Source organism: Nocardia beijingensis NBRC 16342 (genome assembly GCF_001612785.1).
Classification (GTDB): Bacteria; Actinomycetota; Actinomycetes; order Mycobacteriales; family Mycobacteriaceae; genus Nocardia; species Nocardia beijingensis.
The window spans coordinates 1-113,347 of the sequence record NZ_BDBC01000008.1; the positions used below are offsets into that span (position 1 = coordinate 1).

Genomic DNA, 113,347 nt, shown 5'->3' on the forward strand with positions numbered 1-113,347 from the left:
TGCGAATCTCGGTGGTGCGGCGGATGCGGCGGCGGGCGTTGGCACCGGTGTACAGGCTGGGCTCGGGGGTGCGGTTGATGCGTCGACCGGCCTGGGGACGAGCCTGGGAGGGGTTGTGGATGGTTCTGCGGGTGCCGCGACGGACTTGGCCGCCGGTCTCGGCGCTGGTCTCGGCGGCGCTGTGGGTGCGGCGGGTGATCTCGGTGCCGCAGCGGGTCTGGAAGGTGCGCTGAACGGCGCCGGTGAGGTGACCACCGGTTTGGACGCGGCGCTGGGAGGCGGTGCGCAGGCGGGCGCCGGTCTCGGCGCTGGAGCGTCCACCGGATTGCACGGGGCGGCCGACGCGGGTGCGCAGATCGGATCCGGTCTGGAGGCAGGCCTTGGCGGCGCGCTCGATGCCGGCGGGCAGGCGGCCACCGGGCTCACCGGCGGAATCGGCTCAGCGGCACAGGGTTCCGGTAACGCGGCCGCTGGGCTCGGAGGCAACTTCTCCTCCGCCGTCGGCGGCGCCGGAAACCTCGGAACACAGGCGACGGCGGGTCTGGAGACCGGGCTCGCGACGGGTCTCGGCGCGGCCGTGAACACCGGCGCGGAACTCGGCGGCGGACTGGACAGCTCACTGCACACCGGTGGGCAGGTCGGCGGGGGCTTGGAGAGCGGGCTCGGCGGGGCGTTCGATGCGGGGCTGCACGGTGCCAGCGGCCTGGAAACGGGCCTGTCCACCGGCGTGGGCGGCGCGGTACAGGCCGGTACGGGCCTCGGAACCGGGCTGACCGGTGCCATCGATGCCGGCGCCCAGGCGGGTTCGGGCCTGTCGGCCGGGCTCGACGCGGGAGCTCAGGCGGGAGCCGGGCTCGCTTCGGGCCTGTCGACCGGACTGGGCGCGGGTGCGGAAGCCGGTGCAGGACTCGGCTCCGGACTTTCCGCCGGAATCCATGGCGCGGCCGGTTCGGGTCTCGAGGCCGGTCTCGGCGCTGCTGGCAATGTTGGCGCGGGTCTGTCGAGTGGACTCGAAGGAGCGTCCAACGCGGGAGCGCATCTCGGTTCGGGCTTGGAAACCGGTCTGGGTGCCGCGGGCAACGTGGGTGCGGGTCTGTCGAGTGGTCTCGAGGGCGCGTCGAGTGCGGGAGCGCACTTCGGGTCGAGTTCGGCCGGCGGCGTCGGCTCGCACGCGAGTTCCGGCCTCTCCACCGGCATCCAGGGCGCGGCCGGTTCGGGTCTGGAAACCGGCCTCGGCGGCGCGGGCAATGTGGGTGCGGGTCTGTCGAGTGGTCTCGAAGGCGCGTCGAGTGCGGGAGCGCATCTCGGTTCGGGCTTGGACAGCGGCATCGGCTCGCACGCTACCTCCGGCCTGTCCTCGGGTCTCGACGCCACGGGCGGACTCGGCGGTGCGGCGCACTCGAGCGTGAGCGGCGCGGCCGACGCGGGCGCCGGACTGGCGGGCTCGGCCGGTGGCGCGGCGCACGGCGCGGTGGACACCGGCGCTGGTCTCGGCGGCAGTGTCGGCTCGACCGCGCACACCTGGTCCTCGTTGGACGTGTCGAGCGCGTTCGGTTCCGGCCTGGACAGCAGCGCGAGCGGCCAGACCGACGCGGGCCTGTTCGGCGAGAGCCACGCGGGCACGGAGTTCAGCGGTTCGGCGGGCGCCGAGCTGGGTGGCGATACATTCCTGCACTGACAGTTGCCCGGTACTACGGAAAGAGGTCCATACCGCGATGGGGACACCCGCGCCGAACGCCACTCCACCGGCGGTACCGCTGCTGTCGGTACTCGGTGAAACCATCGCGGCGGCGCGTGCCGCGGGCCGCAACGATCTGGTCGGCCGCCTGGAAGTGGCGGCCGACCGGGTCCGCGACCCGCGGCGGCGCATCGTCGTCGCCGGGCAGCTCGACCAGGGCAAGAGCCGTTTCGTCAACGCGCTGCTGAACCTGGACATCTGCCCGGTCGGCGACGACGCGACCACCGCGGTGCCGATGCTGCTCGCGCACGGTCCGGAGCCGCGAGCGGAGCTGGTGCTCGCGGCGCACGGCGACTCCAGCGGCGCGGAGACCAGGGTGGCGGTGCCGATCGCTGAGCTCGGCGCGATCGACCAGCGTGCCCCGATCGCGCAGGGGCGGCGGATCGTGCGCCTCGAGGTGCAGATCCCCAACGCACTGCTCGCCGACGGCATCGTGCTGGTCGACACTCCCGGCGTCGGCGGGCACGGCAACGCCCACGCGGCGGGCGTGCTCGGACTGGTGCCCGCCGCGGACGCGGTGCTGGTGCTCTCGGACGCATCGACCGAACTCACCGAACCCGAGCTGGCGTTCCTGCGACAGGTACGGGAACTGTGCCCGACGGTGGCGCTGCTGCTCACCAAGACCGACTTGTACCCGCACTGGCGCCAGGTGCACGAGGCCGATCTCGGCCATCTCGCGCGTGCCCGCCTGGACGTGCCGATGATCCCGGTGTCGTCGCTGCTGCGCAGCCACGCGATGCGGTTGCAGGACCCGCAGTTGGGTGTCGAATCCGGCTTCGGCGTGCTGTATACGTTCCTGCGCGATCAGGTGGTCGCGCGCGATCAGGTGGCCACCCGCACCGCCGTTGCCCGCGACATCCGGTCTGCCGCCGAGCATCTCGCGCTGGCTCTGGGCAGTGAACTGGTCGCGGTCCGCGATCCGGCGCAGGGCGCGGCGGCGGTGCGCGAACTGCAATCCGCCCGTTCCGCGGCGGAGGAACTGCACCGAAGGACCGCCGCCTGGCAGCAGACGCTCGCCGACGGCATCACCGACCTGGCCGGGGACGTCGATCACGACCTGCGCGATCGCCTGCGCAATCTGGCGCGCACCACCGAGGAATGGATCGACGAGCACGATCCGGGCAGGCACTGGGACCGCATCGCCGAACACCTCACCAGCACCGTGGACACCGCGCTCGGCGACAACCTGCTGTGGACCCACGCGCGCGCGATCCAGCTCGCCGAGCGCGTCGCCGAGCACTTCGCCGAACTGGGCGCCGTCGACCTGCCGGACGTGCGTCCCGGCGTCGGCGCCGACACCGGCCGCGCCGTCACCGGCACGCTCGCCGATCTGGAACCCGACATCGGTTTCGGCAGCAAACTGCTCGTCGGCATGCGCGGCTCCTACGGCGGCGTGCTCATGGTCGGGTTGGCCACCACTTTCGCCGGGCTCGCCATGCTCAACCCGATCTCGATCGGCGCGGGATTGATCGTGGGCGGCAAGGCCTTCCGGGACGACAAGCAGGCCAGGCTGGCCAAGCGGCGCAACGAAGCGAAGGCGGCGGTGCGCCGTTTCGTCGACGATGTGGCGTTCCAGGCGGGCAAGGAGTCGAAGGATCGGCTGCACCGGATCCACCGCGCGCTGCGCGACCACTACGCCGGCGTCGCCGAACGCAGTCTGCGCTCGATCGACGAGTCGCTGCGGGCCGCGCAGGAGGCGGCGAACATGGTCGCCACCCGCCGCGCCGAGCGCGGTGCGCAACTGGAACAGCAGCTGCGCGTGGTCGCCGAACTGCGCCGCTACGCCGATGCCATGCAGACCGCACTACCGATGGGACCCGCCGGTACGGTAACCCCGTGAGACGTGATGGTGGCGCGGTGCCGGGAATCGTCGCCGAGGCGCATCGGCTGGTCGGGGCGGCGCAGGCAGCGTTCGCGGGGGAGCCGCGGCCGCGCGCCCTGCTGGCCGACTGCGCCCGCCGATTGGATCAGCCGCTGCGGGTCGCGCTCGCCGGTTCGATCAAGGCGGGCAAATCCACCCTGCTGAATTCGCTTGTCGGACAGGACATCGCTCCCACCGACGCGACCGAGTGCACCAGGGTGGTCACCTGGTACCGGTACGGCTCCACACCCAGTGTGACCGCGTACGCCCCCGACGGCGCCCGCGCGCACGTGGTGGTCCGCCGCGGCAGCGGGACGCACGGGCTGACCTTCGACCTGGACCGGCTGAACTGGAACACTCCGGCCCCGCGCGAGGTCGACCATCTCGAAGTCGAGTGGCCCGCCGCGACGCTCGCGCACACCACCATCATCGACACTCCCGGCACCTCGTCGCTGTCGCGCGAGGTGTCGCGGCGCACCGCGCGCCTGCTGACCCCCGGCGCGGACGAGGAGCGGTCCGAGCAGGGTGTCGCCATCCCCGGCGCGGACGCGGTGGTCTATCTGCTGCGCCGGTTGGACGCCACGGACGTGCAGTTCCTCGAGCGCGTCGGCGCCGGAACCGCCGCCAACGGCGGGCCGGGCGCGCCGGGTCCGCTCGGCATCGTCGGGGTGGTCTCGCGGGCCGACGAGATCGGGGCGGGCCGGATCGATGCGCTGCACTCGGCGCGTGACGTGGCCGCGCGTTTCGCCGGGGAATTGGAACGGACGGGTCTGTGCCAGGCCGTGATCCCGGTCGCCGGGCTGCTCGCGTTCGCCGCGGCGACGCTGCGTCAGCAGGAGTTCGCGGCTTTCGAGACGCTGGCGCGGGTCCCGGTCGACGACCTGACCGCCGCGTTGCTCTCGGCGGACCGTTTCGCGCGCGCCGACGTGCCGCTTCCGGTGGCGCCGGAACTGCGCGCCCAGCTCGCCGAGCGTTTCGGGTTGTTCGGCATCCGGATGGCGGTGACGCTGATCCGGCTCGGGGTGCGCGACTCGGCCACCCTTGCCGCCGAGTTGGCAGGCCGCAGCGGCGTGGACGAACTGCGCTCGGTGCTCGACGTGCAGTTCGGTCAGCGCGCCGATCAGCTCAAAGCGCATTCCGCGTTGACCGCGCTGGCCAGGGTGCTGACCGCCTATCGGGGCACCCAGGCCGATCGCCTGCTGCCCAGGGTGCGCACCTTGCTCGCGGACGTGCACGGTTTCGCCGAGCTGCGCCTGCTCGGCCGCCTGCGCACCGACGAGCTGACGTTGCCCCCGGATGATCTCGCCGAGCTGCACCGCCTGATCGGCGGCTCCGGGATCGCACCGCATCTGCGCCTCGGTCTCCCGGTCGACGCTCCGGTGCCCGCTCAGCGCGCCCAGGCGATGGCCGCGGTCCGCAAATGGCGCGCGCGGGCACGTCACCCGCTCGCCGACCAGTTCACCGCCACGGCGTGCCTGACCGCCGCTCGCAGTGCGGAAGGCACGTTGAGCGTGCTGCCGGAATGACCCGGTGGTGAACATCGCATCCCGAGCGCCGTGACCTGCGGCGACGGGCGCATTCCTCCTGCCGTCGGCGGTGTAGTCGCCGTGGGGCCGGGTATGCGCCCTGGTAGCGAGAGGAGGTAACGATGAGCCAAGAGGACGTCGTACACGAATTGCTCGTCCGTGCGGGCACGGGATATGCCGAGGAAGCGGGTATCACGCTCGACGACAAACCGGCCGCGCTATTCCAGTTGCTCATGCTTTCCCAGCTGCTCAGCACCCGTATCTCCGCGGAGATCGCCATCGGTGCGACGCGAGAGCTGATCAGCAGCGGCTACCGGACGCCGCACCGGGTCGCGGACGCGCAGTGGCAGGAGTTGGTCGACGCGCTGGGGCGGGGCAACTATCGCCGGTACGACGAGAGCACCGCGACGCGCCTGCATCACAACGCCTTGCGCTTGCTCGATCGCTACCACGGTGACCTGCGGGAACTGGCGAAGAAGGCGGATAACGACCCGCAGCGCGCCGCGGAACTGCTGCAAGAGTTCGACGGGATCGGCCCGACCGGAGCCCATATCTTCCTGCGCGAGATCCAGGACATCTGGACCTGGGTCCGGCCGCACTTCGACGAACGCGCGCTGCGCGGCGCCAAGCGCGTCCAGTTGCCGGAGGACCCCGACCGGCTGGCGCGTCTCGCGCCGGATCACCACACCGCCGAACTCGCCGCGGCGCTGGTGCGGGTGACGCTGGACGAGAAGATCGCCGACGAGGTCTTGGCCGCCGCGCCCTGATCGAGCGCGCTCAGCTGGGGACGGCCCCCGCACCGCGCGGGTCGATCAGGATCTTCGCGTGCCGCTCCGGGTTGCCGAGCGCGGTGAAGGCGTCCGCGACGCCGTCCAGCCCGACGGTCCCGGTGATCAACGGGCTCGGGTCGACCTTTCCCTCGGCGAGCATGTGCAGGGTGTCGCGGAACTCGCCGGGGTCGTAGCCGAGCACGAACCGCAGTTCGATCTCCTTGTTGATCGCCATGGCGGGACGGAAACGGTCGGTCTCCATGCAGACCCCGACCACAACCACGCGCGACAGCGGGGGCGCGGCCGCGAGGATCTGGTCGATGATCCCCGGCACGCCAACGCATTCGAAGATGACCGGACCGGCGGGTCCCACGTTCACCGTGTGGGCCAGGCGGAAGACATACCACCACGGCAGATTCGGCACCCGCCGCAAGCGCTCCATGGTGTCGAACCCGAGTGCGAGGATGTCGGTGACGCCGTTGATCCGTCCCTTCTTCGGTGCGGCGCTCCAGGGTGATTCGGTCGCCGGATCCACCACGACGTCGGCGCCGCAGGCCGTGGCCAGTTCCCGTCGGCGCGTGGAGAAGTCGCTGGCCACCACGGTGCGCACGCCCGCGGCTTTCAGCATGCTGATCACCGCGAGGCCGATCGGCCCGCAACCGATGACGAAGGCGGTCTGCCCCTTGCCGACCCGGCCCCTGCGCACCGCGTGCCAGGCCACCGCCATCGGCTCGGTCAACGCGGCGTGTTCGGCGGACAACCCGTTGGGCACCGGCATGGTCATCGATTCCTGGACCACCACCTGTTCGGCGTAACCGCCGGGCGCGGCGGTCGACAGCCCGACCAAGTGGGGCCTGCCGTCGTGTCGCACGATCGGCAGAGCCACCACCGGTGTCCCCACCTTCCACCTCTTCCGGCAGTCCGGCCCGTATTCGACCACGGTGCCGCTGAATTCGTGGCCGAGCACCACGCTCTGATCCGAACGCATGAAGTGGTCGTAGCCCGTGGCCACGGCCAGGTCGGCCAGTTCGTCGGCGTGGGTGCGGGCATGCAGGTCGGAGCCGCAGATACCGCAGCGCGCCACGTCGATCAGCAGCTGACCCGCACCGGGCCGTGGTGCCGGAAGCTCCGCGACCTCGAATTCGGCGGCGGTGACGACGGCGGCCCTCATGGCGACTCCTCGGATCGACGGCGCACGGCTGGAGTCACCCTACTGCGGCGACGCTCCCGGTCGCATGCTCTCAGCGACGCCGCCCACCGCCCAGATATGTGGCGCGGATCACATCGATGTACCGCCTTCCGGGAATTAAACGCGGTGGTCGCCCGTTGAGCTATTCGACAAGATTGAGTGTGCAAGGCTCAAGTTTCGGTTGACTCCGAGAGTCCTGCGGGGCAGGATTGAGCCGACCACGCTCAGTGTTGCTGGGGCCGTGCTCCGTGAGGTGCTAGGGGCGAGGTCTCGTGGCGTCCGGCAGCGGGCGCCCAGGGCGGTTTTCGCCCGGCACCGACACACATTGGTACGTCAACTAGGAGGAACCACCATGGCTCGTGCGGTCGGAATCGACCTCGGGACCACGAACTCGGTCGTCGCCGTTCTCGAAGGCGGTGAGCCGGTCGTCGTCGCCAACTCGGAAGGATCGCGCACCACCCCGTCGATCGTCGCGTTCGCGAAGAACGGCGAGGTACTGGTCGGCCAGCCGGCCAAGAACCAGGCCGTCACCAACGTCGACCGCACCATTCGCTCCGTCAAGCGGCACATCGGCACGGACTGGACCGTCGAGATCGACGGCAAGAAGTACACGCCGCAGGAGATCAGCGCGCGCACGCTGATGAAGCTGAAGCGCGACGCGGAGTCCTACCTCGGTGAGGAGATCACCGACGCGGTCATCACCGTGCCCGCCTACTTCGAGGACGCCCAGCGGCAGGCCACGAAGGAAGCGGGTCAGATCGCGGGACTGAACGTCCTGCGCATCGTCAACGAGCCCACCGCGGCGGCGCTGGCCTACGGCCTGGACAAGGGCGACAAGGAACAGACCATCCTGGTCTTCGACCTCGGTGGCGGCACCTTCGACGTCTCGCTGCTGGAAATCGGCGAGGGCGTCGTCGAGGTCCGCGCCACCTCCGGCGACAACCACCTCGGTGGCGACGACTGGGACGAGCGGGTCGTGCAGTGGCTGGTCGACAAGTTCAAGGCCAGCTCTGGCATCGACCTGACCAAGGACAAGATGGCCATGCAGCGGCTGCGTGAGGCCGCCGAGAAGGCCAAGATCGAGCTGAGCTCCTCGCAGAGCACCTCGATCAACCTGCCCTACATCACCGTCGACGCGGACAAGAACCCGCTGTTCCTCGACGAGCAGCTGACCCGCGCCGAGTTTCAGAAGATCACCTCGGACCTGCTCGACCGCACCCGCGCGCCGTTCCAGTCCGTGATCAAGGACGCGGGCATCAAGGTGTCCGACATCGACCACGTGGTGCTCGTCGGCGGTTCCACCCGTATGCCCGCGGTCTCCGACCTGGTCAAGGAACTGACCGGCGGCAAGGAGCCCAACAAGGGCGTGAACCCGGACGAGGTCGTCGCCGTCGGCGCCGCCCTGCAGGCCGGTGTGCTCAAGGGTGAGGTCAAGGACGTCCTGCTGCTCGACGTGACCCCGCTGTCGCTGGGCATCGAGACCAAGGGCGGCGTGATGACCAAGCTCATCGAGCGCAACACCACCATCCCGACCAAGCGCTCGGAGACCTTCACCACGGCCGACGACAACCAGCCGTCGGTGCAGATCCAGGTGTTCCAGGGTGAGCGCGAGATCGCCTCGCACAACAAGCTGCTCGGCTCCTTCGAGCTGACCGGCATCCCGCCGGCCCCGCGCGGCGTGCCGCAGATCGAGGTCACCTTCGACATCGACGCCAACGGCATCGTGCACGTCACCGCGAAGGACAAGGGCACCGGCAAGGAGAACACGATCAAGATCCAGGACGGCTCGGGTCTGTCCAAGGAGGAGATCGATCGGATGATCAAGGACGCCGAGGCGCACGCGGCCGAGGACAAGGCGCGTCGCGAGGAGGCGGAGACCCGCAACCAGGCGGAGTCGCTGGTCCACCAGACCGAGAAGTTCATCAAGGAGAACGAGGACAAGGTCCCCGCGGACGTCAAGACCAAGGTCGAGGCGGCCATCGCCGAGGCGAACGAGGCGCTGAAGGGCACCGACATCGCCGCGGTCAAGGCGGCGGTGGAGAAGCTGGCGACCGAGTCGCAGGCGCTCGGCCAGGCCATCTACGAGGCCTCCGCGGCGGACGCCGCCGCGCAGGGCGACGGCGCGTCCAGCGCCGCGTCGGATGACCAGGTCGTGGACGCCGAGGTCGTGGACGAGCCGGTCGACACGGAGAAGAAGTGACCGAGGCCAACTCCGAGAAGGAGCCGATCACCTTCGTCGACAACCGGAAGATCGATCCGGAGACCGGTGACGTCAAGCAGCAGGCCGAGGACAACGGCGCCGCGGCCGCGCAGGCCCCGCAGGTGGACGAGGGCGTGGAAACCGACAACGGCGACGCCCTCGCCGACACCATCAGCGGCGAGCTCGCCGAGCGCACCGCCGACCTGCAGCGGCTGACCGCGGAGTACGCCAACTACCGGCGCCGGGTCGAGCGCGACCGCAAGGCCGCGATCGATGCCGCCAAGGCGTCGGTGGTCACCGAACTGCTCGGCGTGCTCGACGACCTCGACCGCGCGCGGGCGCACGGTGACCTGGAGTCCGGCCCGCTGAAGTCGGTGGCCGACAAGCTGTCGGCCGCGCTGCTCAAGCAGGGTCTCGAGGAGTTCGGTTCGGAGGGTGAGCCTTTCGACCCGACCCTGCACGAGGCCGTGCAGCACGAGGGCTCCGGCCACGACCCGGTGATCGGCATTGTGATGCGCAAGGGCTATCGCTTCGGCGATAGGGTGCTTCGGCACGCGCTCGTCGGGGTAACCGACGGCGTGGCCGACATGACGGAAAACGCTGTTCAACCGACTGAAGAGGCATCGGATGTTGATGCCGGCGCGAACGAACAATAAGGACGCGAGAGGAGGAGATGCTCGGTGAGCCAACGGGAGTGGATCGAAAAGGACTTCTACAAGGAGCTGGGTGTTTCCTCCAGCGCCTCGCAGGACGAGATCAAGAAGGCCTATCGCAAGCTCGCCCGCGACTTGCATCCGGACGCCAACCCCGGTGACACCAAAGCCGAGGAGCGGTTCAAGGCCGTCAGCGAGGCGCACGCCGTCCTGTCGGATCCGGCCAAGCGCAAGGAGTACGACGACACCCGCAAGCTCTTCGCGGGTGGCGGCTACGGTCGCGGCGGGTTCGGGTCCGGCGCGGGCGGCGGCTTCTCGCAGGAGTTCAACCTCGGGGACATCTTCGGCGGCGCCGCGGGTGCCGCCGAAGGTGGCCTCGGCGACCTGCTCGGCGGTCTGTTCAACCGCGGCGGCGGCACGCGGACCTCGAGCCGCCCCCGCCGCGGCGCCGACGTCGAGACCGAGACGACGCTCGGCTTCCGGGAGGCGGCTCAGGGCGTCACGGTTCCGCTGCGGATGACCAGCCCGTCGCCGTGCACCACGTGTCACGGCAGCGGCGCGAAACCGGGCACGAGTCCGCGAGTCTGCCCGATCTGCAACGGCACCGGCATCGTCAGCCGCAACCAGGGCGCGTTCGGCTTCAGCGAGCCCTGCGACGAGTGCCGGGGCAGCGGGTCGATCATCGACGATCCGTGCCTCGACTGCCATGGCAGCGGCATCCAGAACCGCACGCGCACCATCACGGTGCGGATTCCTCCCGGAGTCGGTGACGGGCAACGGATCCGGCTGGCCGGTCAGGGCGAGGCGGGACTGCGCGGGGCGCCGTCGGGCGACCTGTATGTCACCGTCCACGTCAGCCAGGACAAGGTCTTCGGCCGCAACGGCGACGATCTGACCCTGGTGCTTCCGGTCAGTTACAGCGAATTGGTCCTCGGCACCACGGTGTCGGTGCCGACGCTGGACGGCCGGGTCGGCGTCAAGGTGCCTCCCGGCACCGCGGACGGCCGCACCCTGCGGGTACGCGGCCGCGGCGTGCCCAAGCGCGGCGGTGGCGCGGGCGACCTGCTGGTCACGGTGAAGGTCGCCGTGCCGCAGAATCTGGACGACAACGCCATCGAAGCGCTGAAGCGCTATCAGGAGGCGGAGCGGGCGGGCGGCTTCGATCCACGTGCGGGATGGGCAGGTGCGTGATGTCCTCGGAACCGAAGAACGCGTCCGGCGGGTCGCGGGCCGAGTTCTTCATGATCTCGGTGGCGGCCCAGCTGGCCGGCATGCACGCGCAGACGCTGCGCACGTATGACCGTCTCGGACTGGTCACGCCGCAACGTACTTCGGGCGGCGGTCGGCGCTACTCGGCCCGGGACGTGGAGCTGCTGCGCGAGGTGCAGCGGCTGTCCCAGGACGAGGGCGTCAACCTGGCGGGCATCAAGCGCATCATCGAACTGACCAATCAAGTGGAGGAGCTGCGCCAGCAGGTCGCGGAACTGTCGGCCGAGCTGGAGCGGACGCGGGCGGCCTACCGTGCGGATCTCGTTCCGCAGCAGCGCAGTACCGCGCTGGTCGTCTGGCAGCCGCGGCACCGTCGCGAAGACGGTCAGCGCAGACGATAACCGCAACGACGACGGCCCCGGCCTCGGTCGCACCTCGCGATCCGGCGCCGGGGCCGTTGTCGTCTGCGGGCACTGTCACCAATATTTGCTGAAAGTAAACCAAACCATGTTCAGTAGAAGTGTCCCGGCGTAGGTGATTTCGTTGTCGAATCAACTGGGAATTTATGCCATAGAGTTGTTTATGCAACCGGAGCGGTTTGCCCGATTCGATCGACTTGTGCCAGCCGAGATGTTGCCCCGAAGTCGCTAGAACAGACCAGTCGGGACGTAATTTCGCAAGCGTCCCTTATCTATTCGGGGTGCGGACGACCAATTTCCGGTGGAATCTCCGGTCTTTCAGTCGGTTTCTCTGGCGTGTCTCCCTGGATATCCTCGTTTCGACGAAATTCCGAGCGGGATGTTCCTTCGAAAGATTCCGTTGCTGGCAAACCTCGCCTACACTCCTTCCCATCGGCTGCTGTCGAGTGGCCCCGCAGCATCTCACTCGCCGGCATGGTTCGTGAACGAGTGCGAAATGGGGTTGTGATACCGATGGATTCACGCGCTGTCGCTTTGATCAGAACAACTTTCAAGGCGGTTGCTGCGGAGGATGGGGGGCCGGAGAAACTGGCGAGATCGTTCTACGCGATCTTGTTCACCGACTACCCGCACGTCCGCGATTTCTTCCCCGCCGCGATGGACCTCCAGCGCGACCGGCTGGTCAAGGCGATCTCCTACACGCTGGACCGGTTGGAGGAGCCCGACAAGCTGCTGCCCTTCCTGGCCCAGCTCGGTAGAGACCACCGCAAGTACGGCGTGCAGCCCGCGCACTATGCCGCCGTCTCCACCGCGCTGAAGACCGCCGTGAAGGTGTTCGCGGGCACCGAGATGTGGACCGACGAGGTGGACCGGGCCTGGGACGAGGGCCTGAAGATCATCTCCGACACCATGATCGGCGCCGCGGAGAAGGAGACCACCCCGTCGGCGTGGACCGGCACGGTGATCGAGCGCCGGGAGGTGCTGCGCAACCTGGTCGTCGTCCGGCTGCAACTGGATCAGCCGATGCACTACGCCGCGGGCCAGTACCTGAGCGTGCAGATCCCGTCGCGGCCGCGCATGTGGCGGTATCTCTCGCCCGCCGTGCCCGCGAACGCCAACGGTGAGATCGAGTTCCACGTCCGCAGCGTGCTCGGCGGCTGGGTCAGCTCCGCCATCGTCGGCCAGACCGCCGTCGGCGACCAGTGGCTGCTCGGCTCACCGCTGGGCGGCCTCGGCGTTCCGCGCAACGTCAAACGCAAGATGCTGATGGTCGGCTGCGGCACCGGCATCGCGCCGCTGCGTGCGCAGCTGATGGCGATGGCGATGCGGCGGACCAACCCGAAGGTGCATCTGTTCGTCGGCGGCCACCATCCATGCGACCTCTACGACCTGGAGACCTTGAGCAAGCTGGCCGTGGCCAACCGCTGGCTCACCGTCACGCCGGTGAGCGAGCACGACGAAAACCCCTGGTGGTACACCGAACCCGAGGAGCCGCGCACCACCTGGCCCGGCCTGGAGCCCCGGGTGACGGGCCAGATCGGCAAGGTCGTTGCGAGTTTCGGCGCCTGGTCCGACCGCGATGTGCAGATCGCCGGTTCACCCTCGATGGTGCAGACCACCAAGTTCCGCCTCATGGCCGCGGGAACGCTCGCCAAGAACATCCGCCACGACCCGTTGTATTGATCAGAGCCCCTCGAATTGGATTCGTTCCGGCGGGGTTCCGGTTTCGAGGAGGCGGTCGACGGTGGTTTGGACCATGGCGGGGGAGCCGCAGACCAGGACTTGGTGTTCGACGAAGGCGCCGTGGGAACCGAGGACGTCGGCGAGGGTGCCGTAGAGCAGGTCGTCGGGTGCGAAGCCGATGTCGACGCGGGACTGCTCGTACCACTCGTCGACCCAGTTCGGGTCGTTCGGGTTCTCCACCACCGGAATCACCGTGAGCCAGGGCAATTCGGCGGCCAGCAGGTAGAGCATGTCCGAGGCGTACAGGTCGCGGGGTGAGCGCCCGCCCACGAACAGGTAGGTGGGCGGCGGCGACGGCTTGCGGGCCAGCTCGAGGATCTGGGCGCGCATGGGCGCCAATCCCGTGCCGCCCGCGATCATCACCACCTCGTCGCCGTCGGGGTCGACCCAGAACCCACCGGCAGGAGCGCCGATCCGCCACTCGTCGCCGGGCTGGGTGTCGGCGACGATCGCGCCGCTGCACCAGCCGCCCGGCACCGTGCGCACGTGGAACTCCAGCTTGCCGTCCAGTGACGGCGGCAGCGCGGGGGACAGCCTGCGGCGCACGCCGGGATGCTGCGGCACCCGCACCTCGACCGACTGTCCGGCGGCGAACGGCACGAACTCACCGATCAGGCGGATCACCGCGAGATCGTGTCGCAGGCGATGGTGACCGACCACGGTCGAAGTCCACTCCGGCGCCTGATGACCGTTACCGAGCATGCTCGGATCCCCCAACGGGGCCTCCTTCTTCTACACAGGGTCGCAGCTGATGTTCTGCTCCGGCGTGCCGACCGCGATGAGCGCGCGCCGGGTGTCGGCGATCATCCTGGCCGACCCGGCGATCTGGATCTGCCGGTCGGCCCACGCGCCGAAGCTCGCGACCACGGCGCCAAGGTTACCGATCAGGCGCCGGTGCATCCCGTACGGTGCGTCCTGCGGCGGATGCGGATACCACCACGGATTGGTCTTCTGCTCGCATACCGGGACGATGGTGAGCCACGGATTGCTCTGCGAGAGCTGCCACATGTTCTCCACGTCGTAGAGGTCGCAGGGATAGCGGCCGCCGATGAAGAAGTGCACCCTCGGGTTGATGCCGCGCTGGCCCATCTCGATCAGCTGGGCGCGCAGCGGGGCGATGCCGGTGCCCGCGCCGATCATGAGCACGTCGCGGCCGCTGTCCCGGTCGACGTGCAGTCCGCCGAGCGGGCCCGCGATCCGCCAGCGGTCGCCCACCCTGGTCTCGTTGACGATCGCGGGGCTCACCCAGCCGCCGCGGATCTTGCGCACGTGGAACTCGATCTCGCCGTACGGGTTGGACGGGATGGCCGGGGAGAAATACCGCCACATCTTGGGCCGCTGCGGAATGGTGACCGGCACGTACTGCCCGGCCTGGTAGGGCACCGGCCCGTCGGACTGCAACCGCACGATGGCCAGGTCATCCAGCACGCGGCGATGACCGACCACGGTGGCCTCCCACACCGGCTGCGACTTGTCGGAGTTGGCGCCGATGGCCATGGACGCGGAGATCAGGATGGTGATGTCGCGCCAGCCCTCTTCCAGACTCCGGTCCCAGGCCACGCCGTTGTAGACGCGGAACGCCGCCAGCAGCGCGCGGCCCGCCATGTCGTAGTGCGCGGCCTCCACGCCGTACTTGCGGTGGTCGCGAGCGAGTTGCTCCAGGAACTTCTGCGCCCGATCCCAGTCCTCCAGGTGATCGAGGACGTACTGGATGGCCGTGGCGATGCGTTTGGCCTGCATCTCCATGGCGGGTGGGAACAACTCGCGCAACCGTGGGTTCTCGGCGAACAAATGTCCGTAGAACGCACTGACCAACCGCTCGGGTCCATTCGGCGACTCGATCACCGAACGAAAATTGGCGCGGACCAGCGCAGCCGAACGCGCATCCACGACGTGGAGCTTCCTTTCCCTCAGTTCTGCCCGGGGACATACCCGTTACCGGCGGTCTCCCGCCGACAAGTATCCCCGAAAATGCCGTGGTCGTGTGGCTATCAGTCCCAAGACCCGGGCAAACGGTAATCGGTGGGCAAACGGCGGATGCCGCTGCCCCGTCGGGTACCGCGGCTACGGGCGGGCCGGGCCGCATTTCCGCGCCGATGCGGGAGCCGCTGATGCGGTTCCCGGCCGGTCAGCTCTCCGCACCGGTACGCACCGCGGGCACGACCTGCTCGGTATAACGACGGATCTGCTCGACCGGTTCCCCCTCGGTCGGCCAGAAGACGAATCCATCGATCCGCTGGTCGCGGTGCAGAGCCAGCAGGTCATCGATCCAGCGCTGCGGCGGGCCTTCCAGGAAGCCGCGATCGGCCCCGTCGGCGGTGATGGTCCCCGACACGTTCAACACCCGCCGCACCGTCAGCGGGTCCCGGTCGGCCGCGGCGGCGGCGTCATCGATCCGCCTGCCCGCTTCGGCGAGGAACTCCGGCGGCGCCCACGCGGCCGACGGCACCCAGCCGTCGGCGGCGCGTCCGGTGAGTTCGAGCATGCGCGGCCCGCGCGCGCCGAGCCAGATGCCGGGCTGATGCCGGGGGCGCGGGCCGGGATGCGCGCCCGCAAGGGAGTAGAAGGCGCCGGGCACCCGGACCGATCGCGCGTCGCTCCACAGGGCGCGGATCACCGCGATCGCCTCGTCCAGGGCACGCACCGCTTCGCCGCCGGTGCGGCGCGGTCCGCCCATCCCGGCCACGGCGTCCCAGAACGCGCCTGCGCCGAGGCCGAGCTGGACGCGGCCGTCGCTGATGATGTCGAGCGACGCGACCGACTTCGCCAGCAGCGCGGGATGGCGCAGCGGCAGGTTGGCCACGTCGGGGAAGAAGGTGATCCGCTCGGTGCGCGCGGTGAGCGCGGTGATCAGCGTCCAGGTGTCGAGGAACCGGCGCTGGTAGGGATGGTCCTGGATGCCGATCAGGTCGAGGCCGGACACGTCGGCGTACACGCTCAGCTCGGCGAGCCTGCGGAAGTCGTCGGCCTCGGGGATCAGGAAAAGGCCGAATTGGGGCGGTCGGGTCCTCATCACACACCTCCTGGTGGTCTCGCGGGACGCCGACCCGGCGCGGTGGGCCGGTGCGGCTCAGATGGCGAGCACGGTCTTGCCGCGCGCCCCTGGCGCTCCGATGACCGCGGGGCCCTCCGCGAGCGGGACGGTCGCATCGATCGGCACGACCACGTCGCCCGCGGCCACCCGCTGGATCAGCCGGGCCAGTTCCGGTGCGCTGCCCTTGGATTCGATGTTGCCGCCCCGCAGCGATCGTGCGCGCAACGCGTCCTCGTCGGCGGCGAAGGTGGTGGAATAGACCGTGCCGCCGTCGCGGACCAGCGTGGTCAGCTCCGCCAGCGCCTCCGGCGAGCTCACCAGATCGAACAGGACGTCGATGCCGTCCGGATGCGCGGCGGCGACCTGGTCGCGTACCGGCCCCGCGGTGTAGTCCACCGTCTCGGCCGCGCCGAGGCGGGTCATCTGATCGGCGGAGTCGCCCCGCGCCGTGGCGATGACGTGCGCGCCCGCGATATTCGCCAGTTGCACCAGGAAGGAGCCGACGCCGCCGGTCGCGCCGACGATGAGCACGGTCTGGCCCGGCTCGATGTGGGTGGCGTCCACGAGGTCCTGCGCGGTCACCCCTGCGGTCGGCAGCGCCGCGGCGGCGACGGTGGGCACGCCGGGCGGGATCGGCACCAGCGTGCCGCCCTCGGGGAGCACCGCGTACTCGGCGAAGCTGCCGTGGCCCACCGGCGGTGTGAGGAACTTGCCGACCACTCGGTCCCCGACCGCGAAGCGGCTGACGCCCGCGCCGACCGTGGCGACCGTGCCCGCGCCGTCCACCCCGAGGATCATCGGAAAGTCATGGGGCAGTTTGCCGTCCAGGAGTCCGGAGGCCACTTTCCGGTCGAAGGGGTTCACCCCGGCCGCCTGGAGTTGCACCCGCACGGTGCCCGGCCCCGGCTCGGGCATCGGCATTTCGGCTAGTTCCGGGGTCGCTCCGAACTTCCGTACCACGATCGCGCGCATCCATCGCTCCTCGAGTCGGGGTGAAGAGTGCTGCAACAACTGACGGCCGAGGTCATCGTAGGCGTCCGAAAGCCGCCGACGTGCGGAATCACCGCATGGGCGGTGTGGCGGGGCGTCGCATTCGCCGGTGCCGGAGCGTAGCGTTCGACACATCCGGTGGCATCGCCGACGGCGCGGCGGAGATTTTCAAACTTGAGCGGAACAGACTCAACCTTTCGAACGTTGGACGGGTAGGAACGGCGCCGAGCCGACGGCGGAGCGGGACACAGCGACGGCTTCGGCGAACGCGCTCGGCGCCGTGTGAATCGACTCGACCAGTAGGAAGGTGACTCGTGGACTCGTTCAATCCCACCACCAAGACCCAGGCGGCACTGACCGCCGCCCTGCAGGCGGCCTCCTCCGCGGGCAACCCGGAGATCCGTCCGGCGCACTTGCTGGTGGCGTTGCTGGACCAGACCGACGGCATCGCCGCGCCCTTGCTCAAGGCCGTCGGAACGGATCCGGCGACCGTGCGCCGCGAGGCACAGGACATCGTGGACCGGCTGCCACGCGCGACCGGCGCCACCACCACACCGCAGCTCGGCCGCGAGGCCCTGGCCGCGATCACCGCGGCGCAGCGCCTGGCCACGGAACTCGGTGACGAGTACGTCTCCACCGAGCACGTGATGGTCGGTCTCGCCGAGGGCGACTCCGACGTCACGATGCTGCTCACCAAATACGGCGCCACCGCCGACGCGCTGCGCGCGGCGTTCACCGCTGTCCGCGGCAGCGCCAGGGTGACCAGCCCCGATCCGGAGGGCAGCTACCAGGCGCTGGAGAAGTACTCCACCGACCTCACCGACGCCGCCCGCCACGGCAAGCTCGACCCGGTCATCGGCCGGGACACCGAGATCCGCCGGGTGGTGCAGGTGTTGAGCCGTCGCACCAAGAACAACCCGGTGCTGATCGGCGAGCCCGGCGTCGGCAAGACCGCCATCGTGGAGGGACTCGCCCAGCGCATCGTGGCAGGCGACGTCCCGGAGTCGCTGCGCGGCAAGTCTGTCGTGGCGCTCGACCTCGGCGCGATGGTCGCGGGCGCGAAGTACCGCGGCGAGTTCGAGGAACGGCTCAAGGCCGTGCTGGAGGACATCAAGAACAGCGCGGGCCAGATCATCACCTTCATCGACGAGCTGCACACCATCGTCGGCGCTGGCGCCACCGGTGAATCGGCGATGGACGCGGGCAACATGATCAAGCCGATGCTGGCCCGCGGCGAGCTGCGCCTGGTCGGCGCGACCACGCTGGAGGAATACCGCCAGCACATCGAGAAGGACGCCGCCTTGGAGCGGCGCTTCCAGCAGGTGCTGGTCGGCGAGCCGTCGGTGGAGGACACCATCGGCATCCTGCGCGGCATCAAGGAGCGCTACGAGGTGCACCACGGCGTGCGCATCACCGACTCCGCGCTGGTCGCGGCGGCCACGCTGTCGGACCGCTACATCACCTCCCGGTTCCTGCCGGACAAGGCGATCGACCTGGTCGACGAGTCGGCCTCGCGGTTGCGCATGGAGATCGACTCCCGCCCGGTGGAGATCGACGAGGTGGAGCGCGCGGTGCGCCGCCTGGAGATCGAGGAGGTCGCCCTCGCCAAGGAGACCGACGAGGCATCCAAGCAGCGGCTGGAGAAACTGCGCGGCGAACTCGCCGACGACCGCGAGAAGCTCAATCAGCTGACCACTCGCTGGCAGAACGAGAAGAACGCGATCGACCAGGTGCGCACGCTCAAGGAGGAACTGGAAGCGCTGCGCGGTGAGTCCGAGCGCGCCGAGCGCGACGGCGACCTGGGCAAGGCGGCCGAACTGCGCTACGGCCGGATCCCGGCGCTGGAGAAGCAGCTCGCCCAGGCCGAGCAGACCTCGGCCACCGCGGGCGACGGCGAGGTCATGCTCAAGGAAGAGGTCGGCCCGGACGACATCGCCGAGGTGGTGTCCTCCTGGACCGGCATTCCGGTGGGCCGGATGCTGGAGGGCGAGACCCAGAAGCTGTTGCGCATGGAGGACGAGCTCGGCCGCCGCGTGGTCGGTCAGCCCGAGGCGGTGCAGGCGGTGTCCGACGCGGTGCGCCGGGCGCGCGCCGGTGTCGCCGACCCGAACCGCCCGACCGGGTCGTTCATGTTCGTCGGCCCCACCGGCGTCGGCAAGACCGAGCTGGCGAAAGCGTTGGCGGACTTCCTGTTCGACGACGAGCGCGCCATGGTCCGCATCGACATGAGCGAGTACAGCGAGAAGCACTCGGTCGCCCGGCTGGTCGGCGCCCCGCCCGGCTATGTCGGTTACGACCAGGGCGGTCAGCTCACCGAGGCGGTGCGGCGGCGGCCCTACACGGTGGTGCTGTTCGACGAGATCGAGAAGGCGCACCCGGATGTGTTCGACATCCTGCTGCAAGTGCTCGACGAGGGCAGGCTCACCGACAGCCAAGGCCGCACGGTGGATTTCCGCAACACCATCCTCATCCTGACCTCGAACCTGGGTGCGGGCGGTGACAAGGAGTTCGTCATGAACGCGGTGCGGTCGGCCTTCAAGCCGGAGTTCCTCAACCGCCTCGACGACGTGGTCATGTTCCACGCGCTCGACGAGGAGCAGCTCGAGCAGATCGTCGACATCCAGCTCGAGCAGCTGCAGAAGCGGCTGGCGCAGCGCAGGCTGAAGCTGGAGGTCAGCGATTCGGCGCGGTTCTGGCTGGCGGTGCGCGGCTACGACCCCAGCTACGGCGCGCGCCCGTTGCGCAGGCTGATCCAGCAGGCCATCGGCGACTCCCTCGCCAAGGAGCTGCTCGCGGGTGAGATCGCCGACGGCGACAGCGTCAAGGTGGCCGTCAGCCCCGGCGGCGACGGCCTGATCGTCGGCAGGTGAGTGAGTGAGCGGCCTCGTCGCGAACGAGGCCGCTCACTCTTGGTCGAAGGTCATTCGCACACAAGGCGTTTCGCCCCGCCAGCAGAACGGCGAGGTCGAAGCCGGAGCGATGGCGGGAAGGGACGCGCACCGAGCCGGAGGCGCACCGGTCCACGAGGTACGGGTGCGCGCGAACGTACGCGGCCTACGCTGGAAGCCATGACCAACCCGAACGATCCCTGGGGACAGCGGCCGGAGGATGCGCCGACCGAACACCTGGGTCCGCCGGGCAAGTCCGGATACGGTGGCCCCGCGCACACCACGGAGTACCCCGACGCGTACGGCACCGGTGCTCCGTCGGCATATCCCCCGACGGAGCATTACGGAGCCTGGGGCCCGCCCGGGGCGAACGCGACGCGTGAATTCCCGGCCTACGACTCCCAGTGGGCCGCCTACCCGGACACCATCCCGGGCGCGGCGGGGCCGCCTGGTGGCGCGACGCCGCCCGGTGCGGCGCCGCCGGGACCACCGCCGCCGCGGCGCAACACCGGCCTGTGGATCGCCCTCGGTATCGGCGTCGTCCTCCTGATCGGCGCGATCGGGGTGGTCGCGGGCGTGCTGCTCGGGTCGGGCGATTCCGGCTCGTCCGACACCGCCGCGGCGGCCTCCACGACGCGCGTCACGACGAGACCCTCGCCGGGAACCAGGACCGCGCAGCCCACCCCGCCGAGCGGTTTGCCCAGCGTGCCCGGTCTCGGCGATGTCGACGGCCTCGGCGCGACCATGGGCACCATCACCGCCAACGACGGGGGCACCCTGACGGTGAGTTCGGTGATGGGCAACACCATTACGGTGCGCACCGACGCGAACACCCAGGTGATCGCGCTGTCCGGTACCAAAGTCTCCGATCTGGCCACCGGTGAGCTGGTGCTGATCCAGGGCGACAAGGCCGCGGACGGATCGATCCAGGCGAAGGTCATCATCGGCACCTCGCTGCCCGGCGGCGGACGATGAGCCGCGCCGGGCGCCGGGGGCGCGAAGCGCCGGGGGTAATGACGGACCATGTCCGGCCCGGACCATTAGGCTAGGCGGCGATGACGGCAATGTGGTTCGGATTGGCGGCGATCGCGCTCGTGGGCGCGATCGTGCTGCTGTATTTCGATCGGCTCCAGCGGCAGCGGACCGGTCACGCGCGACAGGTCTGGGCGAAGTCGCAGGGCTATACCTACGTGTCCGTGGAACCCGCGCTGCCGTCCACGTGGCGGCGCGGCGCGCTGACCAAACTGGGCTATCTGTCCGCGGTCGACGTGGTCTCCGGCATCCGCAAGGGCGAGAAGTTCGTGCTGTTCGACCTGGAGGACTCCGCGACGCTGGTCGCGGTGCGCCGCCAGATCGGTTCGGACATCGACGTGGACATGCGGCTGAAGACGGCCGCCCCGCCCAAGGACCACGATCTGGAACTGCTCGGCGCCATCGGTGACCGCGTGGTGTTCGCCACCAATCCCGAAATCGCCAGGCACGCCGTCGATCAGCGCATGGTCGCCTTCATCGAGAACCTTCCCGACACCGTGCAGATGCTCTGGAGCGAGGGCAACTGGACGCTGGGCATGCTGCTGGTCGGCACCACCCCGAAGGACTGGGAAGCCGCGATCGACGCGGTGCTGCGCCTGTCCGGCCTGCTGCACGTGCTGCCGCCGGTCAGCGAGCCGCGCTTCGACGACGGCGGACCCGAACCGGCCCGCCCCCGCGCCCGGCAGCGGGGCGACCGGGACGCCGAGGGTGAAGCGGGCGACCGCCCCGAGGCCGACGGCGAACGGTCCGAAGACGACTCCGATTTCGGCGACCGCGCCGAGGAGCGCCCGGAACCGGCGCGCCGTCCGTCGCTCGCCGTGGTGCCGAACACGCGCGCCCGGGTGCGCGACGACGAGAAGCCCCGGCCGCGCGAGGAGCGCGACGCCGAGAGCCGCACCGACCCCGAGTCGCGGCAACGGCCGACCGACCCGCCCGGTGGACCGTTCCATCCCGGCTTCCGCCCTTACCAGGGACCCGTGCCGAAGTGACCGGCCGCGCGCCCACCGCGGTCGGACCAGAACGACTGCGATCGATCGCGCCGTCATGACCGAGCATCCCCGGCTGCCCGGCGCCACCCGCCCTGTGGCGCTGATCACCGGACCGACCTCGGGTATCGGCCGCGGTTACGCGATCAGGCTGGCTTCGCTCGGCTACGACTTGGTGCTCGCCGCCAGGAACCAGCAGCGGCTCACCGCCCTCGCGGCCGAGGTGGAGCACCGCTTCGCCACCCGCTCGGAGCTGATCGTCGCCGACCTGGCCGCTGCCGCCGACCGCGAGCGGGTCGCGGCGCGGCTGGCCGACGGCGTCGAATTCCTGGTCAACAACGCGGGTTTCGGGCAATCCGGCGCGTTCTGGACATTGCCGCCCGAGCGGTTGCAGGAGCAATTGGACGTCAACGTCACCTCGGTGATGCGGCTCACCAGGGCCGCGCTGCCGCCGATGATCGCGGCGGCCAACGGCCGCGTCGTCAACGTGGCCAGCGTGGCGGGGCTGATTCCGGGACGAGGGTCGACGTACTCGGCGTCCAAGGCCTACGTCGTATCCTTCACGGAAGGGTTGGCAGGAGCACTGGCCGGAACCGGAGTCCGGGTCCAAGCCCTGTGCCCTGGATTCGTCCGCACGGAATTCCACCAGCGAGCAGGCATCGCGATGCCGTCGCTGCCGAAAGCGTTGTGGCTGAGCGTCGAGCAGGTAGTCGCCGGCTCACTGCGTGATCTGGAGAAGGACCGGGTGCTCAGCGTGCCCGGTATGCAGTACAAAGCGCTCACCACCGTCGCCGGAATGATCCCGCGAACCCTGGGGGCCCGGCTCGATCGCGGGCTGTTCGACGCACGCGGAAGGACTTGACATGATCGACGTGATTACCAACGACAGGGACCGGCTGGCCGCGCTGGTGCGCGAACTCGCCGTCGTGCACGGCCGGGTGACCCTGTCCTCGGGCAAGGAGGCCGACTACTACGTCGACCTGCGCCGCGCCACCCTGCATCACAGCGCGGGCCCGCTGATCGGCAAACTGCTGCGCGAACTCGTCGCGGACTGGGACTTCGACGCCGTCGGCGGCCTGACCATGGGCGCCGACCCGGTCGCGCTGGCCGTGCTGCACGCGCCCGGCCGCCCGATCGACGCCTTCGTGGTGCGCAAGGCCGCGAAGTCGCACGGCATGCAGCGCCAGATCGAAGGCCCCGATGTCGCGGGCAAGCGGGTGCTGGTCGTCGAGGACACCACCACCACCGGAAATTCACCCTTGACCGCGGTGCGCGCGCTGCGCGACGCCGGCGCTACCGTGGTCGGCGTCGCCACCGTCGTCGACCGGGAAACCGGCGCCGACCAGGTGATCGCCGCGGAAGGTTTGGAGTACCGGTCGATCCTCGGCTTGAAGGATCTCGCCCTGGGATAGCCTGGACGATGGTCTAAGTCTTCGAAGGTGAAGGGTCGTGTGAGTCACCAGTGGTGAGCATTGCAGTCAACAGGAGCCGCGAGAACGTGGCGATGCTCGGAATCGGCGCTTACCGACCCAAACGCCTGGTCAGCAACGCCGAGGTCTGCGAGGTCCTCGATTCCACCGACGAGTGGATCTTCGAGCGCACCGGTGTCCGCAACCGGCGCTGGATCAGCGGTGACGAGACGCTCCGGTCGATCGCCGCGGCGGCGGGCGAACGCGCGATCGTCAACAGCGGCGTCGATCGGTCGAAGATCGGCGCGGTCATCCTGGCCACCTCCAGTTGGCTGACCCTCACCCCGCACGGCGCGCCGCAGGTGGCCTACGACATCGGCATGAACGGTGTGCCCGCCTTCGACCTGACCTCCGGCTGCGGCGGCTTCGGATACGGCCTCGGCGTGGCCGCCGACATGATCCGGTCCGGTTCCGCGGACTACGTGCTGCTCATCGGCGCCGAGACGATGACCGTCGGGCTCGACCCCACCGACCGCGGCACCGCGATGATCTTCGGTGACGGCGCGGGCGCGGTGGTGGTCGGCCCGAGCGACGAGAACGGCATCTCGCCGACCGTCTGGGGCAGTGACGGCGAGAACGCCGCCGCGATCGCGCAGGACATCGATTTCCTGGAATACATGCAGCGCGCGCAGGCCATGCAGGGGCTCGACCCGGCCGTGGATCCGGTCGGCCGGATGTCGCTGCGCATGGAGGGCCCTCGGGTCTTCCGGTGGGCCGCGGTCACACTGCCGCGCGCGCTGTCCACCGCGCTCGAAGTGTCGGGCGTGGCCAAGGAGGACATCGAGGTCTTCGTCCCGCATCAGGCCAACGCCAGGATCAACGAGCTGATGAAGAAGAACCTCGGGCTCGCCGACGAGATCCCGATGGCCAACGATATCGAGAACACCGGCAACACCTCGGCCGCGTCCATTCCGCTCGCGATCGAGGAGATGCTGGTCACCGGCAAGGCCAAGGGCGGGCAGACGGCGTTGCTGCTCGGCTTCGGCGCCGGGCTGAGCTACGCGGGCCAGGTCGTCACGCTGCCGCCGGCGCCCGCAGAGCCGAGCTTCTGAGCATGCGGCCGTTCCGAGCCGGGTATCTCGTGGCGGCGGCGCTCACCGTCTACGGTGCGGTCACCGGGCGGGAGAAGGCGCAGTGGATCGCCAAGCCGCTGCTGATGCCGCTGCTGGCGGCGGATGTGGCGACCGAAGGCAGAGAACTGCCGTCCACCGAGCGCACGGTGCTGATCGGGTCGCTCGGCGCGGCCACGGTCGGCGACATCCTCCTCATCGATCCGGATGACGACCGCAGGCTGATCGCCGGCGCGTCGTCCTTCGCGGTGATGCAGGCCGGATACGCCTCGCTGTGGTGGCGTATGGGTGGCAGGCCCGCCGCCGGGGTGGCCCTGCCACGGGTGGCCGCCTGGCTGGGTGCGGCCGGATTGCTGCGGAAGAAAGCCCCTGCGGTGGCCGCACCGCTGACCGCCTATGGCGTCACCTTGGGGGCCGCGGCCGTGCTCGCCTCGGACCCTGCGCTGGCTCCCGGCACGAAAAACGTTGCGGGCGTGAACATTCCCGGCGCGGATCCGCGCAGTCGCCTCGGCCTCGGCGCACTGCTGTTCACCGTGTCGGACGGGCTCATCGTGGTGCGGCGGTTGTTCGCTCGCGGTCAGCGGGCGCGCCGGGTGACCGAAGGCGTGATCCTGGCGACCTACACGGCCGCGCAATACCTGCTCGCCGATCCGAAAGCGCACGTGAAGCCGGTGCTCACAGCACCAGAATGATGCGATCCCGGTTCGCCGGGTCGACGCGGATCGAGAGGATCTCGCCGACCGCGAGCCGGGGTTTGTCGGCCGGGGTGGCATCGAAAACCACCGTGCCACGGTAACTCTCGGAGCCGGGGACGGTGAGTTCGAGATCCAGCTCGGTGAGTTCGGTGTGATGATCGGTGCGCTCCAGCGGGTGCACGCCCTCGACGGTCGCCCACCCTTCCAAGCCGTGCCGCCACAATTGACGATCCGCCTTGGACGGCCGCCCGGCGAGCATCATCCCGACGCCGAGGCACGAGCCGAACAACCCGACCAGCGCCACGATCTGATACGGCACCGTTCCCGACGGCGTCCGGTGCACCACCCACCCCAGCCACAGTGCCAGCAGGATCAGATACCCGGCGGTCACCCCGAGCACCGTGCGCAGTATCCGCTCGTGATCCATACCAGCCTCCACCCCGAGTGCCAGACCTCCAGGATAGGCCCGCACACCTTCGGCGGTGCTGACCTATCCGCCGAGATAATCGCTCGACAGGGCGACAAGGTCGATCGTGACCGGCGTTCCCGCCAGATCGACTGTCACCGAGCCCGACCGCTCGGCGACCAGCTCGTAGTCGCTGTCGATCAGTCGGTAGGCGCTGAGGCTGGCCGGTTCATCGAGATCGACGAGCCAATAGTGCTCGATGCCGACTTCGGCGTATTCGAAGAACTTGGTGACACGATCGGTTCGCCGGGAACCAGCCGACAGAATTTCGACGGCGAGTTTCACATCCTCCGGATGCACGCGTGCGAGATCGTCGGTGAGCGCTTTGCGGCGGATGACCAAGACGTCCGGCACGCGCACCGTAGGAGGTTGCGCCGGATCGACCACCAACTCGGCTTCGCCCACTGCAGCGAGCTCTTTCGGTAGTTGAGGGTGGATTTGCGCCGCGAGCTGCCAGACCGCGAATTGATGACGCACGACCGGCCTCGGTGACACGACCAGAACCCCCTCGACAAGCTCGTAATTTCGGCTGCTGTCCTCCGGCAGCGCGATCCAGTCCTCCAGGGTCAGCAGATGATCAGGCCAGTTCACTTCGACGGTCATCGCTTCCTCCCCTCCCCGCACGGATACCGCGTTGGGGCCAGTTTGGCACACCAGGCCGACAAACCACAGCGACGTCGGCTCTCGAGTCGTAATACCGCCAGGACGCGGCGGCGGAGGGAAGCTGCCCGTCGAAAAGTGGTGTGTGCGCACCCCCACTGGCACCCATTACGATCCTGCTGATGAGCTACCCGCCGCAGCCGCCGCCGTACGGCTATCCAGCCTATGGGGCCTACGGAGCACCGGACCATCCGCAATCCACCACGATCTTGATCCTGGGCATCCTGAGTCTCGTGCTGTGCCAGCTCATGGGGCCTTTCGCGTGGGTGATGGGCAAGCGGGCGCTCAACGAGATCGACGCGTCCGGTGGGACCATCGGTGGCCGGGGGAATGTCAACGCCGGGTACATCTGCGGCATCATCGCGACCGCGCTGATGGCGCTGAGCCTGCTGTTCCTGCTGTTGATGCTGGTGCTCGCCTTGGCAGGCGCGTTCGCGGGGAGTTCGTCCAGCTACTGAGCCACCGGTCGCGGGCACGATGGCCGGAATTAGCATCGTGGGGGTGAGTCACCCAGTGCCGGACGCGGCGGAGCAGGATCTACCGGGCCCGACGGAGTGGGGCGAGCACCCGAACGGCGTCGGTCCGTGGGCGAGCGAGCACGCCGAGCCGCCGCCGGACGACCCGCGCCTGGATCCCGAGCTGCTGGCCGGAGGCGACCGCCGCAATGTGGTCGACGCCTACCGGTACTGGAGCCGCGAGGCGATCGTGGCCGACATAGACCGGCGCAGGCACCCGTTCCACGTCGCGATCGAGAATTTCGGGCACGACGCGAACATCGGCACGGTGGTCCGCACGGCGAACGCTTTCGCCGCCGCGGCCGTGCACATCGTCGGGCGACGGCGCTGGAATCGCCGCGGCGCCATGGTGACCGACCGTTACCAGCACATCCGCCACCATGCCGACATCGGCGAACTGCTGGCGTTCAGCGAGCAGGCCGGACTGACCGTGGTCGCCGTCGACAACGTGCCCGGCTCGGTGCCGCTGGAGACCGTCACGCTGCCGCGCGCGTGCCTGCTGCTGTTCGGCCAGGAAGGCCCCGGCGTCACCGACCACGCCAAGCAGGCCGCCTTGATGACGGTGTCGATCGCGCAGTTCGGCTCCACCCGCAGTATCAACGCCGGAGTCGCCGCGGGAATCGCGATGCACGCCTGGATCCGGCAACACGCCGATCTGACGACCGCATGGTGAGTGCCGGGCCGCGCTCGGTGCGCTGAGCAGGCGATCTTCGCCCGCCGAAGCCCACCGGCACGATTGCACATCGCTTTCGTAACAAATCGGGCGCATAAATGCGTTCTGGCCTGGCACCATTGACCCATGACCTCGCGGAGCGACGATATCGAGGTGCCGAGCGTGGAGCACGCCGAGACGGGCTCCGCGGCACCGCGTCCGCCGGCCGGCCGTGCAGCGGCGGACCGGGAAGCCGTCGCGCCCGCGACGCTGTGGTCCGAACGGGCCGACATGGCCGAATCGTCGATCGTCTCCCGGCATCTGCGCGCGCTGTGGGCGCTGCCGGGCACCGAACTCGGCGTGGTCGGCTGGCCTGCGACCAAGCGCGAGCGAATCTTCGGCGCATGGCACTACTGGTGGCAGGCGCATCTGATCGAGTGCGCGATCGACGCCGCGAACCGGGCGCCGACGCCGTTGCGCCGCAAGCGAATCGCCGCGCTGGCGCGCTCGCACCGCTTCCGCAACATCACCGGCTGGACCAACCGGTACTACGACGACATGGCCTGGCTGGCCATCGCGCTGGAGCGTGCGGAGCGGACCCAGGGGGCCGACGTGCGCACCGCGCTGGTCGCGTTGGAGAAGCGCCTGTACGACGGCTGGCAGCCCGAGGTCGGCGGCGGCCTGCCGTGGCGCATCGGCTCGGACTACTTCAACGCACCCGCGAACGGTCCCGCCGCGATCGCGCTGCTGCGTCTCGGGCGCGTCCAGCGCGCCCAGGAGATGTCCGACTGGTTGGACGCGACGCTGCGCGATCCGGAGACCGGGTTGATTCTCGACGGCATCCACCTGCCCTCCGGCGAGATCGAACGTCCGGTGTTCACCTACTGCCAGGGCGTGGTGCTCGGCCTGGAGACCGAGCTGGCGGTGCAGACCGGCGAACCGAGGCACACCGAGCGCGTGCACCGGCTGCTCGCGGCCGTCGAGGAGCACATGACCACCAACGGCGTGGTCAACGGCGGCGGGGGCGGTGACGGCGGGCTGTTCAACGGCATCCTGGCCCGGTACCTGGCCTTGGTCGCGGTGATGCTGCCGGGTGAGGACGCTCAACAGGTCGCCGACCGCCGTGCGGCCGCCGCGATCGTCACCGCGTCCGCGAAGGCGGCGTGGGCCAACCGGCTGCAGGTCGAGGGCGAGCCACTGTTCGGGCACGACTGGAGCAAGCCCGCGCAGCTGCCCGGCGGCAGCGCGGGAGCGGGTTACTTCACCTCCGGCGGCTCGGTCACCTCGTCGAAGGTGCCGGGACGCGACATGTCGGTGCAGTTGTCCGGCTGGCTGCTCATGGAGGCGGCCTACCAGGTCAGCGCCGCGGGACTGTGACCGCGGATCAGCTTTCGGGCTCCAGCACGGCGCCCGGAGCTGTCTCCAGCGCGAAGTCCTCGGCGGGCTGGGACATCTCCTGCCGGTAGTGCCGCACCCCGAGCACCGTGCCGATGATCAGGCCGACCACCAGCGTGCCGATCACGATCGGCATCAGCCACTCCACGCGCTGCAGGAAATTGCCCGCGTAGTAGCCGATGAGCAACAGCACCGGCGCCCAGACGATCGCGCCGATGGTGCTGGCGACGGTGAACTTGCGATGATCCATCCGAGCCGCGCCCGCGACCGAGGGGCACAGGGTGCGCACCCACGGGATCCACCTGGCGATCAGCACCGCGACGAATCCGTGCCGATGCAGCAGCTCCGCGACCCGTTGCAGATTGCGGACGTTGATGTATCTGCCGTTCTTGCGGGCCACCAGATGTCGTCCGGTCCGGTGCCCGATGACGTAGCCCACCTGGTTGCCCGCGATGGCCGCGACCATCGCGCCCACCGACAGCGCCCAGACGTGCGCCTCACCCGACGCGTGCGATGCCATCACGATGCCCGCGGTGATGAGCATCGAGTCACCGGGCAAGAACAGCCCGAGGATCACCGCGCACTCGAGGAAAACAAAGGTCAGCACCACCGTCCAGACGAGCGCGGGGCCCGCCGACAGCAGTGGATCGAAACTGCCCACGGCTAGGGGCGACGATTCGGTCGGCACCGGCTTCAGCGGGTGGACTCGCTGGTCGAGGCGGTCAGCTTCGCCTCGGTCTGCTCCTGCGCCGTGGCATTGCGGCCGAGCAGCTTCTTCGCCACCGCGGTGATGCCGGGCAGGATCGACACGAAGACGATGAGCAAGAAGATCGCCTCGACGTGGTCCCGGATGAAGGCGACGTTGCCGAGGAAGTAGCCGAGCACCGTGACACCGCCGCCCCACAGCAGCGCGCCGACGATGTCGAACGCGACGAACTTGCGGTAGTCCATCTTGGAGACACCGGCCAGCACCGGCATGAACGTGCGCACGATCGGCACGAAGCGGGCCAGGATGATCGTCTTCGGCCCGTGCTTCTCGAAGAACTCGTGCGTCTGTGTGACGTAGTGCTTCTTGAAGAACCGGGTGTCCTCTTTGTGGAACAGCGCCGGGCCGATGGCCCGCCCGATCCAATACGCGCACTGGTCTCCCGCGAACGCGACCAGCACGACGGCGGGCACCAGCACCCAGATCGACACCGGCGGATTCGGCTGCGCGGCGAGCAGGCCGCCGGTGAACAGCAGCGAGTCGCCGGGCAGGATCGGGAACAGCAGGCCGGTCTCGATGAAGACGATGACCAGGATGGCCGGCAGTACCGCGTCCTTCAGCCACGTTTCCGTGAGCAGGTGCATCGGATCGAGCAACTCGGTCAGCGCGAGGTTGCTCGTCACCGATTCTGTCGCTGCCTGCAGAATCACGTGGCCTCCTGTCCCGATACGGCTGGCCTGCATCGCTTGCCACCGCGTCGGAAGCTGCCAGCGCAAATTACCGGCCCCACAGTACCGGCTCCGCCTGAGAATGCTCGTGCTGTGCGCAAAATTACCGGCGGGTCAACTGCGCACTCCCTCCCTGCATACCAGGCGAAACACCGCTGCCTTAGGGTGAAGGCTGACAAAATAGGTCTTTGCCGCACAACACGGAGGTCTTACAGTGCCCATCGCGACTCCGGAGGTCTACGCCGAGATGCTCGGTCGGGCCAAAGCCAATTCCTTCGCCTTCCCGGCCATCAACTGCACGTCGTCGGAGACCGTCAACGCGGCCATCAAGGGCTTCGCGGACGCCGGCAGCGACGGCATCATCCAGTTCTCCACCGGCGGCGCGGAATTCGGCTCCGGCCAGGGCGTGAAGGACATGGTCACGGGCGCGGTGGCGCTGGCCGAGTTCGCGCACGTGGTGGCGGCCAAGTACGACGTGACCATCGCGCTGCACACCGATCACTGCCCGAAGGACAAGCTGGACACGTTCGTCCGTCCGCTGCTGGCGATCTCCCAGGAGCGGGTCAACGCGGGCCGCAACCCGCTGTTCCAGTCGCACATGTGGGACGGCTCCGCGATCCCGATCGATGAGAACCTCGAGATCGCCAAGGAGCTGTTGAAGGCCACGCACGCGGCGAACATCATTCTCGAGGTCGAGATCGGCGTCGTCGGCGGCGAGGAGGACGGCGTCGAGGCCGAGATCAACGAGAAGCTCTACACCTCGCCGGAGGACTTCGAGAAGACCATCGACGCCCTCGGCGCGGGCGAGAACGGCAAGTACCTGCTCGCGGCGACCTTCGGCAACGTGCACGGCGTGTACAAGCCGGGCAACGTGGTGCTCAAGCCGGAGGTGCTCGCCGAGGGCCAGCGCGTCGCGGCGGCCAAGCTCGGCCTCGGCGCCGACGCGCAGCCGTTCGACTTCGTCTTCCACGGCGGTTCCGGCTCGCTGAAGTCCGAGATCGAGGACTCGCTGCGCTTCGGCGTGGTGAAGATGAACGTCGACACCGACACCCAGTACGCGTTCACCCGTCCGGTCGCCGGGCACATGTTCGCCAACTACGACGGCGTGCTGAAGATCGACGGCGAAGTGGGCAACAAGAAGGCCTACGACCCGCGCAGCTACCTGAAGAAGGCCGAGGCGGCGATGGCGGCGCGCGTGGTGGAGGCGTGCAACGACCTGAAGTCGGCTGGACGCTCGATCAGCGCTTGATCCTGATACACCCGGCTTGGTGCACATGAGTTTGGATGTGCGCGTGCTCGGGCCCGTTCGGCTGCTCGTCGGTGGTGAACCGGTGGCCGTCGGCGGGCCCAAACCGCGGGCTCTGCTCGCCGCGCTCACGGTGAATCGGCGGCGCGCGGTGTCGTCGGCCGCGCTCGCCGATCTGGTCTGGAACGAGGAGCCGCCCGACGCCTACGCCGCCAGTCTGCAGGTTTTCGTCTCGAACATCCGCAAGGCGCTGCGCAATTCCGGCGTCGACCCGGCGGCGGTGCTGCGCACCGAGTCGTCGGGCTACCGGTTGGAGATCGACGAGACGGCGTGCGATCTCGGCCGTTTCCAGGCGGCGCGGGAGGCCGGCGCACGCGCCGCCGAGGCGGGCGACCACGCCGGGGCGGCACAGCTGTTCGGCTCCGCGCTGCGCGAGTGGAGCGGCCGGGCGCTGGCCGATCTGGCCGGATTGCAGTTCGCCGACGGATTCGCCACCGCCATGGACGAGGAGCGGCTGCTGGCGGCCTCGGCCCGGATCGACGCCGAGATCGCCTGCGGGCGGGCGTCTTCGGTGATCGGTGAGCTGGTCGCGATGACCAATGAGCACCCGCTGCGGGAACCGCTGTGGGGCCAGTTGATCACCGCGCTGTATCTGTCCGGGCGGCAGGCGGACGCGCTGGAGGCGTGCAGGAAGGTGCGCGGCGTGCTCGCCGACGAGCTCGGTATCGACCCGGGACCGGCGCTGATCGACCTGGAGCAGCGGGTGCTGCGGCAGGAGCCGCTGAGCACGGTCGAACTACGGCAGGTGGAACGCTTGGCCGCGGCGATGACCGAGACGGTCACCGAGGTGCCGCGTGCGGTGCGCGCCGGCCAGTTGCGGATGGCGGACGGTCGCGTGGTGGCGATCGCGCAGGGCGGCCTGCGGATCGGCCGGATGACCGACAACGACTTGGTGCTGGAGGATCCGCGGGCCAGCCGCTATCACGCGCACATCATGCCGAGTCGCTCCGGCCTGCTGATCAAGGATCTGCATTCGGCCAACGGCGTCTTCGTCAACGACGACGCGATCGACAGCGGCGTACTGCTCGCCGACGGCGATCAGATCAGGATCGGCGGGACGATCCTGACCTTCCAGGCGCTGCACTAGTCGCAGGCGATGCCGTTGCCGTCCCGGTCCAGGTGGGCGTTGAAACCGGGCTGCCCGCGGTACAGCGGTCCGGCGCCCTCGGCGCGCACCTGGTCGCAGTCGGTGTAGATCTTCGGGGACCGCTCGGCGGGTTCCTCGGGTCGCGCGCTGTCGCCCTTCGGTCCGGTCCGGTTGTGCGGGATCGGGTGGTCGTCGTGCGGTCCGGCGATCGCGACGGCCGGAGGCGGGACGGCGGACGCCGCCGACGGCAAGAGCGCGCTCGCGCCCGCCGCCAGCAGCGCCGCCCCGATCGCGGACGCGACACGGAGAACTGACTTGGTCACGCCCTCCATCCTGCTCCCGGATCGGCCGGTGTGCCTTATTCGCAGGCGATTCCGTCGTTGTCCCGGTCCAGGTGCGGGGCGTAACCCGGTTCGCCGCGCAGCAACGGCGCTTTGCCTGCCGCCCGCACTGCCGCGCAGTTCTTGTAGTAGACGGGTTGGGTGTCGTCCGGCTGCGCTGCCGCCACCGGTGAGCCGAGGGACACCACGGTGGTGGCCAGGAGGCCGGCGGTGCCGATGCCGAGCGCGGCACGCAGGAGTGCGTTCTTCATGTGATCCGTTCTTGGTCGGGGCCGGGCATGATCGAACATGCTCGGCGGCAACGGTTTCGAACTATGACCGGAGTGAAGCCCGGACGGCGGCTCTCCCCGACTGGAGCCGTCGCGGAACGGACACTAGCAAGCATGGAGCGTTTCACCCTGTAAATGAAGCAAATTCGTACTTTTAAATGAGCGTGTCGGTCTGCCGGTGGTCGAAAGGCGAACGGGGTAGGGTCGTTCCGCTGGTTCGTCTTCGCAAGGTTCGTGTCCGCAATGGATTTCGAGGGGTTTGCAATGGCGATGCGAATGTTCGCCGCGATCGGCGCGGTCGTGGTCGGCGCGGGAATGCTCGTCTACACCGACGGGCGTGCCGCCGCCGAGCCCGAAACGGCGGGCTCGCTCGCGGGAGTCGGGCCGTGCGCGACCGACCCGGTGGCGACCCACGAGCCGTTGGTGCCGAAAACGCTGGAGGTGCCGATTCCCTATCCGGTGGTCACCGTGCTCCCGGCGCAGCTGCCGGAACCGGCGCCGAAGCGAACGCGGATGGAACTCCCGCCGGACCCCTGCGCCAATCCATGCCCTGATCTCACCGATCTGCCCGCGCCCCCACCGAGTCTCGCCGCACAGCTCGGGATGCCGGAGATCCTGCTCAATCCCAAACCGTTCCACTTCGCGATCCCCGGCCCCGGTCCCGACCCCGGCCAGGTGCCGCCTCCTCCGCCGCCGGTGCAGCCGCCGGTCGAACCCGCGGCGCAGTCACCCGCCCGCCCGGCGCCGCGCCTCGGCCCTGCTCGCGAGGTGGCGAAGCTGACCGGTGCGAACTCGGTGAACCGCACCGATAAACGCTGGCAGGTGGACGGCACCGACCTCGGCATCATGTGGGAGAGCGCACCGGGCGAGATCGCGACCGCCTTCGGCGACACCGTCGGACGCGGCTTCCATCCGCCCGGCGGCATGGGACTGGATTGGCGCAGCAACGTGCTCGCCTTCAGCACCGACCGCGACCTCGCCGACGGGGTGACCTTCGACCGGATGGTCACCGACGACCGCTGCCACGCGGCCGAGGTGCTCTCCAGCCGCAAGCTCGACAACGTCGAGGTCACCACCATTCCCACCTCGGGTTTCGCGCTGGGCGGGCGGCAGTACCTGAGTTACATGTCCATCCGGACCTGGAACAGCCTGCCGGGCACGTTCTTCACCAACTACGGCGGCATCGCCTACTCCGACGACCACGGCCAGACCTGGACGAAAGATCCGCACGCCCGCTGGGACAACATCTTCGGACTGGCGAACTTCCAGGTCAGCGCGATGGTGCCGCACGGGGGTTACGTCTACATGTTCGGCACACCCAACACCCGCCTCGGCGCGGTCGGGCTGGCGCGGGTGCCGGAAGACCAGCTGCTCAACACCACCGCCTACCAGTACTGGCGAGACGGAGCCTGGACCCCTGTCGGTGGCTTCGGCTCGGCCACTCCGATCGTGGACGGCCCCGTCGGTGAACTGTCGGTCCGCTACGACACCGCCCGCGGCGTCTGGCAGATGAGCTATCTGGACACCACCAAAGCCGCACTCGTCGTCCGCGAGGCGGACACACCGCAGGGCGTGTGGTCCGACAGCACGCCGACGGTGTCGGCGCTGAGCTACCCGGAGCTGTACGGCGGATTCATCCACCCGTGGTCGTCGGGCCCTGATCTGTACTTCACCATGTCGACCTGGAGCGACTACAACGTCTATCTGATGCACTCGGCCGTCGGCGAGTGATCCGCTCCGGTCAGCGGAGCCGGACCTCGGCCAGCGCGCGGCCGAACAACTTGCGCCCCTCGGAGGTGCCGCCGAGCAGGATGGTCGCGGTGCGCGCGGCGGAGTCGAGCGACTTGATCCGTCCGGTGAATTCGACCGTGCCCGCCGCGTCGGCGGCGACCGGGACGAAGCCGGAGAACCGCACGCTGAACTTCTGGATCGCGGTGGGATCGCCCAGCCAGGAGGTGAGATAGCCACCGGCCAAGCCCATGGTCAGCATGCCGTGCGCGACCACCGTCGGCAGACCGGCCAGCTGCGCGGCGTGGTCGCTGAAGTGGATGGGGTTGGCGTCACCGGACACGCCCGCGTAGTTCGCCAGGTCGCCGCGGGTCAGCCGGAACGCGCCGTCGGGCAGCCGATCGCCCGCCGCGAGGTCGTCGAAGGCCGGCAGCGTGTGCACGGGGGTGGGCTCGTGCCGCTCCGGCTCCACCAACGGGCTGACGCCGAGCGACACCAGCACGTCGTCGGGCGCGAAGTCGGCGCTCCCGGCTTCGACCGGACGGCCGTGCATCATGATGTTCTCCACCACGTCGTCGAGCGTGGCGTCGACATCGGCGCCGCGGCGCGCGACGATCGTGGTCGACCCGACGATGGCGACCTCGCCGTGCTGATTGCTCAGCGAGAAGCGCACCAGGATGAAGTCGTTGTCGCCGAACTGGCGGATCGATTCGATGATGATCTCGCTGCGCACCCGGTCGCCGGCCAGGATCGGCCGGTAGATCTCGAAGACCTGATCGGTCTGCAGGAATTGCGAGAGGTCGTACTCGGTGAGCACCGAGTCGAGCAGCGCCCTGGTCCCGCTCATCCCGATCACCGAGGCGAAGGTCGGCGGCGCGATCAGCCCGGGGTACCCGAGCGCGCGTGCGTCGGCTTCGCGCTGGTGGGCCGCGTGGTGGTTCTGCACCGCGCGGGCGAATTCCCTGACCTTCTCCCGGCCGACCTCGTAGTGGTCACGCACCCGGAATCGCTGCCCGATCGGCGTCACCGGGACGACATCGATTTCCGGCCGCGCCATCGTCTGCTCCCTGCTCATGATCCGGGCCATGCTACTGCCGGATCGGACCATTGACCAGGTGAGTGTGACGTGCGTGACCGGCATCGATGCGTGCCCGCTATCACAACGCCGTGCGGTTACTGAGTGCTGGAGGGCGGGTCGCAGACCTTCCATCCGTCGTCGGTGCGCTGCAGGTCGAAGGTTCGTGCGGACCGCTTTGCCGGGTCGGCCTCGGTGTACACCGTGGCCTGAGCGATGGCGGTGCCGTCGGTGATGCGGATGGCGTCGATGCTGTCCACCACTGGGATGTTCTTGCGTTCCATCGACAACTTGTGCACGCCGGCGAACTGGTCGCTCGGGATGCCCTGATAGAAGTCGTGCAGCGGACCGCAGGTGGTGGAGCGCAGCGCGTCCAGATCGCCGCTCTTCAGCGCGTCGGTGTAGCTGGTGATGGCGCTGCGCACCTGAGCCTCGGGCGACTCGTCGCCGGACATCGTGACCAGCGCCATGATCACCCCGATCAGCGCGAGCACCGCCACGGCCGCCGCACCGAACACGATCAGCCGTCGATCGGGCCGAGCGGGGCCGGTGGCCGACGCGCCCGCGCCTTGCTGCGGCGCCGGGGGGATCCGCTGCGGCGGTGCGACGGGCCGGGTCTGCGGCGCGCGCGGATCGCCCATCGACTGCGCGGGCACGGTCTGCTGGACGTCCGCGGGGGACGGCGCGGTCGCCACCTGCCGCGGCCGTCCCTGCGGGCGCTGCGGCGACGGGCGGGTGTCCTCGACGCCCGGTCCGTGCTGCGGCGGCGCGGCCGGGCCGTGCGGGCCGGGCTGTTTGGGACCGGGAGCCGGACGCGGCGTGCTCGGCGGCTTGGTGACCGGGACCGGGCCCGCCGGTGGCGTGACCACGCGATCGGTGCCGGGTTTGCCACCATCGGCGGGACGTTGGATGGGCAGCGCGACGGTCTTCGCGTCGTCCAGGCCGACCACCGGCATCGCCATCGTCACGTCATCCGAACCGGGCGGGTTCTGTGCCTCGGCCGGAGCGGATTCGGCGGCGCGTTCCTGCGCGGGAGCCGGTCCGGCCGGTGGCTGCGGCTTGCGTATCACGACGGTCGCGGATTCGCCGCCCTGCGGGGTGGGGGTGTTCCGCGCTTCGGAGCCGGTGGGCTTGCCGGGGGGAGCGGACTCGCCCGGCGTCCCCCTCTTCGCGGCGGCCGCCGGTCCCGCTTTCGCGCCGGACTCGGGCGTCGCCTGGCCCTTGGCGGGTTGAACTGGTTGCCGCGCTGCGTCTTTCGAAGCGGGTCCGCTGGCGGAGGGCGTCCCCGGCGCGGAACCGCGCGCGGCACCCGACGGAGTCTGATCCCGTTTGATCACCACGGTGCGCGCGTCGCCCGGCTGGTTCGGCGCGGTAGTGGGTTGCGCTGCGCTGCCGGATGCGGGCTGGTTCGGCGCGGTAGCGGGCTTCGGTGCACCGGTCTGCGGTGGGTTCGGCGCGGAACCGGACTTCGGTGCGCCGCTGGCCTGTGGCTGGTTCGGCGCGGAACCTGCCTTCGATGCGCCATCGGCCTCCGACTTCGCCGCGGACTTGCTGTCGATCTCCGCGGTCTCCGCATCGGCGCCATGGGGCCGATGCGGTCCGGACGCGCCCGCACCGGAGCGCGCTTGGCCACCGACCTTGTCCGCCGGGGCGTTCGCCCGGCCGGGACCTACGGGGCCGGAAGGCGCCATGCCCTTGGCGCCCGGGGCGCTCGAAGCGGGTGGTGGCGTGTTCTGGTTGCCTGCCGGTGTTGTGGCAGGTCGGTTCCCCTGGGGTTGTGTGGGGGCGTTCGGTTTTCCGGCGCCCGGTGCGGAGCCGGTGGACGGTGGCGTGTTCTGGTTGCCTGCCGGTGTAGCGGCAGGTCGGCCCGCTTGGGGCTGCGCGGCGGCGGGGGTGTTCGTTTTACCGGCGCTGCCCGGTGCCGAGCCGGAGGTCGGTGGCGTGTTCTGGCTGCCTGCCGGTGTTGTGGCAGGTCGGTTCCCCTGGGGTTGTGTGGGGGCGTTCGGTTTTCCGGCGCCCGGTGCGGAGGCGGAGGGTGATGGCGTGTTCTGGCCGCCCGTCGGTGTTGTGGCAGGTCGGCCTGCTTGGGGTTGCGCGGCGGCAGGGGGATTCGGTTTACCTGCGCCGCCCGAGACCGGTGCGCCGCCCGCGGGCCTCGGTGCTGAACTCGGCGACGGAGCCTTCGCGTCGGAGGCCGGACCGGACGACGGTGTGCCCTCGGAGGTCGCGCCACCGGCCTTGGGTGCGGCCGACTCACTCCGGGCTCCGGCAGCGGGGGGATTCGAGGAAGCAGGTCGTGCGACGGAACCTGTCCGGTTGTCCGGGGTTACAGGCTTCGCGCCGCTGGCAGCTCCGGGGGAGGGCGGCTGCCCGGCCCCCGCGCTCTGCGCAGTGCCCGCCGCCGGTCCGGAGCCGCCGGACCTCTGGGCGTAGGCCGGTGAGTTCGGTTTGCTCGCAGGGCCGTTCGATGGTTTCGTGCCCCCCGCGTTCGGCGTCGCGTCGGTGCCCTTGGACGAGGTCGGACCGCTGCCGGGTTCGGCGGGTGCCTGGGCTCCCGGCGCGCTGGGAACCGGACCGCGTGCGCCCGCCTCCCCCTTCTGGCTCGCCGCCGACGCGCCAGGACCCGAGGCGGAAGTGCCGCTGCCGGCATTCGGCCGCTGCGCCTTGGCGATGCGTTCGGTGGGCGCGGCGGATGCCGCCGGGCCGCTCTTGTCCGCGGCCGGGGTGCGGTTCGTGGCAGCGCCGGGGCGTGCGTCGGCCCCGGCGGCGTCGGCCGGTTCGGCGCTGCTGGGCGCCGGATTCTTCTCGTCGTTCGGGTCGGACACGCACACCCCTCGTCAAAGCGGAACTGTTTGAACTCGACGGCCAGCCTAATGGTCGTCGCCCGGCGAGGTCCGGCATCAGTCCACGCCGATCCGAACGGACGCCGGGCGACTCGCGCGGCGGACCGCGCAGGGGCGGGAATCGGGGGACGGCATCGCCGGAACGAGCTGGAAACAGCCGTCCGCGGGGCGGCGCACCGCCGGGTGCCGGGCCGGGCCCGGACAGCCGTTCGATGGGGCCGGGCCGGGCACACGGGCCTAGGGCGAAACAGCGGCGGCCCGTCTCCCCGCCCGAGCGAAGCCGCCTGACGAGCAAACCGTCGTGCGGTGCACAATGAACCGCATGACCTCGTTCGGTGACCTGCTCGGACCGCAACCGGTGTTGCTACCAGAACTCTCCGACGCCGAGGACGCGCTCCTCGACGGCGCCGATCCGGTGCGGGTCGCGGCCGAGCACCCCGCCGCCTCCATCGCCTGGGCCCACCTCGCCGAGGCGGCGCTGTCCCGTGGCGAGGCCGGGGACGATGCGGTCAACCACGACATCGTCGCCGCGTACGCGTTCGCCCGCACCGGCTACCACCGCGGTCTCGACCTGCTGCGCCGCAACGGCTGGAAGGGCTTCGGTCCGGTGCCGTGGAGCCACGAACCCAACCGCGGCTTCCTGCGCAGCGTCGGCGCGCTGGCCCGCGCCGCCAAGGCGATCGGCGAGAACGACGAGTACGCGCGCTGCCTGGACCTGCTCGAAGACTGCGACCCCAACGCGGCCGCGGAGCTCGGTCTCGACTGAGTTCGTAGTGATCGGAGCACCGCGTAGCGATTCGATGACGGGTAGCGGCCGGGCGCCGGGTGCGTTCGATCCGATGTCCCGGTTCGGCGTGGCCCGCGCGCGCGGCGCGGCGCGGTTGCGCGCCTCGTGGACCCGGCTGCGCCGATCGGCGCTGCCGATCGTCCAGTGCGCGGTCGGCGCCGCGCTGGCCTGGTTCCTGGCGCATCACGTCATCGGCCACGCGCTGCCGTTCTTCGCGCCGACGGCCGCCGTGGTGTCGATGGGCATCTCCTTCGGCGCGCGGCTGCGTCGCTCGGTGGAGCTGGTGGTCGGTGTCGCGGTCGGCATCGGCATCGGCGATCTGTTCATCTCTTACGCGGGGACCGGCGTGTGGCAGATCGCGCTGGTGGTGGCGGTCGCCATGGCCGCGGCGGTGTTCCTGGACGGCGGTCCGGTCATCACCGTGCAGGCGGCGGGCTCCGCCGTGCTGGTCGCGACGTTGCTGCCGCCCTCGGCGGGCGGCGGCCTTTCCCGCATGATCGACGCCTTGGTCGGCGGTCTGGTCGGCGTGCTGGTGGTCGCCGCGATCCCCCTGCATCCCGTGCGCAGGGCGCGCACGCTGGCCGCGGACATCCTCGGCGTGATGGGTAGATCGATCACCGAGTGCGCCGACGGCCTGCTCGAACAGGATCCGGAGAAGCTGTACCGCGCGCTCACCGCGATGCGCGCCACCCAGCCGCAGATCGATTCCTTGCGCGCCACCCTGGAGGGCGGGCGCGAGATCAGCCGGATCTCGCCGCTGTACTGGAACTCCCGTCCCCGTCTCGAATGCATCAGGGCCACGGCCGATCCGCTGGACAACGCCATCCGCAACACCCGAGTCCTGTTGCGGCGCTCCCTGACTCTGGTGCGCGACGACGAAATCCTCAACCCGGGCTTGATCGACGAAGTGGAGCGGCTCGGCCAGGCCGTCGACGTGGTGCGCCGGATGATGCTGGCCGACCCCGGCGAGCAGCCCGACCGCGCCGAGGCGGCCCGCGTATTGCGCTCGGTCGCGAAGGGCGCGCGACCGGAATTGGTAGCCGGCGCGGGGCTTTCGGCGCATGTCGTCTTCGCGCAGGTGCGTTCGACGCTGGTGGACCTGATGCAGGTGTGTGGCGTGCAACGTATCTCGGCGATTGCCCTGCTGCCGCCGACGGTCAAGAACCCTTACGTGCGGCCCGAGGTCTGAAGCCGTACTACTCAGCGGTATTCGGACATTCGTGCCGGGCACAGTGGTCTGCGCCGGACACGGCGCGCCGCGAATTCGATCTTCGGGTAGTCCGCTACTCGGGTTCCGCGCGTCGTCCGGACGTAGCTTTGCGATGTGACCGCGAGTCGCGGGGTATCGCGGTCGACCGCTTCGCACGTGGACGAAAGGACCTCCCGGCCAAGGGGTGTGGCAGCCGGGAGGGGGCGGGATCGGACACGGCGAAGAAGCGGGGCCGTTCGGCAACCCGACCGGGCGGCCCCGCGCCCGCGCGGCACGGCGAGTCGCCGGAGATCAGGTCCAGAATCGCGTCAGGTAGCTGCCGAAGCGCGACCAGTTCGACGGAACGCCGGACAGTTCGAACAGCGCGTACACCGCGTCGAAGAACACCTGGTTGATCGCGGGCGTGAACAGCAGCGCGAACAGGATCAGCATGCCGAACGGCTTGAACTGGTCGAGCGAGCGCCTGGTCTGGTAGCTCAGCGACGGCTCGACGAGGCCGTAGCCGTCCAGGCCCGGCAGCGGGACCAGGTTCAGCAGCGCCGCCGTGATCTGCAGGAACGCGAGGAAGCTCAGGCCGAACCAGAACGCGGCGTGCGTGCCGGAGCTTCCCCAGATCCGGACGGTCGCCAGCAGCAGCACGGCGCACAGCACGTTCACGGCGGGCCCCGCGCCGCTGATGATCCGCTGCGTGCGCGGCGCGACATTGTGCGTGTGCACGTAGACCGCGCCGCCCGGCAGGCCGATCCCGCCCAGCGCGATGAACACCATGGGCAACACGATCGACAGCAGCGGATGGCTGTACTTCAGCGGGTTGAGCGTCAGATAGCCGCGCAACTCCACTTCGCGATCACCCGCGCGCCACGCCGTGTACGCATGGGCGAACTCGTGCAGGCACAGCGAGACCACCCAGCCGAACACCACGAGGACGAACACACCGGCCTTGGCTCTGGTGGAGTCCAGCGGGGCATCCCAGGCCAGCGCGCCGCCGACGGCGGTCACCACCAGCACGAGCAGGAACACCGGGCTCGGCCGGACCGCACGCGACCGGCGGTTCAGGGAGGAACTCATCGCACCAGCAGCCAGGGTTCGTGATGGCGGTAGAAACTCGAGCGCGGCACCGGGCGATCGGCGCGGACGCCGTCCCTGGTCACGATCGCGCCCGGCGTGCCGAGCTGCACCGCTCGCCCCTCCACCCAGCGTCGTTTGCGGAACCTGCGCCGCACGGCGGCCCGCACACCGGGCGGTTCGAGGCACGGCGAGACGAGCATGGCCGTCACCTCGCCGGAGAACAACAGCGTGTCGTCGACGTAGGCCTCGCCTTCGAGCCGATCGCCGCCGATGCCGGTGATCACCGCCCGTCCCGCGAGCACCTTGCCGGTGTCGTCGCGGACCAGCGGCGCCTCCACGGCGCGGCCTCCGATGGCGCGCTTGGCGGCGGCGTTGCCGGTGCCGGTCTGGTACACACGCGAGGCGTAGGTCTTCTCGACCGGCACGTACCCGATCTCCACGTGCAGGCGCTCGGTGCGCATCAGGTGGGTGAGCACCGCGGCCAGCGCGGCGTCGTCACCCAGCACGATCAGGCGCGGCAGGCTGTCGGCGGCCAGCACGGGGAGCAGCTCATCGATCACGGCGGTATCGGGGACGACGGCCGTCTGGGTGGTCGGCAGCGCCGCGAGCGCGATGGGTACGGGAGCGCCGTCGCAGCGGAGAACATGGGTACTCAAGCTGCCGTACACCCTCCTCGGTTCGAGCCGACACCGTCGGGCCCCTCGCCATCGCCGGGCGAACCCGCTGCGGCTCGCCCGTGCACGCCGCGCTGCCGCTCGGCGTGCCGTGCAACCTTAGCCCTGCCCGGCCGCGGCCACACGGTTGTCGAGCCTACGACGAGATCCGCCGCGCTGCCGCCCGGGACGCGTCGGCTAGACTGTGCTTCCGGCCACCGCCTCAGTACGGCAGGTAGCTGCAACACACCAGTGTTGCCTGTCGAACCGTAGGAGACACGACCATGCCGGCAATCGTCCTGATCGGCGCCCAGTGGGGCGACGAGGGGAAGGGCAAAGCAACCGATCTGCTCGGTGGTCGGGTGAACTGGGTGGTTCGGTACCAAGGCGGCAACAACGCGGGTCACACCGTGGTGCTGCCCAACGGCGACAACTTCGCCTTGCACCTGATCCCCTCCGGCATCCTGACCCCCGGCGTGACGAATGTCATCGGCAACGGTGTCGTCGTCGATCCCGGCGTGCTGCTGGACGAGCTGGCGGGTCTGGAACAGCGCGGCGTCGACACCTCCGGACTGCTGCTCTCGGCCGACGCGCACTTGATCATGCCGTACCACGTGGCCATCGATAAGGTCACCGAACGCTTCCTCGGCAACAAGAAGATCGGCACCACCGGCCGCGGTATCGGGCCGTGCTACCAGGACAAGGTGGCCCGCGTCGGCGTGCGGGTGGCGGACGTGCTGGACGAGAAGATCCTCACCCAGAAGGTCGAGGCGGCGCTGGAGTTCAAGAACCAGGTGCTGGTCAAGATCTACAACCGCCGCGCGCTCGACCCGCAGCAGGTGGTGGACGAGGTGCTCACCCAGGCCGACAGCTTCAAGCATCGGATCGCCGACACCAGACTGCGGCTGAACCTGGCGCTGGAGCGCGGTGAGACGGTGCTGCTGGAAGGCTCGCAGGGCACCCTGCTCGACGTGGACCACGGCACCTACCCGTATGTCACCTCGTCGAACCCGACCGCGGGCGGCGCTGCCGTCGGCGCCGGCATCGGACCCAACAAGATCAACACGGTGCTCGGCATCCTGAAGTGCTACACCACCAGGGTCGGTTCCGGGCCGTTCCCCACCGAACTGTTCGACGAGTTCGGCGCCTACCTGGCCAAGACCGGCGGCGAGGTCGGCGTCACCACCGGGCGCGCCCGCCGCTGCGGTTGGTTCGACGCGGTGATCGCGCGCTACGCCACCCGGGTCAACGGCATCACCGACTACTTCCTCACCAAACTGGACGTTCTATCCAGTCTGGAGACGGTGCCGATCTGCGTCGCCTACGAGGTCGACGGCGAGCGGGTCGAGCAGATGCCGACCACGCAGACCGAATTCCATCACGCCAAGCCCATTTTCGAGGAAATGCCCGGTTGGTGGGAAGACATTTCCGGTGCGCGCACCTTCGAGGAGCTGCCCGCCAACGCCAAGGCGTACGTGTTGCGATTGGAGGAGCTGTCCGGCGCGCGTATTTCTTGCATCGGCGTGGGTCCCGGGCGCGACCAGACCATCGTCCGGCACGACGTACTGGGTTAGAACCTGTTCGAATTCCGCGTCGGCCAGCGGAAATTCGGCAAGATCACCAGAAATTCGCCACATCTATCGTGCTCGCTCGGCTTCGATCATGATCGGTGAAGAACTACAGTTAGAACATGGCTCGGAACTGGCCGATGATCGAGCGCGAGAGCGAATTCGAGGCGATCCGTGCGGCGCTGACCGGTCCGGAGCACGTCGGCGTGGTATTGACCGGCGACGCCGGGGTGGGCAAGACCACCCTGGCCCGGCATGCCACCTCCGCGATCGGGGGCAACGTCCGCTGGGTGGCGGGCACCGAGTCGGCACGCAGCATCCCGCTGGGCGTGTTCGCGCACATGGTCGGGGTCTACACGGCGCACGACCCGGTCACGTTCATGTCGGCGGCGCGCGAGGCGTTGCTCGCCGACGGTGACACGGTGATCGGCGTCGACGACGCGCACCTGCTCGATCAGCTCTCCGCCACGCTGCTGCTGCAACTGGCGATCGACAAAGCCGCGCACATCGTGGTGACCGTGCGCAGTGGAGTCCAGGTGCCGGACGCGGTCACCTCACTGTGGAAAGACGGCCACCTGACCCGCATCGACCTGCGGCCGTTCACCCAGCGTCAGAGCGTCGAACTGGTGGAGTCGATGCTCGGCGGGCAGCTCGAGGGGTTCACCGCCAATCTGATGTGGGAGTCCTCCGCCGGGAACGCGCTGTTCCTGCGGCATTTGGTCGAGGGAGCGCTGGAGGCGGGCACGCTGCGTCAGGTCAACGGCGTGTGGCAACTGCGTGGACGCGCGGCGGTGACCTCGGAGCTGGCCGCGCTGCTGGAAGACCGGGTCGAGCAGTTGCCGGAGCCGGTGCTGCGGGTGCTGGAACTGCTGACCTTCTGCGAGCCGATCGATCTCGACGTGCTCGCCGAATTGGCGGGCGAGGACGCGGTGGAAGCCGCCGAAACGCGCGGCGTGATCCGGGTGGTGGAGAATTCGCGCGACCTGATCGTGCGCTACAACCACCCGCTGTTCGGTGAGGTGATCCGCCGCAGGCTCGGCATCGCCTCGGCGCGGCGGCTGCGCGGCCGGTTGTATTCGTCGCTCAAGGAACGCCGGATAAATTCCGCCGCCGACCGCATCCGGCTTGCCGAATTGGCGTTGGACAGTGATAAATCCGCGGATCTGGAATTGTTCGAGGCGGCCGCGGCCGACGCGATCGGTCTGGCGAATCTGCCGCTCGGCGAGCGTTTCGCCCGCGCCGCGGTGGAGCGGCGCGGCGGTGTGGAGGCCGCCGACCTGCTGGCGCGCGCCCTGCTCTGGCAGGGGCACCGGATCGAGGCCGAGCGCACCCTGGCCAGCTTCGACCCCGACCAGCTCGACGAGGTGCAGCTGGCGCGCTGGGGCAGCACCAGGGTGGCGAACCTGTTGTGGGCCATGGGCGATGCCGATCGCGCCGACGAGGTGCTGAAGCTGGTGCGCGGGAAGGTGCGGCATCCGAAGATCGCGGCCATCTTCACCGGTCTGGCGTCCGCCAGCCTGGTGAACGAGAACCGCGTCGACGACGCGATCGCCGAGGCGGAGGCGGTGATGTCCGCCGACGGCGCGCCGCCGTGGGCGGTGTGGTGGGCGTCGTTCGGCGGCGGCTTGGCGTCGGCGTTGATGGGTAAGGCCGAGGACGCCAGGAAGTACGCGGCCCGCGGGCACGAGGTGGAAGAGCACATCGACGGGCTCAACCGCTTCATGTCCACGCACGCCGAGGTGCTCGCCTTGGCCTTCGCGGGCGATCTGGAGGCCGCCAGGCGCTGCGCGGGGGCGTTCGTCGGCTATTCCGCGCCGGGCCAGTATCTGGCCTGGGGTATGTCGAAGATCCTGCAAGGCACCGTCGATGTGGCGCAGGGCCGGTTCCTGGACGGCATCGAGAATCTGGAACAGGCGCTGGCCGCATTGGCCGCGGAGGGCGCGGCCGCGTGGATGTTCCCCGCGCGAATCCGTCTGGCCGAAGCGTATTCGGCGCTCGGGCGGGCCGGCGAGGCCGCCGAGTCGATCGGGGACGCCACCGCGCGGGGCGGCAGGCACAGCGCCGTGTACGAACCGCAGCTGGAAGTGGCCCGCGCTTGGCTGGCCGCCGCCGAGGGAACCGTGACGCCCGCCATCCGCATCGCGGTGGGTGCCGCGGACGCGGCCGCGCGCTCGCATCAGCACGCGATCGAGGCCATGGCGCTGCACACCGCGGCTCGCTTCGGCGACCATTCCGTGTCCGGACGACTGGCGGAACTGGCCGACCGGGTGGAAGGGCGGCTGGTACAGGCACAAGCGCGCCACGCGGTGGCGCTCGCCGCCCACGATGGACCCGGGCTGGACGCGGCCGCAGCCGAATTCGAGCGCATCGGCGCGCTGCTGTCGGCCGCCGACGCCGCGGCGCATGCCGCCTCGGCGCACGAGCGCGCCGGGGATCGGCGCAAGTTGCTGGAGTCCGCCGCCACGGCCAACCGGCTCGCCGCGGCCTGCGGTGGAGCGAGCACCCCCGCGCTGCGGCAGGCCGCGCAGCCGTTGCCCTTGACCGCGCGGGAACGCGAGATCGCCAACCTCGTCGCCGCGGGCCTGTCCAACCGGCAGATCGCCGACCGGCTCACCGTTTCGGTGCGCACTGTCGAAGGCCATCTCTACCGAGCCTGTATCAAGATGGACGTCACCGATCGGGAGTCCCTCGGCGCGCTGATGCGCGGCGAGTCCGGGAGCGTGGGATGACCGTGCGGCCGAGCGCGGTGATCGCGGCGATCGCGACCGCACTGGTCCTGGCCGCCGGATGCTCGGACCGGCAGCCGCAGCCGGTCCCCAGTTCCGCGCCTCGCTCGGCGGCGGTGCCGCCCAAGACCGAGACGCCGCAGGAGCGCAACGCCCGGATCAGGCAGAAACTGATCGAACTCGGCTGCTCGACGAACGCCTGCATCCAGACCTATTTCGGCTGCGAGGACGGCTACATCACGGGAGAACCCTGCGACTTCTACCGCGCCCACCCGGGGCTGTAATTTTTCCAGCGCCTGCGGCGCTGGGTGTTCGCGGCCCCCTTGTGGCTCGCGTACGGCGGATGCTCGGTCTCGCTTCGCTCGAAACCGGTGGTTGAGGTGCGCTGGGCGCGTCGGTGTCGCGGCTCGCTGCCGGGGGCACGCCCGTTTGTCGTGGCTGGTGTCGGTTTTCGACCGACCCGGCAGCGGTCGTTCAGAACAAGGTGGGCTCGCCGAAGCCTGGGGTGCGCTCGATGGCCAAGAGGCGCTGCTTGGTGTCGATGCCACCGGGGGCGGAGAAGCCGTGTAAGGCGTGATCGGCGGCCAGGACGCGGTGGCACGGGATGATCAGCGGGATCGGGTTACGGCCCAGGGCTTGGCCGACCGCCTGTGCGCCGCCGGGGGCGCCGACGAGATGGGCGACCTGGCCGTAGCTGAGGGTGTGGCCCGGGTCGATGGCGCGCGTGACGGTGTAGACAGCGCGGTGGAATTCCGGAATACCGCTGGTGTCCAGGGCGATCCAGCGCAGGTCGTCGAGGTCGCCCGCGAGGTGGGCGCGGATGCCCGCGATGGCAGCGGCCACCGCGCCTGTGGGTGGCTCCTCATGGATCCGCGCGCCGGCGCGACCGCGCGTGATGCGCGCCAGGGTGGCCGCTCGGCTCGCCTCGGGGAGCTGGAAACGGACCACGCCGTGCTCGTTCCACGCGATCGCGCAGCAGCCGATCGCGGTGTCGAACAGAGCCGCCGCGATCGGGGCGGACGGTGCGGAACGGCCGGAGACCATGGGCTCGGTGGTCGTGCCGGTGGCCTCGGTCGCCGGGTGATCGGAGGCGAGGCGAGTGGCGTCACTCATGAGCCAAGTCTGCACCGCGGGACCGACAAGTTCGCAATGATCAGTCCAGTATTCCGAAACTGGCCTTCGATATGCGACGCGCTCACAGCGCATCGCCACGGCTGTGGATCGCGGCGAGGTCGGAGTATCTGCGCTGGTACTCGTAGTACGAGACGGGCTGGTCTGACATCGGTGTACCGGGGTGGAAGCGTTCGAGACGGAACGCGCGGGTGTCGCGTTCCGGCGCGAATCGGTAGATCAGGAAACCGAGCAGGGCGGCTGGGAGCACGGTGGCGAGGACGGTCATGTCCGTCAGCGTGCGCGCCACTGGCCTTGCCAATAAATATCCAATCAGCCGATACTGGACCGTATGGCGACGAGAGTGATCGGCGCGGGCAGCCTGGCTCGCGATCTGGGCCATTGGCGGCACGCCCATGACGGCGATCCGGATTCGGGCGGGCGGCGCTCCACCCGCCCGGCCTACTTGGCGCTCGCCGAGGGCATCCGGCTGCTGATCCACGACGGGCGCGCGCCGCTTGGCGTCGCCTTGCCCAGCGAACGGGATCTCGCCGCGACCCTCGGAGTCAGCCGCACCACCATCACCTCCACCTACGCGCTGTTGCGCGAGCACGGCTACTTGATCAGCCGCCAGGGCTCGCGCAGCACGGTGGCCCTGCCCCGCGACGTGCAGCACGACGGCGTCAAACCGGCCAGGAGCATCCTGGCGATGATGGGCTCGCCCGAGCTGCCCACCGTCGACATGACCTATGCCGCCATGGCCGCCCCGCTGGAGATGCAGGACGCGTATTCGGTTGCTTTGGAGGGGATTCCCGCGTACCTCGGCACGCACGGCATGGACCCGGTCGGCGTGCTCCCCCTCCGCGAGGCCATCGCCCGCCGCTACACCGCGCGCGGGTTGCCCACCGAGCCCGATCAGATCCTGGTCACCCTCGGCGCCCAGCACGGCTTGCGCCTGCTGCTGAACGTGCTCACGGTGCCCGCCGCCCGCGTGCTCATCGACCATCCGACCTACCCGAACGCCATCGAGGCGATCCGCGACGTTGGCGCGCGGCCGGTGCCGGTGCCGCTGCGCCCGGAGGACCCGGCGGGCGGCTGGGACCTCGACGGCATCCGCAGCGCCGCGCGGCAGACCGCGGCGGGCCTGGCCTATCTGGTGCCGGACTACAACAACCCGACCGGCCTGCTGCTCGACGCCGACGGCCGCGCCGAACTGGCCGCCATCGCGCGGGATACCAGGATGACCATCGTGATCGACGAATCCATGGCGGATCTCGGGCTCGGCGCCGAGGTTCCGCCGCCGCCGGTCGCCGCCTTCGCCAAGGGCTCGGAGATCGTGACCATCGGCTCGGCCTCGAAATCGTTCTGGGGCGGTCTGCGCGTCGGCTGGATCCGGACCAGTCAGGCGCTGATCACCAAGCTGCTCGGCATCCGCTCCACGGTCGACCTCGGCACCCCCGTGATGGATCAGCTTGCCACCGTGCATCTGCTGGAGCACGCGGAGACGATCCTCGACCGGCGCAGGGACCAGTTGCGTTCGCAGCGCGCCGCGCTGCTCGACGCGCTCGCCGAGGAACTGCCGGACTGGCGGGTCACCGTCGGCGCGGGCGGTATGTCGGTGTGGGCGCAGCTGCCGAGCTCGGTGTCGACGGCGTTGGCCGCCACGGCGCCCAACCACGGCGTATTGCTCGCGGCCGGGCCCCGATTCGGCGTGCAAGGCGCGTTCGAACGGTTCCTGCGGTTGCCGTTCACCCATCAGGAACCCGAATTGCGTTTGGCGGTCAAGGCCATCGCGTCCGCCTACGCGGCGCTCACGCCGCGCGCCGCGGACCCGTTGACGCCGTTGACCTGCTACTGAGGCGATTTCGCCGAAGTTGGGAGCGCCTCCGCCTGCGGTATGCTCCGGCACCGCCGAGCACGATCGGCCCGCCACCCCTCGGGGCCGGCCCTCGTCGTGTTCGGGTGGTGCGGAAGCTCGCACGGCGCGGAGGCCTCCAGCTCGAGCGGCGGTCAAGGAGCGGACCGGATGAGATCGGCGATTCTCGAAAGCCACCAGCTCGCGGACAGTATGGCAGGCCCGGTGCCGAACTGTCGAACCGGTTGGTATGTTGCAAGATTCAATTATCGAACCGCGGGCGGGGTGGCGGCGCGCCACCCCGCCCGGCGCTCACTCGGCCCAGACCGCTTCGATGGGGGTGGCGGTGGTGGGCGGCGGGGTCGGAATCCCGTTCGGGGTGCGGGAGAATCGCGGCGCGGGGGCATGCTGGGTGATGTTCTCCAGCTCCAGCAGCGAGCCGCGAGCCGCGATGTGCTCGTTGCGCGTCGCCTCCTCGAACGTGAGCACGGGGGAGACGCACGCGTCGGTGCCGACGAAGATCTCGGCCCACTCGTCCCGCGTCTTGGTCCGGAAGCGTTCGGCGAAGAGCTTTTTCAGCGTGTCCTGCCCGGCGGGATCGAGCTGGAACGGCAGGCCGTCCGCGTCGATCTCCAGTCCGGCGAGCAGCTGGGCGTAGAACTGCGGTTCGATCGCGCCGACCGCCATGTACTTGCCGTCGGCGGTCTCGTAGGTGTCGTAGAACGACATTCCGGTGTCGAGCAGGTTCACGCCGCGCTCATCGGACCAGGCGCCCGCGCCGCGCATGCCCCAGATCATGTGCGAGAGGGCGAGGGCGCCATCGACCATGGCCGCGTCGATCACCTGGCCCTTGCCGGACTGCTGCCGCTCGACCAGCGCGGCGAGGATGCCGAACACCAGGAACATCGAGCCGCCGCCGAAATCGCCCACCATGTTCAGCGGCGGAACGGGGCGCTCGCCCTTGCGGCCGATGGCGTGCAGCACGCCGGTGATGGAGATGTAGTTGATGTCGTGTCCGGCGCGATCGGCCAGCGGGCCCTCCTGTCCCCAGCCGGTCATCCGTCCGTAGACCAGGCGCGGGTTGCGGGCGAGCGCGTCGTCGGGGCCGATGCCGAGCCGCTCGGTGACGCCGGGGCGGAAGCCCTCGATCAGCACGTCCGCCTTCTCGACCAGGCCGAGCACCTTCTCGATGTCGGCGGGGTCCTTGAGGTTGGCCTCGACGATGGTCCGGCCGCGCAGCTGCGGACGGTCGAATCCACCGGGCAGCTGGCCGGCCCGCTGCACCCGCACCACGTCGGCGCCCAGATCGGCGAGCAGCAGCGCGGCGTGCGGACCCGGGCCGATCCCGGCCAGTTCGATGACCTTGATGCCCGCGAGCGGGCCCTGCTTGGCGGTGGATGGAGTGCTCACGCCCTACCTCGGTTCGTCGTTCGATCCAGCGCACCGGTGGCCGGTGCGTCCTCCCGGAAGCCACCGGGAGAGATGTATTGACAGTATGACAATAACGTGGGGGCCGGAGCCCTGGGCCTACTCGAACATCGAACGGCGCCGAGTTCGACGGCTCGCCCGATGGTGCGCCCGGCTCTAGGCTGCACGTGTGGAAGCGCTGTCTGATCAGGGGTGGTACAACCTTCTCGCCGGTCTGGCGATCGTGGTGGGTCTGGCCGGGATCGTCGTGCCGATCCTGCCGGGCGTCATCCTGATCTTCGCGGCCATCGCCGTGTGGGCCTTCCTCACCGGAGGCGCAACGGCTTGGACGGTTTTCGCGATCAGCGCGGTGCTGCTCGTGCTCTCCGGTGTCGTCAAATACACCTGGCCGGGGCGACGGATGAAAGACGCGGGAGTGTCCAACCGCGCGCTCCTGCTCGGCGCGATCCTCGGTGTGGTCGGCTTCTTCGTGATCCCGGTGGTCGGCCTGTTCGTCGGTTTCGTTCTCGGCGTCTACCTCTGGGAACTCCAGCGGCTGCGGGTCAACCGGCAGGCGTGGCAGGCGACGGTGCACGCGTTGAAGGGCGTCGGCCTGTCCATGCTGATCGAGCTGTTCGGCGCGTTGCTGGCCACCGGGGTCTGGCTCGCGGGCGTCTTCGCCGTCTGAGCGTCACCGATCGATGGCGGGGAACGGGATCGTGTCGCCCGCACGGTTTCCCGGGAGTTCGTCGCGGCGCAGCCGGAGGGTCGGCGGTTCCGGGCGGTGCAACGGCAGCGTGGGGGGCGGATCGTCGCTGACGACGCGCTCGCGGGCCGGAAGCCGGTAGAACGCGCGGGCGTTGTCCTCGAGCACCGCGTACATGTCGGTGCCCACCACGTCGCAGAGCAGGTCCACGTCCGAATCCCGGAACGGGCGTCCGGCTCTGGTGCCGGGCAGATCGGTGCCGAACATGAGGGCTTCCGGATTCACCGCGTGCACCCGGCGCAGCGTGTCGGCGACGTTCATCGCGACCCGGCCGAAACCGGTCGCCTTCACCTTCGCTCCGCGGTCGACCAGGTCCAGCAGGAAGGGCACCCCTTCGGCGGACATGCCCAGATGGTCGACCGAGAGCGCGGGCAGCTTGGAGATGACCGGTTGCAGCGAGGCCAGCATCGTGCCGTCGATGTAGACCTCGACGTGCCAGCCGGCCAGGTCGTAAGCGCGCAGCGCCTGCAACGTCATGCCGGTGATGTCGGTGGCCGCGCGCTTGAGGTTGAAACGCAACGCGCGCACGCCGATCCGGTCGAGTTCGAGGATCTCCTCGTCGGTGGCGTCCAGATCGAGCCGGGTGACGCCGACCCAGCCCTCGCCCAGTTCGGCGAGGGCGGCCTTCAGGTAGGTCTGGTCCGTGCCCTGGAACGACCCGCTGACCACGGCGCCGCCGCTGATGTCGTAGCGCGCCATGCGCTTGCGGTAATCGGCGATGGTGAACGGGTCGGGCAGGTAGCCCTCGTTCTCGGCCAGCGGGAACCGCGGGTCGAAAATGTGCAGGTGGGCATCGAACACTTGTACAGAATGCCTCAGGGTCGGATTTTCCGCTGCCAGAGCTGGGGTGTCGCGATGGCGGCGGAGGCGGTCACTCGGTGGGTGATCAGACCTTGTGCGGTTCGCTGGCGCGCAGCATGTCCTCGCGCTCGACGACCTTGACGCGCTCGCGGCCCTCCGGCTCGCCGAGGGAGCGTTCGTGCGCGTCGAGGCGGTACCAACCGGCCCAGGTGGTGAACGGGATGCCCTTGCCCTCGAGGAACTCGATGACGGCCTCTGGCTCGGGCCGCTCGGCCGGGGTGAAGCCGGGAGCGTCGTCCAGCAGGCAGGCGATGGTCTCGTTGGCGTCGCCCTTGGTGTGGCCGATCAGGCCGACCGGGCCGCGCTTGATCCAGCCGGTGACGTAGGTGGCGGGCATGTAGCGCGCGGCGCCGTCGGCGTTCTCGTCGACGAGCACGCGACCGGCTTCGTTCGGCACGGTGCCGGCCTGGTCGTCGAACGGCAGGTTGGTCAGGTTCTGCGACAGGTAGCCGACGGCGCGGTAGACCGCCTGCACATCCCAGTCCTTGAACACGCCGGTGCCCTTGACGTTGCCGGTGCCGTCGAGCTGGGTTCGCTCGGTGCGCAGGCCGACGACCTTGCCGTTCTCGCCGAGGATTTCGGTGGGGGACTCGAAGAAGTGCAGGAACAGCTTGTGCGGCCGGTCGCCCGCGTCGCGGATGGCCCACTGCTCGAGCGTGTTGGCCACCATGTCGACCTGCTTGGAGTGCCGCCGCGCGGCTTCGGAGCCCTCGTCGTAGTCGATGTCCTCGGGGTCGACGATGACTTCGATGGTGGGCGAGTGGTCGAGTTCGCGCAGTTCCAGCGGGGTGAACTTGGCCTGCGCCGGGCCGCGGCGGCCGAAGACGTGCACCTCGACGGCCTTGTTGGCCTTGAGGCCCTTGTAGACGTTCGGCGGGATCTCCGTCGGCAGCAGCTCGTCGCCGGTCTTGGCCAGCACACGGGCGACGTCGAGGGCGACGTTGCCGACGCCGAGGACGGCGACCTTCTCCGCGTCCAGCGGCCAGGTGCGCGGAACGTCGGGGTGGCCGTCGTACCAGGAGACGAAGTCGGCGGCGCCGTAGGAGCCGTCGAGGTCGATGCCGGGGATGGGCAGGGCGCGGTCGGCGTTGGCTCCGGTGGAGAAGATCACCGCGTCGTAGAAGGCGCGCAGGTCGTCGAGGGTGATGTCGGTGCCGTAGTCGATGTTGCCGAGCAGGCGCACCTGCGGCTTGTCGAGGACCTTGTGCAGGGCGGTGATGATGCCCTTGATCCGGGGGTGGTCGGGCGCGACGCCGTAGCGGATCAGGCCGAACGGCGCGGGCATGCGCTCGTAGAGGTCGATCGACACCTCGGCGTCGGACTTCATCAACGCGTCGGCGGCGTAGATCCCGGCCGGTCCGGCGCCCACGATCGCGATGCGGAGCGGGCGGGTCCTCGCGGTGTGCGCGTCAGGCCCGGAGGAGGAAGCCTGCGTCACCACGGAGGGCTCGCGGACACCGCCATCCTCTACTGCACTCTGTTCGGTCATCTTCTTACGCGCACCTTATGGTCGAAACAATTAATGACGTCTGGGCTTAGCTTAGGCTAAGTTGACGCACCGGTTCGGTCGCACCCGTCCGGTGCGGACGCGGGCGTTGCCGGCTCGTGGCTGCACGGTGCTCCGTTCGCCGCGGCGTGGAGCTGCCGATTCGCTATGACAGCAGGCCGCCGTCCCGCGATTCTATCGGGATGGCCGATGCCGCCCCGCGTCGGTGCGTGAACCTGGCGGATGCCACCCACGGCCATGATCGTCGTCTACCCGCTCGCGCCCGGTCTATCGCCGCCCCTCGCTTCGGATCGGCGTCGCGCCCGGTCCGCAGCCGGGGGCCGAGCGCTGGATACCCGCGCCGACCAGGGATCATCGACTCATGACCGAACAGCATCCCGCCGCGGACGAGGACGAGATCACCCGCGTCGATCAGACCGACAAACGGTCGGTGGTCCCGTTCGTCGCCGCCGCGGTGGTCGCGGCGATCGTGCTGATCGCGATCGTGCTCGGCGGTGTGCTGTCGCCCGCTGAGAAAAATGTCACAGAGGCCGACCGCATCGCGGCGGCCGTCCGCAACTTCGTCGACGGCGCCAACCGCAGCGACGCCGTGCCGCCGCCCGGCACCGCGTGCCAGGGTTTCGACGCGAGCCACTCACCGTTGGCGGGCCAGGACGGCGCAGGAAAGCCGGTCGAGATCACCAGAATCGACTCGCCCATGGTGGACGGCGACCGCGGCAAGGCGAACGTCACCACGAAGGTGGACGGGCAGGAGAGGACGACGACCTGGAATCTCACCAGGTCCGGTGACAAGTGGCTGGTGTGCACCTGAGCGTTCGCGCAGGGTGCGCCACCGTTTGACACGGTGACCCGGGTCGGTGCAATCTCAGTCGAAGGTCATGAGAACCAGTGTCAAGCCCCGGCATTGCTGGTCGGCAACCCTCCTCCGCGGTGGGGTGCTCCGGGTGACGACCTGGCGGCGCCTCGGTCCCGGGCGCGGCAAGTGCGGATTCACAGGAGGTGCACATGAGTTATGCCGGTGACATCACCCCGCAGCAGGCATGGGAGCTGTTGCAGGACAATCCGGAAGCGGTCCTGGTGGACGTGCGGACGGAAGCGGAATGGAAGTTCGTCGGCGTCCCCGACACGAGTTCGATCGAACGGCCGACCGTGCTGATCGAGTGGGTCGACTCGACGGGCGCGCGCAACGAGGCGTTCGTCGAGCAGTTGAAGCAGGCGCTCGACGGGCACGACCCCGAGGCTCCGGTCGTCTTCCTCTGTCGCTCCGGTCAGCGTTCGGTCGGCGCGGCGATCGCCGCCACCTCGGCGGGTTACCGCACCTCCTACAACGTGCTGGAGGGCTTCGAAGGCCCGCTCGACGAATTCGGGCATCGCGGCGGCTCCGGCTGGCGTGCCATCGGACTGCCGTGGCGGCAGTCGTGATCACCGGCGGCGCGTTCGACAAGCCGCTGCCCGACGGCGTCGGCCCCGCGACGCTCGGCGTGCGCGGCGGACTGCGGCGCTCCGGGTTCGAGGAGACCGCGGAGGCGCTCTACCTGACCTCCGGCTTCGTCTACGAGAGCGCCGAGGCCGCCGAGGCCGCGTTCACCGGCGAGGTCGAACATTTCGTCTACTCCCGCTACGGCAACCCGACGGTGGCCATGTTCGAGGAGCGGATGCGCCTGCTCGACGGGGCCGAGGCGTGCTTCGCGACCGCCAGCGGCATGTCCGCGGTGTTCACCGCGCTCGGCGCGCTGCTGGGCGCGGGCGACCGGTTGGTGGCCGCGCGCAGCCTGTTCGGCTCGTGCTTCGTGGTGTGCAACGAGATCCTGCCGCGCTGGGGCGTGGAGACCGTCTTCGTCGACGGCGAGGATCTCGACCAGTGGGAACAGGCGCTGTCGGTGCCAACGCAGGCGGTCTTCTTCGAGACGCCGGCCAATCCGATGCAGACGCTGGTCGACGTGCGGCGGGTGACCGAGCTGGCGCACGCGGCGGGCGCGAAGGTCGTGCTGGACAACGTGTTCGCCACCCCGCTGCTGCAACGCGGCTTCGAACTCGGCGCCGACGTGGTGGTCTACTCGGGCACCAAGCACATCGACGGCCAGGGCCGCGTGCTCGGCGGCGCGATCCTCGGCGCCAAGGACTACATCGATGGGCCGGTCAAAACGCTGATGCGCCACACCGGTCCCGCGCTCAGCCCGTTCAACGCGTGGACCCTGCTCAAAGGCTTGGAGACGATGCCGCTGCGGGTCCGCCATTCGACGGAGTCCGCGCTGCGCATCGCCCGCTTCCTGGAGAGCAACCCGGCCGTCAGCTGGGTGCGGTACCCGTTCCTGGAATCGCATCCGCAGTACGCGCTGGCGACCAGCCAGATGAGCGCGGGCGGCACCGTGGTGACCTTCGAGCTGAACGCCCCCGAGAACGAGGCGAAGAAGCGCGCGTTCGAAGTCCTCAACCGGTTGCGCATCGTCGACATCTCCAACAACCTGGGTGACGCCAAGAGCCTGATCACCCATCCGGCCACCACGACGCACCGCGCCATGGGCCCCGAGGGCAGGGCCACGATCGGCCTGTCCGACGGCGTCGTGCGCATCTCGGTGGGTCTGGAAGACGTGGAAGACCTGCTCGGCGACCTCGAGCAAGCCCTCGCCTGAGCGCGACCAGTCAGCGGATCGGCACGGTGACGCCGGGTGACGACGGCGCGCCGTGCAGCACCAGGTGGGTCGGAACCTCGTCCTTTTTGTCGTTCTTCTTGCCGTTCTTGTTCTTGCCGGGCAGGTCGAAGGCCAGCCGGATCGTGCTGACGCGACCGGGAGCGACGCGCACGAAGTCGCCGCCGGACGGGTTCAGCTCGGCGGTGCCCGCCGCGTCGGGCGGCAGCGAGTGGCCGCCAGTGGTGACCAACCGCTGGTCGGCGAAGGCAAGGGTCTGTTCGCGGTCGGACACATTGGTGACGGTCAGCGTCACAATCGTGCGGGCGCCACTGGCGGCTGCGGCGTCGGAAACCACGTCGGTCACGGTGAAAGCGAAGTCGCCGTCGCGCACGGCGGGTGCGGAACCGGCGGGTTGCCCGCCGGCCGATGGCAGCGAATCGCTCGACGGAGCGGCTCGACCGGTCGTCGTCCCCGCGACGGGCGCGGACCCGATGTCGATGCCGCCGATCACCAGCCACAGCGCCGCCGTGACCACCAGCGCCGCTGCGGCGGCGGTCAGCCACCGGAGCTTCGGCCGAGGACCGTGCTGCCAGGGCGGGGCGGGTGGCCGGACCTCGCGCGGTAGTTGCGACGGGGTGGCGGCGGGCATGATCCGGGTCGGCGTGCGGCCCGCAGGCGCCGCGGAACGGACCGGCGGGCTCGGTGGTGCGGGCGTGGACCGGACCGGCGGGCTCGGTCGTGCGGGCGTGAAACGGTTCAGGGCTGCTGCCGCCGCCGCGGCGAATTCCCCCGCGCTGCCGTAGCGTGCGTCCGGCTCCTTGGCCATTCCCTTGGCGATGACGTCGTCGAGCGCGGGTGGGACGCCGGGGGCGGCCCGTGATGCGCGGGGCGGTTCGGTCATCAGATGCGCGCGCATCTGCTGGGCCGGATCGCCCGCACCGTAGGGCGGTCGCCCGGTGAGGGTCTCGTAGAGCACGCAGGCCAGCGAATAGACATCCGACCTGGCATCGACCGTGCCGGTGAAGCGCTCCGGCGCCATGTACCCCAGCGTGCCCACCACCAGCCCGGTCGCGGTGAGCGCCGTGCCGTCGGCGGCGCGGGCGATGCCGAAATCGATCAGATACACGAAACCGCTGGTATGCAGAAGGATGTTGCCCGGCTTCACATCCCGGTGCACGAGTCCGGCCGCGTGCGCGGCATCCAGCGCCTCGGCGGCCTGGGCGATGACGTCGACGGCCCGGTCCGGCGGCAGTGCGCCCGATCTCAATCGGGTGCCGAGATCGACGCCATCGATGTAGGCCATCTCCAGGTACAGGTGGCCGTCGACCTCGCCGAACGCGTGAATGGGCACGATGTGCGGGTTGCGCGCCCGAGCCCCGAGCCGCGCCTCCCGCTCGAAGCGCTGCCGATAGAGCGAATCGGCGGTATATGCCGCGGACAGCACCTTGAGCGCCACGGCGCGGCCCTCCCGGTCGTGCGCCAGCCACACCTCGCCCATGCCGCCACGACCCAGCAGGCGCTCGAGGGAGTAGTTCCCGAACGTGCCACCGGCACTCTGCACGGACATGCCTCGACGGTAGCGCCGGGTTCGGCCGCGGGCGCGGGCGGCCGGGCGTCGTCTTCGGCGCTGTCGACGCGACGCGTAGAGGCTGTCGGGGCCCGAGTGACGGCCGCGGGCGCCGGGCGTCCGGCTGGTCAGCTGCCGGTGGTGCGTTCGATGTCGGTGAGGTGGGCGATGTTGGCCTGGTCGTCCGGGGCGGAGCTCGGTTCGGTGGTGAACCAGGCGTCGAGGATTTCCCTGAGTTCGGCGCTCGAGGTCGAACGCAGGCTCAAGGCAAGGACATTCGCGTCGTTCCAGGTGCGGGCGCCCGCCGCGGTCGAGGCGTCGGCGCAGAGCGCGGCGCGGACGCCGGCGACCTTGTTGGCGGCGATCGATGCGCCGGTGCCGGTCCAGCAGCAGACGACGGCCTGGTCGGCGCGGCCCGCGGCGACGTCGCGGGCGGCCGCTTCGCTGGCCCAGGCCCAGTCGTCGCGTTCCTCGCCGGACAGCGCGCCGTGCAGGACGAGTTCGTGGCCGCGCTCGCCCAGTTCGTCGACCAGTTCCGCGGCCACCCCGACCCGCTCGTCCGCCGCCACCGAGATTCGCATGCGTCCAGCGTAGTTCGCGGACCCGGCCTCATTGACAGCATACTGTCATTTATGACAGTATGCTGTCATGAAGACAGTGCACATGGCCGTTTACGACACGCTCGCCGACTGGGAGGTGGGCGCGGCCACCGCGCACATCAACAAGCCGAACTGGCATCGGGAACCCGGAACGTGGCAGGTGCGAACGGTCGGCCCGACGGCGGAACCGATCACCACGCTGGGTGGCATGCGCATCGTGCCGGACCTCGCGCTCGCCGAGCTGACACCCGCGGACAGCGCGATGCTGATCCTGCCGGGCGCGGAGACCTGGGAAGGGCCGCAACTGGATCCGTTCGCGCACAAAGCGCGCGAATTCGTGGACGCCGGTGTTCCGGTCGCCGCGATCTGCGGCGCGACCTTCGGCTTGGCCAAAGCGGGCCTGCTCGACACGCGCGAGCACACCAGCAATGTCGCGGAATACCTGCGATACAGCGGTTATTCGGGCGCGGACAACTATGTCGACCGGCCTGCCGTCACCGACGGTGACGTGATCACCGCCGGAGCGGGCGCGCCGTTCGAATTCGCGCGCGAAGTGCTCGGCAGGCTCGGCGTCTACGAGCCGCACGTGCTGGACGGCTGGTACCGGCTGTTCGCGCACTCCGATCCGGCCGGATGGGCGGTGCTCGCGGAATACGACGCGCAGCACGCGTGAGCGATAATCGCCGGTGATCCGGCCGGATCACCGGCATCGGGAGGCGACGCATGACCCCGGAACAGGAATTGTTCGCCGCGGCGGCGATCACGTCGTTCCGTTTGAACGGGCAGTTCCTCGGCGTGGCCGAGGAACTGGCGCGACCGGCGGGCCTGACCGCCGCTTGGTGGCAAGTGCTCGGTGCGGTGCTGCGCGCGCCGCTACCGGTCGCCGGCATCGCCCGCGACATGGGCATCACCCGCCAGAGCGTCCAGCGCATCGCGGATCTGCTGGTGGACAAGGGACTCGCCGAATACCGGCCCAATCCCGCCCACCGGCGGGCGAAACTCGTCGCGGTCACCGACGCGGGCCGGGCCGCGGTGCACCGCATCAACCCGCAGCACAAGGTGATGGCCGAACGGCTCGCGCACGAACTCGGCCGCGAGCAACTCGTGCGCACCGTCGAGGTGCTCACCACGCTGTCCGCCGCGATCGACGCGATCACCACGGACGGCGGCTAGCCGCGGCGACGATCCGAGTCGTGTTCGACGCATGCACGTCGTGGGCGATGTGGGGCGCGGAAGTTCTTCGAGCGCCGACGCGCGGCAGCAGCTGCTGTCCGGTCGACGAGCGGCAAGCTTCCGTCACCCGGAACCTGGAGGCCGGTAACGGCAGCGTGGTTTGTCGCAGGTGCGGGCTGCCGTCGGTCGGCGCACGATTCAGTCGGCGAACGGTGACTCGGTCTTGCCGATCAGATCGGCGACCGAGTCCACCACCATCGTCGGGCGGTAGGGGTAGGCCTCGAAGGACGCGCGGGTGGAGATACCCGAGGTGACCAGGATGGTGCGCATGCCCGCTTCCAGGCCGGAGATGACGTCGGTGTCCATCCGGTCGCCGATCATCACCGTGGACTGGGAATGGGCGCCGATGCGGCGCAGCGCGGAGCGCATCATCAGCGGATTCGGCTTGCCGACGTAGTACGGGTCGCGGCCGGTGGCGCGGGTGATCAGCGCGGCCACCGAGCCGGTCGCGGGCAGCGAACCGTCGCGGGAAGGGCCGGTCGGGTCCGGATTGGTCGCGATGAACCGGGCGCCTCGCTCCACCAGCCGGATCGCGGTGGTGATCGCCTCGAACGAGTACGTCCTGGTCTCGCCGAGGACCACGTAGTCCGGGTCGCTGTCGGTCAGCACGTAGCCGATCTCGTGCAACGCCGTGGTGAGCCCGGACTCGCCCACCACGTACGCGGTGCCGTTAGGGCGCTGTTCGTTCAGGAAGGTGGCGGTGGCCAGCGCGGAGGTCCAAATCGCTTCTTCGGGGATGTCCAGGCCGGTGTGCCGCAGCCGCGCCTGCAGATCGCGCGGCGTGCGGATCGAATTGTTGGTCAGCACCAGGAAGGGCGTGTCGTTGGCGCGCAGTTCGGCGAGGAACTTGTCGGCGCCCGGGATGAGGTGGTCCTCGTGCACCAGCACGCCGTCCATATCGGTCAAGTAGGACAGGATCGGCTCGTCGTCTGCGTTCACGCGGCCATTATCCGTTATCGGCCAGCACCCGCCACGGCGGAAACATTTCACCCCTTCGGCGGCGTTCTCCGCATGAAGATCATCCGCGCCGGGCCGTCGGCGCGGAGGACGGCAGGGTTGACTACTGTCGATGACGGATCGCGATGGCGGCGAAACGAAACGCGAGGAGCGTGGCAGATGAGCGGACTCAAGCTCGGATACAAGGCATCGGCGGAGCAGTTCGGTCCCCGTGAACTCGTCGAGATCGCGGTGCTGGCCGAGGAACACGGCTTGGACAGCGCCACCGTGAGCGACCATTTCCAGCCCTGGCGGCACAAGGGCGGCCACGCGCCGTTCTCGCTGGCCTGGCTGGCCGCGGTCGGCGAGCGCACCGAGCGCATCCAGCTCGGCACGTCGGTGCTCACCCCGACGTTCCGCTACAACCCCGCGGTGATCGCGCAGGCGTTCGCCACCCTCGGCTGCCTGTACCCCGACCGCGTCATGCTCGGCGTCGGCACCGGTGAGGCGCTCAACGAGATCGCCACCGGGTACACCGGCGAATGGCCGGAATTCAAGGAGCGTTTCGCGCGCCTGCGGGAGTCGGTCGACCTGATGCGCGCCCTGTGGACCGGCGACCGCGTCGACTTCGACGGCGAGTACTACAAGACCGTCGGCGCCTCCATCTACGACGTGCCCAAGGGCGGGATCCCGATCTATGTCGCCGCGGGCGGCCCGCTGGTCGCGCGGTACGCCGGGCGCGCGGGCGACGGCTTCATCTGCACCTCGGGCAAGGGCATGGACCTCTACACCGAGAAGTTGATGCCCGCCGTCGCCGAGGGCGCGGCGAAGGCGGGGCGCAGCGCCGACGACATCGACCGGATGATCGAGATCAAACTCTCCTACGACACCGATCCGGAGCTGGCCAGGGAGAACACCCGGTTCTGGGCTCCGCTGTCGCTCACCGCGGAGCAGAAGCACAGCATCACCGACCCGATCGAGATGGAGGCCGCCGCCGACGCGCTGCCCATCGAGCAGATCGCCAAGCGCTGGATCGTCGCCAGCGACCCCGACCAAGCGGTGGAACAGATCAAGCCCTACCTCGACGCGGGCCTCAACCACCTGGTCTTCCACGCCCCCGGCCACGACCAGCGCCGTTTCCTCGACCTCTTCCAGCGCGACCTGGCCCCCCGCCTCCGCGCCCTGGCTTAGCCGTCCGCGAGTGGCACACCACGGAGAAGCCCTTCTCGGCCGATGCCACGGCGGTGTGCCACTCGCGGGGCTACGCCCGCCGGAGGGCGAAGATGCGCAGATCGCGGGTGGTGCGGGTGCGGTAGGCGGCGTAGGCGCCGGTGATGTCGACGAAGCGTTGGAAGATGGCGTCTTTGTCGGGGTCCGGGACGGGTGTCGCGGTGACCTGGATGCGCTCGCCCGCGATCGCCACCGTCGCGGTGGGGTTGGCCAGGAGGTTCGCGGTCCAGGCGGGGTGGTGCGCTTGCCCGAAGTTGCTGCCGATCACGTAGAGGGTGTCGCCGTCGTGCACGTACAGCAACGGCTGGGTGCGCGGTTGGCCCGACTTGCGTCCGATGGTGGTGAGCAGGATGACCGGCGCGCCGATCGGGCCGAGCACGGTGTATTTCGCGCCGGTGCGCTCCAGAACCGCCCGGTCCAGTGGGGTGAGGGCCCGAACGAGCCGGGAGCCCGGCTTCGTCGCCGCGAATCTGCTTGCCGCACGAGCGAATAGGTTGGTCCGCGAACCCCACTGCCGATCCGGAAATTGCTCAGCCATGCCCGGACTATAGCGGCACGGGAACCCCGGCCCCGGCGGCTTCGCGCCCCGGAGCGGCAACCCCCGCCCGAGTGGGCCTGCCATCGAGCCCGGGGAGCCGCGTGCCACGCCGAGATCCGGGGGTGGTGATGATCGTCGCGCGGCGGGGTCCGGTTGCCGCTGGTTCACTAAGCTCTCGGGCATGGCCGACAACGCTCCATCCGCCGTGTACATCGCCTCTCCCGAGGGCGACACCGGTAAGTCGACGGTGGCCCTCGGGGTACTGCAGACGTTGTGCGCGACGACCGCGCGGGTCGGGGTGTTCCGGCCGATCACACGCTCGACCACCGAGCCCGACTACATCCTCGAACTGCTGCTCGAGCACAGCACCGCGGACATCGACTACGCGCAGGCGGTCGGCACCACCTACGAGCAGGTGCACGCCGACCCGGACGCGGCGATCAGCGAGATCGTCCTGCGCTTCCACGAAGTCGCCAAGCTCTGTGACGCGGTGGTCGTGGTCGGCAGCGACTACACCGACGTGGCCAGCCCCAGTGAGCTGCGCTTCAACGCCAGGATCGCGGTCAATCTGGGCGCGCCGGTGTTGCTGGTGGTCCGTGGCGCGGGCCGCACGCCGGACGAGGTGAAGCAGCTGGCCGAACTGTGCGCGTCCGAGCTGGCACACGAGCACGCGCAGCTGGTCGCCGTCATCGCCAACCGCTGCGACCCGCAGCGGCTGGACGACGTGGCCGCGGCGCTGGGTGGCTTCGACGTCCCGTCCTGGACGCTGCCCGAAGTCCCCTTGCTGATCGCCCCCACCATGGCCGAGCTGTGCGCCGCCATCGGCGGCGAGATGTACAGCGGTGATCCGGAATTACTGCACCGCGAGGCGCTGAAGGTCATGGTCGGCGGCATGACGGCCGAGCACATCCTGGAACGGCTGACCGAGGGCGTGGTGGTGATCGCGCCGGGCGATCGGTCCGACGTGCTGCTCAGCGTCGTGAACGCGCACGAAGCGGAGGGTTTTCCGTCGCTGTCGGGCATCATCATGAACGGCGGCCTGCTGCCGCATCCCGCGATCGCGCGGCTCATGACCGGCTTGAAGCCCAAGCTGCCGATCCTCACCACCGAGCTCGGCACCTACGACACGGCCGGCGCCGCGTACCGCACCCGTGGCCGCATGTCCGCGGGCAATCCGCGCAAGGTGGACACCGCCCTGGCCCTGATGGAGCAACACGTCGACGGGGCGGAGCTGTTGCGCCGCATCGATGTTCCGCCCAGTCCGGTGGTCACGCCGCAGATGTTCGAGTACCAGCTGATCGAGCGCGCGCGAGCCGATCGCAAGCGCATCGTGCTCCCGGAAGGCGACGACGACCGCATTCTGCGCGCGGCGGGACGGGTGCTGCAGCGCAAGATCGCCGATCTGGTCATCCTCGGCGATGAGACGACGGTGCGCGCCCGCGCCGCCGAACTCGGGGTGGACATCTCCGCCGCGCAGGTGCTGGACCCACGCACCTCCGGCTACCTGGACGAGTTCGCCGCCGAATACGCCGAGCTGCGCAAACACAAGGGCATGACGCTGGAGCGGGCTCGCGAGACCGTCGCGGACATCTCGTATTTCGGCACCATGATGGTGCACAAAGGGATCGCCGACGGCATGGTCTCGGGCGCGGCGCACACCACCGCGCACACCATCCGCCCGTCGCTGGAGATCATCAAGACGGTGGAAGGCGTCGCCACCGTCTCCAGCGTGTTCCTGATGTGCCTGGCCGACCGGGTGCTCGCGTACGGCGACTGCGCGGTCGTGCCCGATCCGACGGCGCAGCAGCTGGCCGATATCGCGATCTCGTCCGCGGCGACCGCCGAGCGTTTCGGCATCGAGCCGAGGGTCGCGATGCTGTCGTACTCCACCGGCGAATCGGGCAGTGGCGCGGACGTGGACAAGGTGCGCGTGGCGACCAAGCTGACGCGGGAACGCGCACCGGAGTTGCCGGTGGAGGGGCCGATCCAATACGACGCCGCGATCGAGCCGACCGTCGCCGACGCCAAACTGCCCGATTCCGAAGTGGCCGGGCGCGCGACGGTGTTCGTGTTTCCCGATCTCAATACCGGCAACAACACCTACAAGGCGGTGCAGCGCAGCGCGGGCGCGATCGCGATCGGCCCGGTGCTGCAAGGGCTGCGCAAGCCGGTCAACGACCTGTCCCGCGGCGCGCTGGTGGCCGACATCGTCAACACCGTGGCGATCACCGCCATCCAGGCGCAGGACAGCTGACATGCGCAGGCACCGCCGCGGCGCGGGCGCGTCGCGGAACAAGCGCGCCGTGATCGTTGTTACCGAGCGGGTGCGACGCGAGCGCGCGACACAGGAGGCGTGATGAGCAAGACGGCCGAAGGCATGGTGCTGGTGATCAACTCCGGCTCGTCGTCCATCAAATACCAGCTGGTGGACCCGGATTCGGGCGTGGTCGCGGCGTCGGGCATGGTCGAGCGGATCGGTGAGGACGAAGGCGGCATCGAGCATCGCGCCGACGGCGAGACCACCGAGCGCCGCGAGCGGATCGCCGACCACGCCGCCGGGCTGCGACTGATCTTCGACACCTTCGCCGCGACGGGCCACGACCTGGTACGCGAAGGCGTGCGGGCGGTCGGGCACCGGGTGGTGCACGGCGGCGAGGTGTTCTACCGGCCCACCCTGATCGACGACGACGTGGTGGCGGCGATCAGCGAGCTCGCCGCGCTGGCGCCGCTGCACAACCCGGCCAATGTCGCCGGGATCGAGAGCGCGCGGGCGCTGCTACCGGGCGTGCCGCAGGTCGCGGTGTTCGACACGGCGTTCTTCCACGGCCTGCCCGCGGCCGCGAAGACCTACGCTATCGACGCGAAAGTCGCCGCCGCGCACGGCATCCGGAAGTACGGCTTCCACGGCACGTCGCACGAGTACGTGTCCGGCCGAGCTGCCGAGCTGCTCGGGCGCGACCCCGCCGAGCTGCGGCAGATCGTCTTCCACCTCGGCAACGGCGCGTCGGCGTCGGCCATCCGCGGCGGGCATCCGATCGACACCAGCATGGGCCTCACGCCGCTGGAAGGCCTGGTGATGGGCACCAGGTCCGGTGATCTCGATCCCGGCATCGTGGCGCACCTGGCGCGGTCGGCGCATCTGGACATCGATGCCATCGACACGCTGCTCAACCGGGATTCGGGGATCAAGGGCCTGTCCGGTGTGAACGACTTCCGCGAACTGCGCCGCCTCATCGACGGCGGCGACGAGGCCGCGCGGCTGGCCTACGACGTGTACATCCATCGGCTGCGCCGCTACCTGGGCGCGTACCTGATCGAACTCGGCGGCGTCGACGCGATCACCTTCACCGCCGGAGTCGGCGAGAACAGCCCGCAGGTGCGCGCCGACGCCTTGGCCGGTCTCGGCGGATTCGGCATCGAGGTCGATCCGGCGGCCAATACCGCCGAAGACCGTGCCGCGCGGCGCATCTCCCCGCCCGGCGCGCCGGTCGCGGTGCTCGTGGTGCCGACCAACGAGGAACTGGCCATCGCCCGCGCCGCGCGGCAGGTGGTCGACGGCTAGATCCAGGTCTTCGCGCGAATCGAGTTGGCCAGGTCGACGAGCGCGTAGCGATGCCTGCGGTTGGGCGCTCCGCGAGCCAGTGAGCGCAGGCCCGCTTCGGCGCCGGCCCGGAGTTCGCGTTCGGTGAACGGCGCGCCGAACAGCGTGGCATCGGGACGTTTCGGCGTGTTCCCCGCCTGGAGCCAGGCCAGGGCCGCGCCGAGCACCAGCACCCGCATCTGCGTCGCGCGGCTCTCGCCCGCGGGCAGACTCAGCACGCGCGACGCCGAGATGTGCAGGGTCGCCTCGTCGAGTTCGGCCACCGGCGCGGTCGTGACCATGAGCAGCACGGCCGTCATTCGCGCGGTGGTGAAATGCCGCGACGCGGCGGGCACGGCGTCCAGCGCCCGCACGGCCTGGTCTACTCGCCCGTCCGCCGCCAGTTGCCTGGCCAGCCCGAAGGCGGCGCTCACCACGGTGCGGTCGGTGCGCCAGACGGTCTCGTAAGCCTGCTCGGCGTAACCGCGCCATTGTTCGGGGTCCGGCGACTCCCAATGCTGGAGAATGAGTTCGGCGGTAGCGGCGAGCGCGAGCTGCGGGGCCAGTTCGCCGGGGAGCACGCGGAAGACCTCGTCGAAGTCGGTGAAGGCGCGCTCGTACTCCCGGTCGAGCAGTTCGGCCATGCCCCGATACCAGCTCACCCGCCAGTCCCGTTCCGGCAGTCGCGCGAGCAGGTCCAGGATCGTCGCGGACTCACGCAGATCGAGCCGTACCCGCGCCTCGGCGAGAGTGAGTTCCAGATCGAGCGTCTTCGGGGCGTTGCCCGGATCGGCCTCGGCTCGCTCGCGTGCGTGCCGCAGCGCCTCCAGCGCGTGGGCGGGCTCGGGGTGCACGGCGGCCGAGAGCAGGGGCGCCGACGGATCGGCCGGATCCAGCAGCGGAATCGGCAGCGCCGCCACCACGTCCGGGGCGTCGAGCAGGCTGCTGCGTGGGCGGCCGTCGGTGTAGGCGTCGGTCTGGCTGATCAGTTCCTCGGTCCCGAAACCGGCACGCGGCGGCGTGAAGACCGTGGACAACTGCGGGTGCTCGGTGTCGGTCTCCTGCGCGAGGATCTCCCGCAGCACGCCCGACATCTGGGCGGACATCGCGCGGGCGGACGGGAAGCGGCGCTCGGGGTCCGGGTCGGTGGCGCACAGCAGCAGACGATGGAAGCACTGGTAGCGGGCCAGCACCGGCTGATCGGCTGGGTCGGGCAGGCCGTCGAGATAACGCCCGTGCTCCGTGGGCATGTTCAAGGTGAGCACGGCCAGCGTCCGTCCGACGGTGTAGATGTCGGAAGCGACGGTCGGGCCGGTACGCGCGATCTCCGGCGCTTGGAAACCCCTGGTTCCGTAGAGGTTTCCGTACGCCTCGATGGTGGCGACGGCGCCGAGATCGATCAGCTTGACCTGGTCCTCGGTGACCATCACGTTGTCGGGCTTGAGGTCGTTGTAGGTGAGCCCGGTCGAGTGCAGGTAGTCCAGCGCGGGCAGGATCTCCAGCAGGTAGGCGATCGCCTCGGTGACCGGCATGCGCTGCGGGCGTTCGTAGGAGTCGAGGATGTCGCGCAGCGACCGGCCGCCCACGTACTCCATGACGATGTAGCCGACGGGCGTGCCGTCCGCGCCGGTGTGCTCGACGAAGTTGTAGATCTTGACGATGCTCGGGTGCGCCACCTCGGCGAGGAATTGGCGTTCGGCCACGGCGACCGCCTGCGCTTCGGCGTCACCGGCGTGCAGCAGTCCCTTGAGCACCACCCAGCGGTCGCTGACATTGCGGTCGATCGCCAGATAGATCCAGCCGAGTCCGCCGTGCGCGATGCAGCCCTGGATCTCGTACTGTCCGGCCACCATGTCGCCCGGGTAGAGCGTGGGGCGGAAATCGAAGGGCGCGTCGCAGGTCGCGCAGGTGCCCGCCGTGGTCGCTGGCCTGGTGGCCGTCGCCCGGCCGACCGGTTTGCCGCAGCGCCAGCAGAATCGCCTGCCCTCGGAGACCACCGCGTCGGTGAGGACGGCGTCGCGGGGATCGGCGGGCGTCACCGTCGGGATCGGCACCAGCCCCGCGCCGAGCCGCCGCACCGCCGGGCGGGTCCTGGCGGTGCGCACGCTGCGTCCGGAGGTGCGTTGCGGAGCCGACGCGGGTTCGGAGTCCGTGCGCCGCGTCTCGTCCGATGCCGTGGTCACCGGGGCGTACGCCGCTGTGTCCGGGGTTTCGTCCGCTCCCAGTGGCTCTCGGCGTCCGGTGGGATCGGGCGACCATGCGGACGTGCTCGACGTCGCTTCCGCTCGGTTCGCCTGCGATCGGGTCGCGTCCGAATCCGCCTCGGCTCCCGACTGTTCCGCATCGGCGGACGATGCTTCTCGCTGCGCGTCTGCGGTGACCCGCGTGGCTGTGTCTTGTTGCTCCGTGCGGGTGCGGTGCGGTGCGTCGTCGGTGAGGGAAGTCGAGTCTCCGGTGTCGGGAGCAGTTGGGTGCGGCGTCGCCGGTGCGTCGTCGTTGGGCGGGGCCGATTTTCCGGCGTAGCGAACGGCCTCGTTCGGTGTCGCCTGCGCGTTGTCGAGGGGCGCCCCGGCGGCTGGGCTCGATGTCGCCGGTGCGTCATCCGGCGGGTCCGTGTCTTCGGCGCGGTTCCAGGCGACTGTGCCGAACGAGGTGGCCGCGCGACCGATCGGCGTGTATGTGGTGTGCTGGAGTTCCTCGGGCGCAACGGGTTCCGCGTTGTCCGTCCCTGCGCGCCGCCCTGTCCCCGTGGTGCGAGCGCCCAGGTGCCGCGGGCTCGCATGGTCCGCGCGCGGCGGTTTCGCCGCCTCCGTCTGCTGTCGCCCGGCCGGCGCGGTGGATTCGTCCTCGGACACGGCGGCCGGGCCGGGTCCTCCCGCGGCGTTCTCGTCCGGGTCGGGCTCGGGGGCGGGCCGTGTGTTCATCGGCCCGTCAGTCCTGATAGGTAGGGGCGGGCGGAGCGGGTACGGGGCCGAGGACGGTGAGATATTTCTGGTACAGCGCGACCCAGGTGCCGTCGTTGCGGATGCGTTCCAGTGTGCCGTTGACGAAGCGGACCAGGTCGTCGTTGCCCTTGGTGATGCCGAGGCCGTACGGCTCCTCGCTGATGCTGCCGCCGACCAGCTCGGTGTACGGGTCCTGCGCGGCCAGGCCGGCGAGCACGGCGTCGTCGGTGCTCACCGCGTCGACCTGGCGCTGTTGCAGCACCACGAGGCAGTCGGCCCAGCTGGGCACGGTGAGGATGGTCGCGGCGGGCTGGTCGCGGCGCATGTGCTCCAGCGACGTGGTGCCGGAGACGATGCACACCCGGCGGCCCGCCAGATCGGCCAGGCTGCGGATCCCGGAGTTCTTCACCGCGAGCACCCGTTGGTTGGCGCGCAGGTAGACGGTGGAGAACGTCACCTTCTCGCGCCGCTCGCAGTTGATCGTCATGGTCTTGGCGACCAGGTCGACGGTGCGGTTCTGCAACGCCGACTCCCGCTCGGCGGAACCGAGGCTGCGGAACTCGATCAGATCCGGGCTGCCGAGCAGATCGCGGGCCACCTCCCTGGCGATGTCGGCGTCGAAACCGACGATGGCGCCGGAGATCGGGTCGCGGTAGCTGAACAGATTGCTGCCGGTGTCCAATCCGACCAGCAGCCTGCCGCGCGCCCGGATCGCGTCGATCGCGGGGCCACGCGCGCCCGCTCCGGACGGACGCAGGCTCGCGGTCGGGTCCCCGCACCGCGACGCGCCCGGCGTCGGCGGGACCGGCGAGTCGGTCAGCACCGGAACGGCCTTGGCCGGCAACGGGGGATCGGTGTACTTCGGCGTCTTGCTCGACACCGGCGCGCCGGCATCGCTCGCACAGCCGCTCGCCAGCGTCACCACGAGGAGAGCGGTCACCAGAATGCCGCGCGCGGATCTCATCGGTACTCCCGAAGCCGGGGCCAGATGCCCAGTCCGACATAGCCTGCCGCCAGAATGCCGAGCACCATCGCGCCCGCGCCAAGGAAATCCAGGATGCGGGCCGCGTGGGAGATCTTGTCGCGCAGCGTGTCCCTGGTCGCGGCGACGCCTTGCTCCAGCGAACGGTCCAGCGCCTCCACCTGCACGGTGACGTCCGCCGAGCCGGGGCCGGTCGCCACCACGGCCGCGCTGTTGAAATCGCCCTTCGCCAGCGCGTCGTTCATGCGCTGATGCGCCACCCGCCAGCGCGCCAGCGCCGGTACGGCATTGCGCATCTCGTTCGCGGCGGGGGCCGAGCCTGGGTAGTTGCCGATCAGATCGGCCAGCCGTTCGATGTCCGCGTCGAAGGTGCGGTCGTAGTCGCCGGTCGCGTCGCGGCGCACCAATTTCAAGGTCTCCGCGGCGCGGGCCTGCTGCACCAGGATCCGGCTCTCGGTCAAGCGCGAGGACGGCACCGCGCCGTCGTCGCGGGCGCTGATCATCGCCGCCGCCGACACCGAGCCCGCGATCACCGTCCACGCCAGCAGGATCAGCATGGCCGCCGACGCGAGCACCAGGCCGGGATTGAGCACCCGCCGCCAGCGGCGCGCCAGATCCCGCTGGACCCAGACCAGCACGCCGAGGGTGAGCAGCAGCAGGCCGATCGCCGACCAGGGCGGCCGCACGTGGTTGCGCTGCGCCGCGGTGACCGCCGCCGAGCGATGATTGTGCAGTTCCTCGGCCATCGGCAGCAGCTTCGTTTGCATCTGGTTGGACGCCTCGCTCAAATACGCGGCGCCGACCGGATATCCGCTGCGGTTGTTCGTCCGTGCGGTTTCCACCAGACCGGAGTACACCGGCAGGCCCGTGACTATGCCGGTGCGCAGCCGGGCATCCGGATCGGTCGCCGCGTCGGATTGGGTCACCAATTCCGCGGCTGCTTCGCCCATGGCCTGGGTGTAGCGATCGCGTACCGCTTGCGGTTCCAGCCCGCCCGCGATGAACGCGGTGCTCGCCGCGGCGTCGGCGATCGACAGCGAGGTGTAGAGCCGCAGGGCCGAGTGCGCGTCCGGCTCGGTGTCCCGCAGCAACACGTCGAGGTCGTGCTGTCGATCACCGACCGTCCCCGCGGTGACGGAGCCCGCGGCCAGGCACAACCCGATGAGCAGCAGTCCGAGCGCGATCAGCCGTCCCGGTGAGGAATTGGCGAACGAACGCAGATTGGCCAGGTCGAGACGTTCGCGCACCACCGCGACGCTCAGCCCGCCCGGATCGTCCCGACCGGCGGGCTCTGGCGCGGACGACGGCCGGAGTTCGGCCGTCGTCGGCTCGGAGCTAGCCATGTCCACCTCCCCAGTTTGGGCCGCGTACGCGGATTTCTCGACGGCTGGACCGGATATCCGATCGATCCGTGCGTGTTGGTGCGGAGTTTATTGTGGTCGTACGGGCGCCGCGGCGTGTGAAACACCCCCGATTGGGAGGAGAAGGCGCTTGCCGCGGCTGGACGAGGATGGGTTAGGATATGCGTGGTGACGGTGACGGGTGGTCGCATGGCCCGGACGGACTGCGGCACTGGGGGCGCTTCGGCGCCGCCGGACTTCTCCTGCGCGCTCCGCTGGCCGGTGGCGGTTCGGCGGTGCTGCTGCAACACCGCGCTCCGTGGAGTCATCAAGGCGGGACCTGGGCGTTGCCCGGCGGCGCGCGGGACAGTCACGAGACGCCGGTGCACGCGGCGGTCCGCGAGGCGTGGGAAGAGGCCGGCATCGATCCCGACGACGTCCGGGTGCGCGGCGAGCGGGTGACGGCATCGGCGCTGAGCGGCTGGACCTACACCACGGTCGTCGCCGACGCGGTGATGACCCTGCCGACCAGCAGCAATCGCGAGAGCCTCGAACTGGCCTGGGTTCCGGAGGACGAGGTCGACGCGCGTCCGCTGCACCCCGGCTTCGCCGCGTCCTGGCCCACCCTGCGCGCCGCGCCCGTGCGGGTGCTGCTCGCCGAGATCGGCGACGATCGGGCCGTCGCTGCCGCGTTGCCGCGCACGCTCGACCTGGCCGATCTCGGTTTCGTCTGGCTGCATTCGGATCCGGGCGGGCCCGGCGATTACGCCAGGATCGTCGACGAGCCCGGCGCGCAAGCCGCCGAGCCCGCGTCGAACGGGAACACGGCCGTGGAGACCGCGCTTTCGTTCACCCGCGGTCAGGTGCTTTCCTGACCCCGGCGCTCACCCGTTCGCCAGCAGCGCCGTCTTCAACTCGCGCGCCGCGGCTTCGGGATCGCGCGCCTCGGTGATCGCGCGCACCACGACGACCCGCTTCGCTCCGGCTTCCAGCACCTGCGCGAGGTTGTCGGCGTTGATCCCGCCGATCGCGAACCAGGGCCGGGTGGGATGGGCGTCCGCGGTGGAGCGGACCAGTTCGGGGCCGGCCGCCTGCCTGCCGGGTTTGGTCGGGGTCGCCCAGATGGGACCGGTGCAGAAGTAATCGATGTGCTCATCGATCGCGGCGAGCCCGGCTTGGGCGCGATTGTGCGTCGATCGTCCGATCACCACGTCCGGCCCGAGGATCCGGCGCGCGTACCAGGGCGGCAGGTCGCCCTGCCCGAGGTGCAGCACGTCGGCGGTCGCGGCCAGCGCGATGTCGGCGCGATCGTTCACCGCGACCAGCCCGCCGTGCCTGCGCGCGGCGGCCTTCAGTTCGGCCAGCGCGCCGAGCTCGGCCCTGGCCTCCAGCGGGCCGAACCTGGCCTCGCCCGGTGAGCCTTTGTCCCTGAGCTGGATGATGTCGACTCCGCCTGCGAACGCGACCTCGGCGAACTTCGCCAGATCGCCCTTCTCCCGGCGGGCGTCGGTGCACAGATACAGCCGCGCGTTCGCCAGACGCTCCCGCGGCGAGGCGGGTCGATTGGGGTGGGAGGGTTGCACGCCTTCGACCGTAGCCGCGCTACCGTGGGGATGCGAAACAGGAGGCAGGTGGATCGGATGCGGACTCTGGCCGTCGTCGGTGGCGGCGCCATCGGACTCGCCGTGGCCGGGCGGGCCGCCGAGGCCGGTTGGTCGGTCACGCTGTTCGATCCGGCGATCGCGACCGGGGCCTCCTGGGTGGCCGGTGGCATGCTCGCGCCGCTGTCGGAGGGCTGGCCCGGCGAGGACCTGGTGCTCGAATTCGGCGCGGCGTCGCTGGCCCGCTGGCCGGAGTTCGCCGCCCGGCTCGCGGCGGCGACCGGCGTCTCGGTCTTCGTGGCGGACGAGACCATGACCCTCGCGCTGGACGCGGCCGACGCGGCCGACCTGCGCACGGTGGCCGACTGGGTCGGCGCGCGCGGGCACGAACTGCGGCTGCTCGACCGCGCCGGGGTGCGCGCGCTGGAACCCGGCCTGGCCAGGACGGTTCGCGCCGCGCTGCTGGCGCCCGCGGAACCCGCGATCGACAATCGCAAGCTGGTCGCGGCGCTGCGGCAAGCGGCCGAGGCGGCGGGCGTCGTGGTGCGCGCCGAGTCCGTAGACTCGCTGACGGAACTTCCGCACGACCAGATCGTGCTGGCCGCGGGCGCCGCGTCGGCCCGGTTGTGGCCGGAGCTGCCGGTCCGCCCGGTCAAGGGCGAAATCCTGCGCCTGCGACATCGGCCGGGCGTCGCTCCCGCGCCGCGCCGGGTGATCCGGGCCAGGGTGCACGGGCGGGCGGTGTACCTGGTGCCGCGCGGCGACGGGATCGTCGTCGGCGCCACGCAGTACGAGGCGGGTTTCGACACCGCGGTCACCGTCGCGGGCGTACGCGACCTGATCGCCGACGCGGAGGCGGTGTTCCCCGGCATCGGCGAATACGAACTCGCTGAAGCGAGCGCCGGTTCCCGGCCGGGCAGCCCGGACAACCTGCCGTTGATCGGCAGGCTCACCGACCGGATCATCGCGGCCACCGGGCACGGCCGCAACGGCATGCTGACCATGCCGCTCACGGTGGACGCGGTGGCGAGCCTGCTCGGCGGGGCAACGCTGCCCGAAGCGGAAGTGGCCGATCCGCAACGCTTTTCGACGACTGTAGGAGGAATCCGATGACGCTGTCATCCGTCCCCATCGGTGTCACGGTGAACGGCGACGAGCACGAGTTCGCCGAGCCGCTGACCGTGCGCGAGTTGCTGGAGCGCCTCGAACTGCCCTGCCAGGGCGTCGCGCTCGCGGTGGACGGAGCCGTGTTCCCCAAGTCCCGCTGGGACGAACCGGTCGGGCGCGGCTGGCAGATCGAGGTGCTGACGGCGGTCCAAGGTGGCTGAGGCCGCGGCGGCATCCGCGCACGCCCCGCTGCGGATCGCCGACCGGGAGTTCGGTTCCCGCCTGATCATGGGCACCGGCGGCGCGGAGAATCTCGCCGTCCTGGAGGAGGCGCTGATCGCCTCCGGCACCGAGTTGACCACCGTGGCCATGCGGCGCATCGACGCCGCGGGCGGCACCGGCGTACTGGACCTGCTGAAACGACTGGACATCGCGCCGCTGCCGAACACGGCGGGCTGCCGCACCGCGGCCGAGGCGGTGCTCACCGCGCAGCTGTCCCGTGAGGCGCTGGACACCAACTGGGTGAAGCTCGAGGTGGTCGCCGACGAGCGCACCCTGCTGCCCGACCCCGTCGAACTGCTCACCGCCGCGGAACAACTCGTCGACGACGGATTCGTCGTGCTGCCCTACACCAACGACGACCCGGTGCTGGCCCGCCGCCTGGAGGAGGCGGGCTGCGTGGCGGTGATGCCGCTGGGCGCGCCCATCGGCACCGGCCTCGGCATCGGCAACCCGCACAACATCGAGATGATCGTCGCCGACGCCAAGGTCCCGGTCATCCTGGACGCGGGCATCGGCACCGCGAGCGACGCCGCCCTCGCCATGGAACTCGGCTGCTCGGCGGTGTTGCTCGCCACGGCCGTGACCCGCGCGAAGCGCCCCGAGCTGATGGCGGCGGCCATGGCCGACGCGGTGCGCGCCGGTTACGCGGCGCGCTTGGCGGGGCGCATCCCCAAGCGCTTCTGGGCACAGGCGTCGTCCCCGGCGCTGTGAGGTGTCGACTCGAGTCCGGGGACGCCGGGTCCGGGACTCAGCCGTTGACGAAGGTGAGGCTCGTCGCGTCGTAGCGGTCGCCCGCGATCTGCTCGGGCGGGGCGGCGGCCTCGATGGCGGCGAGGTCGTCGGCGGACAGCTCGATGGTCAGCGCGGCGAGGTTCTCCTCCAGGTAGCGCTGCCGCCTGGTGCCGGGAATCGGCACCACGTCCTCGCCGCGGTGCTGCACCCAGGCCAGCGCGAGCTGCCCTGCGGTGACTCCCTTCTCGGCGGCGAGTTCGTTCAGCTTCGCGACGATCGCCAGGTTCCGTTCGAGGTTGCCGTCGGCGAAGCGCGGCTGGCTGCGCCGCACGTCGTTGTCCGCCAGCGCGTCCACCGAGCTGTATCGGCCGGTCAGGAACCCGCGCCCGAGCGGGGAGAAGGGGACCACGCCGATGCCGAGCTCACGGCAGACCGGGACGATCTCCGCCTCCAGGTCGCGCGTCCACAGTGACCACTCGCTCTGCAACGCGGCGATCGGATGCACCGCGTGGGCGCGCCGAATGGTGTCCGCGCTCGCCTCGGACAGCCCGAGGTGCCTGACCTTCCCTTCCCGCACCAGTTCGGCCATCGCGCCGACGGTCTCCTCGATCGGCACCTGCGGATCGACCCGGTGCAGGTAGTAGAGGTCGATGTGGTCGACGCCGAGCCTGCGCAGCGAGGCCTCGCAGGCCTGCCGCACGTAGGCGGCGTCGCCGCGGATGCGGGTGGGCTCGCCCAAGCGGTTGGCGAAGCCGAATTTGGTGGCGAGCACCACGTCGTCACGGCGCCCCGCGATCGCCCGGCCGATCAACTCCTCGTTGTGCCCGGCGCCGTAGAAGTCGGCCGTGTCCAGCAAAGTGACCCCCAGGTCGAGGGCGTGGTGCAGCGTCGCGATCGATTGCTCGTCGTCCGCGGCGCCGTATGCGTGGCTCATGCCCATGCACCCCAGGCCCTGCGCGGAGACCGCCAACTCGCCGAGCTGCCGACTGCGAATGTCACTCATATTGCTACCTCCTGCACTCGAATCCGTCGCCCCGACGCTAAAAGCTGGAGTGCACTCCATGTCAAACCTGTAAGCATTCCCGCGAGTGGCACATGGTGGGAGACCCTCTCGCGCTTCGCCCCAACCATGTGCCACTCGCGGTCCGTCAGGGGTGGGTGCGGCGTTGGTGGCGGGTGCGGGCTAGTTCGTAAGCGGTGTGGAGGAGGGTGCGGGTGGGTTCGTCGGTTCGGGGGCCGGGGTTGATGACTGCCAGCCAGGCGGCGGATGCGTAGACGGGGTGGGGGAGCAGCGTGTCTACCGCGCTGGGGTTGTCGGGGGTGGATGATTCGCGGGGGGTGTGGCCGGTCCAGTGGGTGAAGGCCTCTTTTCCGGCGGCGATGTTGACGCGGAACGTGTTCGGGCGGTTCAGGTCGGAACTCTCGTCGCCGGGGTAGTTCTTCGTGACGATCGTCGCGAAGGGCTGGGTCGTCTTCGGTACCACGCCGTCCGGTGAGTAGTAGAAGAACGTGTCGCCCCAACTGATTTCGGGTGAGCCGTCACCGGGGGCTGGGCGCAGGGTCAGCACGCCCTCGAGGGCGGATACGAAGCCGATGATCTCTTCGATGGTCATGGCATCCAGCGTTTCATTGAAGTGCTTATGGAGACTTCGACGCGGGTATGCCGCGGTATAGGGTGTCAACTCTCAACTGGCTGATGCACGGCGGTCTGCGTCGAAGTCGTTCGGCCGGGTCGCGCCGGACGGGCAGCGGGACCGCATGGAGCGTTCATGGAGGTTGCGAGATGGGAACCCGAGAGCGCGGGATTCCGGTCGGCTCGTTCCTGCGCACGGCCGATGTGGCGCGGCGGGCCGGATATTCCGTGCAGCAGATACGCAATCTCGAGCGCGACGGGGTCCTGCCGACGGCGACGCGCACCGCCACCGGTTATCGCAGATACGGCGAGGTCCATGTGCGGTCCGCGCTCGCCTATCGAGCGCTGGCGGCGGGCGTCGGCCCGGTCGAGGCCAAGCGCATCGTCCGCGCCGTCCACGAAGAACCGTTCGCCCAGGTGCTCGCGCTGCTCGACGCGGCGCATGCCCGGCTGGACCGGGAGCGTACCGATCTGGCCTTGGCGCAACGGGCGGCGGAGGTGATCTCGGCCGAGCCGATCGCCGACGTGCGGCCGTCGGACGCGATGAGCGTCGCCGAACTCGCCGCCGCGCTGGGAGTGCGCCCGTCGACACTGCGGCATTGGGACGCCGAGGGACTCGTCGTCCCGGATCGGGCGACCCCGCACGGCACGCGGCGGTACTCGCCCGCCCAGGTCAGGGATGCCAGGATCGTCCATCAGCTGCGCAGGGCCGGATACCGCGTCGACACGCTGAAGACCTTGATGCCCGATCTGCCGCGCGGCCACCGATCCGATGACGTGGAGGCGGCGCTGGCGGCCCGGGACGCGAGCATCACGGCTCGCTCCCGCGCCCTGCTCGACGCGGCCGCCGCACTCGCCGCCCTGCTCGCGCTGTAAACGCCCGATGGTCCCCTTGCGATCCTGTTTACAGAGGCTTTTCTGAAGCCCCGCCGCAAGGATCTTCCAAGCCGGTTGGAAGGTCGCTCCCCATACTGACGAAAGAGTCGTCTCGACCGGGAGACGGCATCTGCCCAGTGAGAACGTAAACGGAAGCGGGACCGACCATGGGCGTGCTGATAGTGATGATCTTCGTGTCGGTCGTCGTGCTGATGGCCGTGGCGATTCCGCTGTCGATTCACGCCGAACTCTCCCGTAAGGCGGCCATCCGGCAGTGGGCTGCGGCGAACGGATGGACGTTCGCCGAGTCCGGCCGTGCCCAGTGGACCGCGCGCCTACCCGGCCACAACTCGCGCGGGCTCGGCGTGATCCTGAGCCGACAACTCGGCGGCCGCTGGGTGACCGTGGCGGAATACTCGTACCGGACGACGTCGTCGAGCAGTTCCTCGACGACCGACTGCACGACGACGACCACAACGACCACGACCACCACCCATCACTTCGTCGTCGCGCTCGTCCTGCTCGATCGGATGTATCCGCCGATCGGGGTGGTCCCCCGCGGCATGTTGTCCCAGATGGGACGCGCCCTTTTCGGGGACAAGCCGACGGCGACCGGCAACGCCCTGTTCGACTCGCAGTACAAGATCGTCACCGCTGATCCGGGCTGCGCGAAAGCGCTGCTGGGCCCGCCGCTGATCGGCGCGCACATCGCCAGGGCGGTCCCGCCGTGGACCCTCGCCGGGGCCGAGCTGCTCACCTACGTTCGAACATCGGGAGCGCTGCGCGATCCGACCACGATCCCCGGTTACGTCGAGCCACTGCTCCATGTCGCCGAACTGCTCGGCCGCCGGGACATCGACCCCGCTCGAGCACACGAACTGCGCTGACCGTCGCTACGGCCATACCGGTATGGGACCCCCACGCCCCTTAGGGGGCCCCATTCCTCCCCTCATCCTCGAGGATGATCCAACTCGGCACTAATTACCGACGCGCGCGCCCGTGATTTGCGGAATGCTGGGCGGCATGATCGAGCTGAAAGGCCTCACCAAGCACTACGGCCAGACCGTAGCGGTGCAGGATCTGACCTTCACCGTTCGGCCCGGGCAGGTGACGGGGTTCCTCGGACCGAACGGCGCGGGCAAATCGACCACCATGCGCATGATCCTCGGGATGGACAAGCCGACCGCGGGCACCGCCTTGATCAAGGGCAAGCCGTACCGGGAGCTGGACCATCCGCTGCGCACCGTCGGGGCGCTGCTGGACGCCAAGTGGGTGCATCCGAACCGTTCGGCGCGGGCTCATCTGGAGTGGATGGCCGCCTCCAACGACATCGCGAAATCCCGGGTGGAGGAGGTGCTGCGGCTGGTCGGCCTGTCCGAGGTGGCAGGCAAGTCCGCGGGCGGCTTCTCGCTCGGCATGTCGCAGCGGCTCGGCCTGGCCGGCGCGCTGCTCGGCGACCCGGAGGTGCTGCTGTTCGACGAGCCGGTGAACGGCCTCGATCCGGAGGGCATCCTGTGGATTCGCCGGTTCATGCAGCGGCTGGCCGCCGAGGGGCGCACGGTGCTGGTCTCCAGCCACCTGCTGTCGGAGATGGCGCAGACCGCGGAGCACCTGGTGGTGATCGGGCGCGGCAAGCTGATCTCCGACTCCACCACCCAGGAGTTCATCGAACGCGCGTCGGAACAGTCGGTCCGGGTGCGCAGCCCGCAGCTCGACCAGCTGCGCAGCATGCTCACCTCCAGCGGCATGACCATCCGCGAGGACGGCGCGAGCGCCGACGGCCCCGCGCTCATGGTGACGGGCGTGTCCAGCGACGCGGTCGGCAAGCTGGCCGGTGAGCACAACATCACGCTGTTCGAGCTGGCCCCGCAGCGCGCGTCGCTGGAAGAGGCGTTCATGCGGATGACCGGCGGCGCGGTGGAGTACCACGGTGAAGGTTTCGATCAGGTGATGGGAGGTGCGCTCTGATGGGCGTGCTGGCAGCGGAACGAATCAAGCTCACCTCCACCAGGTCGCCCTGGTGGTGCTCGGCGATCGTCATCGCTCTCGCGCTCGGCATGGCCGCGCTGCTCGCCTCGGTGGCGCGCGCGTCCTACGGCACGGAAGGCGCGGTCGACCTGACGGTCTCCACCGCGGTGGTCGGGGTCAGCGGCTTCGGCGTCATGGTCCTGATGATCATGGCTACCCTGTCCGTGACCAGCGAGTATCGCTTCGGCATCATCCGGACGACGTTCCAGGCGACGCCGCATCGGGCGAAGGTCATCCTGACCAAGGCGGGGCTGGTCAGCGTGTACGGCGCGGTGCTGACCCTGGCCTTGGCGCTGCTCGCCTACGTGGTGGCCAAGGCCATCAGCGGACCGGAGGCGGGGGTGGCGCTCACCCTGTCCAGCGCGACCGACTGGCGCGAGGTCTACGCCATCCCGATCTACGCGTTCCTGTGCGTGCTGCTCGCGGTCGGCGTCGGCGTGCTGGTGCGGCAGTCCGCCGCGGCGATCTCGCTGATCGTGCTGTGGCCGCTGCTCATCGAGGGGCTGCTCGGCGCGTTCGGCAGCTTCGGGCGCAACGTCACCCCGTTCCTGCCTTTCGCGAACGCGAACCGTTTCATGAGCGCGTCGCCGTCCACGGCCAACTGGCATTGGGGGCCGTGGGGCAGCCTGTTGTACTTCACCGTCTTCGTCGCGATCGTCTTCGGCGCGTCCCTGGTCGTGGTGAACCAGCGCGACGCTTGAGGCGAGTCCCCCTGACGACCCGAGTCGCCCTCCCTCGCCACTCGGGTTGACGGGGGCGCCGACCTTGTCGGGAGGTCCGGCGCTCCCGCCACCGCCCGTCACTGCCCGGCGGACGGTGCCATGATCGGCCCGGTGCGACTGCTCGCGCCGGGCCGATCTGCGTGTGAACATCGAGGAAACTATGCCGCTTGCCGCTTCCGAGACCCCTTCTCGCCCGAGTAGCGTCGGTGCAGCAACCAGCTCGTTATCCATCGCCGGGCCCGACGATGTGCTCGCTGAGGTTCGCAGCGGAGGTGCGCATGGTGTTGATCGGTGACCTGCCGACGTCGGATCGGCTGAGATACCCTCTGGGCGTGAGTGAAACACCTTCCGGCGGCGCCGAGCCGGGGCCGGGGCCGGAGGCCGATGGAGGCGTACCGCCCGAGGTGGTCATTCCGTTGGAGCCGTCCGATGCGGAAGACGCTCCCCGCCGTTCCGCCGCATTTCGCCGCGGTCAGATATCCGCGCTGGTGAGCGCGGCGAATCAACGGGCGGATCTGATCGGCGTGCTGCGGAAGGCGCGTCAGCAGCTGCCGGGTGACCCCGCTTTCGGCGACCCGCTGTCGGTTTCCGGGCCTGGCGGCGCGCGAGCGGTCGCCCGCGCGGCGGACAAACTGGTCGGCGACTCCCCGAGCGCCGCGCGCGAGATCGGCTTCGGCGCCTTGCAGGTCTGGCAGGCCGCCCTGGAGCGGATGGGACGCGGCAAAGGTAGCCAAGAAGTAACTGTCATGTTCACCGACCTGGTGGCCTTCTCGCGCTGGTCGCTGTCGGCCGGTGACGAGGCCACCCTCGAACTGTTGCGCAAGGTCGCCAAGGCCATCGAACCGCCGATCGCCGAGCGCGGCGGACATGTGGTCAAGCGCATGGGTGACGGCTTGATGGCGGTGTTCCCCTCGGCCGACCGGGCGGTGCGCGCCGCCGTGAGCGGCAAGCGCAATCTGGCCGACGTGCGGGTGCGCGGCTACACCCCGCAGATGCGGATCGGTTTGCACACCGGTTCCCCGCGCGAGATCGGAGGCGACTGGCTCGGGGTGGACGTCACCATCGCGGCCAGGGTCATGGAAGCGGGCGGCAACGGCAACACCATGCTCTCGGAGTCCACGTTGCAGGCGTTGCGGCCGGAGACGCTGGCGGAACTGGGCCTGGCGGTCAAGCAGTACCGGCGCAGCTTCTTCGCCGCTCCCCTCAACGGCGTCCCCGACGACCTGCGCATCTTCCGGTTGTCGAAGGGCTGAGCGGCTGCCTCGTCCGGTCTAGCCGAGCCACCAGGCCAGCGCGCCGCCCGCCGCGAGGGCGGCGCAGACGGCGAGCGCGATGGACAGCGGCCTGGCCGTCTTCCAGGTGGTGTAGACGCCGCCGAGCAGGAAGCCCGACAGGGCGAACAGAACTATCACGGTGACGTCGCTGGACACGGTGCCATCTTGCTCCAGTCCGCTCGATCGCCCGGCGGCCGGGGCGGGCAGCCGCAATTAACAATCACGCATGCTTGCTTTTTTCTGTCCTAGGTGTGATGCTGGTCGCGGAACGCGGACTTCACGGGTGCGGCATGCGGCCCATCCTGACGGTTCGCCGCACAGGAGGCATTCCCGCTGATGAGTATGCTGGCCGCCGACCCGGACGTGCTCCGCATCGGCAACTGTTCCGGCTTCTACGGCGATCGGCTCGGCGCCATGCGCGAGATGCTGGAAGGCGGACAGCTCGACGTCCTCACCGGCGACTATCTCGCCGAACTCACCATGCTGATCCTCGGCCGGGACCGGATGAAGGATCCGGACCTCGGCTACGCCAAGACCTTCGTCAAGCAGATCGAGGACTGCCTCGGCCTCGCGCTCGAACGCAACGTGCGCATCGTGGCGAACGCGGGCGGCCTGAACCCGGCCGGTCTGGCGCAGCGTTTGCGCAAGGTCGCCGCCGACCTCGGACTGGACGCCAAGATCGCGCACGTCGAGGGCGACGACCTGGTGGCGCGCGCCGGTGACCTCGGCTTCGGCGCGCCGCTGACCGCCAACGCCTACCTCGGCGCGTGGGGCATCGTCGAATGCCTGAACGCGGGCGCGGACATCGTGGTCACCGGCCGGGTCACCGACGCGTCGGTGATCGTCGGCCCGGCCGCCGCGCACTTCGGCTGGGGCCGGACCGATTACGACCGCCTGGCCGGCGCGGTGGTGGCCGGGCACGTCATCGAGTGCGGCACCCAGGCCACCGGCGGCAACTACGCCTTCTTCACCGAACTCGCCGATCTGGGCAGGCCGGGCTTCCCGATCGCGGAGATCCGCGCCGACGGCGGCAGCGTCATCACCAAGCACGCCGGCACCGGCGGCGCGGTCACCGTCGACACGGTCGAAGCCCAGCTCATGTACGAGATCCAGGGGGCGCGCTACGCCGGGCCCGACGTCACCGCCCGCCTGGACACCATCCGGCTCGACCAGGACGGCCCCGACCGGGTGCGGATCAGCGGCGTCACCGGTGAGGCCCCGCCGCCCCGGCTCAAGGTCTCGCTGAACACCCTCGGCGGTTTCCGCAACGAGATGGAATTCGTGCTCACCGGTCTGGACATCGAAGCGAAAGCGGAACTGGCGCAGCGGCAGCTGGAGTCCTGGTTGCAGGCTCGCCCCGCCGAGCTGACCTGGACTCTGGCCCGTCTGGACCGGCCGGACGCCGAAACCGAGGAGCAGGCCAGCGCGCTGCTGCGCTGCGTGGTCCGCGACCAGGACCCGAACAAGGTCGGGCGCGCGTTCTCCAATGTCGCGGTGGAGCTGGCGCTGGCCAGCTACCCGGGATGCAGCTTCACCACCTTGCCCGGCAACGGTTCGCCCTATGGCGTGTTCACGCCGGGATTCGTCGACGCCGCCGAAGTGCCGCACACGGCGGTGCTGCCGGACGGCGCTCGCGTCGAGATCGCCCCGGCGACGGAGACGGCCGAACTCGCCGCGGTCGCCGAGCCGCCCGCCCCGGAACCGCTGCCCGACGGGGAGACCCGACGCGCGCCGCTGGGAACCGTCGCGCTGGCCCGCAGCGGCGACAAGGGCGGCGACGCGAACGTCGGCGTGTGGGTGCGCACCGACGAGCAATGGCGCTGGCTGGTGCACACGCTCACCGTCGAGCGCGTCAAAGAACTGCTGCCGGAAGCGTCTTCGCTGACCGTCACCCGGCACGTCCTGCCCAATCTGCGGGCGCTGAACTTCATCATCGAAGGCTTGCTCGGTCAGGGCGTGGCGTATCAGGCCCGCTTCGATCCGCAGGCCAAGGGACTCGGCGAATGGCTGCGGTCTCGTCACCTCGACATTCCAGTGGAGCTGTTCGCATGACCGGTCAGGCCCGGAGGCGGCAGCTCGCGTCACCACGCAGGGCCCCCGGTCATGCGAGAAAGGACACCGCATGACGAAGCTCTGGGAAACGCCGGAACGACGCGCGTTGCGTTCCACGGTACGTGGATTCGTGGAACGCGAGATCCTGCCGTACCTGGACGGCTGGGAGCGCGCCGGGGAGATCCCGCGCGAACTGCACAAGAAGGCGGGCGCGCTCGGCCTGCTCGGCGTGCAGTTCCCGGAATCCGCCGGCGGTTCCGGCGGCGACGGCGTGGACGCGATGATCGTCTGCGAGGAGATGCACCAGGCCGGTGCGTCCGGCGGATTGTTCGCCTCCCTGTTCACCTGCGGCATCTCCGTGCCGCACATCATCGCCTCCGGCGACGCCGAGCAGATCGAGCGCTGGGTGAAGCCGACGCTGGCGGGGGAGAAGATCGGTTCGCTCGCGATCACCGAACCCGGCGGCGGCTCCGACGTCGGGCACCTCACCACCACCGCGCGCCGCGATGGCGACCACTACATCGTCAACGGGGCCAAGACCTACATCACCTCCGGTGTCCGCGCCGACTTCGTGGTCACCGCGGTGCGCACCGGAGGGCCCGGCTCCGGCGGCATCTCGCTGCTCATCGTGGACAAGAACACGCCCGGCTTCACGGTCAGCCGCAAGCTGGACAAGATGGGCTGGCTGGCCTCCGACACCGCCGAGCTGTCCTACGTCGACGTCCGGGTGCCGGTGGAGAACCTGGTCGGCCCGGAGAACTCCGGCTTCTACCAGATCGCGGGCGCGTTCGTCAGCGAGCGCGTCGGCCTCGCGGTGCAGGCGTATTCCAGCGCGCAGCGCTGCCTCGACCTGACCCTGGAGTGGGTGCGCAACCGCGAGACCTTCGGCCGCCCGCTGATCAGCAGGCAGGCGGTGCAGAACACGGTCACCGAGATGGCGCGGCGCATCGACGTCGCCCGCGTCTACACCCGTGACGTGGTGCAGCGCAGCGCCGAAGGCGAGACCGACCTGATCGCCGAGGTGTGCTTCGCGAAGAACACCGCGGTGGAAGCGGGCGAGTGGGTCGCCAACCAGGCCGTCCAGCTCTTCGGCGGCCTCGGCTACATGCGCGAATCCGAGATCGAGCGCCAATACCGTGACATGCGCATCCTCGGCATCGGCGGCGGCACGACCGAAATCCTGACCGGACTGGCGGCGAAACGATTGGGGTACCAGTCATGACCATTCTGCGCAGCGCCTTGGACACCGCGGCGCCCGAATACGAGGCGGCGGCCGACGCCATGACGGCCAAGCTCGCCGAGGTCGAGGCGGAGTTCGCCAAGGCGATCGCGGGCGGCGGGCCGGACAAGCTGGCCCGGCATCGCAAGCGCGGCAAGCTGACCGCACGCGAGCGCATCGAACTGCTCGTCGACGAGGACTCGCCGTTCCTGGAACTGTGCCCGCTGGCGGGCTGGGGCAGCGAGTTCCACGTCGGCGGCAGCACCATCGCGGGCATCGGCATCGTGGAGGGCGTCGAGTGCATGATCGTCGCGCCGGACCCGACCGTGCGCGGCGGCACCTCCAACCCGTGGACGCTGCGCAAGACGTTGCGGATCAACGACATCGTGCGGGAGAACCGGTTGCCGGTGATCTCGCTGGTGGAATCCGGCGGCGCGGATCTGCCCACGCAGAAGGAGGTCTTCGTCCCCGGCGGCCGGATGTTCCGCGACCTCACCCAGGCGTCGGCGGCGGGCATTCCGACCATCGCTCTGGTGTTCGGCAACTCCACCGCGGGCGGTGCGTACATCCCCGGCATGTCCGATCACGTGGTGATGATCAAGGAGCGCTCCAAGGTGTTCCTCGGCGGACCGCCGCTGGTCAAGATGGCCACCGGTGAGGAGTCCGACGACGAATCGCTCGGCGGCGCCGACATGCACGCGCGGGTCTCCGGCCTCGCGGACTACTACGCCGTGGACGAGCAGGACGCGATCCGCATCGGCCGCTCCATCGTCAAGCGGCTGAACTGGCGTAAACAGGGTCCCGCTCCGCGCGCCGAGGTGATCGAGCCGCTCTACGATCCGGAGGATCTGCTCGGCATCGTGCCGTCGGACCTGAAGATCCCGTTCGATCCGCGCGAGGTGATCGCGCGCATCGTGGACGGTTCCGACTTCGACGAGTTCAAGCCGCTGTACGGCAGCAGCCTGGTCACCGGATGGGCGGAGCTGCACGGATATCCGATCGGCATCCTGGCCAACGCGCGCGGCGTGCTGTTCTCCGAGGAGTCGCAGAAGGCCACCCAGTTCATCCAGCTGGCGAACAAGACCGACACCCCACTGCTGTTCCTGCACAACACCACCGGCTACATGGTGGGCAAGGAGTACGAGCAGAAGGGCATCATCAAGCACGGCGCGATGATGATCAACGCGGTCTCCAATTCCAAGGTGCCGCACATCTCGGTGCTGATGGGCGCTTCCTACGGCGCGGGCCACTACGGCATGTGCGGCCGGGCTTACGACCCGCGCTTCGTGTTCGCGTGGCCGAGCGCGAAATCCGCCGTCATGGGCGGGGCGCAGCTGGCGGGCGTCATCTCCATCGTCGGCCGGGCCGCCGCCGAGGCGAAGGGCCTACCGTTCGACGAAGAGGCCGACGCCGGGATGCGCGCCATGGTCGAGGCGCAGATCGAGGCCGAATCGCTGGCGATGTTCATGTCCGGGCGGCTCTACGACGACGGCGTCATCGACCCGCGCGACACCCGCACCGTGTTGGGAATGTCCCTTTCAGCCATTCACAACGCCCCGATCAAAGGCGCCGACGGCTTCGGCGTCTTCCGAATGTGAGGCCGCGGATGGTTATCTCGAACGTTCTGGTCGCCAACCGTGGCGAAATCGCCCGCCGGGTCTTCGCCACCTGCCGCCGGATGGGGCTCGGCAGCGTCGCGGTGTATTCCGACGCGGACGCCGCCGCGCCGCACGTCACCGAGGCGGACGCCGCGGTGCGCCTGCCGGGCAACACGCCGGGGGAGACCTACCTGCGCGGTGAGCTGATCATCGAGGCGGCGCTCGCCGCGGGCGCCGACGCGATCCATCCCGGATACGGATTCCTCTCCGAGAACGCGGAATTCGCCAAGGCCGTGCTCGACGCCGGACTGGTCTGGATCGGCCCGCCGGTCGAGGCGATCGAGCAGATGGGCTCGAAGGTCGCCGCGAAGAAGATGATGGACGCCGCGGGCGTGCCGGTGCTCGCCGAACTGGACCCGGCCGAGGTCACCGAGGCGCACCTACCGGTGCTGATCAAGGCGTCCGCCGGTGGCGGCGGGCGCGGCATGCGGGTGGTCCGCGAGCTGGCCGACCTGACCGCGCAGATCGAGGCCGCCCGGCGCGAGGCGGAATCCGCGTTCGGCGATCCGACGGTCTTCTGCGAGCGTTACCTGGAGACCGGCAGGCACATCGAAGTCCAGGTGATGGCCGATACGCACGGCACGATCTGGGCCGTCGGCGAGCGCGAGTGCTCCATTCAGCGCCGCCACCAGAAGGTGATCGAGGAGGCTCCGTCGCCGCTGGTGGAGCGCACCGAAGGGATGCGGGCGCGGCTGTTCGAGGCGGCGCGGCTGGCGGCGGGCGCGATCGGCTACACCGGCGCGGGCACCGTCGAGTTCCTCGCCGACGAGCAGGGCGAGTTCTTCTTCCTCGAGATGAACACCCGTCTGCAGGTGGAGCATCCGGTCACCGAGTGCACCACCGGCTTGGATCTGGTGCGGCTGCAACTGGACGTCGCCGCAGGCGGCGCGCTGCCCGCCGAACCGCCCGCGATGCACGGGCATTCGATCGAGGTGCGGCTCTACGCCGAGGACCCGGCGCACGACTGGCAGCCGCAGAGCGGAACCGTGCACCGGATCGATATCCCGGCGGTGCGCACCGAGTTCGACTTGCTGGACCGCCCTGGCGTGCGCCTTGACACGGGCGTGGTGGACGGCTCGGTGGTGGGCGTGCATTACGACCCGATGCTGGCCAAGGTCATCTCCTACGCCGAAACGCGGGGCGAGGCAGCGCGGTTGCTGGCTTCGGCACTGCACCGCGCGAAGATCCACGGCCTGGTGACCAACCGGGACCTGCTGGTGCGCGTGCTGCGTCATCCGGCGTTCCTGGCCGGTGACACCGACACCGCGTTCTTCGCCACGCACGGACTGGACGCGCTGGCCGCGCCGCTGGTGTCGGAGCCGGACGAGGAACTGTCCATCATCGCCGCCGCGCTCGCCGACGCCGCCGCGAACCGGCGCGGCGCGCGGGTGGGCGGTGGTCTGCCGAGCGGGTGGCGGAACCTGCCCTCACAGTCGCAGCGCAAGTCCTACGAAAGCCGCGCCACCGGAACGCACGAGGTGGGTTACCGGTTCGGCCGCGGTGGCGTCACCGTGGACGGTCACGACGGGCTCGAGTTCGTCGAGTCGGCTCCCGATCGCGTCGTGCTCTCGGTCCCTGGCGAACGCGGGCCGGTGCGCAGGCAGTTCGAGGTCGCCCGCTACGGCGATCAGGTCTACGTCGACTCGCCGCTGGGGCCGGTGGCCCTGCGCAGGCTGCCGCGCTTCAGCGACCCGGCCGACCAGGTGGCCACCGGCTCGCTGCTTGCCCCCATGCCGGGCAGCGTGATCCGGCTCGCCGCCGAGGTCGGCAGCCACGTCGAACAGGGGCAGCCGATTCTGTGGCTGGAGGCGATGAAGATGGAGCACACCATCGCCGCGCCCGCCGCGGGCGTGCTCAGCGCCGTCAACGTCACCGTCGGCCAGCAGGTCGACGTCGGCGCCGTGCTCGCGGTCGTCGAACCCGTAGAAAACCAGGAGAACTGATGTCGTTCATCGAAACCGACGAGCAGAAGGCGCTGCGGGCCGCCGTCGCCGCGCTGGCCGCGAAGTACAACTACCGCGACTACGTGCTGCCGAAGGCGCGCAAGAACGAGCCGCTGGACGAATTGTGGCAGGAGGCGGGCAAACTCGGGTTCCTCGGCGTGAATCTGCCGGAGGAATACGGTGGCGGCGGCGCGGGCATGTACGAGCTGTCGCTGGTGATGGAGGAGCTGTCGGCGCAGGGTGCGGGCCTGCTGCTGATGGTGGTGTCCCCGGCCATCTGCGGCACCATCATCTCGAAGTACGGCACCGAGGAGCAGAAGCGGGAATGGCTGACCAAGCTCGCCGACGGCTCCGGCAAGATGGTGTTCGGTATCACCGAGCCGGACGCGGGCTCCAATTCCCACCAGATCACCACCACCGCGCGCCGCGACGGTGACGACTGGATCCTCAACGGCCGCAAGATCTTCATCTCCGGCGTCGACCAGGCCGAGGCCGTGCTGATCGTGGCGCGCACCTCCGACCACAAGACCGGCAAGCTCAAGCCCGCCCTGTTCATCGTGCCGACCGACGCCGAAGGCTTCACCAAGACGGCGCAGGAGATGGACATCATCGAGCCGGACCACCAGTACAACCTGTTCCTCGACGATGTCCGGCTGCCGTCCACCGCGCTGGTCGGCAAGGAGGACGCGGCGCTGATGCAGCTGTTCGCGGGCCTGAACCCGGAGCGGATCATGGGCGCGGCGATGGCCGTCGGCATGGGGCGCTACGCCATCGAACGCGCCGTGGAATACGCCAAGGAACGCACGGTGTGGAAGACGCCGATCGGTGGGCACCAGGGCATTTCGCATCCGCTGGCGCAGGTGAAGGTGGAAGTGGAGCTGGCGAAGCTGATGATGCAGAAGGCCGCCACCCTCTACGATGCCGGCGATGAGATGGGCGCAGCGGAGGCCGCCAACATGGCGAAGTACGCCGCCGCGGAAGCCAGTATCAAGGCGCTGGATCAGGCCGTCCAGACCCACGGCGGCTCCGGCCTGACCAAGGACGTCGGGCTGGCCGCCATGCTCGCCGCCGCCCGCATCGGCCGCATCGCGCCGGTGAGCCGGGAAATGGTCCTGAACTTCGTCGCCCAGTACTCGCTGGGCCTGCCGAAGTCGTACTGAGAGGACGCGCATGACCGAGACGGCTCCGTTCGTCCGCTACGAGGTGAGCGGCGGCGTCGCGACGCTCACCTTCGACTCGCCGCACAACCGCAACGCGCTGTCGTCCAAGCTGGTCGCCGAGTTGCTGCGCGGACTCGACGACGCGGCCGCCGACGAAAAGGTGCGCGTCATCGTGCTCGCGCACACCGGCAACACCTTCTGCGCGGGCGCCGACCTGAGCGAGGCGAGCGACGCCGATCCCGCCGTGGCCGCCGACGAGCGCACCCGGGTGATGATCGGCGTGCTGCGCAGGCTGGTGGAGATCCCGAAGCCGGTGATCGCGCGCATCGACGGCAACGTGCGGGCCGGCGGCATGGGCATCGTGGCGGGCTGCGACATCGTGGTGGCCGGGCCTGGCAGCAGTTTCGCGCTCACCGAGGTGCGCATCGGGCTGGCGCCGTTCATGATCTCGCTCACCCTGCTGCCCAGGCTCGATCCGCGCGCGGCCAGCCGGTACTACCTCACCGGCGAGAAGTTCGACGCGCACGTGGCCAGGGAGATCGGCCTGGTCACGGTGACCGCCGACGACCCGGCCGCCGAGGTGGCGCGGCTGTGCGGTGAGGTGCGCAAGGGCTCACCGCAGGGGCTGGCGGAGGCCAAACGGTTGGTCAACGCGGGCATCCTCGCCGAGTTCGACGCCTCGGCCGAGGAGCTCGCGCGGCGTTCGGCGAGCTTCTTCGGCACCCCCGAAGTGCACGAGGGCATGCTGGCCTTTTTGCAGCGCCGCCCGCCGAGCTGGGCAGAATAACGACCATGGCGACACCCCACGAACCCAAGCAGGACCGCAGCCGAGCCACCCGGCAGCGCCTGCTCGAGGCGACCATCGACTGCCTGGCCGAGATGGGCTGGGCGGCCGCGACGGTCGCGGTGGTCGCCGAACGGGCCGGGGTGTCGCGCGGCGCGGCGCAGCATCACTTTCCCACCAGGGAGGATCTGATCACCGCCGCCCTGGAGTACATGTTCGACACGCGCAGCGGGCAGGCGGTGGCGGAGGCGTCGACGCTGACGGAGCTGGGCGACGGCATCGCCCGCACGGAGGCGGTGGTCGCGGGGCTGGTGGAGTCCTACACCAGCCCGCTGTTCAAGGCGGCGTTGCAAGTGTGGACGCACGCCGCCGCCGACCCGGTGCTGCGCGAACGGATCGTCCCGCTGGAGGCCCGCTTCGGCCGCGCGTCGCACCGGCGCGCGATCGAGGCGCTGGGCGTGGACGACTCCGATCCGGTCACCCATCACCTGGTCCAGGCGACCCTGGACATGGCGCGCGGCCTGGGGCTGGCCGACGTCCTCACCGACGACTCGGCTCGCCGCAAGCGGATAGTCGAGCAATGGGCGGCCACGCTACACGCCGCTTTGCACGCACCGCGCTGAGCGGGAGTCCGGTGCGGTCGGCGCCGGTCGTGGCGCGCGCAGGAGCAGTGCGATCGCGGTGACCATGGCGGCGAGGGTGAGCAGGGCGTAGGAGTCGCCGACCAGGAATTGCACCGTGGTCCAATGGAATTCCCTGCCGTTGGTCTGTGGCACGAACCAGATCAGTCCCTGCGGTAGCAGCGGTAGCGTTCGATCCCACGTTCCGATCGAATCCACCTGCATGGGCCAGGCGAAGGCGAACAGCGCGATCACGGCGGGCACGGTGATCCCGGCCGTCCACGACCGGCTGGAGAGCGCGTGCGCGGCCCAGACGAGGGCGGGCACCGTCCACACCCAGTAGTGGGTCCAGGAGATCGGTGAGCACAGCAGCGTCACACCGGCGGCGAGAAGGATGCCGAGCATGTCCTCGCCCCGCTGGTGGGCGATCCGCGCGGCGGCCAATCCGGCCAGTCCGAGACCACCTGCGCCGAAGAGCCACAGCACGTGGCTGTCCCAGGTGGTCCATTGCAGGCGGCCGAGCACACCGTTGAGGGACTGGTTCTGCACATAAGCGAAGCCGATGCGGTTCTGCGACGCCACAGTGGTGGTCCAGAACTGGATCGCCTCGGTCGGCCGGTACCAGATTCCGGCCGCCACCGTGGCCGCGAACGCGCCCATGGCTACGGCGGCGGCCTTGAACTGGCGGGTGATCAGCAGATAGACGACGAACACCGCGGGCGTCAGCTTGATACCGGTGGCGATGCCGATGAGGATGCCGCGACCCCAGCGGTGCGCGGGCAGCGCGAGGTCGGCCAGGACCATCGCCATCAGGATCATGCTGATCTGGCCGAAACGGAAGGTCTGCTGCACGGGCTCGAGCCACAGCGCGGCGCTGCCGACGGCCAGCGTCATCGCCAGCATGCCGGGCCCGCGCCGATACCGCAGCAGCACAGCGGTGCACCACACGCTGACATACAACGAGATCAGCGTCGTCACCACCATGCCGGTGCCGATGTAGTTGATCGGGAACCGGGCCAGTTCGGCGCAGATCCACGCGGCGAAGACGGGGTAGAGGAACGGCAGGAACATCGGGCCGCGGGCGCTGTACAGCTGGGCTGGGTGCAGCGCGGCCGCGTTGCCGCCCCACATGTAGACCTGTAGATCTATTTGGTGCCAGTACATTTCCCAGTTCGGCCGCAAGAACAGCAACCAGGCCGCCAGGGAGGCGGCGGTGAACACGACGGCCGCGCCCAATGCGATTCGGGTTCGCGACGGTCGGCTACGCGCGGTCGACAGTTCCGTCGCCGGCGCGACAACGACAGTTGTCGCCGGTGCGACAGTTGCCATGAACTTTCCTTCATCAGATGACGATCGATCGGCGGAACCGGTGCCGGAGAACGTGATCGGCGCGGTCCCTAGGGCAACGCTGAAACCGTGAGCTCGTCTAACGATACGAATACTGCGAATGTAGTAGCGCCGTTGGGAACTGTAACGTGTGTCACTTTTTGGGCCGGCTCTTGGGAGCCCGATACGCGCCACGGCGTGAGGTGATCGATAGGCAACCCGCGCCCGCCGAAATCATCCGAACAAGTTCCGGCTCAACGGTTTTATTCCGCGTCGATCGGTCGCGCACGGCGCTCATGGTGCTTTGCTTCTCGATGCGTAATCCGTTCCCGCGCTGTGCGGGGCCGCGAGCAGGTGGTCCACCGGGATGTTGAGCAGCTCGCCGAAGATGGCGCCCAGTTCCGGCAGCTCGTGCAGGCCACCGTAGTTACGGCAATCTACGCCGTCGCGGAAGTCGCCGTCGTCGGGCAGGTTCAGCCGCCGGCCGGGCGGACCCGGGCTGGCCGAGTGCTTTGTGGCGGCGAGGGAACTGGTGCGGCGGGACGGCGTCGGAATCTCGAGCGGGCGAATCGCCGAGGTCATCCGGTACCAGCTGGTCAGCCCGGCGTCGGTCGCCGTCCAGTCGGCATGGAATGACCGGTGCGCGCGCCGGTCGCCGGAAGTATCGGTGTGCGATCGGCGCTCGCTTCCCGACCTGCGGGTGATCGCCGGAGGCCTAAGCGCTAGCCGGCCTCCGCATCTCGGCGCGCCTGCGCACCGGCACCGATCAGCACAATCCTTGCTGCTCGAGACGGCCGGAATCGATGGCGTACGAGGACGCTCCGACGGCGGCGCCGATCAGGCCGACGATGATCGCGCCGGGAATCGCGCCGACGAGGAAGACGGGCAGGCCGACCAGCGCGCCGATGGCGGCGCCGATCGCCGCGCCGATGCCCGTGCGCAGTTCGATCGTGTCGCCGGGAGGCAGGCACGCCTTGATGTAGGTCACCTGCGGGGGCTCGCTGGTCGCCGCGGCGACCGGTTCGGTGCGGTCGGCGGGCGCGGCCGACGCGGTGGCGGCGAATCCGACGGTGAGCGCGGTTGCGACCAGTGCGCTGACCATCGTCACGGCCAGCTTCATGAAAGCGTTCAACTGTTTCCCTGCATGTTCGCGATGGACACGTGACCTGATGGCCCGATACTCGGCCGGGGCCCGTCATACGTCCGAACATCATCGCTGGAGTTTTGCGGGATGCCAAGAGTGGGAAGCAAGGTGCGCGAACGCGATCCGCACCGGCGCCGAGGTATGACGCCGGTGCGGATGCGGTGTTCAGCGGACGCAGGGGGATGCGCTGAACACTCCGAAGGCGGTGCGGCCCCGAGGGAATGCAGGGCGGCGAGGCCACACCGCGTGGTTTCAGTGGGTGGCGGTCAGGTCGTACAGCGTGACGCCGTCCACCTGGATGGCGGTGAAGTTCTCCTCGACCCACTGCGTGATCTGCGCACTGGGGGATGAACTCGACGAACCCGGTCCGCCACGTCCGCCGCCGACGAAGTAGTGGATCTTCCCCTCGGCCACATACTGCTCGAATTGCTCCAGCGTGGGCGAAGGGTCACTGCCGTTGAAGCCGCCGACCGGCATCACCGGAAGTTCGGTGGCGAGTTGCAACCCCGCGGCGCTGTTCGAGCCGATCGCCGCGGCCACCCAGGTGTAGTCGCCGCCGTTCTGCTCGAGCAAAGACACGAGCCGCGCGCTCGGTTCGCTCGCCCCGAGAAGACCGCCCATACCGCCGCCGCCATTGGGGCCCGGGCCGCCGTCGCCGGTCATCCCCCCGGTTCCCTGCGGCATCGCGCCGTCCGGCGCTTGGCCGCCGGGTGCGTTGCCCTGCGGTGTGGTGCCGGACGGTGTGCCCTGGCCGCCGGGTGTGTTGTCCTGCGGCGTGGTGCCGGGTGGTGTGCCCGTCGGCGCCTGTCCGCCGGGTGTCGTCCCCTGACGTCCGTCGCCCGGCGCCCGTCCGCCGGGCACGTTGCCTTGCGGTCCGGTTCCAGGAAATAGGTTGCCCGGCTGTGGCATTCGGCCGTTCGGCGCCGTTCCCGGCGAGCCGCCGTCCGGCGGCGTGCCGCCAGGACCTTGCGCGCCGCCGTCGCGGCCGGTGGTTCCCGCTCCGTCCGGCATGCGGCGGCCCATTCCCGGCATGCCCTCGCCCCACGGCGGCCTGCCACGCATTGCCACGTTCGGTCCGGCGGAGGGAATCGAACCGGCGTGCGGCGTCGCGATGGTGTCGACGGCATAGGCCACGGGACCGGCCAGGAAGGTGAACGCGACCGCCAGCGCCGACACCACGGCCAGCTTGCGCGGCGCGGGCAAGAGCACGGCGATCGTCGCGAGCACGCCGACGACCAGCACCGTCCATCGCAGCCACGGCTGCCATTCCGCGCTGCGGGACAACAGCATCCATGCGGTCGCGGTGGTGAGACCCACCGCGAGTGCCGAGGCCAGCCGCACCCACAGCCGGTGCCGTCCGCGCCACGCCAGCACCGCGCCCGCGCCGACCAGCGCGGCGATGGCCGGAGCCAGGGCGACGGTGTAGTACTGGTGGAAGATGCCGGCCATGAAGCTGAACACCAGCCCGGTCGCCAGCAGCCAGCCGCCCCAGAGCACGAGCGAAGCGCGCTGCCGATCGGTGCGAGCGGTTCGGCCGCGCAGCACGATCCCGACGACCAGGGCGACCAGCGCCGCCGGGATCAGCCAGGCGATCTGACCGCCCTGGGCGGGTTCGAACATTCGCGTGATACCGGTTTCGCCCCACATGCCGTTGCCGCCCGGCGGCAGATCACCGCCCGGTCCGACGCTGCCGCGCTCGTTGCCGTTGAGCCGCCCGAGCCCGTTGTAGCCGAGGGTGAGTTCCAGGATCGAGTTCTGGTGCGAGCCGCCGATCCACGGGCGGGACGAGGCGGGCCACAGTTCCACCGCCAGCAGCCACCAGCCCGCGGCGACCACCATCGCGGCCGCGGCGGCGAAGAGTTGCAGAATGCGTTCGACCAGTCTCGGCGGTCCCGCGAGCAAGTAGGTCAGCGCGAGCGCCGGAACCACCAGCAGCACCTGCAATTGCTTGGTCAGGAAGCCGAATCCGATCAGCGCGCCGGTGAGCACCAGCCATCGCCAGCGTCCGTCTTCCACCGCCCGCGTCATCGCCCATGCGGCCGCGATCATCAAGAACACCAGCAGCGCTTCGGGATTGTTGAACCGGAACATCAGCGCCGCGACGGGCGTCACCGCCAGCGCCAACCCGGCGAGCAATCCGGCCGCGGGCCCGAACGGTCTGCGCACCGTCGCCCACAGCAGTGCCACAGCGGCCACGCCGAGCAGCACCTCCGGCACCAGGATGCTCCAGCTGTTGAGCCCGAAGGCCCGCACCGAGAGCTCCATCACCCACAGGGAGGCGGGCGGTTTGTCCACGGTGATCGAGTTCGCCGCGTCGGAGGACCCGAAGAAGAACGCCTTCCACGAGACCGAACCCGCCTGCACCGCGGCCGAGTAGAACGAATTGGCCCATCCATTGGCGCTCAGGTTGCACAGGTAGGCCGCCGCCGTGCCGAGCAGCAGCGCGGCCAGCGCCGGATACTCCCAGTTCCGCGCGGCCCGTGGCCGCGGTTCGGCCGCGACCGGTCGCGCGGTCGGCGTCGCCGTCATCGACGAACCTCCACCGCGGAGGCCGCACGGTCGCCCGCGCCGTCGCGGAACACCCAGCGCAGCCCGACGAACCGCAGCAGCGTCGCCACCAGATTGGCCGCCACCAGGACGAACAGTTCCAGATGCACCGAGGCGTCCGGCGCCCACCGATGCAGCGCGAACAACGAACCGCTGGTCAGCGCCAACCCGATGCCGAAGATCAGCAGGCCCTGGAACTGGTGCGACACGGCGCCGTTGGAGCCGCGTACGCCGAAGGTGAAGGCCCGGTTGGCCGCCGTGTTACCCACCGCCGTGATCAGCAGGGCGGCGAAGTTCGCCACCTGCGCGCCGGTCACTGGTTGCAGCACCACATAGAGCAGCAGATAGGCCAGCGTGCTCAGCACACCGACGATCGCGAACCGCACGAGTTGTCCCACCATGCCCAGCGGCACTCCCGGCACCAGGGGTTCCCGGCCCACCGAGCGGCGCAGTTCCTCCAGCGGCAGCGCACCGGTCGCCAGCGCCCGGCCCAGCCGCCAGATGCCGAGCAGGTCCTTGCGCGCGGTGTCGATGATGTCCACGCGACTGTCCGGATCGTCGATCCAGTCCACCGGGACCTCGTGAATCCGCAGGCCCGCCCGCTCGGCGAGCACCAGCAATTCGGTGTCGAAGAACCATTCCCCGTCGTGCACCAGCGGCAGCAGGCGGCGCGCCACATCGGTGCGCATCGCCTTGAACCCGCACTGGGCGTCGGAGAAGTGCGCGCGCAGCGACGCCTTCAGCAGCAGGTTGTAGCAGCGGGAGATGATCTCGCGCTTGGGTCCGCGCACCACGCGGGACGCGGCGTCGAGCCGGGTGCCGATGGCCAGGTCGGAATGCCCGGTGATCAGCGGGGCGACCAGCGGGAGCAGGGCGTTCAGGTCGGTGGACAGGTCGACGTCCATATAGGCGACCACCTGCGCGTCCGAGCGTTCCCACACCGCGCGCAGCGCCCGCCCGCGCCCCTTGGCGGACAGGTGCACGACGCGCACGTCGTCCAGTTCCTCCGCGAGCAGCTGTGCGACCTGGAGCGTCGCGTCGGTGCTCGCGTTGTCGGCGACCGTGATGCGTGCCGGGAAGGGGAACCCGTCGCGCAGGTAGGCGTGCAGTCTGCGGACGCACACGCCGAGATCGGTCTCTTCGTTGTAGACGGGAATCACCACGTCCAGCACGGGCGCACCCGTGGTCTCGGTCCGTTCCGTCGCCGCGACGGTCGAAGTCTCGGTCATGGGAATCAGAGTCGAGGCCCACACTGCCACCGGGCTGGGGCCCAGCTGTGAGGTTCCTGGTAGCCGCAGGCCCGGCAGACGCCCGGTTATCCCGGCTGCTCGGTGCAGGTAGCATCCGGATTCGTGATGCTGCGCGGCCGGACGGAAGACGACCAGCCGCCGAAACGTGTGGACGCGCGCACCGAGCGCTGGCGCGAGCATCGCCACAAGGTGCGCGAGGAGTTCGTGGACGCGGCGTTGCGCGCGCTCGACAAATTCGGTCCCGCCGTCAGCATGGGCGACATCGCCAAGGAGGCGGGCGCGGCGAAACCCAAGCTGTATCGCCACTTCGAGGACAAGACCGACCTCTACAACGCGATCGTGGACCGGGTTCGCGACCTGCTCTGGGAACAGGTCATGACCAGCTTCGATCCGACCGGCGACTCGGCCGGTGATCTGGTGCGCCGGGCCGCGTCGGAATACGTGCTCGTGGTGGCGCGGCAGCCGAACGTCTTCCGGTTCATGCTGCACAGCCACTTCACGCAACGCTCCGACGACGCCGACCGCGCGCTGCTGTCGGCCAGGCAGTCCGCCCGGCGCGCCGCCGAGTTGTTCGCCGGCGTGGTGGACGACGAGTCGGTGCGGATCGAGAGCGTGGAACTGGTGATCTACTCGATCTTCGGCGCGGTGGCCTCGGCCACCGATTGGTGGCTGGGCGTGAACCGGCTGGAGCCGCCCGCCATGCCGGTCGAGCAGTTCGCCGCGTATCTGAGCGAGATCATCTTCGCGCTGGTGGCGGCGAGCGCTCGGCTGCACGGCATCGCCATCGCGGCCGATCGTCCGCTGCACCTCGCCTTTTCCACGCTGTGACCGGAGCGCCCCCCGGGCCGGGCGCCGAGGTCTTGCCGCGTCCACGCCGAACGTCGTTGTTCCGATCGCCTCGCCGTTGAAGCCATCCGTGTCGGCGACGTCATCAGTATCGCAGCGCCCACCGACAAGAAACGGCGCTCAGCTCTGGTGCAACCGCCACAGCGGGGACACCGGCCCGTGGCCCGCGCCGAGATCGTAGGACGCGGCCAGGCAGCGGTAGGTCCATTCCTTGGCGAACTCGACCGCTTCGGGCACCGGATACCCGTGGGCCAGCGCGCAGGCGATCGCGGCGGCCAGCGTGTCGCCGCCACCGTGGTCGTTGCCGGTGGTGATGCGCGGCGCGGTGAATTCGAGGAACTGCTCGCCGTCGAACAGCAGGTCGGTGCTGTAGTCGGAGGAGCGCAGGTGCCCGCCCTTGACGATCGCCCACCGCGGTCCCAGCTTGTGCAGCGCCTCGGCCGCGCGCCGCGCCGAATCGTCGTCCTCGACGTCGATGCCGGTGAGCAGGCGGACCTCGTCCAGGTTCGGCGTCACCACGGTCGCGAGCGGAATCAGGGTGCCGCGCAGCGCGTCGAGCGCTTCCGCGTGCAGCAGCGGATCGCCGTGCATCGAGGCCGCCACCGGGTCGACGACCAGCGGAATCTCGCCATCGCGGCCGATGCCGACCTCCTGGCACACCGCGGCGACCGCCTCGATGATCGCGGTGGAGGCCAGCATGCCGGTCTTCACGGCGCCGACGCCGATGTCACCGACGACCGAGCGCACCTGATCGGCCACCACCTGCGGCGGGATCTCGTGAAAACCGCTGACGCCCACCGTGTTCTGCACGGTCACCGCCGCGACCGCGACCAGGGCGTGCACGCCGCACAGTGCCATGGTGCGGGTATCGGCTTGGATTCCGGCGCCTCCGCCGGAATCGGTACCGGCAATGGTGAGCGCCCGGACGGGGGTCTGCCCCTCGGCGGGCAATGGCAGCAATTTCACGTCACAAACCCTACGGCGACGTCGTCCACCCGTGACGGGCAACCGGACCCGCCCGCTGTCAGCAAATGAAAATCGTTATCATTAATCTCATGGATTCCGATCTGCTTCCCGTCACCGTGCTGTCCGGTTTTCTCGGTGCGGGCAAGACGACGCTGCTCAACCACATCCTGGCCAACCGGGACGGCCGCCGGGTGGCGGTCATCGTCAACGACATGAGCGAGGTCAACATCGACGCCGCGCTGGTCGCGGGCCAGGGCCACCTCGACCGCACCGAGGAGAAGCTGGTCGAACTGACCAACGGCTGCATCTGCTGCACCCTGCGCGAGGACCTCATCGAGGCGGTCGCCCGGCTCGCGCGGGAAGGACGGTTCGATCAGCTGGTGATCGAGTCCACCGGCATCTCCGAGCCGATGCCGGTGGCCGCGACCTTCGACTGGGAATTCGAGGACGGATTCCGGCTCGGTGATATCGCCCGGCTGGACACCATGGTGACCGTGGTCGACGCCTCGACCTTCCTCGCGGAAGTGGCGCGCGGGCAAGCGCTCGCCGAACGGAACCTGGAGGCGGGCGACGGCGACACGCGCACCATCGCCGACCTGCTGGTGGATCAGGTCGAGTTCGCCGACGTCGTGCTGGTCAACAAGACCGACCTGGCCGGCGCCGCGGCGGTGGGCGCGGTGGAGGCCACGGTGCGCAGGCTCAATCCCCGCGCGCACGTGCTGCGCACCAGCAACAGCGTGGTCGACCTGCGCGAGGTGCTCGACACCGGCCGCTACGACCCGGTGGTGGCGGCGGAAGCCGATGGCTGGGTGGAAGAACTCGCGGGCGGGCACACGCCGGAGACCGAGGAGTACGGCATCCGCAGCCTCACCTACACCGCCGACCGGCCGTTCCATCCGCTGCGTCTGGCCGACGCGCTGGAGCGGTTGCGCGGCCTGTTGCGCAGCAAGGGATTCTGCTGGATCGCGAGCCGCTCGACGCTGGCAGCGGTGTGGTCGCAAGCGGGACCGAACCTGGTGTTCGAACCCGCCGCCTGGTGGTCGTCGCTGGAGGTGCCGCCGGGGCAGGAGATCGTGTTCATCGGGGTGAAGCTGGATGGCGCGAAGGTGTGCGCGTTGTTGGACGCAGCGCTGCTCACCGACGCGGAGTTCGCCGAGGGTCCGGGTGCTTGGGCCGAGTATCCCGATCCCTTCCCGGCGTGGGGTGAACTGCACGAGCACGCGTGAAGTGCCGCTTCCCTGCCGCCGCATCACGCGCTCAGTTCGAGATACCGGGCGCTTGGCGCAGGTAGGTGGGGTCGGTCAGTTGCTCGATCATGAAGTCGGCGATGTCGGCGCGGGAGATCTTCAGGGTGAGTCCGGGCTCGTTCGCCGGGAAGCCGCGCCGGTAGCCGCCGGTGGCCGGCCCGTCGGTGAACGCGCTCGGCCGCACGATCGTCCAGTCCAGGTCGCTGGCCATGACGTGCTTCTCCTGCTCGACGTGATCGGCGTAGGCGGGGCGCAGCAGCAGCCCGAACATCACGTACTTCCACAGGAAGTTCAGGTTGCCCCTGCTGTCGCCCACGCCGAGCGTCGTCTGGCAGATCAGCCGTTTCACGCCGGTGCGCCGCATCGCGTCGATGATCGCTTTGGTTCCACCGGCCCGAACCACGCCGTTGCGGCCGTTGCCGAGCGAGACCAGCACCGTGTCCTGCCCCTCCACCGCGCGTTGCACCGAATTCGTGTCCAGCACATCGCCTTCCACGACGCGCAGCCGCTCGTGCCGCTGCGTGACGCTCGCGGCGCTGCGGGTGAAGGCCGTCACCTCGTGACCCTCCCGCAGCGCCCGCTCGACGACGAGACGCCCGACGGTACCGGTGGCTCCGAAGACCGCGATTCGCATGGTTCTCTCCTGGTTCGAAAGCTGTTGTGCTGTTGGTGAATCCAGTACATCAGCGGAAATCGAGACGAACCATGGCCGCGACGCTCGATGCCATAAGCGACTGTCTCACCGCAGCGGGGCGAAGAACTTTGTGATCTCCTCCGCCATGAGCGCGGGCGCCACATGGTGCAGGTAGTGGGTGAACACGTCGTGCGTGTGCCACGAGACGACGTTGTGATCCCGCTCGGCGAAGCGGCGGATGCCGTGGAAATCGCCGGTGGAGCCGCACAGCGCGAGCGGCACCGTGCTCGGCGCGGTGGGGTGTTCGGCCTTGTCCTTCTCGAAGTAGTGCCGGATCGCCGAGCCCGCGGTGCCGGTGAGCCAGTGGATCGCGATGTTGGTCAGCACGAAGTCGTCGTCCAGATCCGGCCCGAGCAGTTGGCCGTTCCAGCCGACCAAACCGGCGGGCGAATCCGCGAGCGCGTGCGCCAGCGTCTGCGGCTGCTGCGATTGCAGCACGTTGAAGCCCATCTTGTTCTTCACGAACCAGTCCAGGGTGGCCAGCGACCGCTGTTCGTCCTCGTCGAGATCGGCCAGCTCGGCCGGGTCGCCGGACGGGAACGAGTACACCTGCGTGACGTGCACGCCGATCACGCTCTCCGGCGCCACGCGCCCGAGTTCCGGCGAGATCTGCGATCCGCCGTCGTTGCCCACCGCGCCGTAGCGGGTGTAGCCGAGCCGCCGCATCAGCTCCGCCCAGGCGCGGGCGATCCGGGCATCGTTCCAGCCCGCCTCGGTGGTGGGGCCGGAGAAGCCGTAGCCCGGCACCGAGGGGATCACCAGATCGAATCCGGCCGCGGTGAGCGGCTCGATGATGCCGACGAACTCGACGAAGGTGCCGGGCCAGCCGTGCGTGAGGATCAGCGGAAAGGCGTCCTCCCGTGCGGATTTCACGTGCAGGAAGTGGATGTTCTGGCCATCGATCTCGGTGGTGAACTGCGGGTAGGCGTTCAGCGCGTTCTCGACCGCGCGCCAGTCGAACCCGTCTCGCCAGTACCCGACCAGGTGGCGCACCCGCTCGACGCTCACCCCGTAGGTATCGCCTGAGCCGGGAATCTGCTCGGCCCAGCGGGTGCGGGCGAGCCGGTCGTGCAGATCGTCCAGCTCGGTTTGGTCGATGTCGATGCGGAAGGGGGTGATCGCGGTCATGTCCTGCTCCTAGTGAAACGGAATGCTCTGTTCTGTTCTAACCGTAACAGAACGGATCATTCCGTTTCAAGTGCTACGCTTAACTCATGCCGAGAACATCCGACGCCCCAGCTCAGAAGGGTCTGCCCGGCCGCAAGGCGCAGGCGGCGCGCAATGACGGCCTGATCTTGGAGGCCGCCCGCGCGGTCTTCCTCGCCGACGCCACGGCCCCGATCTCCGCCGTCGCGGAACGCGCGGGTGTCGGGATCAGCGCGCTCTACCGCCGCTATCCGAGCAAGGAGGTGCTGCTGCGCACGCTCTGCCACGACGGACTGCGGCGGTACAACGCGGAAGCCGATGCGGCGCTGGAGGATTCGGACGGGTGGCGCGGGCTCGTCGGCTTCCTGGAGCGCGTGGTGGACGCGGACGTCCACTCGCTCACCGTCCATCTCGCGGGCACCTTCACCCCCGACGAGTCGATGCTGCCCGATGTGCGGCGCTCCGCCGAAGCGACGGAGGAGATCGTGCGCCGCGCCCACGCCACCGGCAAGCTGCGCCCCGACGTCACCCCGCAGGATCTCGGCCTGATCCTGGAGTCCTGCGCGGCGGTCGCGGTGCCGAGCCCCGAGCGCACCGTCCAGTTGCGCCGCCGCGTGCTGGCGATGCTCGTCGCCGGGCTGAGCGCCGACGGCGAACTCCCCGGCCCGCCGCCCACGCCGGACGAATTCTCCTGGCGTTGGGCACGGCGATGAATTTCCCGGTGTGAAGCCGTCCGCACTGGTACGAATACCGCTGCCCGCCCCGAAAGGATGCGCCGTGAACTGGACACTCGAGGTCGTGATCGTCCCCGTCTCGGATATCGACCGAGCCAAGCGGTTCTACGCGGAGCAATTGGGCTTCGTCGTAGACCACGACACGAAGATCGGCGAGGACGCGCGCATAGTGCAACTCACCCCACCCGGTTCCGGCTGCTCGATCGTGATCGGCCACGGCGCGGTGCCGGACATGACCCCGGGCTCCCAACAGGGCCTCCAACTGGTGGTCAACAACCTGCGCGAAGCCCACGAGGAACTGACCTCCCGCGGCGTCGAGGTCACCGAAATCCAAATCCTCGGCGAAAACCCGCGCCCCGTGCCCGACCCGCTCGACAACGTCGGATTCTTCTTCTTCACCGACCCGGATGGGAATGGGTGGGGGGTGCAGCAGATTTCCACCCGTCCGTGAGCGCCCCCGTGTGGACGGTGGTTCGTCCCGAGCGACGGTAAGGGAGCGAGCGTGGCACGGCGCAAGCCGCGCGAGTCAGCGGATCGATTCGTCGACCAAGCGCATCAGCCGGTCTGCGAGGGCAGGGGAGGCGGCGATCGTGTCGGGTGAGTCGAGGCTGTGGCGGCGGGAGGTCGAGTCGAGGACGACAGCACCCGCCTCGCGGGCGATGAGCACACCGGCGGCCGTGTCCCAGGGCTTGTTGGACAACATGACGCAGGCGTCGGTGCGCCCCTCGGCGACCCACACCAGATCGAGGGCGGCAGATCCGAACATCCGAACCCGCTCGATGGTGGCCGCCAGCGCGGCGGTGAGAGCGAAGCGGCGCCGGTTCTTCGCCACCGCCTCCGGCCCGACGGCGTAATCCCCGATGGAAACAATCGCCTGCTCGAGCGTTTCGGTGTTGCTCACCCCGATCGGCTTGCCATTGCTCCATGCGCCCGACCCGGCGGCGGCGTAGTACTCCAGGTCGAGGAATGGCGCGCCGACGACTCCGATCACCGGTTCGCCGTCGTGCACCAGAGCCAGCGATACGGCACAGAGCGGCAGTCCGTGAATGAAGTTGGACGTCCCGTCGATCGGGTCCAGGACCCACATATCTCGCGCGTGGTGATCGCGCGGCCCGTCATCGAACTCCTCACCGAGAAAGCCCCACTCGGGTGTCGCGTCGGCCAGATACCGCCTGATGTCGTCCTGGATCCGATGATCCAAGCCGGTCACGTAGTCCCGATCGCCCTTGGCATCGACCGCTCCTCGATCGGCGGTGCGGAGAAGTTCGGCCCCCCGTTGAACGGCCGAACGAGCGATTTCGAGCAGATCATCCCGACTCGCTCTCATACCGAAGCGACCTCCCGAGCGCTGGACCACATCGTTTCGAAGACTTCGGAGAACGTGTCGAAGAGCCCCGCTTGTTCCGACTTGCGAGCGACCAGCGTCGGTGATTCGACTCCGCGGGCTCTCGGTAGATACGGCTGAATGACGCACACCGCCGAATCGACGAGAATGATATTGAAGCGTACCGTTTCATCATAGGTGCGAATCTGGATGACATTGTCCTGTTGCGCGTACTTCTTCTGTGCTCGGATCAAGCATTTCATATTGAGTTCGGTAAGACTTGACAGCACTCCGGGAGTGTGACCCTCCTCAGATTCCCGTGCTCGGATATGGGAGCCATTCGGGTCGAGGAAGAGGCACCGGAGAGTGGTGCCTGATTCGAGCAACTTCATGAGGTCCGTATCCGACTGCTGGCAGAGTAGGTTCAATGACAGGCCTGCCATATCGATCCGCCGTGCGCCCTCGAAGAGCTTCCGTGGAGGCATCGCCTGCAAGAAGTCGGTTCGGCTCGCAAAGATCGCTTCGACATCGGCAATGGTCTGAGCGGAAGTTCGCCCGCGTGCTGCTCGGATATCGGCGGGGTCCGTGCAGTCTTCAAACAATTCGTCGACCGACCAACCCGGGAACATGGTTTCCAAGATTCGACGGTGATGGGGGTACGGGAGACTGGCGAGGTCCCCGGAGAGCCACCGGTAGAATTGAGCCTTCTTGGGTCCGGCGCCGACGAGTTCGGGCTCGTATTCGCCCGCGATTCGGTCGTATTCGCGGTTGAACGCCGAGACGGTCTGAAGGTGGCGTTGTTGCAGTAGAGCTTTCAGCACGGTCCCCACGAGTGCGCCACCTCTCGGGCTTCCCTGGTTCGGCACGGGATCGAAGATGAGACACAGAAGATACACCCGCTGGTCCAGCTGATCAAGGTGATGCATCGGCGGCGACGCGAACAGACTCGGGCGCTGCCGACACTTCACCGCATGGAACGGATCGTCACCGCAGGAGTGGTTGTCGTGGCGCTGGCACTGCTGGCCGTCGGCACCTTTTATGTGCTGCCGTACCTACTCGATCGAGACGACCCACTACCGGAATCGGCGGTACCGGTTATCGACATCTTCGATCGTCTCGACATCGAGCACGCGCATGCGACCATGCAATACCACGTTCGATGCAGCATCGATTCCTGTCCGGACAAGGCAGATGCGTACTGGACCCTGGTCGAAGCCGGGCACATCGTCCCCGACGAACGTGCGCAGCGGAGATGGCAATGAACCAGCCGGTCAGTGCAGATATCGTCCGCATCCGCCATCGTATCTGCGGCGAGTCGCCCGGTGAAATCTCTCTCGACGTCGCGAGGATGATCTGACCCAGCATGCCGGGCATGGCTGCGACTGCTTGCAGTTTCTAGGCGCATTGAAACGAGCTTCGCGAGTGTGTGGTTGAGGCGCGGAGCTGATCGTCACCATCGTCGATTATTGATAGCAGTAGTCGATAAACTCACACGGGCACGTCGCGTAGGAGGGCGCCATGCAGGACCCCTGGGATGAAGCACCTGTTGGTAAGCGAATCAAGGCCCTGCGTGAGCGTGCGGGCATGTCGCGGCCTGTCCTGGCCGGACTCGTCGGCCGGTCGGCGGAGTGGATCAAAGCCGTTGAGACAGGTCGCCTTCAAGCTCCGAAGCTGCCGATGCTGTTGCGAATCGCGCAGGCTCTCGAGGTGAAGGACCTCGCCGAGTTGACCGGCAACGGTCATGCGGTGTCGGTGGCGGTTTTCGCAGGGGCGCAGCATGAAGCGCTCGCCGAGGTGCGTCGCGCACTCACCGACTATCGGATGACCTCGAGTCCATCCCCTGCCAGTGTCGAGCACCTGGCGATCCGATTGGCTCAGGCGTGGAAGATTCGCCACACCAGCCCCGACCACCGCACCCAGTTGGGGGCGTTACTGCCCGGCCTCATCCGCGACGCGCAGCAGGCGGCGCGCATTCCCGGGGCGGATCGTAGAGAAGCGCGTCGTGTGCTCGCAGGTGTATATCAGCTCGCGGACTTCTACGTCGCTTATCAGCCTGCGCCCGAACTGGTTTGGCTGGTCGCCGACCGTGCCATGAACGAAGGATTCGAAGCCGATGACCCGTATGTGATCGCATGCAGCACATGGGCGATGGCGCAGGCACTGCGGGACTCCGGCCGCTGGGAGGAAGCGCTCGACCTGATCCGGGATGCGCTCGGTCAGTTGGAGCCTTATCTGCCCAGGGACGAGACACCGGATGATTGGCGGGGGATCGCGGGCGCCCTCGAAGCGGAAGCCGCGTACGTCCACGCTCGTCGCGGCCGCTACGGGGAGGCTTGGGCGCATTGGGAGTCGGCCGACGCGGTGGCCCGGAATCTGGGTCGAGAGTATCGGCATGTGCAGACGTCGTTTTCCGTGCCCGTGATGACGGCGCATGCGACGACGCTCGGTGTGGAGCTGCGGCGCTCGGCAGAGGCTCTGCGTGCGGCGGGGAATGTGGATGCGGAGATGATCGTGTCGGTGCCGCGCCGGAGCCGCCACTACATCGAGGTCGCACGGGCGCATGCACAGCGGCGGGAGTCCGCAGCGGTATTCGCGATGCTGGAGAAGTCGGAGCAGACGGCCCCGGAGACCATTCGATACAACGGGTTCGCGCGGGAGATGATCCACGACCTGGTGCAGCACCCGCCTACGGGGATGAGCCGCGACGTGCGGAATCTGAGCCGCCGCGTCGGCGTACTCGTGTAGCTGCCGACCTCTCGGGGCGGTCAGCGGTCAGCCACGTCGAAGCCACGACCACAAGACCCGTCCGTGAGCGCGGCGGTGACGAACGCCGGGTGGGTCTGCCTCGGTTATCGGGGGCCGAGGAAGAGGGTTTGTGTGCTGCGGCCCAGAGGGCCCTTTTCGTCGTAGAGCGCCGATTCGGCCATACCTATGCCATGGGGTTGGGGGTAGGTGACGGCGTCGAGGCAGACCCATTCGCCCACCGGCTGTCGGTGCAGGGTGACCGTGAGGTCGGTGTTGATGAACAAGTACTCCGACCAGTCCAGGACCGCGCTGACGCCGTTGCCGGAATCGGCGGCCGCGAGGGTGCGCTCCAGCGGGCTCGGGTCGGTGCCCGCGACGATCGGGTGCTTGATCCTGATCCAGCAGATCGCCGGGCCGGGCTCGGCGAAGGAGCCGCTGACGAAGCGGTAGTCGATGGCGGTGTGGAAGCCGATCGGCTGGGTGGAGGGGAACGGCTCGGGCGCGTCCGCGTGCTCCGGGCCGGGCCGCGTGCCGGTCGGCAAGAAGCGTTCCGGCAGCGGCAACTCCGGCTCGGACAGTTTGAAGCGCCAGGCGTTCGCGCGCATCACCGGCCCGCGCTCACTGGACAACGTCGCTTCGATGAGTTCGACGCTGCGGCCGGGACGCGCGACGCGCGCGTGCGCGGTGAGCGGTGCCAGCGGCACCGGGCCGAGGATCTCGACCGCCACCCGGCCGACCTGGAATCCGGGGCGCGGCTCGCATCGCTCGATCACGTGGCCGAGCAGCGCCGATGGCGGGCCAGCGTGCTGCGCGTCCGGCGACCAGGGGCCTCGGGTCAGCTCGGTCGAGATGAACCGGTCCGGCCGGTCGGGATCGGGGAGGTAGAAGGCGTCACTCATGACCATGCCTCGCCCGCGCTCGACTCGGTGCGCGCCCGCGCGCTGAGTCCCCGGTCACTTCGCTGACGCTCACTCACGTCGCCGTCCACCCTTCGTCGGTTTGCACAACGACGGTAACGCGCACCATAACGCGGTTCATCCTCAGACCCGGCCGAACGCGAGCGCGACATTGTGCCCGCCGAACCCGAACGAGTTGTTCAGCGCGAAATCGATGCGCTGAGTGCGCGGCGCGCCCGCCACGATGTCCAGATCGATCTCCGGATCGAGATTGTCGAGGTTCAGCGTGGGCGGGACCATCTGATCCCGCAGGGTCAGCATGGTGACCAGCGATTCCAACGCGCCGACCGCCCCGATCGAGTGCCCCAGCGCGGATTTGGGAGCGTAGACCGAGGCGTCGGGCACGACGGAGGCGATCGCGTTGGCCTCCGAGGCGTCGCCGATCGAAGTCGACGTGGCGTGGGCGTTCACATGCTGGATGTCCGAAGGCCGCAAACCGGCGGTCTCGATGGCCTTGCGCATCGCGCGGGCCGCGCCGAGCCCTTCCGGTTCCGAGGCGACGATGTGGTAGGCGTCGGAGGTGATGCCCGCGCCGAGCACCCGCCCGTGCACGGTCGCGCCGCGCGCACGTGCGTGCCGCTCGGACTCGAGCACCAGCAGCGCGCCCGCCTCGCCGAAGACGAACCCGTCGCGGTCCCGGTCGAACGGCCGGGACGCGCGTTCCGGTTCGTCGTTGCGGGTGCTCATGGCGCGCATCATGGCGAAGCTCGCGATGGGCACGGCGTCGATGTGTCCTTCGACTCCGCCCGCGACCACCACGTCCGCCTCGCCGGTGGTGATCAGCCGCCAAGCGTGCGCGATGGCCTCCGAACCGGACGAGCAGGCCGAGACGGGAGCGAAAACTCCAGCTCTCGCCCCGATTTCGAGCCCGACGGTGGCGGCGGGACCGTTCGGCATCACCATCGGCACCGACATCGGCGACACCTTCCGGTAGCCGCCCGCGCGCATCGCGTCGACGGCGGAGATCAGCGCGTCGCCGCCGCCGAGCCCGGTGCCGATGGCCACCGCCAGGCGGTCGCGGTCCACCTCGGGCGCGCCGGCCGCGCGCCAGACCCGGCGGCCGAGCACCAGCGCCATCTGCTCGACGTAGGAATGCCTGCGCTGTTCGACCCGGCTCAATTCCGTGCCGGGCTGTGACGTCAACTTGCCGCCGATGCGGACCGGCAGGTCGTACTCGGCCACGAAATCGTCGTCGAGCGCGCCGATGCCGCTGCGCCCCGCCAGCAATCCGGACCAGGTTCTGTCCATGTCGTCGGCCAGCGACGTGGTCGCCGCGTACCCGGTGACCACGACCGAATCCCGAGTTTCTGAAGCGATTGTTACAGTCACGGTGTCATGGATACCTGTACCGATCGCTACAGTCAACCTATGGCTCGCCCTCTCGACCACGCCAAACGCGCCGAACTGCTCGCCGCCGTCGTGCGCTACATCGCCGAGCACGGCCTCGCGGACCTCTCATTGCGCCCACTGGCCGCCGAGCTGGGCACCAGCTCGCGCATGCTCATCTACTACTTCACGACCAAGGAAGAACTGCTGGTCCAAGCCCTGGCGACGCAGCGGCCCGACATCGCTGCCGTCTTCGCCGACATCGGCGACGCTTCGGATTTGCGCGAGCGGCTTTGGGACTTCTGGACCGCGAACGTGTCGGGCGACGGCCGCACGAGCGTCAGGGTGATGTTGCAAGTGCTCGGTGCGGCCTGTGCGCCCCGCAGTCCGTATGCCGATTACGCCAACTCGGCCATCGCCGTCTTCGTATCGGCGCTGGCCGACGGACTGCGCGGCCTCGGTTCCGTCGATGACCCGGAAATTGTTGCCACGCTGTTGATTTCGGGTCTGCGCGGTATTTTGCAGGACCGGTTGATCACCGGAGAAGTCGAGCGCACCGATCGCGCGGCCCGCCGTTTGATCGAACAGACGGTGCGCTGATTGTCTTATCGGCGCATCGGTAGCGAGCGGCGTCCGGGCGGGTGGTGCGGGCGGTGACGGTGGAATCCGGTAGCGACGCTTCGTCGGGCTGCGCTGGATATTCCGTTACGGCGGGGGCGATCGTGAGTCGAACGCACAGGCCGCTGCTGGGCCGTGACCCGGGGCCAGACGGAATTGGGGGTGCCCCACGCCTGCGGCGCTGCTGCTCGGCACGGCCGTGGCCCCACGTGTGCGACTCGCTCTCCGGGGAGGGCGGGGTAATCGTAGTGCCCGGATAGTCTCGCGCGGAGGCGATCATTCGGGCCGGGACTCCGGGTACGCATGCGCGAAGAGACGTTCCAGCATCGCATGCAACTGGTCTCGCTCCGCCGGGTCGAGCGGGGCGAGGATCTCGTCGCCGACCCGGCCGGCTTCGCGATCGAGGGAACGCAACGCGGTGCGGCCGGTCCGGGTGATGCGCACGGTGATGCGGCGACGGTCGCGTTCGTCCCGCGCCCGTTCCACCTGACCGGTGGCTTCGAGTTCGTCGACGACCTTGGCCACGTCGCTGGGGTGGATGCCCAGGCGCTCGGCCAAGTCGCGCTGGGCATGCGGGCCGAAATCGGCGAGCGCGGCGAGGATCGCCATGTGCCACAGCCGCAGGCCGCGAGCGGCGAGACGGTCGGCGAACCCGGCGCGCGCGGCCTTGCCGACCCGCGACAGAAGGTAGATGTCGAGGCCGAGCAGGCTCGGTGGGAGTGCGCGGGCGTCGTCCATGGGCCTATTGTAGGTTCGGGCCTAAAGTAGGTCCGCACCAACTATTTGGAGACAACAGTGGACGCACTTCACCCGAGACTCCTGGTCACCCGGTTCACCGAATGCTTCGAGTTCTACGCGGCGGTGCTGCCCGAGCTGATCGGCGCGACGCTGGCCAACGGAACCGCCGCGGGTCCGTACGCGAGCTGGGACGTCGGGGACGAAGGAGTGCTGGCGCTCTTCGATCGTTCCGCGATGGCGGAGGTCGTCGGCACGACGGCGCTGCCTGTCGCACCGGCCCAAGACGCGGTGATGTTCGTGTGCCGAGTGCCCGACGTCGACGCGGGCGCGAAGTTGTGCACAGACCACGGCGCGACGGTTGTCGCGGCCCCAGCCGTCCGCCCGCACTGGGGCCCCGGGCTGCGCACCGCGCACCTGCGCGACCCGGAGGGCACGCTGATTGAACTCCAGTCGTACTGAGTGCCTCGATGGGGGTTCCGCCGGGCTGGCTGGAGAACGGGCCGGGGCCGTGCGGTAAGGCTTCTTACGTGGTCGGGTGATCCGGTTCGTAGTCGCCATAGCGTCGGGGGCCGGGCGCGGCGGCGGCGAGTTCGGTTGCCGCCTGCCACAGCGACACCGCCGCCGGATGCTCGGCACCGAGCAGGGTCGCTACCTCCTCGTAGATCGGCTGGATCTTGTCCCGCAGCTCTTGGGACTTGCTCACGTCGAAGTTCGGCACCAGGGATTCCTTTCATCGTGACGGCGCTGGGATGGTGCGGGTCGGTAGTGATTCCCGAATCGCGAATGGCGCATCAGCTTGGTGGTGGCGTTACGCGGCAATTCATCGATGCGGCGGCTGGCTCGGGCATTGGCGGGTCGGTGGTAGTGCGCCGGTCGCCCGGCAGTCGGTCTGCCCCGGTCGGACATCGGCGCCGATCACCGGTCGCGGGACTGTCCGCGCGTGCGGTCCTGGCCCGGCGTTCCGCCTCGCGTGACCTGTGGCGTGTCAGGTGAGGGCGGTTTCAGCGCCGCTGCGGGTGGTTGGGCCTGACCTTCGATCAGTATTCGCGCGACTTCGGGCGGAAGGCCCTCGCGCAGAGCGCGGGCGATCCGTTCGGCGCGTTCCCGTTCGGCGTCCTCCCGCGCTTGGCGCGCGGTCTCGGCAGGGTCGCGCTCAGGTGCGGTCTGCCCGCGCTCGGCGGCCTTGGGCGCGGTGTCGCGAGTCTGTCCGGTGTCGGCGCGGGTGTCGCGGGTACGGTCTTGCTCCTCTTGCTGAGCGCGCTGGTGGTGGGTGTGCAGGTACAGCATGGCTTGCATCGCACGCTCGTCGGCTCGAGCTTCGGCGCGTTCCTGTTCGATCCGGTGTGCATCTGCCTTGGAGGGTACTTGTACTTGGTCGCGCGCCTGCTCGACTGCCTTGGTGGGCTGTTCGCGGTCGCGCTCGGCACGCTCACGCTCACGTTGCTTGCCCAGTTCGATCGCCTTCGCGAACTGTTCGCGGGTGACAGTGACGGTGAGGAACTGCCCCGGGTAGCGGGTCTCCAATTCCTTCAGCTTGGCCGCTACCTTGCCATCGATCTTCGCGCCTTCGACCACGTACCACTCGACAATCCAGCCGTCGCGCAGGACCTGAGCGTCTTTTCTGAGCTGGTCCAGTGCCTCGCGCCGCACCTCACCAGCTTTGAACTCCATCGCGTGGCGGTTCCGGACAGACGCTGAATCATGA

At 69.5% G+C, this 113,347-nt stretch carries 108 protein-coding genes, 1 pseudogene and 1 riboswitch (1 of these 110 cut by a window edge); of the genes and pseudogenes, 63 read left to right on the plus strand and 46 right to left on the minus strand.

What is annotated here, in order from left to right; all coding sequences use genetic code 11:
- From NB3_RS34790 to NB3_RS03925, 5 genes are all read left to right on the plus strand, one after another.
- A partial coding sequence (locus NB3_RS34790; RefSeq protein WP_218020522.1) for a hypothetical protein occupies positions 1-233 on the plus strand: 233 nt, incomplete at its 5' end.
- A gap of 14 nt (positions 234-247) precedes the next feature.
- Positions 248-1,678, plus strand: coding sequence for a hypothetical protein (locus tag NB3_RS03910; protein ID WP_157111503.1), 1,431 nt, complete (start codon positions 248-250; stop codon positions 1,676-1,678).
- 37 nt (positions 1,679-1,715) lie between these two features.
- Positions 1,716-3,578 (plus strand): dynamin family protein, encoded by a 1,863-nt coding sequence (locus NB3_RS03915; protein WP_067796627.1) that lies wholly within the window; start codon positions 1,716-1,718, stop codon positions 3,576-3,578.
- Complete coding sequence (locus NB3_RS03920; protein WP_244891759.1) at positions 3,575-5,125, plus strand: dynamin family protein; 1,551 nt, start codon at positions 3,575-3,577, stop codon at positions 5,123-5,125. The genes NB3_RS03915 and NB3_RS03920 overlap by 4 nt, the downstream gene beginning before the upstream one ends.
- A 122-nt stretch (positions 5,126-5,247) precedes the next feature.
- On the plus strand, positions 5,248-5,892 hold the full coding sequence (locus NB3_RS03925; RefSeq protein WP_067796630.1) for an HhH-GDP family DNA glycosylase: 645 nt from the start codon (positions 5,248-5,250) through the stop codon (positions 5,890-5,892).
- Positions 5,893-5,902: 10 nt separating this feature from the next.
- On the opposite strand, the gene NB3_RS03930 is transcribed toward NB3_RS03925, so the two are convergent.
- Complete coding sequence (locus NB3_RS03930; protein WP_067796632.1) at positions 5,903-7,066, minus strand: zinc-binding dehydrogenase; 1,164 nt, start codon at positions 7,064-7,066, stop codon at positions 5,903-5,905.
- 370 nt (positions 7,067-7,436) lie between these two features.
- Here NB3_RS03930 and dnaK point away from each other — a divergent pair, with 370 nt between their 5' ends.
- The 5 genes from dnaK (at position 7,437) to NB3_RS03955 (ending at position 13,248) form a co-directional block, all read left to right on the plus strand.
- Entirely contained in the window at positions 7,437-9,284 is a 1,848-nt protein-coding gene (gene dnaK, locus NB3_RS03935; RefSeq protein ID WP_067796635.1) for a molecular chaperone DnaK, read from the plus strand.
- Entirely contained in the window at positions 9,281-9,940 is a 660-nt protein-coding gene (grpE, locus tag NB3_RS03940) for a nucleotide exchange factor GrpE (protein ID WP_067796638.1), read from the plus strand. The genes dnaK and grpE overlap by 4 nt, the downstream gene beginning before the upstream one ends.
- A gap of 24 nt (positions 9,941-9,964) precedes the next feature.
- On the plus strand, positions 9,965-11,128 hold the full coding sequence (gene dnaJ / locus NB3_RS03945; protein ID WP_067796641.1) for a molecular chaperone DnaJ: 1,164 nt from the start codon (positions 9,965-9,967) through the stop codon (positions 11,126-11,128).
- The gene (locus NB3_RS03950) at positions 11,128-11,547 is read left to right on the plus strand and encodes a heat shock protein transcriptional repressor HspR (protein WP_067796644.1); all 420 of its coding nucleotides are present in this window, start codon (positions 11,128-11,130) and stop codon (positions 11,545-11,547) included. The genes dnaJ and NB3_RS03950 overlap by 1 nt, the downstream gene beginning before the upstream one ends.
- Before the next feature lie 531 nt (positions 11,548-12,078).
- Positions 12,079-13,248, plus strand: coding sequence for an FAD-binding oxidoreductase (locus NB3_RS03955; RefSeq protein ID WP_067796646.1), 1,170 nt, complete (start codon positions 12,079-12,081; stop codon positions 13,246-13,248).
- Here the strand turns inward: NB3_RS03955 and NB3_RS03960 are convergent, their stop codons facing one another.
- The 4 genes from NB3_RS03960 to NB3_RS03975 form a co-directional block, all read right to left on the minus strand.
- Positions 13,249-14,010, minus strand: a complete 762-nt coding sequence (locus NB3_RS03960) for an FAD-binding oxidoreductase (protein WP_067796649.1) — start codon at positions 14,008-14,010, stop codon at positions 13,249-13,251.
- Positions 14,011-14,040: 30 nt separating this feature from the next.
- Positions 14,041-15,198, minus strand: a complete 1,158-nt coding sequence (locus NB3_RS03965) for an FAD-binding oxidoreductase (RefSeq protein WP_067796653.1) — start codon at positions 15,196-15,198, stop codon at positions 14,041-14,043.
- Between the two features lie 238 nt (positions 15,199-15,436).
- Positions 15,437-16,321, minus strand: coding sequence for an LLM class flavin-dependent oxidoreductase (locus NB3_RS03970; RefSeq protein WP_067796656.1), 885 nt, complete (start codon positions 16,319-16,321; stop codon positions 15,437-15,439).
- 57 nt (positions 16,322-16,378) lie between these two features.
- Positions 16,379-17,314 carry an NADP-dependent oxidoreductase gene (locus NB3_RS03975; protein ID WP_067796659.1) on the minus strand — a complete coding sequence of 312 codons (936 nt, stop codon included), beginning with the start codon at positions 17,312-17,314 and terminating at the stop codon, positions 16,379-16,381.
- A gap of 332 nt (positions 17,315-17,646) precedes the next feature.
- Here NB3_RS03975 and clpB point away from each other — a divergent pair, with 332 nt between their 5' ends.
- From clpB to NB3_RS04010, 7 genes are all read left to right on the plus strand, one after another.
- Positions 17,647-20,202, plus strand: a complete 2,556-nt coding sequence (gene clpB / locus NB3_RS03980) for an ATP-dependent chaperone ClpB (RefSeq protein WP_067796661.1) — start codon at positions 17,647-17,649, stop codon at positions 20,200-20,202.
- A gap of 198 nt (positions 20,203-20,400) precedes the next feature.
- On the plus strand, positions 20,401-21,195 hold the full coding sequence (locus tag NB3_RS03985) for a DUF5666 domain-containing protein (protein ID WP_067796664.1): 795 nt from the start codon (positions 20,401-20,403) through the stop codon (positions 21,193-21,195).
- Between the two features lie 89 nt (positions 21,196-21,284).
- Entirely contained in the window at positions 21,285-22,241 is a 957-nt protein-coding gene (locus tag NB3_RS03990; RefSeq protein ID WP_084485744.1) for a TtfA family protein, read from the plus strand.
- Between the two features lie 55 nt (positions 22,242-22,296).
- Complete coding sequence (locus NB3_RS03995; RefSeq protein ID WP_067796670.1) at positions 22,297-23,100, plus strand: SDR family NAD(P)-dependent oxidoreductase; 804 nt, start codon at positions 22,297-22,299, stop codon at positions 23,098-23,100.
- Between the two features lies 1 nt (position 23,101).
- Entirely contained in the window at positions 23,102-23,650 is a 549-nt protein-coding gene (gene pyrE / locus NB3_RS04000) for an orotate phosphoribosyltransferase (RefSeq protein ID WP_067796674.1), read from the plus strand.
- A gap of 50 nt (positions 23,651-23,700) precedes the next feature.
- Positions 23,701-24,759: a beta-ketoacyl-ACP synthase 3 gene (locus NB3_RS04005; RefSeq protein WP_067796676.1), complete on the plus strand. Its 1,059-nt coding sequence runs from the start codon at positions 23,701-23,703 to the stop codon at positions 24,757-24,759.
- A 2-nt stretch (positions 24,760-24,761) separates the two neighbouring features.
- A complete protein-coding gene (locus tag NB3_RS04010; RefSeq protein ID WP_067796679.1) occupies positions 24,762-25,469 on the plus strand; it encodes a lysoplasmalogenase family protein in 708 nt (235 codons plus the stop codon).
- On the opposite strand, the gene NB3_RS04015 is transcribed toward NB3_RS04010, so the two are convergent.
- Both NB3_RS04015 and NB3_RS04020 read right to left on the minus strand, forming a co-directional pair.
- On the minus strand, positions 25,453-25,899 hold the full coding sequence (locus NB3_RS04015; RefSeq protein WP_067796682.1) for a DUF3592 domain-containing protein: 447 nt from the start codon (positions 25,897-25,899) through the stop codon (positions 25,453-25,455). The two genes, NB3_RS04010 and NB3_RS04015, sit on opposite strands and share 17 nt — an antisense overlap.
- A gap of 63 nt (positions 25,900-25,962) precedes the next feature.
- Positions 25,963-26,541 (minus strand): Uma2 family endonuclease, encoded by a 579-nt coding sequence (locus NB3_RS04020; RefSeq protein WP_067796685.1) that lies wholly within the window; start codon positions 26,539-26,541, stop codon positions 25,963-25,965.
- Positions 26,542-26,720: 179 nt separating this feature from the next.
- On the opposite strand from NB3_RS04020, the gene NB3_RS04025 reads away from it, so the two are divergent.
- The 3 genes from NB3_RS04025 to NB3_RS04035 all read left to right on the plus strand — a co-directional run bounded on the left by NB3_RS04025 (position 26,721) and on the right by NB3_RS04035 (position 29,142).
- Positions 26,721-27,056 (plus strand): DUF4190 domain-containing protein, encoded by a 336-nt coding sequence (locus NB3_RS04025; protein ID WP_067796688.1) that lies wholly within the window; start codon positions 26,721-26,723, stop codon positions 27,054-27,056.
- Between the two features lie 19 nt (positions 27,057-27,075).
- On the plus strand, positions 27,076-27,786 hold the full coding sequence (locus NB3_RS04030; RefSeq protein ID WP_084485746.1) for a TrmH family RNA methyltransferase: 711 nt from the start codon (positions 27,076-27,078) through the stop codon (positions 27,784-27,786).
- Positions 27,787-28,056: 270 nt separating this feature from the next.
- Complete coding sequence (locus NB3_RS04035; RefSeq protein ID WP_067796934.1) at positions 28,057-29,142, plus strand: glycoside hydrolase family 76 protein; 1,086 nt, start codon at positions 28,057-28,059, stop codon at positions 29,140-29,142.
- 7 nt (positions 29,143-29,149) lie between these two features.
- Here NB3_RS04035 and NB3_RS04040 read toward each other — a convergent pair whose 3' ends face one another.
- Positions 29,150-29,848 (minus strand): DedA family protein, encoded by a 699-nt coding sequence (locus NB3_RS04040; protein WP_067796694.1) that lies wholly within the window; start codon positions 29,846-29,848, stop codon positions 29,150-29,152.
- Between the two features lie 5 nt (positions 29,849-29,853).
- Positions 29,854-30,510 (minus strand): DedA family protein, encoded by a 657-nt coding sequence (locus tag NB3_RS04045; protein ID WP_067796938.1) that lies wholly within the window; start codon positions 30,508-30,510, stop codon positions 29,854-29,856.
- A 298-nt stretch (positions 30,511-30,808) separates the two neighbouring features.
- Here NB3_RS04045 and fbaA point away from each other — a divergent pair, with 298 nt between their 5' ends.
- Both fbaA and NB3_RS04055 read left to right on the plus strand, forming a co-directional pair.
- Positions 30,809-31,843 (plus strand): class II fructose-bisphosphate aldolase, encoded by a 1,035-nt coding sequence (gene fbaA / locus NB3_RS04050; protein ID WP_067796697.1) that lies wholly within the window; start codon positions 30,809-30,811, stop codon positions 31,841-31,843.
- Between the two features lie 25 nt (positions 31,844-31,868).
- Positions 31,869-32,987, plus strand: coding sequence for a BTAD domain-containing putative transcriptional regulator (locus NB3_RS04055; RefSeq protein WP_067796941.1), 1,119 nt, complete (start codon positions 31,869-31,871; stop codon positions 32,985-32,987).
- On the opposite strand, the gene NB3_RS04060 is transcribed toward NB3_RS04055, so the two are convergent.
- Both NB3_RS04060 and NB3_RS36750 read right to left on the minus strand, forming a co-directional pair.
- Positions 32,984-33,310, minus strand: a complete 327-nt coding sequence (locus NB3_RS04060) for an excalibur calcium-binding domain-containing protein (RefSeq protein ID WP_244891760.1) — start codon at positions 33,308-33,310, stop codon at positions 32,984-32,986. The genes NB3_RS04055 and NB3_RS04060 overlap by 4 nt on opposite strands.
- Before the next feature lie 35 nt (positions 33,311-33,345).
- Entirely contained in the window at positions 33,346-33,579 is a 234-nt protein-coding gene (locus NB3_RS36750) for an excalibur calcium-binding domain-containing protein (protein WP_157111505.1), read from the minus strand.
- A gap of 282 nt (positions 33,580-33,861) precedes the next feature.
- Here NB3_RS36750 and NB3_RS04070 point away from each other — a divergent pair, with 282 nt between their 5' ends.
- Positions 33,862-35,328, plus strand: coding sequence for a glycoside hydrolase family 183 protein (locus NB3_RS04070; protein ID WP_067796704.1), 1,467 nt, complete (start codon positions 33,862-33,864; stop codon positions 35,326-35,328).
- 10 nt (positions 35,329-35,338) lie between these two features.
- Here NB3_RS04070 and NB3_RS04075 read toward each other — a convergent pair whose 3' ends face one another.
- Positions 35,339-36,400, minus strand: a complete 1,062-nt coding sequence (locus NB3_RS04075; RefSeq protein ID WP_067796946.1) for a fused (3R)-hydroxyacyl-ACP dehydratase subunits HadA/HadB — start codon at positions 36,398-36,400, stop codon at positions 35,339-35,341.
- Between the two features lie 98 nt (positions 36,401-36,498).
- Positions 36,499-38,091 carry an Rv0361 family membrane protein gene (locus tag NB3_RS36035; protein ID WP_244891761.1) on the minus strand — a complete coding sequence of 531 codons (1,593 nt, stop codon included), beginning with the start codon at positions 38,089-38,091 and terminating at the stop codon, positions 36,499-36,501.
- A gap of 784 nt (positions 38,092-38,875) precedes the next feature.
- On the opposite strand from NB3_RS36035, the gene NB3_RS34795 reads away from it, so the two are divergent.
- The 3 genes from NB3_RS34795 (at position 38,876) to NB3_RS04095 (ending at position 41,219) form a co-directional block, all read left to right on the plus strand.
- Positions 38,876-39,256, plus strand: coding sequence for a hypothetical protein (locus NB3_RS34795; RefSeq protein WP_157111507.1), 381 nt, complete (start codon positions 38,876-38,878; stop codon positions 39,254-39,256).
- 309 nt (positions 39,257-39,565) lie between these two features.
- The gene (locus NB3_RS04090; RefSeq protein ID WP_067796953.1) at positions 39,566-40,009 is read left to right on the plus strand and encodes a DUF3151 domain-containing protein; all 444 of its coding nucleotides are present in this window, start codon (positions 39,566-39,568) and stop codon (positions 40,007-40,009) included.
- Positions 40,010-40,082: 73 nt separating this feature from the next.
- On the plus strand, positions 40,083-41,219 hold the full coding sequence (locus NB3_RS04095) for an FUSC family protein (RefSeq protein ID WP_174553165.1): 1,137 nt from the start codon (positions 40,083-40,085) through the stop codon (positions 41,217-41,219).
- Between the two features lie 312 nt (positions 41,220-41,531).
- On the opposite strand, the gene NB3_RS04100 is transcribed toward NB3_RS04095, so the two are convergent.
- Both NB3_RS04100 and NB3_RS04105 read right to left on the minus strand, forming a co-directional pair.
- The gene (locus NB3_RS04100) at positions 41,532-42,308 is read right to left on the minus strand and encodes a site-2 protease family protein (protein WP_067796710.1); all 777 of its coding nucleotides are present in this window, start codon (positions 42,306-42,308) and stop codon (positions 41,532-41,534) included.
- On the minus strand, positions 42,305-42,964 hold the full coding sequence (locus tag NB3_RS04105; protein ID WP_244891762.1) for a hypothetical protein: 660 nt from the start codon (positions 42,962-42,964) through the stop codon (positions 42,305-42,307). Before NB3_RS04105 ends, NB3_RS04100 begins: the two co-directional genes overlap by 4 nt.
- Before the next feature lie 281 nt (positions 42,965-43,245).
- Here NB3_RS04105 and NB3_RS04110 point away from each other — a divergent pair, with 281 nt between their 5' ends.
- The 3 genes from NB3_RS04110 to NB3_RS04120 all read left to right on the plus strand — a co-directional run bounded on the left by NB3_RS04110 (position 43,246) and on the right by NB3_RS04120 (position 47,539).
- Entirely contained in the window at positions 43,246-44,535 is a 1,290-nt protein-coding gene (locus NB3_RS04110) for an adenylosuccinate synthase (protein WP_067796716.1), read from the plus strand.
- A gap of 116 nt (positions 44,536-44,651) precedes the next feature.
- A complete protein-coding gene (locus NB3_RS04115) occupies positions 44,652-47,258 on the plus strand; it encodes a helix-turn-helix transcriptional regulator (RefSeq protein ID WP_067796719.1) in 2,607 nt (868 codons plus the stop codon).
- On the plus strand, positions 47,255-47,539 hold the full coding sequence (locus tag NB3_RS04120) for a hypothetical protein (RefSeq protein ID WP_067796721.1): 285 nt from the start codon (positions 47,255-47,257) through the stop codon (positions 47,537-47,539). Before NB3_RS04115 ends, NB3_RS04120 begins: the two co-directional genes overlap by 4 nt.
- A 190-nt stretch (positions 47,540-47,729) precedes the next feature.
- Here NB3_RS04120 and NB3_RS04125 read toward each other — a convergent pair whose 3' ends face one another.
- Together NB3_RS04125 and NB3_RS04130 are read right to left on the minus strand one after the other, a co-directional pair.
- On the minus strand, positions 47,730-48,299 hold the full coding sequence (locus NB3_RS04125) for a methylated-DNA--[protein]-cysteine S-methyltransferase (protein ID WP_067796959.1): 570 nt from the start codon (positions 48,297-48,299) through the stop codon (positions 47,730-47,732).
- Positions 48,300-48,450: 151 nt separating this feature from the next.
- Positions 48,451-48,654, minus strand: a complete 204-nt coding sequence (locus NB3_RS04130) for a hypothetical protein (protein ID WP_157111509.1) — start codon at positions 48,652-48,654, stop codon at positions 48,451-48,453.
- 63 nt (positions 48,655-48,717) lie between these two features.
- Between NB3_RS04130 and yczR the strand changes: the two genes are divergently transcribed.
- On the plus strand, positions 48,718-50,223 hold the full coding sequence (gene yczR / locus NB3_RS04135; protein ID WP_067796728.1) for a MocR-like transcription factor YczR: 1,506 nt from the start codon (positions 48,718-48,720) through the stop codon (positions 50,221-50,223).
- Positions 50,224-50,532: 309 nt separating this feature from the next.
- On the opposite strand, the gene NB3_RS04140 is transcribed toward yczR, so the two are convergent.
- Positions 50,533-51,630 (minus strand): CaiB/BaiF CoA transferase family protein, encoded by a 1,098-nt coding sequence (locus NB3_RS04140; RefSeq protein ID WP_067796731.1) that lies wholly within the window; start codon positions 51,628-51,630, stop codon positions 50,533-50,535.
- A gap of 187 nt (positions 51,631-51,817) precedes the next feature.
- On the opposite strand from NB3_RS04140, the gene NB3_RS04145 reads away from it, so the two are divergent.
- The gene (locus NB3_RS04145) at positions 51,818-52,315 is read left to right on the plus strand and encodes a DUF456 domain-containing protein (RefSeq protein WP_244891763.1); all 498 of its coding nucleotides are present in this window, start codon (positions 51,818-51,820) and stop codon (positions 52,313-52,315) included.
- A gap of 3 nt (positions 52,316-52,318) precedes the next feature.
- Here the strand turns inward: NB3_RS04145 and NB3_RS04150 are convergent, their stop codons facing one another.
- Both NB3_RS04150 and NB3_RS04155 read right to left on the minus strand, forming a co-directional pair.
- Positions 52,319-53,194 carry an amidohydrolase family protein gene (locus tag NB3_RS04150; protein WP_067796734.1) on the minus strand — a complete coding sequence of 292 codons (876 nt, stop codon included), beginning with the start codon at positions 53,192-53,194 and terminating at the stop codon, positions 52,319-52,321.
- Positions 53,195-53,279: 85 nt separating this feature from the next.
- Entirely contained in the window at positions 53,280-54,743 is a 1,464-nt protein-coding gene (locus tag NB3_RS04155; RefSeq protein ID WP_228828138.1) for an FAD-dependent oxidoreductase, read from the minus strand.
- Positions 54,744-55,122: 379 nt separating this feature from the next.
- Between NB3_RS04155 and NB3_RS04160 the strand changes: the two genes are divergently transcribed.
- The 3 genes from NB3_RS04160 (at position 55,123) to NB3_RS04170 (ending at position 57,394) form a co-directional block, all read left to right on the plus strand.
- Positions 55,123-55,572, plus strand: a complete 450-nt coding sequence (locus NB3_RS04160; protein WP_067796737.1) for an Rv0361 family membrane protein — start codon at positions 55,123-55,125, stop codon at positions 55,570-55,572.
- A 63-nt stretch (positions 55,573-55,635) separates the two neighbouring features.
- Positions 55,636-55,752, plus strand: a riboswitch (SAM riboswitch).
- A gap of 14 nt (positions 55,753-55,766) precedes the next feature.
- A complete protein-coding gene (locus NB3_RS04165) occupies positions 55,767-56,183 on the plus strand; it encodes a rhodanese-like domain-containing protein (RefSeq protein ID WP_067796972.1) in 417 nt (138 codons plus the stop codon).
- The gene (locus NB3_RS04170) at positions 56,180-57,394 is read left to right on the plus strand and encodes an O-succinylhomoserine sulfhydrylase (RefSeq protein ID WP_067796968.1); all 1,215 of its coding nucleotides are present in this window, start codon (positions 56,180-56,182) and stop codon (positions 57,392-57,394) included. The genes NB3_RS04165 and NB3_RS04170 overlap by 4 nt, the downstream gene beginning before the upstream one ends.
- Positions 57,395-57,404: 10 nt before the next feature.
- Here NB3_RS04170 and NB3_RS04175 read toward each other — a convergent pair whose 3' ends face one another.
- Together NB3_RS04175 and NB3_RS04180 are read right to left on the minus strand one after the other, a co-directional pair.
- Positions 57,405-58,961, minus strand: coding sequence for a protein kinase domain-containing protein (locus NB3_RS04175; protein ID WP_067796739.1), 1,557 nt, complete (start codon positions 58,959-58,961; stop codon positions 57,405-57,407).
- Between the two features lie 128 nt (positions 58,962-59,089).
- Positions 59,090-59,542 carry an RpiB/LacA/LacB family sugar-phosphate isomerase gene (locus NB3_RS04180; protein WP_067796741.1) on the minus strand — a complete coding sequence of 151 codons (453 nt, stop codon included), beginning with the start codon at positions 59,540-59,542 and terminating at the stop codon, positions 59,090-59,092.
- A 67-nt stretch (positions 59,543-59,609) separates the two neighbouring features.
- Here NB3_RS04180 and NB3_RS04185 point away from each other — a divergent pair, with 67 nt between their 5' ends.
- Both NB3_RS04185 and NB3_RS04190 read left to right on the plus strand, forming a co-directional pair.
- Positions 59,610-60,233 (plus strand): type 1 glutamine amidotransferase family protein, encoded by a 624-nt coding sequence (locus tag NB3_RS04185; protein WP_067796744.1) that lies wholly within the window; start codon positions 59,610-59,612, stop codon positions 60,231-60,233.
- A 50-nt stretch (positions 60,234-60,283) separates the two neighbouring features.
- Positions 60,284-60,733, plus strand: a complete 450-nt coding sequence (locus NB3_RS04190) for a MarR family winged helix-turn-helix transcriptional regulator (RefSeq protein WP_067796746.1) — start codon at positions 60,284-60,286, stop codon at positions 60,731-60,733.
- Positions 60,734-60,931: 198 nt separating this feature from the next.
- Here NB3_RS04190 and NB3_RS04195 read toward each other — a convergent pair whose 3' ends face one another.
- Positions 60,932-61,690, minus strand: coding sequence for an HAD-IIA family hydrolase (locus tag NB3_RS04195; RefSeq protein WP_174553166.1), 759 nt, complete (start codon positions 61,688-61,690; stop codon positions 60,932-60,934).
- Between the two features lie 219 nt (positions 61,691-61,909).
- Here NB3_RS04195 and fgd point away from each other — a divergent pair, with 219 nt between their 5' ends.
- Positions 61,910-62,920: a glucose-6-phosphate dehydrogenase (coenzyme-F420) gene (gene fgd / locus NB3_RS04200; protein WP_067796748.1), complete on the plus strand. Its 1,011-nt coding sequence runs from the start codon at positions 61,910-61,912 to the stop codon at positions 62,918-62,920.
- 70 nt (positions 62,921-62,990) lie between these two features.
- Here the strand turns inward: fgd and NB3_RS04205 are convergent, their stop codons facing one another.
- Complete coding sequence (locus NB3_RS04205) at positions 62,991-63,497, minus strand: nitroreductase/quinone reductase family protein (RefSeq protein ID WP_067796751.1); 507 nt, start codon at positions 63,495-63,497, stop codon at positions 62,991-62,993.
- Between the two features lie 181 nt (positions 63,498-63,678).
- Here NB3_RS04205 and pta point away from each other — a divergent pair, with 181 nt between their 5' ends.
- Positions 63,679-65,751, plus strand: coding sequence for a phosphate acetyltransferase (gene pta / locus NB3_RS04210; protein ID WP_067796754.1), 2,073 nt, complete (start codon positions 63,679-63,681; stop codon positions 65,749-65,751).
- A 102-nt stretch (positions 65,752-65,853) separates the two neighbouring features.
- Complete coding sequence (locus NB3_RS04215) at positions 65,854-67,059, plus strand: acetate kinase (protein ID WP_067796978.1); 1,206 nt, start codon at positions 65,854-65,856, stop codon at positions 67,057-67,059.
- Here the strand turns inward: NB3_RS04215 and NB3_RS04220 are convergent.
- From NB3_RS04220 to NB3_RS04230, 3 genes are all read right to left on the minus strand, one after another.
- Entirely contained in the window at positions 67,056-69,302 is a 2,247-nt protein-coding gene (locus tag NB3_RS04220; protein ID WP_157111517.1) for a serine/threonine-protein kinase, read from the minus strand. The genes NB3_RS04215 and NB3_RS04220 overlap by 4 nt on opposite strands.
- Positions 69,303-70,008: 706 nt before the next feature.
- On the minus strand, positions 70,009-70,986 hold the full coding sequence (locus NB3_RS04225) for a glutamate ABC transporter substrate-binding protein (RefSeq protein ID WP_084485752.1): 978 nt from the start codon (positions 70,984-70,986) through the stop codon (positions 70,009-70,011).
- Entirely contained in the window at positions 70,983-72,347 is a 1,365-nt protein-coding gene (locus tag NB3_RS04230) for a GlnX family signal transduction membrane protein (RefSeq protein ID WP_067796983.1), read from the minus strand. Before NB3_RS04230 ends, NB3_RS04225 begins: the two co-directional genes overlap by 4 nt.
- A gap of 179 nt (positions 72,348-72,526) precedes the next feature.
- Here NB3_RS04230 and NB3_RS04235 point away from each other — a divergent pair, with 179 nt between their 5' ends.
- Positions 72,527-73,219: an NUDIX hydrolase gene (locus NB3_RS04235; RefSeq protein ID WP_067796757.1), complete on the plus strand. Its 693-nt coding sequence runs from the start codon at positions 72,527-72,529 to the stop codon at positions 73,217-73,219.
- Positions 73,220-73,228: 9 nt separating this feature from the next.
- On the opposite strand, the gene thiE is transcribed toward NB3_RS04235, so the two are convergent.
- Entirely contained in the window at positions 73,229-73,927 is a 699-nt protein-coding gene (thiE, locus tag NB3_RS04240; RefSeq protein ID WP_067796760.1) for a thiamine phosphate synthase, read from the minus strand.
- Positions 73,928-73,984: 57 nt separating this feature from the next.
- Between thiE and thiO the strand changes: the two genes are divergently transcribed.
- The 3 genes from thiO to NB3_RS04255 are packed head-to-tail and all read left to right on the plus strand — an operon-like array spanning position 73,985 to position 76,045.
- Entirely contained in the window at positions 73,985-75,058 is a 1,074-nt protein-coding gene (gene thiO, locus NB3_RS04245; protein ID WP_084485770.1) for a glycine oxidase ThiO, read from the plus strand.
- Positions 75,055-75,273, plus strand: a complete 219-nt coding sequence (gene thiS / locus NB3_RS04250) for a sulfur carrier protein ThiS (RefSeq protein ID WP_067796763.1) — start codon at positions 75,055-75,057, stop codon at positions 75,271-75,273. Before thiO ends, thiS begins: the two co-directional genes overlap by 4 nt.
- Positions 75,266-76,045: a thiazole synthase gene (locus NB3_RS04255; RefSeq protein WP_084485754.1), complete on the plus strand. Its 780-nt coding sequence runs from the start codon at positions 75,266-75,268 to the stop codon at positions 76,043-76,045. The genes thiS and NB3_RS04255 overlap by 8 nt, the downstream gene beginning before the upstream one ends.
- Before the next feature lie 37 nt (positions 76,046-76,082).
- Here NB3_RS04255 and NB3_RS04260 read toward each other — a convergent pair whose 3' ends face one another.
- Positions 76,083-77,069: an aldo/keto reductase gene (locus NB3_RS04260; RefSeq protein WP_067796765.1), complete on the minus strand. Its 987-nt coding sequence runs from the start codon at positions 77,067-77,069 to the stop codon at positions 76,083-76,085.
- A gap of 145 nt (positions 77,070-77,214) precedes the next feature.
- Positions 77,215-77,679 (minus strand): DUF6194 family protein, encoded by a 465-nt coding sequence (locus tag NB3_RS04265; RefSeq protein WP_067796768.1) that lies wholly within the window; start codon positions 77,677-77,679, stop codon positions 77,215-77,217.
- A 170-nt stretch (positions 77,680-77,849) separates the two neighbouring features.
- Here NB3_RS04265 and NB3_RS04270 point away from each other — a divergent pair, with 170 nt between their 5' ends.
- The 5 genes from NB3_RS04270 (at position 77,850) to NB3_RS04290 (ending at position 82,578) form a co-directional block, all read left to right on the plus strand.
- On the plus strand, positions 77,850-78,575 hold the full coding sequence (locus NB3_RS04270) for a MerR family transcriptional regulator (RefSeq protein ID WP_067796771.1): 726 nt from the start codon (positions 77,850-77,852) through the stop codon (positions 78,573-78,575).
- A 167-nt stretch (positions 78,576-78,742) separates the two neighbouring features.
- The gene (locus NB3_RS34800; RefSeq protein WP_067796773.1) at positions 78,743-79,462 is read left to right on the plus strand and encodes a hypothetical protein; all 720 of its coding nucleotides are present in this window, start codon (positions 78,743-78,745) and stop codon (positions 79,460-79,462) included.
- A 136-nt stretch (positions 79,463-79,598) separates the two neighbouring features.
- Complete coding sequence (locus tag NB3_RS04280; RefSeq protein ID WP_067796991.1) at positions 79,599-80,543, plus strand: ABC transporter ATP-binding protein; 945 nt, start codon at positions 79,599-79,601, stop codon at positions 80,541-80,543.
- Complete coding sequence (locus tag NB3_RS04285) at positions 80,543-81,304, plus strand: ABC transporter permease (protein ID WP_067796776.1); 762 nt, start codon at positions 80,543-80,545, stop codon at positions 81,302-81,304. The genes NB3_RS04280 and NB3_RS04285 overlap by 1 nt, the downstream gene beginning before the upstream one ends.
- A gap of 497 nt (positions 81,305-81,801) precedes the next feature.
- Entirely contained in the window at positions 81,802-82,578 is a 777-nt protein-coding gene (locus tag NB3_RS04290; protein ID WP_244891766.1) for an adenylate/guanylate cyclase domain-containing protein, read from the plus strand.
- 18 nt (positions 82,579-82,596) lie between these two features.
- Here NB3_RS04290 and NB3_RS35495 read toward each other — a convergent pair whose 3' ends face one another.
- Positions 82,597-82,755, minus strand: coding sequence for a CG2302 family histidine operon protein (locus NB3_RS35495; RefSeq protein WP_169810643.1), 159 nt, complete (start codon positions 82,753-82,755; stop codon positions 82,597-82,599).
- A 180-nt stretch (positions 82,756-82,935) separates the two neighbouring features.
- Here NB3_RS35495 and NB3_RS04295 point away from each other — a divergent pair, with 180 nt between their 5' ends.
- The 7 genes from NB3_RS04295 (at position 82,936) to NB3_RS04325 (ending at position 92,038) form a co-directional block, all read left to right on the plus strand.
- On the plus strand, positions 82,936-84,651 hold the full coding sequence (locus tag NB3_RS04295) for an acyclic terpene utilization AtuA family protein (protein ID WP_067796779.1): 1,716 nt from the start codon (positions 82,936-82,938) through the stop codon (positions 84,649-84,651).
- Positions 84,652-84,721: 70 nt separating this feature from the next.
- Positions 84,722-85,873 (plus strand): acyl-CoA dehydrogenase family protein, encoded by a 1,152-nt coding sequence (locus NB3_RS04300; RefSeq protein WP_067796781.1) that lies wholly within the window; start codon positions 84,722-84,724, stop codon positions 85,871-85,873.
- The gene (locus NB3_RS04305) at positions 85,870-87,468 is read left to right on the plus strand and encodes an acyl-CoA carboxylase subunit beta (RefSeq protein ID WP_067796784.1); all 1,599 of its coding nucleotides are present in this window, start codon (positions 85,870-85,872) and stop codon (positions 87,466-87,468) included. The genes NB3_RS04300 and NB3_RS04305 overlap by 4 nt, the downstream gene beginning before the upstream one ends.
- 8 nt (positions 87,469-87,476) lie before the next feature.
- A complete protein-coding gene (locus tag NB3_RS04310) occupies positions 87,477-89,471 on the plus strand; it encodes an acetyl/propionyl/methylcrotonyl-CoA carboxylase subunit alpha (RefSeq protein ID WP_067796787.1) in 1,995 nt (664 codons plus the stop codon).
- Positions 89,471-90,631 (plus strand): acyl-CoA dehydrogenase family protein, encoded by a 1,161-nt coding sequence (locus NB3_RS04315; RefSeq protein ID WP_067796790.1) that lies wholly within the window; start codon positions 89,471-89,473, stop codon positions 90,629-90,631. Before NB3_RS04310 ends, NB3_RS04315 begins: the two co-directional genes overlap by 1 nt.
- 10 nt (positions 90,632-90,641) lie before the next feature.
- Positions 90,642-91,418, plus strand: a complete 777-nt coding sequence (locus NB3_RS04320; protein ID WP_067796793.1) for an enoyl-CoA hydratase family protein — start codon at positions 90,642-90,644, stop codon at positions 91,416-91,418.
- A 5-nt stretch (positions 91,419-91,423) separates the two neighbouring features.
- Positions 91,424-92,038: a TetR/AcrR family transcriptional regulator gene (locus tag NB3_RS04325; protein WP_067796796.1), complete on the plus strand. Its 615-nt coding sequence runs from the start codon at positions 91,424-91,426 to the stop codon at positions 92,036-92,038.
- Here the strand turns inward: NB3_RS04325 and NB3_RS04330 are convergent.
- The 5 genes and pseudogenes from NB3_RS04330 to NB3_RS04350 all read right to left on the minus strand — a co-directional run bounded on the left by NB3_RS04330 (position 92,009) and on the right by NB3_RS04350 (position 98,281).
- A complete protein-coding gene (locus NB3_RS04330) occupies positions 92,009-93,364 on the minus strand; it encodes a glycosyltransferase 87 family protein (RefSeq protein WP_084485762.1) in 1,356 nt (451 codons plus the stop codon). The two genes, NB3_RS04325 and NB3_RS04330, sit on opposite strands and share 30 nt — an antisense overlap.
- Before the next feature lie 327 nt (positions 93,365-93,691).
- Positions 93,692-93,838: pseudogene (locus NB3_RS36040) on the minus strand (aminotransferase); the annotation flags it as partial.
- A gap of 289 nt (positions 93,839-94,127) precedes the next feature.
- Positions 94,128-94,493 carry a hypothetical protein gene (locus NB3_RS04340; RefSeq protein WP_157111511.1) on the minus strand — a complete coding sequence of 122 codons (366 nt, stop codon included), beginning with the start codon at positions 94,491-94,493 and terminating at the stop codon, positions 94,128-94,130.
- Between the two features lie 264 nt (positions 94,494-94,757).
- Entirely contained in the window at positions 94,758-97,034 is a 2,277-nt protein-coding gene (locus tag NB3_RS04345; protein ID WP_067796808.1) for a glycosyltransferase family 39 protein, read from the minus strand.
- Positions 97,031-98,281 carry a bifunctional glycosyltransferase family 2/GtrA family protein gene (locus tag NB3_RS04350; RefSeq protein WP_067796811.1) on the minus strand — a complete coding sequence of 417 codons (1,251 nt, stop codon included), beginning with the start codon at positions 98,279-98,281 and terminating at the stop codon, positions 97,031-97,033. Before NB3_RS04350 ends, NB3_RS04345 begins: the two co-directional genes overlap by 4 nt.
- 102 nt (positions 98,282-98,383) lie before the next feature.
- Here NB3_RS04350 and NB3_RS04355 point away from each other — a divergent pair, with 102 nt between their 5' ends.
- The gene (locus tag NB3_RS04355; protein ID WP_244891764.1) at positions 98,384-99,130 is read left to right on the plus strand and encodes a TetR/AcrR family transcriptional regulator; all 747 of its coding nucleotides are present in this window, start codon (positions 98,384-98,386) and stop codon (positions 99,128-99,130) included.
- 138 nt (positions 99,131-99,268) lie between these two features.
- On the opposite strand, the gene thiD is transcribed toward NB3_RS04355, so the two are convergent.
- Entirely contained in the window at positions 99,269-100,114 is an 846-nt protein-coding gene (thiD, locus tag NB3_RS04360; protein ID WP_067796817.1) for a bifunctional hydroxymethylpyrimidine kinase/phosphomethylpyrimidine kinase, read from the minus strand.
- A gap of 89 nt (positions 100,115-100,203) precedes the next feature.
- On the opposite strand from thiD, the gene NB3_RS04365 reads away from it, so the two are divergent.
- The gene (locus NB3_RS04365) at positions 100,204-101,340 is read left to right on the plus strand and encodes a GTP-binding protein (RefSeq protein WP_067796819.1); all 1,137 of its coding nucleotides are present in this window, start codon (positions 100,204-100,206) and stop codon (positions 101,338-101,340) included.
- A 31-nt stretch (positions 101,341-101,371) separates the two neighbouring features.
- Here NB3_RS04365 and NB3_RS04370 read toward each other — a convergent pair whose 3' ends face one another.
- Both NB3_RS04370 and NB3_RS04375 read right to left on the minus strand, forming a co-directional pair.
- A complete protein-coding gene (locus tag NB3_RS04370) occupies positions 101,372-101,995 on the minus strand; it encodes an NAD(P)-dependent oxidoreductase (protein WP_067796822.1) in 624 nt (207 codons plus the stop codon).
- A gap of 105 nt (positions 101,996-102,100) precedes the next feature.
- Positions 102,101-103,183, minus strand: coding sequence for an epoxide hydrolase family protein (locus NB3_RS04375; protein WP_067796825.1), 1,083 nt, complete (start codon positions 103,181-103,183; stop codon positions 102,101-102,103).
- Between the two features lie 86 nt (positions 103,184-103,269).
- On the opposite strand from NB3_RS04375, the gene NB3_RS04380 reads away from it, so the two are divergent.
- Together NB3_RS04380 and NB3_RS04385 are read left to right on the plus strand one after the other, a co-directional pair.
- Positions 103,270-103,914 carry a TetR/AcrR family transcriptional regulator gene (locus tag NB3_RS04380; protein WP_067796827.1) on the plus strand — a complete coding sequence of 215 codons (645 nt, stop codon included), beginning with the start codon at positions 103,270-103,272 and terminating at the stop codon, positions 103,912-103,914.
- Positions 103,915-103,978: 64 nt separating this feature from the next.
- Entirely contained in the window at positions 103,979-104,386 is a 408-nt protein-coding gene (locus NB3_RS04385; RefSeq protein WP_067796829.1) for a glyoxalase superfamily protein, read from the plus strand.
- A gap of 75 nt (positions 104,387-104,461) precedes the next feature.
- Here NB3_RS04385 and NB3_RS04390 read toward each other — a convergent pair whose 3' ends face one another.
- Both NB3_RS04390 and NB3_RS04395 read right to left on the minus strand, forming a co-directional pair.
- Positions 104,462-105,262, minus strand: a complete 801-nt coding sequence (locus tag NB3_RS04390) for an inositol monophosphatase family protein (protein ID WP_067796831.1) — start codon at positions 105,260-105,262, stop codon at positions 104,462-104,464.
- Complete coding sequence (locus NB3_RS04395; RefSeq protein ID WP_084485774.1) at positions 105,259-106,089, minus strand: DUF5919 domain-containing protein; 831 nt, start codon at positions 106,087-106,089, stop codon at positions 105,259-105,261. Before NB3_RS04395 ends, NB3_RS04390 begins: the two co-directional genes overlap by 4 nt.
- A gap of 141 nt (positions 106,090-106,230) precedes the next feature.
- Between NB3_RS04395 and NB3_RS04400 the strand changes: the two genes are divergently transcribed.
- Both NB3_RS04400 and NB3_RS04405 read left to right on the plus strand, forming a co-directional pair.
- Positions 106,231-106,521: a hypothetical protein gene (locus tag NB3_RS04400; RefSeq protein ID WP_067796833.1), complete on the plus strand. Its 291-nt coding sequence runs from the start codon at positions 106,231-106,233 to the stop codon at positions 106,519-106,521.
- 256 nt (positions 106,522-106,777) lie between these two features.
- The gene (locus NB3_RS04405; RefSeq protein WP_067796836.1) at positions 106,778-108,004 is read left to right on the plus strand and encodes a helix-turn-helix domain-containing protein; all 1,227 of its coding nucleotides are present in this window, start codon (positions 106,778-106,780) and stop codon (positions 108,002-108,004) included.
- A 104-nt stretch (positions 108,005-108,108) separates the two neighbouring features.
- On the opposite strand, the gene NB3_RS04410 is transcribed toward NB3_RS04405, so the two are convergent.
- Entirely contained in the window at positions 108,109-108,903 is a 795-nt protein-coding gene (locus NB3_RS04410) for a thioesterase family protein (RefSeq protein WP_067796999.1), read from the minus strand.
- A gap of 141 nt (positions 108,904-109,044) precedes the next feature.
- A complete protein-coding gene (locus tag NB3_RS04415; RefSeq protein WP_067796838.1) occupies positions 109,045-110,289 on the minus strand; it encodes a KasA/KasB family beta-ketoacyl-ACP synthase in 1,245 nt (414 codons plus the stop codon).
- Between the two features lie 6 nt (positions 110,290-110,295).
- On the opposite strand from NB3_RS04415, the gene NB3_RS04420 reads away from it, so the two are divergent.
- Positions 110,296-110,886: a TetR/AcrR family transcriptional regulator gene (locus NB3_RS04420; RefSeq protein ID WP_244891765.1), complete on the plus strand. Its 591-nt coding sequence runs from the start codon at positions 110,296-110,298 to the stop codon at positions 110,884-110,886.
- A gap of 294 nt (positions 110,887-111,180) precedes the next feature.
- Here the strand turns inward: NB3_RS04420 and NB3_RS04425 are convergent, their stop codons facing one another.
- Complete coding sequence (locus tag NB3_RS04425; protein WP_067796844.1) at positions 111,181-111,642, minus strand: MarR family winged helix-turn-helix transcriptional regulator; 462 nt, start codon at positions 111,640-111,642, stop codon at positions 111,181-111,183.
- 57 nt (positions 111,643-111,699) lie between these two features.
- Here NB3_RS04425 and NB3_RS04430 point away from each other — a divergent pair, with 57 nt between their 5' ends.
- A complete protein-coding gene (locus NB3_RS04430; RefSeq protein ID WP_067796847.1) occupies positions 111,700-112,101 on the plus strand; it encodes a VOC family protein in 402 nt (133 codons plus the stop codon).
- 64 nt (positions 112,102-112,165) lie between these two features.
- Here the strand turns inward: NB3_RS04430 and NB3_RS04435 are convergent, their stop codons facing one another.
- Both NB3_RS04435 and NB3_RS04440 read right to left on the minus strand, forming a co-directional pair.
- The gene (locus NB3_RS04435; RefSeq protein WP_067796850.1) at positions 112,166-112,360 is read right to left on the minus strand and encodes a hypothetical protein; all 195 of its coding nucleotides are present in this window, start codon (positions 112,358-112,360) and stop codon (positions 112,166-112,168) included.
- Positions 112,361-112,557: 197 nt separating this feature from the next.
- On the minus strand, positions 112,558-113,347 hold the 3' portion of the coding sequence (locus NB3_RS04440; RefSeq protein ID WP_157111513.1) for a PspC-like choline-binding domain-containing protein. It continues 191 nt past the right edge of the window; 790 of the gene's 981 nt are visible here — the last part of the coding sequence; its start codon lies off the right edge, out of view; it ends in the stop codon at positions 112,558-112,560.

Bases quoted from the DNA above. Each gene is read 5' to 3' on its own strand.
- NB3_RS03915 (WP_067796627.1), top strand. From the start codon at position 1,716: ATGGGGACACCCGCGCCGAACGCCACTCCACCGGCGGTACCGCTGCTG.
- NB3_RS03925 (WP_067796630.1), top strand. From the start codon at position 5,248: ATGAGCCAAGAGGACGTCGTACACGAATTGCTCGTCCGTGCGGGCACG.
- NB3_RS03930 (WP_067796632.1), bottom strand. From the start codon at position 7,066: ATGAGGGCCGCCGTCGTCACCGCCGCCGAATTCGAGGTCGCGGAGCTT.
- dnaK (WP_067796635.1), top strand. From the start codon at position 7,437: ATGGCTCGTGCGGTCGGAATCGACCTCGGGACCACGAACTCGGTCGTC.
- NB3_RS03950 (WP_067796644.1), top strand. From the start codon at position 11,128: ATGTCCTCGGAACCGAAGAACGCGTCCGGCGGGTCGCGGGCCGAGTTC.
- NB3_RS03955 (WP_067796646.1), top strand. From the start codon at position 12,079: ATGGATTCACGCGCTGTCGCTTTGATCAGAACAACTTTCAAGGCGGTT.
- NB3_RS03960 (WP_067796649.1), bottom strand. From the start codon at position 14,010: ATGCTCGGTAACGGTCATCAGGCGCCGGAGTGGACTTCGACCGTGGTC.
- NB3_RS03970 (WP_067796656.1), bottom strand. From the start codon at position 16,321: ATGAGGACCCGACCGCCCCAATTCGGCCTTTTCCTGATCCCCGAGGCC.
- NB3_RS03975 (WP_067796659.1), bottom strand. From the start codon at position 17,314: ATGCGCGCGATCGTGGTACGGAAGTTCGGAGCGACCCCGGAACTAGCC.
- NB3_RS03985 (WP_067796664.1), top strand. From the start codon at position 20,401: ATGACCAACCCGAACGATCCCTGGGGACAGCGGCCGGAGGATGCGCCG.
- NB3_RS03990 (WP_084485744.1), top strand. From the start codon at position 21,285: ATGTGGTTCGGATTGGCGGCGATCGCGCTCGTGGGCGCGATCGTGCTG.
- NB3_RS03995 (WP_067796670.1), top strand. From the start codon at position 22,297: ATGACCGAGCATCCCCGGCTGCCCGGCGCCACCCGCCCTGTGGCGCTG.
- pyrE (WP_067796674.1), top strand. From the start codon at position 23,102: ATGATCGACGTGATTACCAACGACAGGGACCGGCTGGCCGCGCTGGTG.
- NB3_RS04010 (WP_067796679.1), top strand. From the start codon at position 24,762: ATGCGGCCGTTCCGAGCCGGGTATCTCGTGGCGGCGGCGCTCACCGTC.
- NB3_RS04015 (WP_067796682.1), bottom strand. From the start codon at position 25,899: ATGGATCACGAGCGGATACTGCGCACGGTGCTCGGGGTGACCGCCGGG.
- NB3_RS04020 (WP_067796685.1), bottom strand. From the start codon at position 26,541: ATGACCGTCGAAGTGAACTGGCCTGATCATCTGCTGACCCTGGAGGAC.
- NB3_RS04025 (WP_067796688.1), top strand. From the start codon at position 26,721: ATGAGCTACCCGCCGCAGCCGCCGCCGTACGGCTATCCAGCCTATGGG.
- NB3_RS04030 (WP_084485746.1), top strand. From the start codon at position 27,076: ATGGCCGGAATTAGCATCGTGGGGGTGAGTCACCCAGTGCCGGACGCG.
- NB3_RS04035 (WP_067796934.1), top strand. From the start codon at position 28,057: ATGGCCGAATCGTCGATCGTCTCCCGGCATCTGCGCGCGCTGTGGGCG.
- NB3_RS04045 (WP_067796938.1), bottom strand. From the start codon at position 30,510: ATGCACCTGCTCACGGAAACGTGGCTGAAGGACGCGGTACTGCCGGCC.
- NB3_RS04055 (WP_067796941.1), top strand. From the start codon at position 31,869: ATGAGTTTGGATGTGCGCGTGCTCGGGCCCGTTCGGCTGCTCGTCGGT.
- NB3_RS36750 (WP_157111505.1), bottom strand. From the start codon at position 33,579: ATGAAGAACGCACTCCTGCGTGCCGCGCTCGGCATCGGCACCGCCGGC.
- NB3_RS04070 (WP_067796704.1), top strand. From the start codon at position 33,862: ATGGCGATGCGAATGTTCGCCGCGATCGGCGCGGTCGTGGTCGGCGCG.
- NB3_RS04075 (WP_067796946.1), bottom strand. From the start codon at position 36,400: ATGAGCAGGGAGCAGACGATGGCGCGGCCGGAAATCGATGTCGTCCCG.
- NB3_RS36035 (WP_244891761.1), bottom strand. From the start codon at position 38,091: ATGGCGCCTTCCGGCCCCGTAGGTCCCGGCCGGGCGAACGCCCCGGCG.
- NB3_RS04090 (WP_067796953.1), top strand. From the start codon at position 39,566: ATGACCTCGTTCGGTGACCTGCTCGGACCGCAACCGGTGTTGCTACCA.
- NB3_RS04095 (WP_174553165.1), top strand. From the start codon at position 40,083: ATGTCCCGGTTCGGCGTGGCCCGCGCGCGCGGCGCGGCGCGGTTGCGC.
- NB3_RS04100 (WP_067796710.1), bottom strand. From the start codon at position 42,308: ATGAGTTCCTCCCTGAACCGCCGGTCGCGTGCGGTCCGGCCGAGCCCG.
- NB3_RS04110 (WP_067796716.1), top strand. From the start codon at position 43,246: ATGCCGGCAATCGTCCTGATCGGCGCCCAGTGGGGCGACGAGGGGAAG.
- NB3_RS04115 (WP_067796719.1), top strand. From the start codon at position 44,652: ATGGCTCGGAACTGGCCGATGATCGAGCGCGAGAGCGAATTCGAGGCG.
- NB3_RS04120 (WP_067796721.1), top strand. From the start codon at position 47,255: ATGACCGTGCGGCCGAGCGCGGTGATCGCGGCGATCGCGACCGCACTG.
- NB3_RS04125 (WP_067796959.1), bottom strand. From the start codon at position 48,299: ATGGTCTCCGGCCGTTCCGCACCGTCCGCCCCGATCGCGGCGGCTCTG.
- NB3_RS04130 (WP_157111509.1), bottom strand. From the start codon at position 48,654: ATGACCGTCCTCGCCACCGTGCTCCCAGCCGCCCTGCTCGGTTTCCTG.
- yczR (WP_067796728.1), top strand. From the start codon at position 48,718: ATGGCGACGAGAGTGATCGGCGCGGGCAGCCTGGCTCGCGATCTGGGC.
- NB3_RS04155 (WP_228828138.1), bottom strand. From the start codon at position 54,743: ATGACCGAACAGAGTGCAGTAGAGGATGGCGGTGTCCGCGAGCCCTCC.
- NB3_RS04160 (WP_067796737.1), top strand. From the start codon at position 55,123: ATGACCGAACAGCATCCCGCCGCGGACGAGGACGAGATCACCCGCGTC.
- NB3_RS04165 (WP_067796972.1), top strand. From the start codon at position 55,767: ATGAGTTATGCCGGTGACATCACCCCGCAGCAGGCATGGGAGCTGTTG.
- NB3_RS04175 (WP_067796739.1), bottom strand. From the start codon at position 58,961: ATGTCCGTGCAGAGTGCCGGTGGCACGTTCGGGAACTACTCCCTCGAG.
- NB3_RS04180 (WP_067796741.1), bottom strand. From the start codon at position 59,542: ATGCGAATCTCGGTGGCGGCGGACGAGCGGGTCGGGGTGGCCGCGGAA.
- NB3_RS04185 (WP_067796744.1), top strand. From the start codon at position 59,610: ATGAAGACAGTGCACATGGCCGTTTACGACACGCTCGCCGACTGGGAG.
- NB3_RS04190 (WP_067796746.1), top strand. From the start codon at position 60,284: ATGACCCCGGAACAGGAATTGTTCGCCGCGGCGGCGATCACGTCGTTC.
- NB3_RS04195 (WP_174553166.1), bottom strand. From the start codon at position 61,690: ATGGACGGCGTGCTGGTGCACGAGGACCACCTCATCCCGGGCGCCGAC.
- fgd (WP_067796748.1), top strand. From the start codon at position 61,910: ATGAGCGGACTCAAGCTCGGATACAAGGCATCGGCGGAGCAGTTCGGT.
- NB3_RS04205 (WP_067796751.1), bottom strand. From the start codon at position 63,497: ATGGCTGAGCAATTTCCGGATCGGCAGTGGGGTTCGCGGACCAACCTA.
- pta (WP_067796754.1), top strand. From the start codon at position 63,679: ATGGCCGACAACGCTCCATCCGCCGTGTACATCGCCTCTCCCGAGGGC.
- NB3_RS04215 (WP_067796978.1), top strand. From the start codon at position 65,854: ATGAGCAAGACGGCCGAAGGCATGGTGCTGGTGATCAACTCCGGCTCG.
- NB3_RS04225 (WP_084485752.1), bottom strand. From the start codon at position 70,986: ATGAGATCCGCGCGCGGCATTCTGGTGACCGCTCTCCTCGTGGTGACG.
- NB3_RS04230 (WP_067796983.1), bottom strand. From the start codon at position 72,347: ATGGCTAGCTCCGAGCCGACGACGGCCGAACTCCGGCCGTCGTCCGCG.
- NB3_RS04235 (WP_067796757.1), top strand. From the start codon at position 72,527: ATGCGTGGTGACGGTGACGGGTGGTCGCATGGCCCGGACGGACTGCGG.
- thiO (WP_084485770.1), top strand. From the start codon at position 73,985: ATGCGGACTCTGGCCGTCGTCGGTGGCGGCGCCATCGGACTCGCCGTG.
- thiS (WP_067796763.1), top strand. From the start codon at position 75,055: ATGACGCTGTCATCCGTCCCCATCGGTGTCACGGTGAACGGCGACGAG.
- NB3_RS04260 (WP_067796765.1), bottom strand. From the start codon at position 77,069: ATGAGTGACATTCGCAGTCGGCAGCTCGGCGAGTTGGCGGTCTCCGCG.
- NB3_RS04265 (WP_067796768.1), bottom strand. From the start codon at position 77,679: ATGACCATCGAAGAGATCATCGGCTTCGTATCCGCCCTCGAGGGCGTG.
- NB3_RS04270 (WP_067796771.1), top strand. From the start codon at position 77,850: ATGGGAACCCGAGAGCGCGGGATTCCGGTCGGCTCGTTCCTGCGCACG.
- NB3_RS34800 (WP_067796773.1), top strand. From the start codon at position 78,743: ATGGGCGTGCTGATAGTGATGATCTTCGTGTCGGTCGTCGTGCTGATG.
- NB3_RS04280 (WP_067796991.1), top strand. From the start codon at position 79,599: ATGATCGAGCTGAAAGGCCTCACCAAGCACTACGGCCAGACCGTAGCG.
- NB3_RS04285 (WP_067796776.1), top strand. From the start codon at position 80,543: ATGGGCGTGCTGGCAGCGGAACGAATCAAGCTCACCTCCACCAGGTCG.
- NB3_RS04295 (WP_067796779.1), top strand. From the start codon at position 82,936: ATGAGTATGCTGGCCGCCGACCCGGACGTGCTCCGCATCGGCAACTGT.
- NB3_RS04300 (WP_067796781.1), top strand. From the start codon at position 84,722: ATGACGAAGCTCTGGGAAACGCCGGAACGACGCGCGTTGCGTTCCACG.
- NB3_RS04305 (WP_067796784.1), top strand. From the start codon at position 85,870: ATGACCATTCTGCGCAGCGCCTTGGACACCGCGGCGCCCGAATACGAG.
- NB3_RS04310 (WP_067796787.1), top strand. From the start codon at position 87,477: ATGGTTATCTCGAACGTTCTGGTCGCCAACCGTGGCGAAATCGCCCGC.
- NB3_RS04315 (WP_067796790.1), top strand. From the start codon at position 89,471: ATGTCGTTCATCGAAACCGACGAGCAGAAGGCGCTGCGGGCCGCCGTC.
- NB3_RS04320 (WP_067796793.1), top strand. From the start codon at position 90,642: ATGACCGAGACGGCTCCGTTCGTCCGCTACGAGGTGAGCGGCGGCGTC.
- NB3_RS04325 (WP_067796796.1), top strand. From the start codon at position 91,424: ATGGCGACACCCCACGAACCCAAGCAGGACCGCAGCCGAGCCACCCGG.
- NB3_RS04330 (WP_084485762.1), bottom strand. From the start codon at position 93,364: ATGGCAACTGTCGCACCGGCGACAACTGTCGTTGTCGCGCCGGCGACG.
- NB3_RS04345 (WP_067796808.1), bottom strand. From the start codon at position 97,034: ATGACGGCGACGCCGACCGCGCGACCGGTCGCGGCCGAACCGCGGCCA.
- NB3_RS04350 (WP_067796811.1), bottom strand. From the start codon at position 98,281: ATGACCGAGACTTCGACCGTCGCGGCGACGGAACGGACCGAGACCACG.
- NB3_RS04365 (WP_067796819.1), top strand. From the start codon at position 100,204: ATGGATTCCGATCTGCTTCCCGTCACCGTGCTGTCCGGTTTTCTCGGT.
- NB3_RS04370 (WP_067796822.1), bottom strand. From the start codon at position 101,995: ATGCGAATCGCGGTCTTCGGAGCCACCGGTACCGTCGGGCGTCTCGTC.
- NB3_RS04375 (WP_067796825.1), bottom strand. From the start codon at position 103,183: ATGACCGCGATCACCCCCTTCCGCATCGACATCGACCAAACCGAGCTG.
- NB3_RS04380 (WP_067796827.1), top strand. From the start codon at position 103,270: ATGCCGAGAACATCCGACGCCCCAGCTCAGAAGGGTCTGCCCGGCCGC.
- NB3_RS04390 (WP_067796831.1), bottom strand. From the start codon at position 105,262: ATGAGAGCGAGTCGGGATGATCTGCTCGAAATCGCTCGTTCGGCCGTT.
- NB3_RS04400 (WP_067796833.1), top strand. From the start codon at position 106,231: ATGGAACGGATCGTCACCGCAGGAGTGGTTGTCGTGGCGCTGGCACTG.
- NB3_RS04405 (WP_067796836.1), top strand. From the start codon at position 106,778: ATGCAGGACCCCTGGGATGAAGCACCTGTTGGTAAGCGAATCAAGGCC.
- NB3_RS04410 (WP_067796999.1), bottom strand. From the start codon at position 108,903: ATGAGTGACGCCTTCTACCTCCCCGATCCCGACCGGCCGGACCGGTTC.
- NB3_RS04420 (WP_244891765.1), top strand. From the start codon at position 110,296: ATGGATACCTGTACCGATCGCTACAGTCAACCTATGGCTCGCCCTCTC.
- NB3_RS04425 (WP_067796844.1), bottom strand. From the start codon at position 111,642: ATGGACGACGCCCGCGCACTCCCACCGAGCCTGCTCGGCCTCGACATC.